Here is a 115343-nt window from a genome sequence, read left to right as displayed (position 1 = left end):
AACTTCTGATTCTGCCCGGTGTATTTCAGTGTTGGACACGTGCCAAACGAAGGGAAGACCCGGGCCAGCGGCCTGTACGGCATTTTCGGCCATATCCGGAACCCCCTCCGACTACTCTGCGCTCTCCTGATCTCCTCCCTGGAGCATCAGAGGAGTCGGATGAATTACGCCTGTCCCACCCGGCCGCATTTCGAGTCGACAATTGGCCGGTCCCGGGCACCCGCAAGCTGTCTGAAATTCGTTCGCCGGGGCTTGTGCCTTATGTGCGATGCCCCAGAAGATGAACCGGCCGATTCGCGCATCGACGCGAATCGGATCTACGGTCGCCAGCTTGTTCTCTGTTAGGCCCTACCCAAAGATCGAAGGCTCGAAGCTCGTCGCGGACGTCGGGCTCCCGGGCGGACCGGTCGGCACACAGTCTGCCCATCGATCACAAGGCGAGAGGACACGGGGTGGTACCGCACGTGGAACTGCCGGGACATCCGGCCGGGTGGACCTCGAAGGAACGGGAGGCAGTCGCCGACGCGATCGGCGGCATCTGCCGGCGCGAGGGCTACTTCTTCGTTCACCATCACGGTGTGCCCGCGGGGCTTGTCACAGAGGTCTACGCGGAGATGCGGCGGTTCTACCAGCTGCCCGTGGAAGAGAAGAGCAAATACGACGCCACCGAGGAGTCCCAGTTTCTGGGCTATCGCGGGCTCGGCAGAGAGCGAAGCCGCACCCATAGTGGCGCCGAGGCCTGCGAGCAGTACCGGATCGGCAACGTCACCGATGACCTCGCCATGCCGGACTCCGTGGACTTCTATCACCAGCACTTCCCGAAGTCTTTGGAACTCTTCGGTCACCTGACGCAGTTGGGCAACGGAATTCTCGCCGCCTGCGCCCTGGACTTGGGGCTGGATGAGGACTTTTTCACGGGAAATCTGGGCGCGCCGCTGCACCGCCTCGGTCTCAACTTCTACGGCGCGAGCCATCTGACCCGCGTCGGCTCGACGGTGAACTACGCGATGTCACCGCATGTCGACCTGTCCCTGCTGACCATCATCGACCAGGACGAACCAGGCCTGGACGTGCGCGATCCGGACGGGACGTGGCTGCAAGTACCCGTTGTTGAGGGCGCGTTGTTCGTCTTCCTCGCCGACTACGTGCAGCGCTGGTCGAATGGGCTGCACCGGGCGGCTCCACACCGTGTGAGCGCTGTATGCCGTGACCGGATGTCGATCCAGTACAAGCACCGGCCCGACTACGGCGTGGTCATCGCCCCGTTGGACACCCTCATCGGTCCGGGTGACCTGCCCAAGTACGGTCCACTCGACACCGGTTCCGACTACGTGGCAGTGCTGAGGTCGATTCTCAGCAGGTGATGCACACGGCCGTCCGGTGCGAGGTCGCCCCGATGGACCATCGCGCCCGCGGATCAGTCCCAGGGCACCTCTACGACTGGAGGTTGAGGCCACAGTGAACGGACCTGAAGCGGGTCCCCGGCAGGTTCCCGAGGCACGCCCGTGCTGACGAATCCGAGCGCCGGGACGGTGACGCGCAATCCTGTCCTCGACCATTACCACCGACTCTCCGACATCGTGGAGTCCTGCGGCCAGGAACGCACGGGTCGTCCGGACCCGGACGGCTTCCAGCCCGGTTTCGAATTCCCGGAGCTGGACGACCGGACCCGCGAGTACTTTTCCGCCGCGACCGTTTCCTGGCGTCCGCTGAGGGATCTCCAGGGGCGGCGGGTACGGCTGCTCGACCTGACCGGCAACCCGGCCACGCAGACCACCAAGACCCCGGCGTCCCTGCTCATCGTGGCCCGAGCCGTCGAACACGTGCGCCGCACCGGGGTGCCGGTGGTGCTGGTCACCCCGACCTCTGCCAACAAGGGCACGGCACTGCGCGACGCCGTGCTCCGTGCCCTGGACCTCGGCCTCGCGGAGCCGCACCAGCTGCGGGTGGTGACGATCTGTCCGGCCGACTGCCGAGGCAAGCTGCGGCGCAGCCGACTGGCCACCGACCCCGAGCTCCGCTCCCTCAACCCTGTCCTCATCTACACGGGTCGCCAGGCCGAGGATGTCAAGCCGCTGACCCGCACGTTCGTACACGAGTACGCGGCGGACTGGGCCCGGCGCACCGGCGGCCGGCTGTGGTTCTCGCTGGATCTGTCCAACTACATCGTGGCCGACGCCACGCGGGCCCTGTTCGAGCACGATGTCGACCCGATCGTGCCCGGTGAACCACGTCTGCACGCCCATGCCGTCTCCAGCGCCTTCGGGCTGCTCGGCTACCACACGGGCCGGGACCTGCTGGAGACCGCGGGCGAGGCCTCGTCCGCACAGCGCCCGGAGTCCTTTCTCGTCCAGCACCTGCATACCCCGGACATGGTGCTCAGTCAGCGCTTCGGCAGCTTCGACCGCCGCAACGCGCCCCCGTACGCCTGGGATCCCCGCATGCGGCTGTACCGCCAGGACACCGAACCGTGCTTCCCGTACGCGACGGACAGCCCGAACGAGATTCTGGACCCGACCTTCTACACCCACCGGCCGCCCACCGCGGACCGCATGAACGACATCATCGCCAAGTTCGGCGGTGGCGGAATCGTGGTGTCACGGCACGAGTGCCTGCGGCATTACCAGGCCATCCGCGATGAACTGGCCGACGCCGGCTTCCCTTTGCCCGAGAAGCCGGACCAACTGGCCGAGTGGTCATTGGTGATGGCCATGACCGGTGTACGGGAGGGGGTGCGGCGCGGACTCATCGGTCCGGAAAGGACTGTGGTGATCCACGCCTCGGGCAGTTACGCGCGTGGCGACTACCAGCCGTTGGAGGACGACGAGGTGCATGTGGTGCAGGACCTCGCCGACGTGGCCGCCGTCCTCGTCGGAGCCAGCTGACCACACGGCAGTACCTCCAGCCGCTCACCGCGTTGCACGAAAGGTTGGCGCCAGTGGAGTTGGGAACCCACCCGTGGCCCGGTGTCCGTCCCTTCCCGACAACGCACCGTAGTTCCGCGGACGACATCTGCCGGTCACTCCGCCACGAGCTGCGCGACTGCGGAACGTGGCTGCACACCCAGCCGGTCCCGTTGGAGCCGTTCGCGGTGTCCCGGTCCGCCTACGACGAACTGTTCACCGCCGCCCGAGAGTTGCTGAACCTGCTGCGCCGGGCTGTGCTGGAGGCAGCGCCCACCCGGCAGGGCAGACTCGCGGCCGTGGGCGTCAGGCCCACCGCTCAGACCTTCCCGTTCTTCGTCGACGACGATGCCTTCGAATTGCGCCACTGCGATGCCATGGCGCGCCCCGACGTGGTGATCGGGCCGGACGGCCCGCGCTTCGTGGAGTTCAATGTCAGCGGAGCGTTCGGCGGTCCCACCGAGACACACGGGTTCGGGCAGGCATGGACACGCCTGTACGGCGGCCCGGAACGGACGCTGCCCTTCACAGTGGACGACCCGTTCGCGGCCCGCGCCGACCTGTTCGAGGACGTGTGCGCGGAACTCGGGCTGCCGAGGGCGGTGGCGCTGGTGGGGAACCGGGTGGACCGCCGGGGCGAGACGACCCGCTATTTCGACGGCGAAGCCGCCTATCTGCGCGAGCGGGGTTTCGACGCCGAGGTTCTTGAGCCGCGCGACCTGCCGCAGAAAGTCAGCCGTACAGGCAACGTGCGGTTCCCACTGGCACTGCGCTACTTCTCCCCCGGCGACTGGGTCTCACGCGGTGAACCGCTCGCCCCCGTACACGCCATGATTGCCGCGGGCTGCATCCTCTACCCGCCGGAAAGCAGCTACCTGCTGGCCAACAAGCGCCTGCTGGCCTGGCTGTCGGAGGGAGCGCCATGGATGTCCGACGGCGACCGGCGGCTCGTCCACCGGTACCTGCCCTGGACCCGTGTCATCCAGGAGGGCAAGGTCCGGTGGAGAGGCGATCCGGTGGACCTGCGGCAGCTCCTGACCGCACACCGGGAGTCGTTCGTGCTCAAGCCGGCCGTCGGCATGGTGGGCCACGGAGTGGTGCTCGGCCGCTCGTGCCCACGACCCCAGTGGGAGGCGGCCGTCACCCGGGCGTTGGGCGCCCATGACGCGATCGTGCAGGAGTACGTGGAACCGGTCCGCTACCAACTGGAGATGATCAGGGACCCCGGCACGCAGCCCTACCGCGTCGCCGTTGCCCCCGTCCTGAGCCCTCTGCTCTTCGGCGGCCGGGCGGGCGGGGTGTACGCGCGCTACTACCCGGACGGACGCAGCGGGGTGATCGGCGTGGCCCAGGGCGGGGCGATGGAGAACGTGGTGCTCGCCGCCGCCACCTGAGCCCTGAGCGCACAGCTCGAATCCCTAGGTACAAGGAGGTGGCTGAGCCCCATGTCGGACGGTACGTGGAGAATCGATCGACTCACCGGGAGCATTGGCGCACAGGTGTCGGGGCTCGACGTCCGCCGGGCGGGGTCGGCCGACCCGCCCCGGCTCCGCGAGCTGCTCAAGGAACACGGCGTGCTCTTCCTGCGCGGCCAGCCGGCCGATCCGGCGGCCCTGGCCGACTTCGCGGGCCTGCTCGGCGACGCGCTGCCCGCCCACCCGCTCAAACAGGGGCTGCCCGGCCACCCCGAGGTGCTGGCGAACCAGACCGGGGACGTGCGCCCGCAGGACATACGCTGCCGCGACGCACACAACAGGCACGGCACCAACTGGCACGTGGACGGCACTTTCGTCCGCGATGTGCCCACCTACTCGCTTCTCCAGGCAGCACGCGTGCCGCACGTCGGCGGCGACACCCTCTTCGCCGACTTGGCGGGGGCCTACGCCGCGCTGTCACCGCCGTTGCGTACCCTCGCGGACGGCTTGAGCTGCCGTCACGACGTACGCCGCCTCTACGCGGACTTGCTCGCGCCGGACGCCGACCCGCTTCAGCGCGACCGGATGCTGGCCATGCCGGTGGTGAGCCACCCGCTCGTCGCCGTCGACCACAGCGCCGACGGCCGCCGGTCCCTGATCCTCAACCCCAACTGCGTAACGACGATCGAGGGCCTGTCCGACCTGGAGGGCCACACCCTGCTGGAACTGTTCATGCACCACGCCCTCGTGCCCGAACGCACGGTGCGTTGGAGGTGGGCCGTGGGTGACATCGCCGTGTGGGACAACGTCCGCCTGCTGCACAACTACGTGCTGGATCACGGCACTTCCGACCGCCTCATTCACCGCGCCCTGGCCGGTTCGAGGCCGCTGACCGGCGTGAGTTCGAAAAGCCACGAGATAGCCCCGGCCCCGGGCATGCCGTCCAACCGATGAGGATCCTGCCACGATGAACTCTCCGCCCGAGCAGGGCAAGGGCCCACCGGACTCGGTCCTTGAGCGCTTCCACCTCCTGGTGAACGCACCGGCCCTGTTCAACGCCCTGGCCACCGCACTGGAACTGGACCTGTTCACCACCCTGTCGGGCCGGCCGTCGTCATTCGACGATCTGCGAACCGCCACCGGACTGCCGCCGCACTCTCTGCGTGTGCTGCTGCACGCCGTCTGCACCACCGGACTGCTCGAACGGCATGAGGGCAGGTACGAGAACTCCCGTGTCGCCGAGGACATGCTCACCGGCGACAGCCCCGACAGCTGGCGTCACATTCTGATCGGCTGGCGAGAGGTGTACTACCCCGCCTTCACCCACCTGACCGACGCGCTCAGGGCCGGTACGAACACCGCCCTGGCCGCGTACCCGGGCAGCGAGCCGACGCTCTACCAAAGGCTTTCGCACAGACCCGAATTGGAGACCGTCTTCCACCGCGCCATGACCGCCTTCACCCTGCGCAGCGTAGACGCGCTGGTGGACAGCGGCCAGTTCGGCTCAGTGCGCCGGCTGCTCGATGTCGGCGGCGGCGATGGCACCACCAGCGGTCGACTCATCGCGCGCCACCCGGAGTTGACCTCGGTCATCTTCGACATTCCGAGTGTGTCACGCATCGCCGAGCGGACCATCGCACGGGACTTGGCGGGCCGGATCACCGTCCACCCGGGCGACCTGTTCGCCGACCCCTTCCCGGCAGGCGCCGACACGGTGCTGTTCAGCCACGTACTGGAGATTTTCTCTCCCGAGCAGATCACCACGTTGCTGGTGAAGGCCCACGACGTCCTGCCGGCCGGTGGACGGGTCCTGGTATACGGGTACAACGCCTCGGACGACGAGACCGAGGGCTGGTACTCGGCCCGTCTCTCGCTCTACCTCAATACCCTGGCCAGCGGTCAGGGCATGGCCTACCCGTCGTGCGACTACGAAGAGTGGCTGCGGCGGGCGGGTTACCACCACGTCCGGACCCTGCGGGGCTTTCCCTACGAACACGGCCTGCACATCGGGGTGAAGTGAACCGCCCCGCATCGTCGACGTGGTGGTCGGGTTCCGTTGGATGGTCCTCCGGGGGCACGCCCGTGCTGGGCGTGCCCCTTTCTTGCTCGGTCAGCCCTCCACGCCGTAGTACTGCGCGAGGAAGCCGATCACGTCGTCCGCGTGCGGGAGCAGCTCCGGCAGGTGGGCCGCCAGCGTGTCACGCACCGCCGCCGAGAGCTCGGGCAGGCCGGTGGCCGCGCCCCTGACGTACGGATCAAGGCGCCGGACGAGCTCGTAGTTGCTCTCCACGTCCAGCTGCCGCATGGTCCGCTCCAGCGGAGCGGCGTCCGGCGCCGCCGCCGGCGGCAGGAGCCGGCTGACGAAGGTGACGCGGTGCATCACGCGCCAGCACGGCGGCTTGCGGTCCGACTGACGGGCCTGGCGCAGCGCGGCCGCGTTCGGGTCGTGGCCGCCCTCCAGCCAGGCCGGGTCGACGACCTTGTGGAAGAAGGTGTCGAAGTGCTCGGTGTCCTCGCCGAGGTAGAAGCTGAGGAACCGGTACGCGTCCACCTTTCCCGGCGCGTTGACGGGCTTGCCGTCGGCGTCGAACACCGGCTTGCGGTGGGCGTCGTACTGCTGGACGTTGCCCGACGGCGAGCACGTGACGTTCAGCCCGAACGAGCGCGTCGCCTCCTTGCCCCGCGCCCGGGTGACGGACATGCCGCCGCCAATGGACGCGTCGAGCTGCGCGCTGATGCCGATGCCCATGACGTCGAAGGACGTGCCGATGGAGGTGCCCACCGAACCGGACAGCGAGTAGGAACCCGACGTCGTCTCGGTCACGGCATCCGTCGTCTCCGTCGTCTCGGCGAAGAAGCCGCCGTCCGCCGTCCACACATAGGTGTTGACCAGGTCACGGCGGGAGAAGCCGTCCCCGGCCGCGCTGCCGGCCACCTCGCGGGCCCGGCCCGGCGCGGTGTCGCCGCCGATCGCGCCACCCAGGACGCGCCCCGCCCGCTCGGCGGTGGGGTCGGGTGTGTGGGTCTCGGTGGAGACGGATTCGTAGTAGCCGCGCAGCCGCTGCTGTTCGCGCTGGATGCGCCGTTTGATGGCGTAGGCCTCGCGCGGCTTGTAGTAGCTGTACTCGCCGCGGTCACGGGCCGTGGTGCAGTCGGGGTCGAGGACCTTGCCGCGTTCGTCGAAGCCGACCGTGCCGTCGAGCGTGCCCTGCTTGGTGTAGCGGGGGTTGAGCGGGAAGGGGATGACGTTCCAGTCCTTGGGGATGTCGGGGTTGGGCTGGATGCGGTAGGCGACCAGCGCGCCGCTGTGCGCGAGCCGCAGCGCGAAGACATCGGCGGTCTGCGACTGGACGACCGCGAAGCCGGTGTTGACGGGGATGTAGCGGCGGCCGAGGGCGGGGTTGAGGGGCTTGAGCGGGTCCTCCCAGCTGCCCGAGAGGTCGACCTTCATGGCGCGGGCGGTGTTCTCGCCCTGTGAGACGGCCGTCTCCTCGGCCCAGCTGTTGGAGAACTCCAGGCTGCCCCGGACGCCCGCCGACACCTTCGCCTTCACCATCGACTTGGCGACGCCGAAGCCCAGCGGCGCGGTGATCATCCACATGTCGACGTCGACCTCGTTCGACAGGGCGAACCCGAATGCCGCGTCGACGCTGCGCTCCTTGGCCGACGACAGCGAGTGCACGACCTCCTCGGCCTGGGTGAGCTCCACCGACGCGATCCCGTCGTAGGTGGAGCGATCGGGGTCGATGGTGTTGGGCGTGAGGTTCTCCGAGGGCACCGGCGGCGCGCCCTCCACGTACCCGATCAGCTGCGGGTCGAACTGCACCTGGCTGACCCACTCGCTCACCAGGTCGCCGACCTTGTAGCCGGTGACCAGATGCCAGCGGCCGTCCCGCAGATAGCCGTACGCCCGCTTCAGGACGCCGAACGCCTCGCCCTTGACGGTGTACTGCATGTCCGCGTACTCGGCGACGGCCGGCGAGCCCGTGACCGTCTCGTGGAAGGGGGTGCGCATCGCGGCGAGCGCGGAGCGGACCTGGGCGGTGTCGGTGGAGACGGGGGCGGTGGAGAGCACGGCCGCGGGGCGGGAGTCACCGTCGTACAGCGGGAGGTGGTTGCCGCGCAGCCCTTCGTCCCGTACCAGATCGGCCGCCTCGTCGGTGGAGTCCCGGTCGAACGGCCAGTAGGCGATCAGGTCCTCCTTCTCGCCCTTGAGCCGGCTGAAGAGGTTGTCGAGGACCTGCTCCTGGGTGCGGGCGGTCCGCCAGATCCGCACTTCCTCGAGGATGCCGTGGAAGGGCTGGCCGGACCGGCCGTCCTTGAGCCGGGCGCCGAGGGAGAGCTGGGCGTCACCATAGTCGGCGAAGTCCGCCGACTCCAGCAGGTCGCAGGCCACCGAGACGCCGTTGCGGTAGAGCCGGAAGGAGCTGCCGCGCGGGTCTGGGTTGCGGGTCCAGCGGGCGCCGCGCAGCCGCAGGGCGTGCGAGCCGGTGGCATCGGCGGCGGTGTTGCCCGCGTTCTCCTCGAACCGCCAGTGCGCGGTCAGACCCCGGTCGCGCGCGGAGACGGGCATGCCGAGCTGGGCGGCGTCGCGCGCCGCACCCCACAGCCGGACCTCGGCGACGACGCCGGTCAGGGCGTACGTCTCCAGGCCCTCCCGGACGCGGCCGATGTCGAGCGTGCCGGTGTTGCCCTTGGGCCCGGGGCCCTCGTAGCGAGCGGTACCGGCCTCACGGCCGTCGATGTGGAAGCGGATGTCCTGCCACTCCTGCACGTCGACGGACTCGACGAGTTCGACGGTCTGCTTGACGGGTTTGCCGTCCGCGCCGACGGCGGTGATCTCCTTGCTGCCTTTGCGCTCCTGCATCGACCGGCCGCCCTTGCGGACGACCCCGATCCGGTGGAACGCCCCGGCGCGCAGGGCCTCGGTGGAAGTGAAGCGCACGATCCTGCCGCCCGGCTCTTCGAAGCCGAACTCCAGCTTGCCGTCGGGCAGTACGAGCAGCCGGTACGGGACGCTGCCGCCGGATCCGTCGGCGGCGCGGCCCTTGGAGAGCAGGCCCTGGGTGGTGCCGAGGGCGTCGATGCGGCAGAAGACCTCAAGGGTGAGGTCGTCGGGGATGTCGAGGGCGTCGTTGTCCAGGGCCTCCAGGTGGGCGCCGTCGGTGAGTTCGACGGCCCAGGACTGTTCGTAGGCGGCGGCGAGGTGGGACCACTCGTGCAGCGGGAAGGTGTCGCGGGTGGCCACCAGCCGGTCGCCGACCCCTGCGACGACGCGGTACGCCGCTTCCGTGGTCAGGTCGAGCGCGGCGGGCGCGGCCGTGGGAGTGACGCCGCCCTTGAGGTACGCGGGCCGGCCGCTGCCGGAGCGGTCCGGGATGCACGGCTTCCCCTCGATCCGCGCGTCCGGGTCGGCATAGGGCCAGTAGCCCATGAGCCCGGACTCCTCGCCGGACAGCCGCCGGTTCTTCAGCTCCCGGATCTCGGCCGCGCTACGGGCGGTGCCCCACAGCCGGACCTCGTCCATCTCCGCGTCCAGGGACCTGCCGAAGGTGAACTGGCCGGTGCCCTGGTAGCCCGACGCGACACGCCTGGCCTCCTCGACGCCGTCACGGTAGATCACCTGCTCCCGGGTGGCCGCGTTGTAGACGCAGGCCCAGTGGTGCCAATCGGCGTCCCGGTAGCCGTAGTTGGTGTTGAGGTCGTCGTGCCAGAACCCGAACGTGAAGGCGCCGGAGTCGCGGAAGCCGATGTGCAGGTAGGCGCTTCGGCCGGAGGACGATCCGTGACCGATGAAGAACTGGTGGCGGTCCTGGTCCCCCTTCGGGCGCCTGCCCCAGAACTCCACCGTGAAGTCCTTGTCGGCGAGGCTGAAGCTGTCCTCGGTCACGGCCCCGCCACTCGTACTGTCGAAGGCCAGGGCGGGAACCACCTCGCCGGACGGGGCGAGCAGGCCCAGCGTGTACGGTGCGTCGCCGGTGCCGCCGTGGACGATCCTGGCCGCGCCCGCCACCTGCTCCGGGTTGATCCACGCCTCCAGGGTCAGATCGCGGGTCACCGCGGCCCGGTCCAGCTGCTTCTCCGGCAGGGTGATGAGGTTCTGTTGGCCGTCGAAGGAGTACGCCCGGCCCGGCTTGTCCGCGCGCCAGCGGCAGCCGTGCCCGGTCACCAGGCCGGATACTTCGCCGAGCGGCACCTCCCGTGCGGTGCCCGGGTCGGCGAGCACCAGCCGGGACCCCGCGGCGAGCGGGACGCCGGGACGGCTGGAGGATGCGGAGCGGTGGTCGTAGCGCAGCCGCTGGACCGCCTCGCCGGGCTGCGGCTCGGGACCGCCCTCCCCGTTGTCCAGCCGGAGCGAGGTGACCCCCGGCGCGTGATCGGCCTCCGTGAGGTAGAGGTGGCCGCCGACGGTGACGGGCGTACGGGCGGGCAGGGCGACGGAGAGGGCTTCGGCGAGCCGCAGGACACCACCGACGACGTCGCCCGCCTTGCCTCCGGACAGGAGTCGTGTGGTGGCGTCGAACGACTTCACCGCGCCCACCGTGACGGGCTCGTCCGGCGCCCCGTTGACGATCGCGGCGAAGTCGGCGGCCCGCCGCGGCAGCCGCTTCCAGGTCTCGCTCTCCTGGCCCCGCTCGACGGTCACGTCGCACAGGCCGGGCCCGTCGCCTTCCGTGACCCGGACCCGTACCGCGCCCAGGTCGGTGCCGGAGTCGCGGGCGGTGAAGGTGACCGCCTGGCCGTCGCCCGCCGTCATGTGCCGGGAGGAGCGCGCGACCGAGGTGTCGTAGTAGGCAGCGAAGAACTGCCCGTTGGAGCCGCGGAAGTACAGCACGACGTTGCCGGTGGCGCTGTCCAGCAGGTGCGGCCGGTCGGCCGAGCGGGCGAAGGCCAGCAGGGCGCCGGAGCAGCTCAGGCCGGTGCGGTCGAGGAAGAGCTGTGGTACAGGCAGCGCGATGTCGTCGGCACCCTTGAGGCCACCGGTGAGTCGGGCCAACTCGTCGCGTTTGGCGGTCAGTTCGGCCTGGCGGGCCGCGATCTCCCGCTGCCGCTCGGCGAGCAGCTCCCGCTGGGGCAGGAGCTCGGCGAGCTGCGCGTCGAGGGCCTCGACGCGCTTGACGGCGTCGGCGATGTCGGGGTGCCCGCCGTAGAGGGCGACCCGCTCCAGGACGATCAGCCCGGCGGCATGGTCAGCCAGCCCGGCGGCTTCGTGCTGGACGACGCGGTCGCCGAGCCGGTCGGGGGCGCATACCGTCTTCTCGCTGTTCCGGTTGATCAGGAGGACGGAGCCGTCGGGCTGCTCGTAGATGCCGAAGAGGGTGTTCCAGGCGCCGGACTGCCGTGGATAGACGATGAGCGGGACGTCGTTGTCCCGGCTGTCGCCCAGGACGTTGAGGTCCTTGCCCGTGTGGATGTTGCGCAGGTGGTAGAGCATGGACCCGTTCCACGAGGAACCGGGCGGCATCTGGATGGACCACAGCGCCGACTTCGCGTCCTTGTCGGAGGTGCGGATCACCGGCGGGTAGTCGCCCTGCCCCTGCCCGTCGCCTTTGACCGCGAGGTACTGGTCCTTTCCGTCCCGGGACACCCGGAAGCGCAGCCGGAGCGACCAGCCCGTGAAGTCCTGCGAGCGGGTGTAGAAGAGCCCGCGGAGGCGCTCCAGCTCCGGTACGTCGGCGGTCTGCCGGGCGAGGTCGGCGGCCTCGGCCTCCTTGGCCGTGATGTCCCGGACCAACTCCCTGATCCGGCCGTCCAGTTCGCTGATCGTCTCGACGTCCGCGCTGCCCTCCGGCGCGGCGAGCACCGGCAGCGTCAGCTCGTCCGGGATCTGGGCGAGCCGCCCGTCGCGCCCCACGCCGAAGTCGACCGTCGCCAGGTATGACTCCCCGGTGGCCGCGCCGGACTTCGGGTCGGGGCCACCGGTCGCGTACGAGAGCAGCACCCGGGCCTGTCGCTTGGCGGGCTTCGGCTCCTGGTCGTAGCCCGAGCTGGTGTCCTCCTGCTGGTGGTAGAGGACGGCGGAGAGCCCGGAGGCGGTCGTGCGGCCGGTCACCGCGAAGCTGTCCCGGCGCACGCCGGGGTGGTCGCCGATGGGTGCCTCGGAGGTCACCCAGGCCGGGCCGCCTACCAGTTCGCCGTGGCGTGCGCTGTCGGTCTGGTCGTGCAGGCGGGTGCCGGAGCCCTCGTCGAAACGGTAGTAGGCGATGAGACCGGGGTCGTTGCCGATGAGGCGGATGCCCTTGTCCCGCTTGAGCTCGTCGGCGGTGCGGGCACGGTTCCAGATCCGTACCTCGTCCAGTTCGGCCCGGGCGCCCTGGCCGAGGGCGCGGCCAAGCAGCAGGGGGCCGGTGCCGGTGTAGTCACCGCCGGTGACGCGGGTGCCGACGGACTCGCCGTCCCGGTAGACGGTCTGCCGGCGGGCCGCGTGGTCGTAGACACAGGCCCAGTGGTGCCAGCCGGTGTCCGTGGTCGGGACGTCGGAGTTGAGGTCGTCAGCGTAGAACGCGAAGGTGAAACGGTCGTCCTCGCGGAAGCCGATGTGCAGGGACTTGAGGGCGCTGCCGTTCTGGTCGCCGTGGCCGACGAGGAACTCCTGGCGGCCCGTTCCGGTGCGTCGCGCCCAGAACTCGACGGTGAAGTCGGTGCCCGCGAGGGCCGGCCCCTCGGCGACGCGCACGTGCGCGTCGCCCTCGCCGAACGCGAGCGCCGTCTCCGCGTACCCGCTGGTGCTGACCACCGGTACGAGCGGCTGCCCGGTGAACGGGCAGGTGCCCGGCCCGCTCTCGTACACCGCGTCGCGGTACGCCGGGTCAGGGCTCGTCCACGCCTGTGTGCCCTGGAGGTTGAACAGCCCGTCGCGGCCCTGCTCCACGTTGAAGGAATCGATGCGGCCGGTGGTGTCGTTGTGCGCGAAGATCTGCCAGCGCTGCTGCCCGTGCACCGCCGTGGGCACGAGCAGGGCGGTGAACCGCCCGCCCGACAGGTGCCGCACGAACGACAGCTCCTGCGTCGGCTCGTGGAAGGCGCGCCCCTCCATGTCCGTCGTGCCAAGGCTGTCCTTGGCCGAGTCGGGGCGGGTCCGGTGCCGGCTGCGGCGGTAGCGGGCCTCAAGTACGGGCTTCAGCTCCCCGCCGACCAGCAGGTACCGGTCGCACAGCAGCGTGTCCGCGACCAGTGGCACCTTCGCACCCGCACGGTCCTTGACGTAGTCGGTACGCTCCGGGTCGCCGGACGAGCCGCCGCCCGCTAACTTATGGACGCCGTCCGGGTGGTCCACGCCCAGCGACTGCCGCAGCACCACGATGTGGGTACCGTCGGACAGCGCGTGAAAGGGCGCCGCGGCCGTGAGCCGGGCCGTGGTGGACAGGAAGGGGTCCACCTCCTCGTCGTCCAGCCGCTCACCGGGCGCGGCCTCGACCCTGCCGCCCCGCTTGACGACCGGCAGCGCGGTGGCGCCGACGGCCCCGTACCCCACGTCGGACATCTCGCCCGGGAAGCGCAACGGCAGCGGGTTCTCCGACCAATAGGCGGCGTCCAGCTCGCCCTTGGCCTCGTCGTGCCGCGCGAGGTCGAGCACGGTGTAGACCAGCCGCCGCTGATCGTCCATGGCGAGCGCCACGGTCGTGCCCTGATGGCGCACGGTGGTGGTGTGGAGGTAGGAACGGTCGCTGTAAACCTTCAGCAGATGCTGCTCGCCGGAGCTGGGCAAGACGTCTCCTCAAGAGAACGAGGGGGGCGGGTACGGCGGCCGGGCCGCGCTGACCTGCACCGCTCTCCTGGTGGAGCGCGGCGATCACACGATTTACCGGTGCGAAAGCGTCGTCAAGGAAGCGATCTGGCCACGGCTGCCCCCAACTCGCCCGGCAACGCGGGTGGATACGTGATGCCGCCTGGGCGGATACTGGGGGACGCGTATTGCCGCGCGGCTGGATAACGGCGGATACGGCCCTGGCTGCCATGCAACACGCCCTTCCGCTAGTAGTTGCGATGCCAGGCGCCAGCGAGGCTGCTTGGGAATCAGGAAACCTACCGTGAGCGCCTGCTGGAGTCGGCATGGTGAGGGCATGGGTCATGGGGATGTGAATCCGGGCGGGATGCGACGGATCGTGGTGAGGTATCCGGAGGATCCGGTGGAGGCGGTCATGGAGGCGGACGCACTGGATGCCGCGCAGGCTATCGAGTCGCTGCTGGTGCGGGGCCCGCTGTTCGGGGTGGCCGCACAGGACGCCGCCGGGGAGGCACTGGGGTGGCGGGTGGTGGTCGCGGTGGCGGCCGGCTGCCCGCAGGAGGCCCGGGACAGCCTCTACTCATTGCTGTGGTTCCGGGCGAAGGACGACGCCCAGGACAGGGCGGAACGGCGTGCCCTGTTGGCGGCGGTCGCCCGGCTGGAGAGCGAACGCGTCGATGAGCTCACCCTGCTGGGGACCCGCTACCGGATTGTGCGGGGCGAGGAGTACACCGGTATGGGGCGGGGCGGCATCGACCAGCCCCGTCCGTCCGACCCCGAGCCCGCCGTTGCGAACTGGGACCGCGGCGCCAGGGGACCGGGGATCGATGGCGGCCTGGTGCTGGACCCGGATGCGCCGGTCACGCCCGCTCAGGCCGCGGAGTGCCTGGCACTGCGCAGTCTGGCTTACACGGGATCCCGGTTTCCCGAGAACGTGCGCGATGACTCCGAGCGGGCGTTGGAGACCCATCCCGACGTGATGCTGCTGCCCGCCGCCTTCAGGGTCGTGGAGCGGAACGATCCCGGCTGGAAGATCGGCAGCAGCCTGCACGCCAGCGCGCACGAAGCCCGCAAGACGCTGGATTTCGCCCTGACTTGGCTTGAGCCGCGCGAGCGGGGCCTGATTCCCTGGGATGTCCACGGCCCTGAGGTCGACGCCCGTACGGTGGCGGCCGAAGGCACCGATCCTGCGGCCGGCGAGCTGGCCGAGTACGTTGAGGCCGCCGACCGGCTCCGGGCCGAGCGTGCAAATCAGGTCGAGGTCCAGGGCACGGTCCACCAGATCTGCCGGGCTCGCCGGTTGCTGCGATGGGGCCCTGACGGGCCCGAAGGGCCACGCCCGTCCGACACCAACAGTCACCCTCCTGAGCGGATTCGCCCCAGGCTCGATGAGGACGGCGTCGTTCACTACGATCACGAGGGCGACGGTTCCTGAGAGCCTGCCAGACGCGGCCGCAGTCGTGGAAGCGATGCGCAACCCGACCTCGGCAGCTCATGCCGGGGCGGGGCGTTGTCACCGGTGGCCAGTGCTGTGACCGCATGGGTCACCGGTTTTGGTCGTACCCTAGGATCCCATGGATATGGGGGGATCTGATCGTGGCCGCGACCCGCGCCACTCGGGCTGGCGCCCGACTCGCACCGTTGCCGTAACGTCGGCCGCGCTGGCCGTGATCGCCGTACTGGCCGTTGCGCTCCTGGTTCTTCCGGGGCTGGTGGTCGACCACGACCTCGCAGGTGCCCGGCTCGCCGCAGCGGACCGTCTGAACGCGGTGAACAACGTGCGCACCACGCTCCTGCAAGCGGTAGGCGGCGCGGTCGTCCTGTTCGGCGCCTACGCCACCTGGCGTCAGTTGCGCGTCAGCCAGGACGGGCTGAACGCAACCCGGGAGGGACACATCACCGATCGCTTCAGCCGCGCCGTAGATCAACTCGGCAGCGAAAAGCTGGACGTGCGGATCGGGGGCCTCTACGCGCTGTGGCGGATCGCGGATCACTCCGCCCACGACCGCGAAGCGGTCATCTCGATCCTGGCCGCGTATCTTCGGACGCACCTTCCCTGGCCGCCGCAAGAGCCGGGAGCTCCGCCGGCAGATGTCTCCATCAACACGGTGCGCCCGCTCGAATCCCGCGCCGCGGACGCTCAAGTGGCGCTCACGAGCCTCGGCGTCCTGGGCCAGGAACGCCGTCCCGAGTGGCTCAACGTCAGCTTCACCGACCTGCGTCGGGCCGACTGTGACGGACTGTGGCTGAACGGCGTCAATCTCGATGGCGCATGCCTGGAAGCGGCGAGCATCTACCAGGTCAACCTGAGCAAGGCGTCACTGATCGCTGCCAACCTGCGGCATGCCGAGCTCGGAACCTCGATTCTCCACCAGGTCCGCGGTATCGAAGCCGACCTGCGCGGCGCGCGCCTGGTCAAGGCCGACCTGCGCGAGGCGGACTTCTCAGGTGCGGACCTGCGGGAGGCGAATCTACGCAAGGCCCGTGCCCAGGGTGCGGTATTCGTCCGGGCCGACCTGCGGCAGGCGGATCTCCGGGGATGCGACTTGAGCGCCGCCGACCTGCGGCAGGCGAAACTGGAGGGCGCGCTGGCGAGCGACCGCACGATGTGGCCGACCGGCTTCGATGTCGAGACGACCGGCATAGTCGTCATCGACGACCCCGGCGCCGAACCGGACAACCTGCTGCCGGCCGCCGCGATCACGAGGGCCGCCCCGCCTCTGCGATCGGCCTGATGTCCTGGCCTGACAGACTCTCGGACGAGTGACGACCGCATACCGGATAGCCTTCGGATATGGCGAGGTCACAGAAGGTCGAGGGGTGCCGGACCGGCGAGTTCCTGGTCGAAGCCGATGCGGAGATGCACCTGTTCATCTCGGAGATCGCCGACCGGATGGCGGCCGACTGCGGCATCTCGCGTGCGGAGGCGGTGGCGCGGGTCAACCAGGTGTGGCGGGGCACGCGCTTCGACCCGTACCCCGACCTGATCTGCCATGAGTCCGACGAGTACTGGGCCCTCGGCATCTACTACGGCGAGGTCCCCTCCTGGGCGGAGGATGCCGACCGCTCGGCCTGGCGGGCCGTCCCCGCCCCGCCATCCGACTCGCCGTGCTGGACGCTGCCGCCCGAGGTCTGAGGCCGGAGCGGCCGAACGCCGCGGCCCAGGCGCTAGGGCGGAGTCGTTCAGGGCTGCAGGAGGATCGAGTTGATCGGTGTCAGGTCCTCGTCGCGATAGTTCCACGGCAACATCTTGTCGCCGCAGTTACTCCCGCCGTAGCCCCTGCAGGTCTGCACGGTCGCCCCGCCGGTCTGGTTGTTGAAAATGCGGTGCACGCCGAACTCGTTGCTCAAGTCGTACGCCTGGTAGTTGTAGTAGAAGTGCTCCGGAACACCGTTGTTCCAGGACGCGTTCGGGTAGATGCACACGTACCCGGACGGGCATCCCTGGTAGGCGTCGGTGGCCTGCGCGTGGGCGACACCAGGTGTCACCAGCGCGGCAGCGGTGACCGCGAGCGCTGCGGTGGTTCTCCTCATCCAGTACACGACTGGTCCTTCCGGTTCGCGCGGCCCGGTGCCGCGGAGCACCGCTGACGCTAAGAGGCGCCGTGGGGCCGGGTCTTGAAGGAACGCGCGGTACCACCACTCTGTCCGAGATGCGGCGGGGGGCCCGGCGGAAGGGCCTTGGAGCGGGTCAGTGTGCGGATCTCGCGCGGGCTGAGGCCGGACATGGCCTTGACCTCCCGGCTCAGGTGTGCATGATCGGCGTACCCGCAGTCGAGCGCGATGTCCGAAAGAGGCAGGCTCTGTGGGCGGGCGAGCGTGCGGACCGCGTGGTGGAAGCGCACGATGCGGGCGGCCCGCTTGGGTGGCAGACCGATCTGTTCGTGGAACACCTCCTCGATGCGACGCCGACTCAACCCGAGGTCGTCGGCCAGAGTGGTGACGGAGATCTGGCCCGCAGTGCGGCGCAGCCGATGCCAGGCCAGTGCGGCAGTACCGGTGGCGGCCGGACGGCGGACGCCCGTCAGCACGGAGAGCAGCACGGAGTCCAGGTGGGCGAAACGCGCCTCCCACGCCGGTGCGCCCGCCAGCCGTTCACTGAGGTGGTCGCTGCGCGTGTGCCCCAGAGCCTGTGCGAGCGGGATCCTGGTGTTGGCGACTTCATGCATGGCCATGCCGAGCAGCACGAAGGCACCCGGCGGGGTCAGAACGATTCCGGCACCGAAAACCGCCCCGATCGTCTCGGCGTCCACGGGACGGTCCAGGAGTCCAGTACTGGGCGAGAGCATGCCGCAGCGTGGGGAACGCGTGCCGTCCGGGCCCACCACCCGCCGGTCCGCCGACTCGAAGTCGACCATCACCACAACGGCGCCGGAAGGAAGCACCCGTTGGGTGAGCGAGCCGCCGCCTGCCCGCTCATAGCCGAAGTACCCGTCGACAAGACCGGCCAGCTGCGCGTGCGCGGGCCGCCGCGCCACGACCGGCCCGTTCGCCTCCCAGGCTCGCCACACCACCGCGCCGACAACTGTCCTCACCAACACCCCCCCCCCCCGTGGCTCCGGCCTGTTCAACGCCGCAGACTGCCGCGCCCCCGGGCACTCCTGTCCAGCGTGCACGGAGCGGGCTTCGAGAGGCAGGGGATTTCCAGCACGCAAGCCGGGGCAGCGCCAGCCCCCCCCCGTACGGACGATCCCGGCGAAGGCCGAGGCGGATGCGACGGCGTTGCCACAGGACGCCGCGTCACCAGTCTCCACGAAGCCTCCTGGAAACCGGACCGCACCGGCCGCGAGGGCAAGGGCCTCTGGGAGCAGGCCGCCACCGGCGGCGGCGACATGACCGTCTTCGGCACCGCCGAACGCCTCGCCGGCTTCGGAGGCGTCGCCCCGGTCCCCCCGCGACTCCGGCAAGATCAGCGGCAACCTGTGGTGCCCTCAGCGATACAACCGGCGCCTTCAACGGGTCTTCTGCAGGCTCTGAAGGTCCAGCGCAGCAACTCCCGGTCGGAGTGCGCGCGGTGAGCACCTCTTCGGGCGGCCGGCGTACGCCGGGGTGCGTCGCTACCGCTAACAGCGTGGAGCCGCGGCGTTAGAGGGGCGTTGGCGGGCGGTGACAGGGTCGGCGCTGCTGCGCCTGCGGATGTCGGGCAACCCAGCTCGGCCGGCCGTTCTCCCGTCCTTCGGGAAGGCACGGCAGCCTCTGGCAGGCCACAGCCCACACCCGCACAACCAAGAAAGGCAACGATGTCAGCAACCCATCGGGCACTCCCCCGCAAGCTCGCCACCGCTGGAGCCCTCCTGCTGAGTGCGGCCACGGCGGCAGTGCTGCTGCCGACCGCGGCCCTCGCCGCGGAATCGGATTCCATAACGACGCATTCCGGCGCCACAACTGACCAAGAACGCAGCCAGATCGACGCCTACTGGACCCCCTCGCGGATGAAGCTGGCAGGCGCCGTGGTCCCCGAGATCACCCCCGTGCCCCAGGACGACAACACGCCTGACGATCCGCATCGGCTTCCTGCGAACACGCCGGATCCGGGGGCCACATGGACGCACGGGGGCGCGGTGAACAAGAGCGTCGGCCGACTCTTCTTCACCTTCTCCGACGGCTACGACGGCAGTTGCACCGCAACGGTCGTCCACAGCGCAAACCGCAGCACCATCATCACGGCGGCGCACTGTCTGAGGGGTGTCGGATCTCCCGCTGCCGACCGCACGTGGAACCACAACATCTATTTCGTGCCCGGCTACCGTAACGGCACGAAACCGCTCGGCGGCTTCAGCGTCAAGCACATGGCCACCTCCTCCCGCTGGGACACCGATCGGAGCAAGACAACCTCGGAGGATGTCGCTGTCGCCGGCTACGACACGGGAATCCTCGTAGCAAACCCTTCAGCTGAGGGACGGCCGATCGCGGATGTCACGGGAAGCCAGAAGATTGCCTTCACCAAGCCCGCCAAGAACGAGTTCATCCACACCTTCGGGTACCCGAACGGCCAACTCAACGACTCCAACGTCAAATACGCCGGATCACGCATGATCCATTGCGCCGGACCGGCCGAGCCCGGCCCCAAAGCCCCGCTGCTGTGGGGCGAGCCCTGCGACATGTCGCACGGGGCAAGCGGCGGCCCCCATCTGGCGCGGTTCGACTCCCGGACCGGCACCGGCACCGTCGTCGGAATCACCACGACCACCGACCAACTCGCGGGCGGGCAGGCACACACCCTCTACGCCACGCGCCTTGGTGACAGCGCCCACCGCCTCTACAACTGGGCGCGGGCACGCTAGGTCTGACCTCATTCCAGCCCCTGTTCGGCCGGCCCCTCCTCCCGGCCGAACAGGACCGCTCCCCCGAGGGCGCCGCATTCCGACAGCCCCGCGCATGGTGTCGGCCCCAGTGCCTGCGAAGCCGTTCCGTCAGTTGAGGGGGTGGGGCGACAGGACGGTGAACCACAGCAGGGCGATGGTGACGACGCCCATGAGCGGGGTGAGTATCTCGGTCTCCATCTTGTTGCCGCTGCTCTTGATCACCACGATTTCGTAGCGGGTCTTGAGCGGCCACAGCCACGGGGCACCGCGCTTGGTGATGGAGTCGCCCAGCAGGTGCGCCAGGCAGCCCAGACCGATCGCGTAGGGCAGCCAACCCGGTGCGGACGGAATGAACTTGGCTATGGCCGCGGTTCCGAGACCGGCCATGGCCACGATGGTGCCCCAGGCGTGGAAGCCGTGGCCGGGCGGGCAGAGATTGAGTGCCCGGACCGCCAGGGCCAGCAGGAAGAACGTCATGCCCACGGTGAACGGCCGGCCCAGGTAGGTGACTCCCGCCCAACTGCCCAGGGTCATGAAGGCCACGAAGAACAGCGAGTGCGTGGCGTGGCGGTGCCCACCGGAAATCCAGGCCACGAAACGGCAGAGCACCTTGGAGACCGGGCCCAGGAAATTGGCGATGGTGCCGTCATGGTGGTCGAGGTCGGGCAGCAGTGCGGCGCCCGCGCAGAGCACGGTGCCCATCAGGATCTCCTGCGGCGCCAGGTGCGTGTGCAGTACCAACGGCGGCAGGTATGGGGCGGTCCCTGCGAAGAGCAGTGCACCGCTGACGGCGTGCGAGTGGCCCATCATGGCGTGTTCGTTCTCCCCCGATTCAACGCCACTGGAGTGACGTGCTGTTGAGCCGGCGGGCGCCTTCGATGCGCGCCGCCCGGGTGTGCCGGTTCTGCTCCGGTCGCTCTCGGTTGCCGCAGATCCCCTGGTGAGCTGGCACGGGAAGGGGCTGAGGCGGCCGGTCTTAGAGATTGGTGAGCTTTTCTCCTCTGCGGTCTTCCAGGGTGTGGTCGACGCACACGGCCAGGACGATGAGCAGTGTGGTGTCCTGCTCGCTCAGCACGTCGATCGCGTACGCGTCACGGATGCTGAACCAGCGTCGCGAGATGTGCGCCAGGGTTGTGCCCTTGTGCTGGATGTCGAACTCGCGGTCCCAGAAGTTGCCCGCGATCCGCAGTCGCCGGCCGTCTCGCAGGCTGACCTTGAATCGGTCCCCGAAGATCCGGAACGTCCGCTTGCTGATCCTGCCCACCACCTCGTTGTCCTGTCGGATGAGGATGGTGTGGTGGAGGGTGAGGGCCTTCTTGACGATGCTGGCCATCTGATTGCCCTGAGCGTCCACGAAGTCGAACGTGGTTCGCAGGCGCAGCAGTTTCCTGTTGACCCTGTACAGCTTCTGGCGATGTTCGGTCTCGATCCAGGCTTCCTCGTGGAACGCGAGCATGCGGTCGCGGACCAGGTAACGCATGGAACCCCCTTGGATCGATCACGTTCCCGGGCCGCCCGGCCCCAGCGGCATATACACCACCCGCGAGGAGGAACACCTTCGCTCCGCATGATAGTTGCTCATTTACGCAACGCGAAAACCGTGTTGAAGATCAGGTACCGATGGCATTCGCGCCACCGTCCCGCGTCGGCCTCCGCCCTTCAGATCAGGGGTGTCTCGCGGGCGGGTGGGCCGATCGCCGCGCCGAGGACCGCGTTGTTGGGGAGGAGCATCTTGCCGTCCTCCGTGTGGAGTTCGATGAACAACAGGGTCATGTCGGTCACTTCGCCCTCGATGCGTCCGCCGAGGGGGCCCGACTGGACGCTGATCTTCTCGCCGATCGTGAAGGGGTGCGAGACCAGCAGCACCAGGCCGGCGAAGATGTTTCCGAGGACGGGCTGGGCGGCGATCCCGAGGATCACCCCGGTCAGCGCACCGCCGAGCAGCAGCTTGCCCCACTCCACCCGGAGCAGGCTGAGCGCGCCGAGGATCACCAGCGCGTAGCCGGAGAGCAGACATATCACGCGCAGCGCGGCCGACCGGTTGTCGCTGATCCGGCCGGTCAGCAGCTTCACCAGATCGTCCGTGGCCCCGCGCACCGCGATGAGCGCGCCCACCAGGAAGATCCCGGCGCTGATACCGGCGATCACCCGGGAGGTCATCGACTGATGATTGTCCGGGTTGCCCAGCAGTCCGCCGAAGTTGAGCGATACGACGAGGCCGCCGACGGCGAGCGACGTGGTGATGACGGCCCGCCGGGTCCGGATCACCCCTCGCCAGTGCAGGCCGTGCCCGACGCCCGTACTGCCTGGGTGTTTGTGGTCGTGATCCACCGATGAGCTCCCTGTGGTGTGAATGTCGCGGAGCAGAGTACCCGCGCCCGGGCGGCGGTGCCGACGGCGCGGGAGGGACCCGAACGAGTTGTTCCGTGTCAAAGGTTCACCAAGCAGTTGCGTGATCACGCAACAAGGAGGCTATGCTTCTGGAGGTTTGAAGAGGGCACCTCGTTCGGTGAGGCGTCTGCACGGACACAGGCCACTGACCCCACGACGTCGAGAGACGCCCAGGGTCAGGCCAGGTCTCCCCGACTTAAGGGGTGACCCCAAGTGGCTTCCCCGGCAAGGGGATTACGCCGTGCAGTGCCAAAGCTCTGACGAGTTGGGGTGAACCGGTACACGCCGGTCCGCTCCTTGCCGTGTCGTCCAGCACCCCTGTGTGCTCCGGCCGGAAGGAGGCGAGAGACATGGATTGCAGTTGCAGTAGTCCGGGCCACAGTTGCCCCTCATTCCGTATGCCCTCGCTCTTCTGCGGCGCACGGTAACCACCTTTCCCGCAAGCGTCATCGCGACTCCGCCCCGCCCTGTGCGGCCCTGTGGCCGTCCCCGGGGTGCCGGGCTGCGCGCTCGCGGGCAGGATTGCTGCCGTGCGTCCCCCAACACCTCCCCCTGCCAGGGGAGTTGGGAGGATCTCCATGACCACCGCACCCGTCAAGCCCACCGTTCCCGCACCCCGTGCGGCAGTTCTCGACGACGCCCACGTCGGCGACATCCGCGGCGCGCTCGGCACCATCAAGCTGGACGACCACGGCGAGCGCCGGGGCCTGTCCGCCAAGCTCAAGACGCTTCTCGCGATAGTCGGCCCGGGCCTGATCGTGATGGTCGGCGACAACGACGCCGGCGCGTTCTCCACGTACGGCCAGGCCGGGCAGAACTACGGCACCAGCCTGCTGTGGACCCTGCTCCTGCTCATCCCCGTCCTGTACGTCAACCAGGAGATGGTGCTGCGGCTCGGCGCGGTCACCGGCGTCGGCCACGCCCGCCTCATCCTGGAGCGGTTCGGGAAGTTCTGGGGCGCGTTCTCCGTCATCGACCTGTTCCTGCTCAACGCCCTCACGCTCGTCACCGAGTTCATCGGCATCACTCTGGCAGCGGGGTATCTGGGGCTGCCCAAGGTGGCATCGGTGGTGCTGGCCGCCGCGGTCATCATCGCCTCCGCGTTCACCGGGTCCTTCCGCCGCTTCGAGCGCGTCGCGATCTTCCTGTGCGCCGGTTCGCTGCTGCTGATTCCGCTGTACTTCATGATCCACCCGGCGTCCTCGCAGATGGCGCACGACTTCGTCGTACCGTCCATGCCGGGTGGCTCCGGCGAGCTGGCCACCGTCATGCTGCTGATCATCGGGATCGTCGGCACCACCGTCGCTCCGTGGCAGCTGTTCTTCCAACAGTCGTACGTCATCGACAAGCGCATCACCCCGCGCTTCATGAAGTACGAGAAGGCCGACCTGGTGATCGGCATCGCCATTGTCGCCATCGGCGCCGCCGCCCTGATGGGCATGACCGCCGCCGCGTTCGCCGGCACCAAGGACTTCGGCAACTTCAACGACGCCGCGGGCCTGGCAGCCGGACTTGAGGCGCACGCCGGGAAGCTCGCCGGAGTCCTCTTCGCCGTGGCGCTCCTGGACGCCTCCATCATCGGCGCGTTCGCCGTCTCGCTCTCCACCGCCTACGCCATCGGTGACGTGCTCGGTATCAAGCACTCGCTGCACCGCGGCGTCAAGGGCGCCAAGGGCTTCTACGCCATCTACGCCGGTCTGGTGGCCGTGGCCGCCGCCATTGTCCTCATCCCCGGCTCCCCGCTCGGCCTGCTCACGCAGGGCGTCCAGACCCTCGCCGGAGTGCTGCTGCCCTCCGCCTCCGTCTTCCTCCTCCTGCTCTGCAACGACAAGCAGGTCCTGGGCCCCTGGGCCAACGGCCCCAAGACCAACGCCTTCACCGCGGCCGTCGTCGGCGTCCTGGTCACCCTCTCCGTCATCCTCACCGCGTCAGTCCTCTTCCCCGACATCACTGCCGGCGCGATTCTCGACATCATGGCCGCCTGCGGCGTCGCCGGAGTCCTCGCGGCCGGGTACTCCTTCACCCGGCGGCGCACCGGAACCAAGGAAGACCCGATCGACCGCACCGGCCGCGACACCTGGCGGATGCCCCCGCTGGACACCCTCACCAGGCCGGTCATGTCCACCACCCGCAAGATCGGCATGAGCGCCCTGCGCACCTACCTGCTGATCGCGATGGTCCTGGTCGTCATCAAAATCGTCCAGGTCGCCCTCGGCCAGTGAACACCCGGCTGCCCGGGGTGAGTTGACCCCGCCCCGGGCGGCCTGCCCGACACCCTCATCACACTCACCACCCTCATCACACTCACTGAACGGAGGTCCGTTCACCATGCTCGCCGCACTCGACCACGTCCAACTGGCCGCCCCGGCCGGCTCCGAGGACGTCCTGCGCAGCTTCTACCTCACCGCCCTGCAGATGACGGAGATCCCCCAGCCACCCGGGCTCGCCCGCCGGGGCGGCTGCTGGTTCGTCGCCGACGGCGGCCAGGTGCAGATTCATGTGGGCATCGAGGACGGGTTCCACCCGCCCCGCAAGGCTCACCCCGCGGTCCGCGTCACCGACCTCGACGAGCTCGCCGTTCGCCTGGAGCAGCACGGCGCCCCTGTCGTGTGGAACGTCAGCCTGCCGAGCCACCGCCGTTTCTACACCCAGGATCCGGTCGGCAACCGGCTGGAATTCCTCCAGCCGACCAGCTGACCGGGGTTCTCTGTCGACCTGTCGGCGCTGGTACGGCCCGTGGGTCCGCCTCGTCTACGTGCCCGAATCGGCCGTTCCCAGGGCGACTTGATCCCCCTGCGCCTGCGCGACCAGCAGGGCGCCCTCCAACAGGCGCCGAGCATCCGCGGGGCCGGTCCGGTAGTAGATCCGGGTGCCCTCACGGCGGGGGCATACCAGCCCCACCGCCCGCAGCCTGGCCAGGTGCTGGGAGGTGGCGGCGACATGAGTGCCGAGCAGTTCGGCGAGGGCGCTCACCGGAAGCTCCTGCCGGCTGAGCGCCCACAGCAGCCGGTACCGAGTCGGGTCGGCCACCGCCTTCAGCACCGCGACGGCCTGGGACGCACGAGTGGAGTCCGGCGACATCATTTGCGTATCCACGCAAATAGAATAGCCGCAGCAGTCTGCCCGGGCACGGCGCCAGCCGAGAAATCCGGGCAGGGGCCCTGAGACCAAGACCCGGAAGCCTCCCCCATTGGCCCTTATTGCGTATCCGTGCAAGTATTGCAGTGTACCGGTCGACGGGTGTGCATCCAGGCCCTCGGCCACCCGCACCGCGGCACAGGCGCCGCAACACCGCGTGGCAGGCCGTCACCCGGTCCGGCAGGAAGGGGGCGAAACCATGAACAGCGACAGTCCCGGCCATCATCGGCCGCACACCCACCCGCTCCCGGCCGCCCCGCCACGCACGCGCTGACCAGCGCCTCGTGCTCCAGCGCCGGGCCCCCCGTTCCGCCCGCCGTCGCGATCCGCCGCTTGATCGCTATCGAGGAGGTGCCCCATGCACGCTCTGACCACCGCCGACTTCCTGCTGCGCCTAGCCACTGGCCTGGGCTGCGGGGCGCTGATCGGCATCGAACGCCAGTGGCGCGCCCGCATGGCGGGGCTGCGCACCAACACCCTGGTCGCCGTCGGCGCCACCGCCTTCGTCCTGTACAGCGAGGCGGTCTCCGACACCGGCAGCCCCACCCGGGTCGCCTCCTATGTCGTCTCCGGCATCGGATTCCTCGGCGCCGGTGTGATCATGCGCGACGGCGGCGGGATACGTGGCCTCAACACCGCCGCCACGCTGTGGTGTTCGGCTGCCGTAGGCGTCCTGGCAGCATCCGGCCACCTCTCCTTCGCTCTGATCCTCGCGCTGACGGTCCTCGGCGTCCATGTACTGCTGCGTCCGGCCGGACGGCTCCTCGACCGCGCCCCGGCCGGCGGCACCGACCGGGACACCGAGCTCCCCGCCATCGTCCACGTGGAGTGCGACCGCACCGAGGAGACGCATATCCGCGCCCTGCTCCTACAGTCTTTGACGGCCTCCGGGCTGGCCCCCATCGGGCTGCGGGCGCATCGTCGCGAATCAGGCGCCACCAGCCTGCGCGCCACTGTCGTCGTCAGCGGCGACGTGACCCGCTCCCTGGAACAGGTCGTCGCGCGCATGTCGCTGGAACCCGGCATCCATGACCTGCACTGGCACCTCGACGGCAACCCCGACGCCGACGACAACGAGCACCCCCGGCCCACCCAACCCGTACTCGCCTGAGCCGCACCGCCCCTGCGCGGCGCGGCAGTCGGGAGGGAGGACACCGTGATCCACGACGCCCGTCGCCCGTACGTTCAGACCAGTTTGGGCAGCAACAGCTCGACGTCCTCCGCCGACAGCTTGATTCCGAAGATGTCGGCCAGCACCACGGGCACCTCGCTCGGCTCCAGCTCCCGGGCCTCCGGCGGGCCCGGCACCCCCGGCCTGACCGTGGTCAGCAGACGGTTGTCCAGGAGGTGCAGCCGGTCCGGGTGCAGGCGCTGCACGAAGACACGGTCGCTGAAGGGCGACTGCGGGCTGGAGGCGCCGAAGTGGTTCGACACCCGGAAGTCGGCGGGGTACTGCGGGTTGAGCGTGAAGGTGTGCCGGATCATCCACCCGTCGCCGGTGTTGTCGATCCGGCCCTCACCCTTGCCCGCGGGCTGGTAGAGCGCCCACCCGTCGGCGCCTGGCGTGATCTCCTCGCGCCTCAGCCGGTACGCCCACACCCCGTCTGTGACGTCCGTCGCGTCGGCCAACTCGATCGGCTCCAGCGGGCTCGCCCCGAAGCCGATGTCGCTCAGCCATCGCTTGCCTTCCAGCTCGACGACGACCATGGCGTGCGTCGCGGGCCGCACGCTGGTCGATCCCATCTGAACCCGGCCCTGAACCGCGAAGAACCGGAAGCCGAGGCGTTCCAGGGCCGCCGCGTAAAGGGTGACGTGCTCGAAACAGGTACCGCCGCGCGGATTGCCGATCAACTTCGCCTGAACGGAGGCGAGATCGAGCGGACGGTGCTTCCTCAGCACCGACTCCAGGTTCTCCCAACGTACGGACAGCACATGCGCCCGATGCAACGCGCGCAGCGTCGCCAGGGACGGGGAGCGGTCCCCCTGGTAACCGAGATGAGCCAGATAGGCATCGAGGTCGAGTGCGTCACCGTTCCACATACCGTTGCGCATACGGAGGGTCTCCTTGTGTCATCACGTCGTTGGCCGGATCGCGTACGCCAATCGCAGCGATCTTCCCGGTGGCACTATTCCCTGCCCACCATCGGCCTTTGACCCTCGGGCTCAGGACCTGGAACGCTGTCACGCGCCGTCTGCGGCTCCCTTCCCGTACGGCAACCCCTCCGCAGCTGAGCAGCACCCGCGGCAGTGTAAGTTCATTGATTGCGCAAGTCGATAATCATGAGTGAGTACGCGCTGTCCATGCGGGGGCGCGAGCCGGGACACATGTGGAGGAGTTCATGAGCGTGCCCTTGGCCAAGGGCGGAAACGTGTCGCTGAGCAAGCAGGCACCTGGACTGTCCACGGTAACGGTCGGTCTGGGGTGGCGAGTTGCGTCCGGCCCCGGGGCCGCCTGCGACCTGGACTCCAGCGCACTGCTGTGTGATCAGGCAGGCAAGGTCCTCTCCGACGAACACTTCGTGTTCTTCAACAACCTGCGCAGTCCCGACGGTTCGGTCACCCACTCCGGAAACGGCGGGCCGACCGGTGCGGCCGGTGACAACGAACAGATCAGGGTCGAACTCGTCCGCGTTCCTCCGCAGGTCACGAAGATCGTCTTCGCCGTCTCCATCTACGAGGCGCAGCTGCGGGGCCACAGCTTCGGGCAGGTCAACAGCGCGTACATCCACGTCGTCGACCAGGAGACGGGGGGTGAACTGGCCCGGTACGACCTCACGGGAGATGCCTCGGGCGAGACGGCGATGGTCTTCGGCGAGCTGTACCGGCACGGCGCGGAGTGGAAGTTCCGGGCCGTCGGCCAGGGCTACGCTTCCGGTCTTGCAGGCATCGCCACCGACTACGGGGTCGACGTCCTGCGCGAGAGCCTGGCTGCCGCGATTCCCGAGAAGCGGGTACCGCCTCAGCCGGCCAATCGGCCCGCCACGACAGGGCTACCGCCGGCCATGAGCGCGGCCCCGTCGACCACCGCCTCGCCGCAGATCCCGATGGCGCCCCTCACGCAGCCGTCGAGCGCGCCCGCCCAACAACCCTCAGGGAGTTCTTCCATGACGTGCTTCTTCGATCCCAGCCACGGCCCCGGCATGACGTCCGTGATGTGGTCTCCGCAGTGGGGTGTCCCCCGCCCGATCCAGACATGCGGCGGCTGCGCCCAGCGGGTGCAGACCACACCTCCGCCGTATTACGTGGCGCCCCAGGCTGGCTATCCGCAGCCCGTTCAGCCCGTGCAGCAGCAGGGCTATCCCCAGCCCGGCTATCCGCAGCCGACGCAACAGGGTTACGTACAGCAGGGCGGTGGCCACCCGGAGCAGCCCCGCCGCTTCGGCGCGGGGGCGCTCATCGGCGCCGGCGCGGCCGGCCTCGTGGGTGGTGCTCTCCTGAACGAGGCCTTCAGCGACGACGAGCCGGACGTGGTCGTCAACAACTACTACGACGAGGACTGATCCCCCTCGCCTGTGCGGCAGCGCGGCCATGGCGCCGCCGCACAGGCCTCGTGGTGTCGGCAGATTCCGGCGGCGGCCAGGGCCTCCACGCCGCCCAGGGGCACACCTCGTCCATCGCACTGCGCAGCGGCCGCTCCGCTCGCGTGCCCGGACGCCGACGGGAACGGAATGCTGCCGGGCCGGTCACAAGGCGGGAGCGCAGCCTGTCCGGTGCGCGGCGCTGAGTGTGCGCCGTCCCTTCACCAAGACCAGGGCTGTCCGCAACCACAGCAGCGTATGCGAGACTTCCGGCCACTTTATTGAAGGGCGGGGGCGATGAGTGGCGGCAAGAAGCAGCCGGTCCCAGCGAGACGCGGGCTCGGCCCACGCCGAATGACTGTGGCCTGGGCCGTGATCATTGTCGTGGCCGTGGTGAGCACGTTCGGGCCGGCGATGCTCGACTTCGGCCTGGGGATCGTCTTCGGCTCCATCGTGCTGATCACGCTCTACGCATGGATACTGCGGCGGATCGTGTTCGGCAGCAGACCCATACCCCGCTGGGCCAAGGCGGCTTACTGGGTCGGCGGCGCGCTGATGGTGATCGGCGGGGTGCACGCACCGGACGCCTTCCTGGCCCTCACCGGTGAGCAGGGCACCGCCACGATCGCCTACGCCTCGACGGAAACCGGCTCACACGGCACGAAGTACACCCAGTGCTGGGTCGACCTGCCAGACGGCTCCACCGAGCAACTCCCCACGGCCGGGCCCTGCCCCGCGCCGCGCGGGGCACACCTCACCGTCGTCTATTCCCCGGGCGGCGTCGTCGGCCCGATCCTCAAGGCCAAGAGCGACCTGATGTGGTGGTGGGCCGCCGGCCTCCAGCTCACGGGCATCGCACTGCTGACCACGACAGCGGTCCTGACCGTCCGCGACCCCGTCCTGCAGTGGCAGTTGCGCAGGGCCTCCGCCGGAGCGGTCAGAAAACCGCAGGGCCGGCCGCGTGTTCCTTCGCGGTATCGACGGAGGCACTGAGGCACGATCGCCGCCTGCCTGGGGCCTGCGGCGAGTGCCTCCCAGTGCGGGGGCAGGTTGGCCCGCACCAGGGTCATTCGGTCGTCGGATGTCGGCCTCGGCTCCGGCGGGAGCCGATCCCGGACACGGCTCAGGGTCGGCACCCTAGCCGCGTCGACGCTCGGCACCCGTTCCGCCTGCGCATGCCTCCTCGGCAAGAGACTTCCAACAGAGCGGTGAAGCCAGCCGGCGTCCCGCCAGCCCCGGAAGCGACCGTAGCCGGTGGCCCAGACCGAACTCGGAAGCATCTCCGGCCACTGGACGCTGGACCGGAACCGCGAGGGAAGGGATGTCGCTGTCCGCCACGTCGATGACATCGACCGCGAACTCGCCGTGCTGTTCGGCCTGTTCGGTGAACCAGCTCGCCACCCGGGTGGTGCGGGCCACCGTGCAGGCGCTGCTCGACCGACTGGAACCGGAGCCCGAGTGGTGATGAACCGACTGAGCGAGATCCTGGCCTGCACAGACGGCTACCGGCGGCTGGCCGGGCGGGGGCGGAGTGCTGGACGGCAGCCCGCCGAATCTCGCGCGCTTCGCCGCAAGCGCTGGGCGTCGATGAGTCCGCATTCCGCAAAGGCAGCACCTACGGCACCGGTCCGGCCGACGCCGAGGCCGGACGCGTACGTGGACGTCCTGCCGGACTGCACCTCCGAGCCGTACGCCGACAGGCTTGTGCTCCACGGAATGCCCGGTCGCCTCCAGTAATGCCACTCCTCCCAGTCCGTCGGCGTCGGCGTGATCGCAACTACTCTTCGCCACTTCGAGAGCATCGGCATCGGCAGTAGAAGCAGCCTCGCGTGAACCAAAACCGGAGAGCGGCACCTGGCGACGGTCAATGTTCCCCGCGGTGATTGCTCACTACTGGATCAGCTGGATCAGCTGGATCAATGAGTCCAGGAGTTCACGGCCATGCGGCCACGCGCCCAGACCGCTGGCCGAGTTGATGTGTCCACACGCCCCCGCCACCTGCCATCGCGCTGCCCATCGCGCCGCGAAGTCGACAGCTGTCCCGGGGGTGCAGTACGGGTCGTTGGTGCTGCCCACCACCAGGGCCGGGCACGGCAGCGGTTGTGCGGACACCGCAACGAACGTGGCGGCTGCCTGGCGTGGGAACGCCGGCTCACGCGGGTCGGGCGGCGCGACGAGGAACGCGCCGCCTACCCCGCTCGACGGGTTCTTGCTCAGCCAGGTGGAGGCTGCCCAGCAGCCCAGGCTGTGGGCTACCAGCACAACGCGGCTGTCCCGCCGAGAGGCATCGTCGTACGCCGCTTGGACAGCGTCGACCCAGTCATCCAGATCGGGGGCTGACCACGAGGCAGGGGAAATCCGCACCGCTGACGTGCTCCACTCCCGCTCCCACAAGGTCTGCCAGTGCTGCCCATCGGAGCCGTCGATACCAGGGACAACAACGTACGCGACCACTACCTGCCACCGATTCACTCCGACCCCCTGCGATTATGGAGGCGCCTGGCGCAGATTCTGTGGGAAGCGGCAGAACAGCGACAGCGGCGCAAGTGATCTCAAAGAAGATGGTGCGGACAACGATGGAATCACTCGACCAGATCGACCGGGACATCCTCACCTTGCTCCAGGCCGAAGGCCGGTTGACCGGCGCCGAGGTAGGCCGCCGCGTCGGACTGTCGCAGCCCGCGGCCAGCGCGCGGATACAACGACTCGAGAAGAACGGCATCATCACCGGCTACCGAGCCGTCGTCGACCCAGCGGCACTCGGTCTCAATATCCACGCAGTCATCCGGCTGCGCACCACGCATGCCCAGCTCTCTCGCGCCCTGGACTTCGCTTCCCGGACCCCCGAGGTCGTCTCCACCCTCAGAGTCACCGGGGAGGACTGCCTCATCATCAACGTCCACTGCCCGCGGGCAGAACGACTCGAAGAAGTTGTCGACGCGCTTGCCCGTTACGGCCCCGTCACCACATCACTCGTGCTCCGCGCCTACCCCCCGAAGCCTCTGACCGACGCCACGTCGTCATGACCCCGTGGCGTCGCCCGACGTACGGCGTCGGAAACGTCGTGTGCCCGTCCGGTCGACATCGGCCCGAAGCCCGCGGACGGCGAAGAGCAACGCCGCCTGCTGCCCCCTGAACCTCGGACCGTTGACCGGCGCTTCCGCCTGCGTGGATCGAACGCGCCAGTGAACTCCCAGTTCCTGGTGGCCGGTTCTGGACGGTGCGGAAGCGGGGCGGAGTTCCTTAGGCTCGGCACCGCATGGATGCACATGCTCCACAAGCAGCCTGGGAGGTTGACGTGTTGTACGCATTCGGCTTCGAGCGGATCGGCGTCGTGGTGAGCGACCTCTACTTCATCGACCCGGATCCGCTGCCCGGACAGGAGACCCCCGAGCGCGGGGTGCGTCTGGAGCTGCGGATCTTCGAACGCGGCGAGTTGACCGGATCCATCTACTCCGCACGGCCCATCACGATCGGCCGCCCGCTGTGGCGGGTGGATCTCCTGCAGGACGCGAACGCCGCCCCGAACACCTTCGACCGCACGCACCACCACCCGGACTTCGACGGCTGGGACCCCAGCCCGCGGGTCTTCGTCGAAGACCTGTCCCTCGATCCGCTGTCGTGGCTGACCGGCAAACTCGGCAACGTATCCAGCCTGTTGAAGGACACGAACATCTCGCCGGATGAGATCTCAGCGTCGGACGCGGACGGTCTGCGCACGGCGGCGCCCGAGATCACGGACACCGTCCGCCGGCTGCTGGAGCGGGTGTGGTCCGGAGAGCTCGGCCGCCCGACGGGCAACACGGGCTCGGGGGCCGTCACCAGCATGCGGGAAAGCTGGCTTTAAGGCCGGTGGCACGACTGCGAACGCTGCATGCGTCTGTGCGGCGTCCTGGCCGCCCAGGTCACGTACGCCTGGGCGTGGTCCGAGGGGGTGTCCGATGAGTCATGGCCGCGAACTGCACATCGCCGAAGCCGATCCCGTGGCGACACTGTCCTGGCGGGGCTCAAAACGGTGAGTCGCGTACCGTGGCGGCCCCTTCGGACCGAGCCTCGCGTCCACAGCCCCTTCCCTTGAAGTCCCCAGGCCGTTGGAGCTCGGCCGCTCCTGGGAGGGGCCGAGCTCGCGGTGCAGACGCTCGCAGCTTCCCGCTTCCGGGGGGGGAGCTATCATGCTGCGGGCCGCATAGCCGCGAATCCCCGCAGACGCCGAAGTTGGGTCATGCTCATGCCTAACGGGATCGCCCGGGACAACGGGACAAGGGGGACTCATGCAGGAACTGGCTTTCGGTGTGGCCGACATGGCGCGGATCAGATTCGCGACCTCGCCGATGGACCACTGCTCCTGGGAATGATCCCGAGCGAGCGGCCCCACTACGTCGGGGGCTCATCGGTACGCGATCGCTGGTGGCGCAGGATGCGTTCCCACGTACCCCAGAGCGCGGCGCCGCTCATGGAACTCTGCGCCGCAAGCCCGTCCGGCCTTCCCGATTTCATGGGGGCGGAGTTGGACGGCGAACGCCGCTGCATCGGCGACGAACTCGATGCCATCCGCTCGGTGTCGGACCAGCAGGTTCACGCGGACCTGCACGCCGCCTACGGCCATGTGTACAACTACCCCGCCGTCACCGGCAGGCCGGGCGTTCGCAAGCCCGAACCACCCCGCATCGTCCGGGAGTTGACTGCGGTCGCGTCGGCTCACCCGCTTCCACAGCCGCCATGCCCACCGCCGCAGCCATGACCACCTCCGTGACCACCTCCGCAGCCATGCCCGCCTCCTCCGTGACCGCTTCCACAGCTCCCCGCTCCACCGCCGCAGCCGTGCCCGCCGTCCGGGCGATTGGGCTTGCCGTAGCGCGGCCCCGGACCCTGCGGATTCGGACCCTGTGAATTGAGACCCTGTGGATTCGAACGACGACGTATGCCCGGGTTCCCCCGGGGTCGGACTGCTCGCTTCGCGTCCTGCTGCTGTTGGCGCGCTTCCCACCGTTCGTCCCGCTCGCGCTTCTCCCGCTCCTCCTTCTGGATCCTGTCGCGCCGCGCCGCGTTCCGGGCTGCGCCGTCGGCCGGTTGCCACGAGCCGAGGCCGTGCCGGCGTCGCGGCAGCAGCGGCGCGACCGTGACAGCGGCACGCGTCCGCTCCGAACCCTGGTACGCGGTGCCCTCGATGACGGCGTACTCCACGACGATCTCGGCGCCTTCGCAGGGCACGCCGTACAGAACCGCCTCAAAGGGTTCCAGCTGAGGGTCGATGTCGTAATGTCCGTCGTCCGGACCGTACGTGGAGCTCGTGCCCAGAAGGCGCGCGGCGTGGTCGGTGTCCCGGTCTTTGGGGAAGTACGCGATCAGGGGCCGCGCCGAGCTGGTGTGGGCATCCGGATACAGCCAGTGGTAACCGTCCGCCGCGATCCGTACGCCCACCCTCAGGGCCGGCTGGCGCTCATTGTGCAGGCGCCGGGCTGCCCGGTAGGCGATGTGGCCCCGCCCGTACACGGTGGTGCCGGCAACGAGGAGCAGCAGGGCCGTGGTCTGCTGCCCGACGGCGTCGTACGCGGGCCCGCTGCCCGGTGCGCTCAGACTCTCGACAAGACCGTCGGCCAGGATGGCGACGGCGACGAGACAGAGCGCGAGCCCGAGGTAGAACTGCCTGAACCCGCGGTAGCTGTCCGACTCGGGTACCCGGTCCGGGAGTTCGACGCGGCGCCGTCCGGCCGCGGCGAGCGCGAGCGCACGCTGCGTACGGCGTGCCGAAGGCGGAGGCACGCACCGGTGAATGCCCAGGCGCAGAGGGCGAGAGCCAGGACGTATCCGCTCCTGGCCCGCTGGTCGACGACATCGAGCGACGCCAGCGACACGGCCGCGGCCACGGCGACCACGACCGCGGCCAGCAGGGTCTGGACCGGAAGGAACCGGTACCAGAAGGGCAGGGCGGCCAGCAGGGCCAGCGTGGGATAGCCGAGCCAGTCCGTACCGTCGGACGCGGCCCCGTCACCCTTCCCCAGCGAGGCCGACAGCCCGGAGGTCATCACGTACGACACGACGACCAGCACGAGCAGGACCCAACCGCCCGCGACCGGGGTAGAAAGCCGCCGGGACCCGGGCCTTCATCCAGCGCTCGGCATCAGCGACCGACCAGGCCTCGACGCCCTCCTCAGGCAACGCCCCCGGCGGCAGGCACTTGACGTAGTCCCTCACGGCGCGCTCCTTCGGCAGCACCCCGGACGACCACGGCGCCGTGTTGCCCCACCGCCGCCCAGAACGACGGACAGCAGCACTGCCGCACCAGCCATCACGCTCCCCCGCATCGCCATCTCCCCTTATATTTCAGCGACTTGGAGAAAGGAGCCGCCGGTCATCAAGTCTGCACGACGAAGCCGCCGGGACCCGGGCCCGCGGTCAGGGCCGGAGAACGGGCAGCACGGCGTCGCCGCCGAATCCGCCGGTCTCTGTAGCGCCCCTCCCGCTGCACACCGCAGGAACGACCGATGGCCGCCCCCGGCCCGCCGCAATGGGCGGGCCGGCCGCGCGCCGCCGTTTCCGAACCAGCCGCTCCAGTGCCCAACTGTTCGTAGGCGATAGGGTCTTCACCAACCGTCAAAGCCGGGGGATGGATGGATCGGGTGCTCTCCGGCTGTATCGACCCGGGCAAGGTCTTCGACCTGGAACTGCCGCTGTCGCAGGTCGCCGAGGGCTACCGGGCCATGGACCAGCGGCGCGCCATCAAGGCACTGCTCAGGCGCTGACCCACGGGCCCCGCTCGGCCCGGCCCCGGCTCTCAAGACTGGGCAGCATCGGCCGCCGACACGTCAGAGCCGGGGGTGGGCACGGCGGCCCACTCGGCCAGACGGCGTACCCGCGTCGCGGTGGTCGTCCAGGTCCAACTTGCCACATATGTAAGGGAGTTGATGGACAGCAGCAAACGTGAAGCGGGAATGCGAGCACGACCGGCCATGTGAGTGTCTCAAAGTTCCGTGGCCCTCCCTCCCGGAGCCGACGGCATCGCCTCCTGCGTACGGGGGCCTTGGCGGAGCAGGCCGTGGACGCCGACAGCCAGCGTCCACGCCAGGATGGGAAACGCCGCGACCCGCTCCATGCCTCCCATACCGAGTCCGAGGTAGTAACGAGACAGGAAGAGCCCGAAGGCACAGAGCGCCGTGATTCCCAGCAGGCCGGTCACCCAGCGCAGTGGGCCCGGAACGCCGTCCGCCAGTCCGGCTCCAGCCAGCAGAAGACCGATGTTGCCGACCCCCATGATGAGCAGGGCGCCCAGCACGTGCTGGTTCTCGCCGACATCCGAGGGGGCCAGCCCCGCGAGCACGAATCCCGCACCGGCACCGCCCAGCAGAAGGCGGGCCACCGTCGCAGAAGCGCCCCGTCGCCACAGGGCATCGGTGAGGACGACGCCGATGACAAGCAGCGTTCCCAGGGCGATGGACGAGGCGTTCATGAGGTTGTGTTCGGGCGAGCAGATGTAGCGCGGTTCGGGTTGCGACTGCATCGCGCAGTGGGCGTTGCCCAAGTCGCTGATGTTGTTCCGCGCCCAACTGTACGGTCTCGTCCAGGCGGACTCGACGACCCCGTGGACCACGAAGAACTGCACCACACCCAAGACCCATGCGGAGTACCCGATCCGAGTTTTCAACCATCCACCTTCGTTCGCACGTTTCCTGTGCCAGCAGCGGATCACGCGGCATCCCCCGCAGACACTCCGGCAAGCCACCGCAACAGGGTGGGGCAGACCCCACGTGGCGGCACGCGCGGCACGACCCCCGGGGGCTGCACGGAACTGCGGCCACTTGTCCTTGAAGTGCCGCCGCAGGAGCGGCTGTTGTGGCTGACGGGATGCCTGATACGCCGACGAGACGGGGGCTGCGGGACGGCGACGCGCCGGTGGTCGAGGGCGGCCGGGAGTGGCCGAGGGGGTTCCGACGGCGTTCTCCGCCGGCTACGAGTCGCCTTCAACGAGGCATGCCGCCGTCCGCGACGACTGGCTCGGTCAGTTCGGCGGGACCCGGACGATGAACACCGAGCCCAGTACGCAGCATCCCGTCCCTTAGTAACCGCTAGTAACCGCTGAGCAGTGTTCGCAGCGCTCGGAGCGCGTCTGGCCCTGCGTCACTGTGCCAGCGGGCCGGGTCTGCGGGGCGTCGTCCCCACAGGAGCAATGTGCGTACGGCCGCGTCGCTCTCGATGGTGGCCGGCCCCTCAGGGACGGCAAAGTCGATGCGGGTGCCGTCCGCGTCGGCGGCGATCAGGACGTCGTCGGTCCCCGGCGTCCGCAGTCGGCCTTCGAACCGGCCGCCAGGACCGAGCTCCAAACCTGCCGAACCCCGGGCCAGCAGTGGCCGACCAACGGAGATCACGCTGTGCTGCGTCATCCATGGTGCGGCCAGTGACTCCACCGCGGTGCTGTCGTCCCCGGTCAGATCCCAACGGTGCAAGACCAGCTCTTCCCGCATGTGTTCGGCGAAGAACGCCGCCGTCACGGGGCGGCCGGTCCACATCACCGTGGTCTCCGGCGGCACATCGCGCGCGGCCGTCTCGGTCACCTCGGTGAGCTGTTCGCACCGCGTGGTGAACGCCGACCACAGTTCGGAGTCGGACAGCACGCGGTACGGGTCCTCACGGTCGAAGCCCCTGGTCTCGACCGGCTCGCCTGCCAGGTGTGCGGCGAGGACACGTGCCAGCTCCTCGGCGTTGCCCGTCTGGTGAATCAGCACATCGCGAACCGTCCATGCCTCGCACCATGTGCCGCTGTATGGGCGACGGACCTTTACGGCGTGCGCGAACGCCTCCCACTCCGGGAGGATGTCATTGACTCGGGATGCAACCACGGGGCTTGCAGTATCCCGAAGGACCAGATTCCAAACCTTGCATGCCATCCGCAATGTCCACCCGCAATACCAGACCGGTCGCCCGACCTGCGACCGCATCCTGGCCAGTCACCCGTCACCCGCCACCGACCGCCAGCCACCAGCCACCGATCACCGATCGAGGACTGCTTCGATCTCCTTGCCGCCGCCCGGCCGGGGTCTGACGCTGACGCTTCGGGACAGGAGCTGGACCATGGGCCATCCGAAGCCGCCCTCGTAGCCGCTGAGGTCCGGGCGGCGCTCCTGGGGCAGGACCGGGCTGGGATCCTCGACGATGACGCGCAGGGTGTCCCGGTCGGCCAGCAACGTCATTGCCGCTACGCCGCCCGCGTGCCTGAGTGCGTTGGTGACCAGCTCCGACACCACGAGCACCAGAACCTGCCCGGCGTCCGTGTCAACGTCGGGGCACGGCCCAGCGAGGAAAGCAGCGACGGCCTGGCGCGCCTCGGCGGCCAGCCTCGGGCGGCACACCACCTCCACCAGCCAGTCCCTCTCGGCGTTCTCCCTCACGTTGCCGTACTGCACACAGGTCACCTCGTCCGGAATTCACACAGCGCACAGCGCACCTTAAGGTGCTCGCCTGCCCGGCGGAAACGTGCCCCAAAACGCACGGTCGCCCGATAAGGCAATTTGCCCCCTTGGCTCCGATATGACCGCCATGAACTCACCCATCGAGGCCGCGAGCCCGTCAAAGACCGTCCGGTGCGTCCGGCCCGTCCGGCGCGGTACGGAATCGGGACCTCAGAACTGACCTGCCGACGGTTCCGCACCGGCGGGGACTTCGTAGATCTTTCCGTCGACACCCGACCGGTAGAGCTTCCCCGCCGAGAATCCGCGGTCGCCGTGTCCGTACGTGATCTGGGTGGAGAGGTACATTCCGGACTCCACGGCGCAGAGGCTTCCGCCCTCGGCCCGCCAGATCTGCCCTGCCGCGTGGGTGGCGATCAGCGGGCGTCCACGCCTGTCGAGGGTGAGCCCGTCCGGAAAGGCAAGGGCGTCGGAGGGGGCTGCGGAGATCCAGCGCCGCGGGTGCGACGGGTCGTCGACAGGAATGCGGTACAGGCCGGGGGCGATGGTGGTCTGGATGACGTAGACCTGCTTCCCGTCCGGGGAAACGGCAACGCCGTTGGGCTGGGGCACCTGGGCCCACGCCGGTTCGACCCGGCCGTCCGGCGTGACGCGGCCTATGTTCCGGCCGCCCAGAGTCGTGGTGTACACGGTGCCGTCGGGGGCGAGAGCCACGCCATCGATGCCACCGAGGCCCGAGGCGTACGTGGTGACCTGGCCGGATTCCGGATCCACCAGCAGGAGCCTCGATATCGGAAGCACGTCTCCGCTGAGGGAGTGCACAAGATCATTGCCGGTGCCCACGAGGAGTTGACCGTCGTCGCGGACGACGATCCCCCCGTTAGCACCGACATTCCCGGTGAGGGAGACGGGAGTGCTGCCCGGCGCGTCCATGCGGTAGACACGGCCGGTGAAGTACGCGGTGGCGAACATCCGGCCCCGCCTGTCGACGACGATCGACTCGACCCAATCGGGTATGTGCGCCACCTGGACCGGCGGCGCCGAAACCGTGGCGTCGCAGGCCGGTGCCGCGTAAGCGGGGGCAGGCACGAGCGCGCCACCAGTGGCTGCGGCCAACATAAACGCCGCCACGAGGGTGTGGCGGCGCCCGTGTAAGGCGGTGTGAAGCAGCCTGCTCAGCTTCGTCTTCATCGGTTCCCCTCCACGATCGGGCGGTCTGCCCGGCGAACTACCCAGCGAAGTATCGGCTTCAGGATCCCCCTGCGCCATCCCCTCCCCTGCCGACACACATGCCCCAGCAACTCCCAGCCGTCCGAGGTGAGTTCGCAGTGCCGACCCATGGGCTCAGCATCCGATCCCGCCTCCTCATGACGAGCGGCGGGATCACGTCGCCCCATTTCGCGGAGCCCAGCCCAGCCCACCCCGAGAGTCTGACGAAGCGTCAGATATCGGTGTCGCGCGGGTCGGGGTCGTTCTCGGAAGGCAGGCGGCGTAGCCTGTCCGCCGCGGTGGCCGAGATGTGCTGCCGCGCTTCCTCTCCGTGCTTGTCCTGGGGGTCCCATGCCGAATATCGTGCCTGTTTCCGCTGGTTGGAGGCGTCTGCCGGAAGGTCCGGACGTCTATCTCGCCGCGCCCGAGGACAGGAGCCCGACGGCGACGGTGGTGGTGGGCATGGAGTTGTTCGGCGTCACGTCATGGGTGAAGAAGATGTGCGAGCGACTGGCCGGCGCCGGGTATCTGGCCGTGGCCCCGGACTTCTACTGGCGCGAGGTACGGCGTGCTGAGCTCGGTTATGACGAGGCAGGCCGCAAGGCGGGATTTCAGCTGGTGGGCGGGCTGACCCCGGAGCAGGTCGCCGCGGACACCGCTGCCGCGCTGGCGGTGGGTGCCGGGAGCGGAGCCACCGGAGGCCGGGCCTTCGTCGGGTTCTCCCTCGGCGGCCACTTCGGACTGCTGGCTGCCACCCGGATGCCGCTGGATCTGGTCGTCAGCTGTTACGGCGGCTGGACGCTGGACGGCCTGATCCCACTGGCCGAGCCCGAACCGCCGCTGTCCCCGGCCGGTGCCGACGCCATCTCCGGACACGGCACCATGGTGCTGGGCCTGGTCGGCGGGCAGGACTTCCTGATCTCCGCCGACGAGTGGCGACGGCTGGGACAACGTCTCGACCAGGCCGACGTCAGCCATGAACTGGTCGACTACCCGCAGGCCGCGCACGGATTCCTGTGCGAGGACCGGCCGGAGAGCTACGACGCCGAGGCGGCGGCAGACGCATGGGAGCGGGTCCTGAAAGCGCTGGGCCAAGTGCCCCGCCAGGCCTGAACCACTGAGCGTCTCACCAGGCCGGGAGTCCGCGCGCGGAGCAGGATGCGGCCAGGGAAAGCGCGGGGCGCTACGGGCACGCGGCCACCGGCGTCGCAGGCTCGGGCGTCAGGGCAGGCGGACGGTGACCTCCGGGTTGGCCGGGGAGGGGCCGTCGAGCAGGGGCTGTGGGATTCCCTTCAAGTGCAGGTCGAGGAAGGCCGCGACGTACGTCCGGGTGATCTCTTCCGAACGCTGCGGGGAAGGCCCGCTCGGGAAGGGGACGTCAGCCAGCGCGGCGAGGAGGGGCAGGTCGGTGAACGTGCCGTGGTTGGAACCGGCGACCGACAACCAGCGCTTCCAGCCGTTCAGGTGGGACCAGGTGTCGTTCCAGGTCTTGTCCTGGTCACTGGACTGCTCGCCGAACATCAGGAAGGGGCGGCCACTGAGGCCGGTGTCGGGCACCGGGACGAAGAACCTGCCATCCAGGTTGATCCCGGCTCGTACCCGGTGGTCGACGGCCATCGTCGCCGCGCTGGCGGCCCCGCCGATGGAATGACCGGCCATGGCGATGCGCCCCGCGTCGATCAAGTGGGCGTGGCGCCATACCGGATGACGTCCGGTCAACTGGTCGAGCACGAAGGAGACATCCTTGGTCCGGCTCTCCACGATGACTCCCGGGTCCGGCGGGTTGTCGCAGATGGCGCAGGGCAGTGTCCGCCCGTCGGGGAAGGTCGTCCCCGTTGACTCATAGGTGTGGTCGACCAGGGCGACGACATATCCACGGCTGGCCAGGTCCTCGGCCAGCCCGCTGATCGTGGCCCTCGGCATGGTGAAGCCGGGGGAAAGGACGACCAGGGGGAACTTGCCGTGCACCGGGGTGGCGTCGGTGTGGGCCCAGGTGCGGACGGCGCTGAGCTTGTCGCTCGGCGGAGAACCCGGTGCCTTCCCCTGGAGCAGGAGCCGTGCTTCGTCGTCCGTCATATAGGGCGCGGGACCACCGGTGTTGGGACGCGCGGGGTAGTACATCGACACCATCAACTGCCGTGCCCCTGCCGTCGGTACCCAAGGGTCCTGGCGGTGCTCGTCGACGAGGTGAAGGATGCTGCGGCCCACGGCATGGGGGCCTGTCGGGCGGGGCAGCTCGGCCGAGACCTGGGCCGCGTCCGAGGCGGTGGGGTGAGGAGCGGTGGTGGTAACTGCGGGTGCGGGCGCGGCGAACGCCGGAGTCGCGCCGGTGACCGGCAGCGACAGCGCGAGCAGGCACACCGTGACCAAGGCAGTGGAACGGGTTCTGTCCATGCCGGAGACGCTAGGCCGCGGACATGGGACTGGGCATCGCCCTATGGAGGTACGTCATGGTCGCCCACGGAGTTGATGACGGGTCACCTTCAAGGATGACGGTCCCCGAGGCACCGGCCACGTGGGGCAACGGGCACGCTCTCTATCCTTGGCACATGATCGCTCTGCCACTCTCCGCGCTGGAAGTCGCCATGGTCCAGACCGGCACCCGCGCCGTGGACACGTTGCGGGACACCACCGAGTTCGCCCGTCGGCTCGATGACCTCGGCTATCGACGCCTCTGGTACGCCGAGCACCACCACTCCCCCGCCATCGGGGCCTTCCCTCCCGTCGTCCTGACCGCCCACGCAGCGGCATCAACGTCAGCCATCCGCCTGGGCTCAGGGGGTGTACTCGCCCCCAACCACGCCCCGATCATGCTGGCGGAGCAGTTCGGGACGCTCGCCGCGCTGCACCCCGACCGGATCGACATCGGCATCGGCCGCGGTCCGGGCACCTTCGACGAGTCGACCGCACGGGCCCTGCGTCGTGGGGCGGGACCGACGACGGACGACGAGTACCGGGAGGACGTGGCATCGACGCTGCGGTTCCTGGTGGACGAGGTCGCGCTCGGGCCGCTCCCCGAGCCGTGGCTGCTGTCGTCCAGCACGGCCGGTGCCGCGCTCGCCGCTGAGCTCGGCCTGCCGATCGCCTTCGCCCATCACATCCGGCCCGACAACACCCTCGCCGCACTCGACCACTACCGCGCCCACTTCTCCCCCTCCCGATGGTGTGAGCGCCCCCGTGTGCTGGTCTGCGTCGAAACCGTATGCGCCGAGACACAAGAGGAAGCGGTGCGGCTGGCGGGGCCGATGAACGTCATCAAGGCCGGGCTCCTCAAGGGACAGAGCGACATCCCCTTCCCGTCGGTCGAAGAGGCTTCCGCGCACCCGTTCAGCGCCGAAGAACAGCAGGCGCTGGCCGCGTTCGGCGCCCACCAGGCCCATGGCACCCCCGAGTTGGTAGTACGACGCCTCACAGAACTCGCAGCCACCACCGGAGCGGACGAACTCATGCTGGTCACACCGGTCCATGCCTTGGCCGACCGCCTGCGCTCGTACGAACTGGTCAAACAGCACACCGGTCAGCCGACGGCGCCGGGGAACTGAGTCCGCCCGAAGGCCGAGCCTGTCCACTCCGTCAAGGGCTTCTTCCACCTCTCGACGTGAATACCCGCTGCCGGCGCCTGTCGCCGCTGGACCAGTAATAGTCAAGACCTGTGGATGGAGATCCTTTAGAGAGCCTTCGTCATGAACGTACTGTTCGGGTCGGGTCGGTAGTCCGCGAACGGCTCGCACTGGATGAACCCGAACTTCCCGTAGAGTCTCCTGGCGGGCAGGAAGAACTCGGCTGCGCCGGTCTCCAGGCTCAGCCGTGTGAAGCCCATGGCCCGGGCCTCGGTGACGATGTGTTCCAGCAGTCGGGATGCGATCCCGCTTCGCTTGCGCGTCGGCGTGGTGCGCATCGACTTCAGTTCTGCATGCCCCGCGTCCAGCCTCTTGATCGCACCGCAGCCCACCACGGTGTCACCGTCCACGATCGACCAGAACGTGACCTCGGGCTTGCGAAGCTCGTCGAGGTCGAGGGCGTGTTTGCTCTCCACTGGCGTGATGGACCGCATCTGCTGGACGTGCTCGTTGAGGAACCTGGCGATCTCCGAGCCGGACAGGTCGTCCACCGTGATCTTCATTTTGCTCGCCCTTCTTCGCGGCTCTCGGCGCCGCAGGTGCTGTGCCATGTCCCCATGGCTGCTCCGGGAGCGGATGATGTTCGGGTGTTCGACGAGTGTGCCATCCCGCAGCGAGCTACCCGCAGTAAATACTTGCAGGTTGGTTGGGGCTGTTCAGGCTGCGTGGGCCTCAGCCGTTTGACGAGGTGTCCTCGTTCGAAGCGTGCGCCGTACTGCTTGGCGAACGCGGGACGGCCATAGCCGCGTGCTCGCGGTCCTCGGCGTGGTAGATGTCCTCCTAGACATGGTGCCGGGTGACAAGGCCGCCTTCGACGGTGAGACGCAGAGCGAACCGGGCGCGATACGCACGTCCGGTGAGCCGGGCGGTCTGGCGGATCTTGCCGAGCACGATCGCGTCGTTTCCGTCGATGAGGATGCGCTCGACCTCAGTCTCCGCGCGCTCCGGCACGTGGTGCTCGGCAAGTTCGCGATAGTGGGCGGCCGTGTCGGCTCGGGTGGACCGATGGCGGATCCACGGCGTGGCAGTCCGGCCGTGCTCGCCCTCCGGCCAGTCGAGCTGCCCATCACCCTGCTCGGCATACAGCTCAGCTATGCGCTCGGCGTCACCTTCGCCGATCCTGCGCAGCAACTCCTCAACCACAGTGCGCGTGTTCGTGGATGTGGCTATGGACATGGCTGATCTCTCCGCCCTGGCCCGCGTCCTGCGCGACGCGCGGAGATCGCCAATCCTGCCTACGCAGGCAGGCCGAGACGATTACCTCTGGCGTAAAGCCTGGCGTCAGGTCCTGTGGCCATCCACAAGCCGTTCTCAGCACCTCCCTTGACCGACCGATCCGGTACTCAAGTGCCCCTCAGGAACCGCCAGTTGAAAATGTCGCGCCGCATCGTTCCGGCTGTGGCAGGTTGAAGGCCAGCAGATCGAGCCGGCCCGGCAGACCCGCGTCGGATGCCCACCAACCCGCCCCGGAGTGTTCGATGCCGACACCAACACGCCTGGCCCCGTTGCTGGAGTAGTTCGACTTCGCGTGCAGGCGTCTGGCCGACCGCATGACAGGGCCGGTCGTGGACAGTGGCAACGGTACGGACGTCGAGGTCGGGCCCATGACCGACGCGGAGCACCTCTGGGAGCCGGTGCCCGGCTGCTGGTCGATCCGACGGCGTTCGGACGGCCCGGGAAGCCGGGCGACCCTCCTGGTCGGTGCGGGTGACTGGGGACGCGACTCCGCACCGAACCCCCACCCCACACCGCCGCCGTTCACCACCATCGCCTGGCGACTGGGCCATCTCAGCGAGATGCTGGCGCTGCGCGCCGACCACACGAGCGGCAGCCACGCCCGGACGCGCGACGAGTACCGCTTTCACGGCGACGCGGCCGGCGCGATCGCGGCGTTCGACTCCGGCGCCAAGGCATGGCGAGCCACGCTGCTCGGTGCCGATGACACAGCGCTCAACACGATCGGATACTGCACTTACCCGTACGGCAGCGACCCCGACGAGCCCCTGATCGAGATCGTCTGGTGGGTCAACCAGGAAGTGCTGCATCACGGCGCCGAGATCGCCCTGCCACGCGACCTCTACCGAGTACGAAATCACTGACCGCCAGCCTGCAAGGCGCCGGCCCGGCCTCGCCGCCGATGATTTCCTGGGGCGGTCAAGATCACCGATGGTCCTTCGCGATCGTGGCCGGTGGCAACGTCGCCCGGCGATATCGCGCGAGGTAGCGTTCGGCTGCCTCCACAGCGGCCGGGACCGCTCGCTCCCCCATCAGGATGCACAGTGTGTAGGCCGCGTCGTCGCGCGCCTGCCGGGCACCGGGATCCGACGGCGACTGAGCTGCTCTGCGTTCGCGGGTGCGCAGCACGACGAGCAGTTGATGGACGACGTACCAGTGCGGGGACAGCATTGCCTGCTCCAGAAGCGAGGGAAGGAAAGGACGTGGAGCCGAGAGACATGTTTGTCGGCACCACGTTTGCCGCACACACATGGTGGCCGCGCTCCGCAGGAAGAGCCGGAGGTGCAGAACCCCGCACATGACGCAGAGCCTGTCACCGACCGTCTGCCCAGCTCCGGAGGGCGTACCTCAGGTCATCCGGAACACAGGCTCGCCAGCCCCTCCCATCGTCCCCCCACCCTGCACCCCACGCACCGCAAAGAATCACGCTGCGTTACCGCCCGCACGCGCCACCAACCCGCCAGGCCCCGCGCTCGGGCCGAGACGCACCCGGTGCGGGCGCCGCGAAGCCGGCACGTGCACCGGCCAGGGTCGAAATCTGTGGGCGGTCCACACATCCTGTCAGTGCCGCAGCCACAGGTCCTGGTTGCCGACGATGACCACCGTCCCGTTCGGGAGAGTCGTCACGGCGGCGGGTGGCCGGGCACGGCAGCCGAGCTCGCCGCGCCGCCATCCGGTCGGGGTGCCGTCGCCCGACCGTGCCCGTCGGCAGGCCGTTCACCGTGGTCGCCGTCCAGTGCGCGCCGTCGTCGACGGAGTGCCGGACCAACAACGTGCCGGTGGCTTCGGTGGTGAGCGCGTTCGAGGAGCAGCCGCCGACCGCGATCACCTGCGCAGCGTCGGCCCGTTCCGGTCGCGGAGTTGGACGACACCGGACACGGGATTCAGGGTGAGCCGGGTGCAGTCCGTGTTGCCGGACCAGTTGACGGGCACGCTCGCGTAGCCGTTCTGGTAAGTCCCCACTCCGAGCGCGCAGTTGCCCTGCGGCACGAGGAGCCCCGCAGGCCCTCCCCCGGCGGGACGTAGCCCTCGTTGTCGGCTGCGGGCCATTGCACGCTGTCGGCGTACCGTACGAACCCCAGCTTCTCGGCGCCGAGCTGCGCCGTCCCGGGTGGCGAACCGGCCGTGCGCGTACCGCAGGCCGACCGCGAAAGGACCACCACGGCTGCCCCGGCGCGCGCCCCGGCACCGTCGGCACCCGGCCAGAGTGCGCCAAGTCCGGGGCGACCATCCGGCCTGGACACCCTCCCCGCGATGGAGGGATCGCCTCAACTTGCAGCCGGAACACATGATTCGAGGACGCGAGGTGTCCGGTTCCGACACGTCCTGGCTACGGCCCCCATTATTCGTCCGGATATTCATCGGATATCCGCGACAGAACGGCCGTGACCGTCAACGAAACGGCATGCCCGTCTCTCCGCCATGGATTCGGTTGGCCGAAGCTGAGCCATTTTCCGGTGGCGGGATTCCGTCCTGCCGCCTGCTCGCTTGGAGTACGGCACTGTTCACTGGTTAACGGCCATCGGACGGGGAAACGTGCGAGCGATTCGGCCGGAACACGATGGTGGCAGCGCCGGAAAGATCGGGGAACGGAATTGCCATGACGATCGAAGAAAGCACAGCACTTGCCGACAGTGTCGTCGGCACCCTGGAACAGCACCTTGTCCATGATGTGGTGCCGCTCCGCCTGCAACGGGCCCGCACGGAATTTCTGACGCAGGGATTTGCGAAGACCGGATTCCTCGCTCCGCCGGACGTCAAGAAGTACGTGGCGGAGGAGACCGAGGCCCTCATCGCCCGGCACGCCGTGCGACGGGACGGAGCGTTCGCCGAGACCGGCGGCACACCGCGGCGCATGCACAACGTGCGCCGCGCCGAGATCGCCGAGCACGGGCGGATCCTCCCCCGCCTGTACTCCTCCACCGGGCTCCGGGAGGCCCTGGCCGCGGTGGCGGGAGAGGAAGTACTGAAGTGCCCCTATCCCCCTGAGCAATTCGTCATTACCGAGCTGACGCAGACCGGCGACACCCATGGCTGGCATTGGGACGACTACAGCTTCGCCCTCGTGTGGGTGATCGACTGCCCGCCGCTGGAGAGGGGCGGTTTCGTCCAGTGCGTACCGCGTACGGAGTGGGACAAGGAAGATCCCCAATTGCACCGGCACTTCGTGTCACGCCCCATCCACTCCGTCGAACTCCACCCGGGAGACCTCTACTTCCTCCGGTCCGACACCACCCTGCACCGCGTGTATCCGGTGACCGGAGGCAGGCGGCTCATCGTGAACATGGGCTATGCCGCGCGGCGTGACCTGGCCAAGCCCATGTCCCACGAAACCATGGACGCCCTGTGGGCCGAACCCATGGTCCGGGACACCATCCCCCGCGGAACGGGACGGGAGAGTTCTTGACTGACGACCTCGGCCTGCGGCGGCACATCGGAGTCCCCGGGCTCGTCGTCCATTACCTGACCTCCGTGCTCGGCGTCGGCCTGCTGGTGATCCCGGTTCTGGCGTGGACCACGGCGGGGCCGCTGTCGCTGCTGGCCTGGGGCGTCCTGATCCTGTACAGCTATCCGTTCGCGCTCGTCTTCGCCAAGCTCTCGACGCTCCACCCCACGAGCAAGGGAGTCGCGCAGTTCGTCGAGGCGGCCTTCGGCCGACGCCCGGGCCGGGTGGCCGCCCTCTACCTCCTGATGACGCTCCTTGCGGCCAATCCCGTACTCGGACTGATCGCCGGCCGCTACCTCCTGGCCGCGCTGGCTCCGGGCGCCTCCAACCAGGCGTCCCTGGGTACCGGCGGCCTGGTCATCCTCGGCTGCATCGCGTTGAACCTGCTGGGCGTCAAGGTGAGCGGGCGCGTCCAGCTCGCCGTGCTGGTGGTCGTCACGGGGGTGCTGTGTGCGGTCATCGTCCTGGCGCTTCCCCAGGGCGACGCGGCGAGCCTCCATCCGGTCGCCCCGCACGGCTGGGCCGTCTTCGGCGACTGCCTGCTGATCTGCTTCTTCGGCTTCATCGGGTGGGAGAACGCCGCGCCCATCGCGGAAGAAGTACGTGATCCCGCCCGGGCCTTTCCACGCGGCATCCTCTGCGCGGTCTGCGTGGTGGGGGTCCTCTACTTCGCCATGGCGCTGACCGTGGCCCTCACCCTGCCCTCGGACCAGAACACGGAGGAGGGGCTCACCGGCTTCACCCGGCTCCTGAGAATCGCCACCGGCACCGACCACGCCACCGCCGGCTATCTCGTGGCGGCCGTCCTGCTCGTCCTCACCACCAACGCCTGGTGCCTGGGCACCTCCAGGGTCGTGTTCGCGCTGGCGCGCGAAGGCATCGTCCCCCGGGGCCTGAGTCGCATTTCGCCCCGCACCGGCACACCAACGCGGGCCGTGCTCGCCCTGGTCCCCGGCTACAGCCTCACCGTTGGCCTCCTGGTGGTGACGGACTCCAACGAGTCGGTCCTCATCAAGGCGTCCTCGGCCGCCTACCTCCTGGTCTTCCTCCTCGCCTTCGTGTCCGCCGTCCGCCTCGTCCGCACCGGACCGATGCGCTGGACGAACTACCTGGTGACGGCGGTCACCGTGCTGATGCTGCCGTTCATGGGCATCAGCATCGGCTACGCGGCCGCCATGTTCGCCGCGGCCCTGCTCATCGAGGCGTGGCTGACACGGCGGGAGCGGACCGGACGGTGCCCAACACCCCTGTCCGACGCGGCTTCCCGACCCGCACCGTCCAACGCGCCAAGCCCACCCAGCAGCACCGCATCGCTCGAAGGGGAGCCCCAGCACAACCACCATCGCAACCCGCATCACCGCCCGGATCACGACCCACGAGAGAGGTGACGCCATGTTTGGCCGCCACATACTCGGCATGACGGATTTCTCCGGCGACGAGTTGCACGCCCTGCTCACGCTCGCCCTGCGCATGAAACGCCGTGAGGACACCCATCCCCACCTCACCGGAACGGACTTGGGGCTCCTCTTCCATGTGCCCTCCACACGCACCCGGGTGTCCTTCCAGGTGGCCGCGGCCCAACTGGGCGGGCGCAGCTACACCTACGGCCCGGAAGAACTGCGGCTGGCCAACAACGAGACCATCGAGGACACGGCCGGTGTGCTGAGCCGCTACCTCAGCGCCCTGGTGGTCCGCTGGTACGACATGGCCGACTACGGGGCGGGACACCGCCGGCTGCGCACCATGGCCGAGCATGCGTCCATCCCGGTCATCAACGCCCTGGACGACGAGGAGCACCCCTGCCAGGTGCTGGCCGATCTTCTGACCCTGCGCGAGAGGTTCGGCGACGGACTGCCGCAGCGCCGGGTCGTCTACACCTGGGCGTACTCCTCCCGGCAGAAGACCCCGGGAGTGCTGCACTCCTCGTTGCTGGCCGCCGCGCTGCTCGGCCATCACGTCACGTTCGCGCATCCGCCCGGCTTCGATCTCGACGAGCGGTACGTCAAGCAGGCGCACGCCCTGGCCGCCGCATCCGGGGCGCGGCTCGACTTCTGCGACGACATGGCCGAGGCGGTGCGGGGCGCCGACGCCGTATACGTACAGAGCTGGAAATCCCTCCAGCTGACCGGTCAGCACGAGTGGCAGGCAAGGACCCGGCTGGCCGACCGCTGGCGGGTCACCGAGCCGCTCATGGCGCTGGCCGCGCCCGGCGCGCCGTTCCTGGACTGCATGCCGAGCAACCGGGGCGAGGAGATGGACGCCGAGGTCAAGGACGGGCCCCGGTCGCTGATCTTCGAGCAGGCCGAGAATCGTCTGCACGCCCAGAAGGCGCTGCTCGCCATGGTGCTGGGCTCCGCCGCACGAGCGGACGGCCCGGCCCGAACCGCCGAAGACGAGGGGGCGCGGCGATGAGCGAGCAGGATGGCACAGGCGGCTCGGAGGCCAGCCGGGTGGTGCTCGTGACGGGAGGTGCCGGAGGTATCGGTGCGGCTGTCTGCCGGCGGCTCGCCGACCACCGCACCACGCTCGTGGTGGCGGACCGGGACCCCGAATCCGCCCGGGAAGTCGCCCTGGAGGTACGGTCGTCGGGCGGCCGGGCCGAGCCGTTCGCCTGCGATCTGTCCCGGCCCGAGGACGTCGACCGGCTGGTCACATCCGTTGTCGATCGCTTCGGCGCACTACACGGGCTCTGCACGGTCGCGGGCAGCATCCGGCGCGGCGACGTCACGGAACTGACACCCGCCGACTGGCGCGCCACCTTCGAGGACAACCTGGACTCGGTCTTCCTGACCTGCCGGGCCGCGATTCCCCATCTGGCGGGCGCCGGCGGGGGCGCGATCGTCACGATCGCCTCCGGCTGGGGACTGCGTGCGGGACGTCGCGCGGCAGCGTACTGCGCGGCCAAGGCGGGCGTCGTCATGCTGACCCAGGCCATGGCTCTGGACCATGCCCCGGAGGGCATCCGGGCCAATTGCGTGGCGCCGGGAGACGTGCGGACCGCGATGCTCGAACGCGAGGCCCGCCAACTCGGCCGCCCGGTAGCCGAGTTCTACGCGGAGGCGGCCGACCGTCCCTTGGGGCGGATCGGGGAGCCGCGGGAAATCGCCGACGCCGTGAGGTTCCTGCTCAGCGACGAAGCGTCTTTCGTCACCGGTGCGGTCCTCACGGTGGACGGCGGGGGCACCTTGTAGATGGCGTACCGCAGCCGGTGTCAGCTAGTCGATGTCCATGGCATCTCCCTGCTGCGGCTGCTGCGGCGCTCCCCCGTTGTTGTGGATGACCTCGATCAGCTCGCCCTTGGCGTTGCACTTCTCCACACGGAGGATGAACTCGGGCCGGATGCCCTTCCAGAAGATGACTTCCTGCTGCTGCACGAAGGAGGTGGTTCCCAGGGTGTCCACCAGGTCGATGCCGCCGGGAGCGTTGATCACGTAGCGGTAGCCGCTGCCGTCCGTCTGCCGGGCCCATTCGGGCACATAGCCGCCCTCGGAACGGGTGGTGCTGACGAAGCCGGTCTTCTGCAGGAGCTTCTGGTAGTGCCGGAGGCTGGGCGGCAGTTTCTCGTTCCACGGGGCGAACCCGCTGCCGAGGATCTCGCCGGGCGCCCGCTTGTCCCAGCGGTAGAGGAGGTGGTTGTCCTGCCGGTAGCGCAACTCTGGGGCCGGGCGCCCCTTCTTCCTGTCTTGGCGCAGCGTCTTCACCTTGCTGGGGTGAATGCCGTACGTGCTCTTGCCGAACCCCGCCGCCGGCTGGGGGTTCGTCGTGGTGTCACGCGGGAGTTGGTCCCGCGTGGCCATGAACTGTTGGTAGTCCTCTTCGAAGGCCTCCGAGTCGTAGCCCCCGTCGTCGATCTCTTCGGCATCCGAGAAGTCCGGCGGGTCGAGGTCCATCTCCATCGACCCCTGGCCGGTGGCCCGTTGAAGGGTCGGCTCCGATGCCGTCGGCGCAGCGCTGTCACTGTCGGCGGTGGCGGTCCGTTGCACGGGAGCGGGGCCGGCCATGACCCGCTGCACCTGGGGCTGCTCGTTCTGCTGATGGCCGCATCCGGCACCATGCTGGTGCTGCTCCTGGGCCCATGCGTGACCGGACCGGCGCAGCATCTGCACGGCGGCGGCGTTGCCCGCGGCGCCCTGGAACGCGCGGAGCCCCTGCGCCGACGGCGCGCCCGGTCCCTGCCACTCGGTCGACGGTCCCGTCCTCGCGGCCGGGGCGCGGCTGGGCCTTTTCTCGTAGCCCGTCTTGCCGTTGTCTTGCGTCCGCACGGAGGAGCCCTTCCAGTGAGCAGGGTGTGAACTTCCTGCATACATGTGTGTGGGCACCTCCGGCGAGGTGCGTGGGGGCAGCCCTGGATGTCCGATCGGGCAATGCCGTCGGGTGTCCCCCAGGGCAAGGCGGTTGGGTGTCCGATAGGGCCACGCCGTCTGCTCCGCGTCTCGTGAGCGTCCCGCCGTCGCTCCTCAGGCGATACCGAGGAGCTGCCCCAGGGTTCCGCCGAGCACGAGGTCGCGCAACTCCCCCGGTACGGTGGCGCGTTCGACGGTGGTGCGGGCGAGTACGGGGTCGCCATAGGGTGCGTCCGAACCGAACACGGTGCGCTCGGGGAGTTCGCGGATGGCCAGCCTGACGGCGAACACCACCGGGGCCGTGGAGAGTTCCAGGTACATGTTGGGTGTGTCCCGCACGACTTCGATGGCCGTCATCCAGTTGAGCCCGCCGAGTTGGCTCACGATCAGCGGGACCGTGGGGTAGCGGGCGGCCAGCCCGGACAGCGTGTGCAGGTCCTCGGCCGTGGTCGGGGCAAAGCCGTGCACGACGACGGGCAGTCCGCCGTGGTCGTGGGCCGCCCGGAGCACCGGGTCGAGCCGGGCGGCTTGGCCGGGAGGCGGGGTGAGTTCGCCGATGCCCCGCAGCCCGCGCCCCACCACATCCCGATCGACCGCGACGGCGATCTGTTCCTCGGAGAGGTCCAGCCGCACAGAGCCGAATCCGATGAATCGATCAGGATGGGACGCCAACGCCTCGTCGAGCTCCCGCCACGCGGCGCGGTAGCCGTCGCCGCCGGTGGCCTGCCCTGTCAGGGCCCTGTCCAGAACGCTCATCTCCTGGCGTACGGATTCCAGGTCGGTGGCCCGCTCCGGGTGGGGCCGGGTGGCGAGGAGGACCGCACGGTCCACGCCTGCCTCGTCCAGGAGCGCGAGGTGGCCTTCCACCGGGTCGTGAACATGGCTGTGGGCATCGATGATCATCGTTCGTCCTCTCGTGCCGGAGACCGCGGGAATGCGGCCGACCCGCTCACTGTTGCTGCTTGACACTGTTGGAAGGTCAAGCGCGAAAGGACCCAAAGGGCGTGCTCATCGGTGAGTTGGCCGAGCGGACCGGGACCAGTGAGCGCCTGCTGCGCTACTACGAGCGGGTCGGACTGCTCACCCCGCAACGGCGGCCCAACGGCTACCGCACGTACGACGTGGCCGCCGAGGAGACCGTCGTACGCATTCGAGCGCTGCTCGCGGCGGGCTTGCCGACCCGGGTCATCCGCCAGGTGCTCCCCTGTACGTCCGCCAATGCCGACGTGCTGCCATGCCCTGGCGTGCTGGGCGCCCTGCAGGAGCAGTTGCACGCCCTGGACCAGCGATCGGCCCAGCTCACCACGGCCAGGCAGACCCTGCTCCGGACGATCGCCGCGACGGAACAAGCGTCGTCCGGGGCCGGTGGGTCCGGGGGGTAGTGCGGGCCGGCCGGGGCCGCGGCAGGGAGGGCGACGCTGCGGACTTCCGCACCGCACGGCCCAGTGCACGAGCAGGATGACGAAAGGGTCACGTCCCGCCACACCTGGCGCCGCCGGGTCGTTGGCCAGCTCATGGAGCAGACGATCCTCGCGCCGCCGATGCCGAGCGGACACGTGCCATCCTCCACGGCGTACTGGCCGGCGTCCGACACCCCGATCTACGACGCCGTCGAACGCGACTGGCTGGCCGCGGACCGCGAAGTGCCCCCACGCCGCCGGGTCACGCCGCCTCCTGGCGACTGGACGTGGGAAGACATGGGGGATCTGTTCCGCCGTGGTTGAACGTCGGCCGAGTCGGCCCTCGTACCGGCCGCCGCTACCCGTCGCCTGAGCCGGCACCCGAACCGGAGTCAGACCCGGAACCCAGGGCGCGGTATGCGCGGCGATGTCTCCGACCCGCCCCGGGGGGAGGCGCCGCCGAACTTGCCCGCCGTTCAGCGAACAGCGGGGGCCGGGTCAGCGTCCAGAGATCAGGACGGCGTGCGGTGTTCGGGGCTCGAACCCGGACGCCCGAGGGCGCTCAACCAAAGAAGTAACCGCTGCCTGCGCACCTGGACGAGTTCACCCTAGCCGGATCGGAACCTGACAGGCATCCGAATTCGAACGCTGCCCCAGTTGGCGGCGCGGCACCTCACGTGTCGGCGCCGCACCACCGCCCGCAGGCCGCCGGGCCGCTCGCTGTCGTAGGGTATCTCCGTCGCAGCACCGCACGGAGCCGGAGCAAGTTGAGCGTGTCCTCGTCCTTTCAGTCGGTCCTGGACCGCATCGCCACCGAAATCGCGGCCACGCCGGGCCGCGGCCGCCCGGCCGACTACATCCCGGTCCTCGCCTCGGCCGACCCGCAGCGCTTCGGGATGGCCGTCGCCGAACTCGACGGGACGGTGTACGGGGTCGGCGACTGGCAGCAGCCCTTCTCCACCCAGTCCATCACCAAGGTCTTCACCCTCGCGCTCTGCCTCTCCAGGGAAGGCGAGGCCCTGTGGGAGCACGTCGGCCGCGAGCCTTCCGGCAACCCCTTCAATTCCCTGGTGCAGCTGGAGTACGAGGCCGGGATCCCGCGGAACCCGTTCATCAACGCGGGTGCCCTGGTCGTCACCGACCGCCTCCACACCCTGACCGGCGACGCCGCCGACACCCTGCGCGACTTCCTGCGCAGCGAGTCCGGCAACCCACGCCTCACCTTCAACGAGCAGGTCGCCACTTCCGAGGCCGCACACAGCGACCGCAACGCCGCGCTGGCCCATTTCATGGCGTCGTACGGGAACATCACCACCCCGGTCCCGCACCTCCTCGACCAGTACATCCGCCAGTGCTCGCTGGAGGCGTCCTGCGCCGACCTGGCGCGCGCCGCCGGATTCCTGGCCCGCCACGGGATACGTGCCGACGGCTCGTCGCTGCTCACCCGCAGCCAGGCCAAGCAGATCAACGCGGTCATGCTGACCTGCGGCACCTACGATGCCGCGGGCGACTTCGCCCATCGCGTGGGCCTGCCCGGCAAGAGCGGAGTCGGCGGCGGCATCATCGCCGTCGTGCCCGGCCGCTGCACCCTGTGCGTATGGAGCCCCGGCCTCGACGAACGCGGCAACTCGGTGGCCGGCGTCGCGGCCCTGGACCGCTTCACCACCCTGACGGGCCTGTCCGTGTTCTGACCCGGCCAGAACACGGACAGGGTCAGAACGCGCCGCCGAGCAACAACCTGGCACGACCATCCTGTACCTACTAGTATGTACAGTCATGCTCACCGGGCAGCTGAATCCGAGAGGGGACCTGACATGCCGTTTGTCCGCATAGACGCGCTGGGGGCCGACAGTGAACGCCTCGACGCGCTCGGCCGCGCCGTGCATGACGCCCTGGTCGAGACGATCGGCATCCCGCCCGACGACCGGTTCCAAGTCCTGGTCGGCCATGACGGCACCAGCAGCACACTGCGCTACGACGACTACCTCGGAGTCCACCGCGACCACGGCATCGTGTACGTAGCGATCACCATGCGCTCCGGGCGGACGCCCGCGCAGAAGCAGGCGCTCTACCGTCGGATCGCCGAACTCGCCCACGCGTACGCGGGCACCCAACCGCGGAACGTGTTCGTCACCGTGACCGAGAACGAGTCGATCGACTGGTCCCTCGGCAACGGAGCAGCACAGTACGCCCCGTCCCCCGATACGGCCAACCCGCTCTCGTCAACGGCTCCCGTCAGTTAGCAGGCCTCAACTGCCCAGCGAAACCAGGCACGCGGGGCCCTGCTCCGCAGAGCGAATTACGCGTGCAGGGTCCCGTCCAGGACCGTAACGGCGTTCCCCGTGAGGTGGACGCGGTCGCCGTGCAGCGCGGTACGGATCAGGCCCGTGCGCGCGGAGGCCTGGAGGCCGGTGAGGCGGACGCGGCCGAGGCGCGCCGACCAGTAGGGGGCGGGCACCGTGTGACTGCAAGCAGATCGCCGAGCGCGTCGGCACGGAACGTCGCCTCGGGCTTGACGGCCAGAGCGTCCAACAGGCCCTCAGGGATGGGGACTTGGGTACCGGGTGCGGCCGGGAAGTCCAGGGTGATGCCGCCTTCCTCATCGGAGTGCGTGACCAGGACGCCGTACTCCCGGCTGCGGAACCGGAGCGTGCCGCCGAGCCCCCGTTCAGTGCGCAGTACGTGCGCCGTGGCCAGGGTGGCGTGGCCGCACAGCTTGGCTTCGACGAGCGGGGTGAACCAGCGGATGGCCCAGTCGGCCTCGCGGCGGGCAGCGGGAGGGCGAACGCCGTCTCCGAGTGGTTCATCTCGGCCGCGACCCGCTGCATCCAGCCATCTTCCGGCCACTCCCCCGCGTGCAGGAGACACACACCCGCCGGGTTCCCGGAGAACGGACGATCGGTGAAGGCGTCGACCACGTGAAAGCGCATGCCGAGAATGTAGTGACGCGACCTGACGTACCGCCAAGTCCAACTCGTGGCGAGTGGACTGGCTTCGGGGGCCACCGCCTGCCACCGGCCCCGGGCTCCGGTGAGCCGGTGGGGAAACGCGGCGAGGCCCCCACACGCGCACCGACCCCCCACGCGGACCCCATCGCCCCGGAATTACCCCGGACGTAATCGCGCCTGCCCCGCGGCGCGGGCCACAGTAGGTGCACGCCGCACACAGCGGTCGGTCACACCACAGGGCGGGGAGAGTCTCATGCCGTACTTCACCAGTTCAACCGACGGAACCAAGCTCCACTTCATCGACTACGGTCCGGCCGACGGCGCCACGCTGGTGTTCGTCAACAGCTCCTACTTCGGTACCGAGATGTGGGAGCTCCAGATGCTCCCCCTCGCCTCCGAGGGCTACCGCTGCATAGGCCTCGACCGGCGCGGCCACGGCAAGTCGGAGGATGTCTGGGGCGGTTACGACCTCGACACGCTCGCCGACGACCTGGGCTCGCTCCTCGACCACCTGGACCTGCACGACGTCACCCTCATCGGGCACTCCCTCGGCACCGCCGAGGCGGTGCGGTACCTGACCCGGCACGGCAGCGGGCGGGTGGCCCGGCTCGCTCTGGTCGGCGGCATGGCACCGGGCATCGTGCGGAGCGACGACAATCCCGACGGGCTGCCCGCCGAGGTGATCGCGGCGGCCAAGGAGACGTTCCGCAGGGACCGCGCCGAGTTCTTCGTGAGCGGTGCCGACGCCTACTTCGCCCTCGGTCTGCCCGGCAACGACGTCTCCGCCGCGTATGTCCAGAAGGTGATCCAGGACTGCCACGGCGCCACGGCCCGTGCCGCGACCGCCGTCCAGACCAACTTCGAGACCCTGGAGATGGCCCCCGAAGTACGGAAGATCGACGTCCCCACGCTGGTGATCCACGGCGACAAGGACGCCTCCGCGCCCATCGACCTCACGGGCCGCCGCGCCGCCGCCCTCATCCCCGGCAGCACCTTCAAGGTGTACGAGAACGGGGGGCACGGCCTGTACGTGACCCACGCCGAGCAACTCAACGCCGATCTGCGGGAGTTCACCGCCCGCTGATGCGGATCCGGACCGCTCGCTGCAAGATGCGGCCACGCGCGCCCCGGTGAAGATCCACGGGTGTCGACAGAACACATGTGGGTCATACACAGTGGCCTCCCGTGTTTCGTGACCGAGCCAGCAGTGCCGAGGAGCCACCGTGACCAAGTGGGCAGGCCGGACCGCCACCGAGATCGCCGACGCGGTCCGCCGCAAAGTGGTCACGCCCAGGGAAGTGGTCGCCGACCACCTCGCCAGGATCGCCGCCGAGGACGGGCGGATCGGCGCGTTCCGCGTGGTGCGTGCCGCCGCCGCGCTGGAGGAGGCGGAGGCGGTCGGCGCGCGAGCGGATCTGTCCCGGCTGCCGCTCGCCGGCGTGCCCGTGGCCGTCAAGGACAATCTGCCGGTACGCGGGGAGACCACCCGCCACGGCTCGGCGGCCACCCCGGCCGCGCCGGCCGACGACGACCATGTCACCGTCGCACGGCTCAGGGCGGCCGGAGCGGTGGTGGTGGGGCTCACCCACGTACCGGAGTTGTGTGTGTTCGGCACCACGGACGGGGTGCACGGCATCTCCCGCAACCCCTGGGACCCGGCGCGTACGGCGGGCGGCTCGTCCGGGGGCAGTGCCGCCGCCGTGGCGGCGGGCCTCGTGCCGATCGCGCTCGGCAACGACGGCATGGGCTCCCTGCGCATACCCGCCGCCCACTGCGGCCTCATCGGTCTCAAGCCGGGCACCGGGCGGGTGCCCGTCGACCTCGGCGGCGCCTGGTTCGGGATGTCGGAGAACGGCCCGCTGGCCACGACCTCGGCCGACGCCCGGCTGATGTTCTCGGTGCTGGCGGGCGACCATTCGACCGGTGGAGTGGTCGACGAGGCCGCCCCGGCCACCGAACCCGCCGAGTCTGACGCAGACTCCGGCTCCGGCAAGTCCCGGGTCGGCCGCACGAGCCCCGCCCACCAACCGCACCCCCTCAAGATCGCCTTCTCCACGCGCAGCCCGATCGCGGGGGTCCGCGTCAGCGGGCCGTACGCGGCGCTCGCCCGCCAGGCCGCCCGTACCCTCGCCGAGGCGGGCCACCATGTGGCGACCGCGCATCCCCCCTACCCCCTCTCGTTCGGAGCGGTCATCCTCGCCCGCTGGACGGGAGGCACCGCGCAGGACGCCGAGGGGCTCGACCCGCGATTGCTCATGGCACGCACCCGGCGCCACGCGGCCGTCGGCCGGTTCGCGGGGCGGCTCGGCATGCTGCGCACGGACCACCAGGCCGCGCTGAACGAGCGCCTTGAGCCGTTCTTCGCGGAGTACGACGTGCTGCTCACCCCCGCGCTGGCCCGCCGCGGCCCGGCCGCCGACCCCTGGCACCAACGCGGCTGGCTGGCCAATGTGCTGGTCAACACCGCCTGCTCCCCGATGACACCACCGTGGAACCTCTCCGGCCTGCCCGCTCTCGCGATGCCATTCGGCTCCCTGCCCACCGGGCTGCCCGGCTCCGTCCAGCTCGTCGGGCGCTCCGGATCGGAACACCAACTCCTTGATGTGGTGGCTCAGTTGGAGGAGCTGCGCCCGTGGCGGCGCACCGCGCCCGCCACTCCCGCTCACCGGCCTGACTGACGAAGACCAGCGGGTGAATCCGGAGGGAGCTGCCCGGCGATGCCCCGGACCGGGCGCTCCCGTAGGCCCTCTCGTAAGTGAAAGATTCAACCGTCCTACCGCACAGGCGAGTTGGGGATCTCAAGGTGACTCACGTCGCGCACACATGGCATGATCAACCTTCACGTTACCCGTCGGTAATGCCCCCTCCCCCAACCCGAAGGTCACACCTACGTGCGCACGCTCACCAGACGCCTCCTGATCCCTGGTCTCACCGCGGTGGCGCTCGCCGCCACCGGCTGCTCCTCGACGACGCACACCGGCGCCGCCGAGGTGGGAAGTTCCACCACCACCGCGTCGAACGACAGCACACAGCGGCTCGACGTGGCCGCCGCGCCGCTGGGGTCGTCCGCGCCGACGCCGCTGGCCCGCACTCGTACCGGCAAGGGCCAGCCCGAGAAGTCCTCGCTGAAGGTCGCCTCCTACGACAAGGCGAGCCAACGGGCCGTCATATCGACCGCCCCGCAAGGGCACTCTCCTTCGCCGAGCCACTCCCCCGCGGCCGACAAGCCCGTCACCGTCGGCGACATCATCGCCAGCGCCCCGGCGCCCGGCGCCCCCAACGGACTGCTCGCGAAGGTCACCGAGGTCGTCGGCAAGACGGACCGCGGCACCGAGGTGAAGACCGCTTCCACGACACTGGCCTCCGTCCTCAAGGACGACAAGGCCGACGGCAAGGTGCCGGTCGACCCGTCCTCGGTCACGGTCGTGCCCCTGATGAAGGGCGTCACCTTCTCCTGGGCGAAGAGCCAGGGCGTACAGTTCGGACCCCATGGCGCGAAGCTGCCCCTCGGCAACCTGCGGCTCGACGTGAACGCCTCGGTGGACACCGCCAAGGACGCTCCCGCTTCGGCCGCGGCATCGGTGTCCGGCTTCGTCCAGCTGGCCCCCGAGGTGGAGTTCTCGTACGACGGCAGCACCGGCGGCGGGCTCGGCCTGAAGTCCGCCTTCCTCGGGATGAGCGGCGACTGGTCCTCGCAGTGGGCGCTCAAGGGACGCGCCGCCGCCAGCACCGGTGCGCCCAAGCGGATCCCGTTCGCCGCACTGCACACCGCTCCCGTCATCCAGGTGGGCCCGGTGCCCGTCGTGGTCAACCTCGACCTGACCTGCTACGTCCAGGTGGAGGCCGACGGCCAGGTCACCCTCGATGTCCAGCAGGACGTCAAGGGCGACTTCCGGGTCGGCGGCAGCTACGTCTCGGGCAAGGGCTGGGCCCCGGTCAGCACCTCGGCCGTGCACAGCACCCCGGTGAAGGCGAGCGTCACCGCCGCCGGACGCGTCAAGGGCGCCCTCGGCGCGGAAGCCTCCGTCGGACTGTACGGAGCCGTCGGTGTGAGCGCCGACTTCGCCCCCTACCTGCGCGGCGAGGCCGACGCCAAGGCGGAGGCGTCAAGCGACGGCAAGGCGTCGGTGACCGGCTCCTGGGCGCTGTACGGCGGCTTCGACCTGAGCGGCCAACTCCACTTCCAGCTCTCCCTGTTCGGAACACCCGTCATCGAGCACCGGATCCCGCTGGGCACACTCAACCGCGAGTGGTCACTCGCCGGCGGACACGCCCAGCGGTAGACCGCCCGCTGAAACCCCGTGCATGAGGGATCAGCAGACCTGGCCCACGCCGTCGATGCGTCCGCCGAAGTCGCTGGTGTAGTCGATCCGGCTGTCGCCCTTGTGCACGGGCCGGGTCTCCTTGGGGTCCCAGTTGATGAAGCAGCCGTCGGCGCTCGACACGAACGACCCGACGTTGTCGTGGAACGCGGCCGGCATGTCGTGGTAGCCGTTCTTGGCGACCCATTCCCAGCTCTGGCCGTCGTAGCGGGCCCCGGTGTAGAAGCAGATCGACCCGTCCGTACAGGACGGCGCGGCCGGGGCCGCCACCGCGTTCGAGACGGGCATGAGCACGGCGGTCAGCGAAAGAGCACCGGCCAAGGACCAGAATCGCAGCTTCATGGGAATCCTCCTCGTTGAACCGGTGGCGACGGTTGCGCCCCGATGCCAGGAGTCTGGCGACCGGTGCGCAGCCGGGTCGACCGGTTTCCCGTTGCCCCTGAGAACAGGAAACAAGGAAACCGGCCCGGTTCCCGGACAGACCAACTCGCCGTCCTGTCATGGGCTTAGCACTGCTGGGCCATTGGCTAGGGTGCCGTGATGGACGTTTACGAGTCTGCGCTCGACCTCATCGGCGGCACACCGCTGGTCCGTCTGCGCACCGGGAGCCCCGCCGCCGTCTACGCCAAGCTGGAGTATCTGAGCATCGGGGGCAGCGCCAAGGACCGGATCGGTCTGCGCATGATCGAGCGGGCGGAGCAGGACGGGCTGCTGCGGCCGGGCGGGACCGTCGTCGAGGCCACCTCCGGCAACACCGGCATCGGACTCGCGCTCGTGGCGGCCGAGAAGGGGTACCGGAGCGTGCTGGTCGTCTCGGACCGGGCCAGCGATGAGAAGGTCGCCACCCTGCGGGCCTTCGGCGCCGAGGTCGTGATCAAACCGGGCGGCCTGCCCCGCGAGCACCCCGACCACCCCGTGAGCACCGCGGTCCGCATCGCCGGGACGACGCCGGGCGGGTGGCTTGCCAACCAGTACGACAACCCGGCCAACCCCGAGGCCCACTACCTGACCACCGGGCCGGAGATCTGGCGCCAGACCCGGGGACGCGTCACCCACCTGGTGTCCTGCATCGGCACCGGCGGCACCATCAGCGGCGCCGGCCGCTATCTCAAGGAGGTCGGCGGCGATGCCGTCCAGGTGATCGGGGCGGACCCCGCCTCCTCCGTCTACTCCGGGGGCGACGGCCGCCCGTACTTCATCGAGGCGGCCGGCCATTTCCTGCACCCCGACACCGCGGACGACGTGTGGCCCACGTCGTACCACCCCGAAGTCGTCGACCGCGTCGTGCCCATCGCCGACCGGCACGCACTCGACACCCTGCGCCAACTGGCCCGCGAACAGGGCCTGTTGGTCGGCGGCTCGTCCGGAACGGCGCTGGCCGCAGCCCACCAGGTCGCGGCGGAGGCCGGGCCAGACGCGGTCGTGGTGGTGATCCTGCCGGACTCCGGACGGCAGTACCTGTCCAAGTACTTCAACGACGCCTGGATGCTGCGACTGGGCTTCCTCGACGGCGACACGAGCCACCCCCGGGTCGCGGACGCCACCCCTCCGGACGCCCGCACCACGCCGTTCCCCTACCTCAACACCCGCACCACCGTCGGCGAGGCACTTGCCGTCCTGCGGGCCACGAAGAGCGGCGGCGCGTCACCCGTGCTGCCCGCCGGCCCCTGCCCGGCGGGCCCCGACCGCCGTCCCACGGCGCCCGAACTCACCGGATCCGTAACCCTGGCCGGGCTCGAAGCCGCCGTCCACGACGGCGACGCCACCCCGGCAGACCCGCTGTCGGGCCATCTCGACCCGCCCCTCCCCCACTTCGGCCACGGAGAACCGGCCCGGCCCGCACTCGATGAACTGACCCGGGCGTCGCAGGACACCGCGGTGGTCCTGCACGACGGCTGCGCCCTGGCCCTCATCACCTCGGCCGACCTGCACCACGCCCTCGGCTCCGCCCGCTGACCAGCGGTATCCCGGAAGCGGTTCAGCAGCCTGGGGCGCCCTTGCCTCCGCGCTGCGGCAGGCTCAGGTTGGGACTGCCGTCGGGCCAGGTCAGGGCGATGGTCTTGGTCGTGCCGTCGGCGTCGAGCTGGACCACCGGCGTGGGTTTGCCGGCCGGGGTGCCGTCGCTGCCGAAGGACAGCCAGCCGCTGGCTCCGGGCAGCATCTGGGCGCAGTAGAACTGGTGCAGGATGCCGGTCTCCAGACCCGGGTTCTTCAGTCCCACGGCGTCGTGCCGGCCCGCGCTGATCGCCGCGACGGCCGCGTCGTGGGTGAGCATGGCCTGTCCGCTGCCCAGGTCGACGGGGTCGAAGGCGAGGGTCGCCACGTCCTTGTCGGCGATCGGGGGCTGGCCCGTGCACGGGTCGGGGCGGCCGGTGAACGCGGTCCAGAACTGGTCGTAGTTGTGCTTCGCGTCCGATCCGGGGCAGTCCTTGCCCCACTCGTCGGGGCTGGCAAGCGCGGTGAACGAGACGGTGACCCGGCCGGAGGCGATGCCGTTGAGCACGGCCTTGTCGTGGATGCTCTCCGAGGCGTCGTCACCGACGAGGATGCGCAGCTGGGCGATGCCGCACGGGGCGCCCTGCACCCAGTTCTCCACGAACGCCCCGAGGTCGCGGCCCCGGCCGGCGAAGTAGACCACTGAGGGCGCCGCCTGGCACAGGTTGGCGTGCATCAGGTTGAACTGCTGCACCAGGTAGTCCTGCCGCCCCGATCCGGCGGGCAGGTCGCTGGGCGAGGTGTACGGGAGCACGGTCACGGTGCGGTTCGGCGCCCGGAACCGGGACTTGGCGGCCTCGGCGAGGGTCTGGGTGTAGTCGTCACCGGTGACGCTGTCGGCGACCACCGCGAGGGAGGCGACCACCGGGTGCAGGGTCGACACGTACTGGTTCGCGGCGGTCACCGAGTCCGAATTGGTCGGGGAGACCCGGAACATGTCGACTATCTGCTTCTTGCCGGTGGGATCGGCGGGGTCGGTGTTCATCGAGTTGCCCGTCACCGTGGAGCCGATGACGGGGATGTGCAGCTGGGCGGAGATCGCCGCGGCGGCGCTGCGGGTCTGCTCGGTGCTCTGGCCGAGCCCGACGACCGCCGAAATGTGCTCGGCGCTCGCCCGCTCCTTGACCCGGGCCACCGTTTCGGCCCAGGAGCCGTACTGGCTGCCCATGTTGGCGAGGTACAGCTTGATGGCCGGCGTACTGCCGTAGGCGGCGGTGTTGTTGGCCCGCCACACGGCGGTGAGGGCGCCTTCGATGTTGGGGTAGAGGGAGTCGTAGGTGAGGGTGTCCACATCGGAGACGGGCGAGAGGTCCAGCATCAGGACGATGCTGGTGTACGGGCCCTTCACCCCATCGTTGGCCGACCTGACCAGGTTCTCCAACTCCCGCATCCGGGCGGGCTCGTGGTCGGTGAACGGCACGCTGTCGATGTTCACGCCCGCGCAGGCGAGCGGTGTCCCGGTGGCTGCCATGCCGGTGCCGCACGTCAGCGAGGGCGGGAAGAGCCGGCCGTAGCCCCAGCGGCCGCCGAGCACCAGACCGGACAGGATCACGAGGGCCGCCACGATCGACAGCACCGGGTGGCGGCGCAGCCGCCCGAAGCGGGGGTTGCCTACAGCGGGTGGCATGGACACTCCTTGCGGTGCGGTCGAAGGACGCGGGGCGCCGCGGCCATCGCTGGGCTAGGCGAAGGCCGCCGCCGCCTGCTGGAGCGGACTGACGTCCAGCAGACGGGAGTTGTGCGCGAGGCGGGTGAAACACTCCCGTATCTCGCCGTCCCAGCGCCGGGTGTGCTCGGTCAGCGGGTCGTTGTAGAGCCACAGCAGGGCCAGCAGTTTCGCCGTGGCCACCGCGAGGACCGTCTGCCCGCCGTTCTCGACCCCGCCGAGCAGATGGGCGTACGCCTCCTGCGGGGACCGCTCGTACAGCGGGCGGCAGGGCGCCGACGACAGATAGTCGAGCAGCCGGATCCACGCGCGGTGGTCCTCGTCGAACCGGGCGGCCAGGGCCGCGGCCACCGGCGCGAAACGGCCGAGGGCCAGGTCGTGGAAGAGCCTTCGCTCGACTGCGGCCGCGTCGCCGCCGTGCACCGGTGGCGTGGTCAGCGCGATGGACTGGCTGGTGAACACCTCGTGCCAGCAGCTCCCCTGCGAAGGCGGCGCGGGGCGGGCGGTGTTGAGTGCGGTGAGAGCGCAGCGGGCCAGCCAGGGGTGCAGGGTGGCCGGCCCGTCGGCGTCGCCCCAGCCGATCTCCCGGATGCGGGAGGGGCGGTGGGTGAAGGTGCTGACCCACAGGTGGCGGCGGAGCAGTTCCAGGCTGCGCGGAAGTTCCGCAAGGTCCGACGGCAGCCGCGGATCGTGTGCCGTGTGTACGTCCGCGAGATAGGCGGCCGCGAGCACCACCGCGGGGGCGGTGCTCCAGGTGGCGCCGGGGACGGGCAGCCCCTCGGGCAGGCTGGTCTCCAGGGCGTGGGACCACAGCGGCGTGCCCTGCTCGTCGGCCGGGGAGTGCAGGGACACGGCGGGTCCTGCGCCGTGCGGGCCGGGACGGGCACCGAACTGTTCGTCGAGGACGGCCAGGACGGCGCCGCGGTGGCCCCCGGTCAGCCGGTGGACGACGGACGAGGGCAGTGGCCGGGCGGGCGACGGGTCCGAGCGGTCCATGGCGTACCCGACCTGTTCCTCGGTCATCGGGTCGAGCCACACGGGGTACCACCAGGCGGCCGCCGGTCCCCGGTCGACGCGGACGGCCGCGTCGTTCTCCCGGGCCCACAGCGTCCGGGTCGCGCGGGAGAGCAGCGGGACGCGGCGCTGGGGTGTGGCGGCGCGGGGTGTCGGGCGCCAGGGTTCGCACCACCAGGAGGTCCACTCGGACTGCCACTGCTCGCACGCGGCCAGGACGAGTAAGGGGTCCGCCGCGCCCGAACCGTCCGCGTCGGCGTGCTGGTTGCGGGCCCGGGCCCCCGCGAGCTCGGTGAGGAAGCGCCGCCCGCTGGGGGTCTGGGCGCCGTCCACAAGCAGGACCCACGCGTGGTCGTGGCGGCCTGGGCGGGCGGCCTGGGCGGGCAGCACGCAGGAGCAGGCGGAGCGCAGCGGCGGATGCCGCTCGGCCTGGTCCTTGACATCGGCGAGGAACGCCGCCATGAGGGGACCGACCGCCGCGGAGCGGGACGTGGAACTCAGCCTGATCAGCGCGTCGATGGAGCGGGCGGACTCGGCCTCGGGCACGCTGATGTGCCAGCGCAGCGCGTCCCGTACGCCCCAGCGCGCGGCGCTCTGCAACAAGGATCCGATGACGGGCTTGGCTTGCTCGCGGACCGCGGAGACCACCTCGCGCGCGGGCCCGGACACCAGGGGGCTCAGTGCTCCCTGGGCGACGACGTCCATCGTGGTGGCCGCCGCGTGCTCCAGACGGGTCGCGAACCTGCCCTGGCGGGTGTTGCGTGTGTACTGCTGGATGAGTTCCCTGATCTGGTCGGCGGCCCGGACCCGGTCCGCGTCCAGGTTCTCGTTGAGGGCGAGCAGCCCGAGCCCGAAGCGGTGGAACACCGGGCCGTGGCGCAGATTGTCCCAGCCGCGCATCATCTGGAAGGCGACCAGCGCGGCCGCCGACACCGGGTCGAGCGGGGTCTCGTCGAAGTCGAGCGCCGCGTGCACGACGGTGCCGCCGCACGCTCGCGACACGGCACGCAGCAGATCGGTCTTGCCGGACTGCCTGGGGCCGAGGAGCGCCACGATCGGCTGCCGCTGCCCCGGGTACCGCCACAACATGTGCCGCAGGAACGCATCGGCGCCCCCTGCCGCGTCAAGATCCCCCACCCCACTCACCGCCCCCTGGAACCGACGCGCACAAGGCGCACCCTCCGCATCGATTGACACGGAAGGTAACACCAGGCGGACACGCCGCGACGGGTGTTCCGCCACATCCGCGTGGACGATGCGTATTCGTAAGGCGGTTGAGGGCGGTGGCGGTGTCTCAGCTGGGCGGCCCGGCGGAACAGGACTGTCCGGAGGAACCCTCGACCGAGGACGGGCACTCCCCCGCCCAGCGGGTCACGTGGTCGGCAATGCGGTGACCGGCGCCGTTCTGAGGTGTGCGGCACCGGAGCGGACCGCCCAGGCGAACACCGCCAGGGCGACGGCGCCCACCGCGACGGAGTCGTACGGCGCCGGCAGGTGTCCGGAGCCCCCGAAGGTGCCGAGCCACGACAGCAGGGTCAGCGCGGCCAGGTGGAAGACCAGCCAGGCGCCCTGCCTCAACTCGGCGCGCTGTGAACGCCCTTCGGAGTCGCGCCGCAGCATCAGGAACAGCGGGACGCCGGCAAGGACCAGCGGCAGCGCCAGCCGCAGGTGGTGCCAGCCCGACCAGTAGACGAACTCGCTGGACACCACGAAGCTGATGGGCGCGATCCAGTGCACCCCGGCCACCCGGCCCTCCGCCTTCGGCGCTCCCCGCTCCGCGTCGTACGCCCGGAACGCCGCCGCCGCGACCGCCGAGGCGGCGTAGACGAGCAGGTACATGTCGCCCATCACGCTGACGATGTCCTGCCAGCCGCCGAACGGCAGCATGAAGACGATGATGACCGCGAGGTTGAGCAGCAGGGCCCGGCGGGCCATGCCGGAACGGGGGTCGATCCGCATGAAGAAGCGGGGCAGCAGGCCGTTCTTGGCCAGGGCATAGGTGTGCCGGGCGTCGATCGCTACGCCGACGTACGCGGATCCGCCGGGCGAGACCACCGCGTCGGCGTACAGCAGGGTGGCCAGCCAGTGGAGGTTGAGCACGAGGGCGAGCTGCCCGAAGGGTGAGTCGAAGTTGACTCCCCGCCAGCCGTGTGCGAGCAGCGAGTCGGGCACCGTGAACAGGAACGCCAGTTGCAGCCCGAGATAGACCAGGACGGCGAGAGCGATCCCGGTGAGCACCGCACTCGGCACGGTGCGGCGCGGGTTGCGGGCCTCGCCGGAGAAGTCGAGGGGTGCCTGGAAGCCGTTGACGGAGTACACGATCCCGCCGCCGGCCAGCGCGGTCAGACAGGCCGCGTAGCCGTACGGCGCGAAGCCGCCGTTGTCGGTGAGGCGTCCTGAATGCGTGCCCGAGAGGAACAGGGCGACCACCGTGAGCACCGGGATGAGGACCTTGAACAGCGACACCAGGTTGTTGAGCCGCGCGAAGATCCGCACGGCGAACCAGTTGAGTGCCGTGAGGAGCACGCTCAGACCGGTGGCCACGGCGAGGCCGGAGGCGGTGAGGCGGCCGCCGGCGTACAGGCCGGGCAGGTAGTGCGCGGCGTACTGCATGATCGCGCTGATTTCCGCGGCCGTACCGCCGACCGACAGCAGAACCGACCAGCCGACGACCGTGCCGACGAGCCGGCCGCTCGCGTACAGCGGCCATCGCACGGTGCCGCCGCCCTCCGGGCGGGTGGCTCCGAGTTCGACCATGACCAGCGCCACCAGCGCGCACAGCACCCCGGCCGCGACCCAGGACAGCAGGGCGGCGGGCCCCGCGGTCTGGGCCGCGAACATGGCGGCGAACAGCCAGCCCGAACCGAGGATGTTGGAGAAGCCGATGGCGGTCAGGCTCCAGAAGCCGAGCTCCTTGTGGAGTCGGCGCTCCTCGCCCAGCACCGTCAGGGGCGAAGGAGTCTCCCTGGGCTGGATCGGCCGCACGCGCACCCGCCTCCTTGGATGACTGAGGACACAAGAATGCCCAGCGTGCCACGCCGTGCGCCATACACCGTCCAGGAATCGCATGTCGCCCGCGCACACCCGTCAGACGGTGGGGCCGCTCCAGTACACATCCGCCCACTTCATCGCGTCGTCACCGCGAACACGCCGTCGATGGTCCGCGAACATGGGGCCACCGCCCGGCTCCCCTCGCGGCTCACCAGGTTTCGATGGCGTAGGAGACGCCCGCCGTGTCCGTCTGGAGGCTCACCTTCAGATCGCCGCTGGTGATGTCCACATCGACCGTTCCGGCTGCGGCGCCCACCCGGACCGTCTGGATGCCGTGCCACAGCGTGCCGTTGTGGAGGGCCACCCGGACCGAACCGGTCACCGGGGTGTCGGTGATCTGGTCCATGCCGAGGTGCAGTCTGCGGTTGTACGTGTCCCACGCGGTGCCGTGCGGGAGCAGGACGACGGTGGGCTGGGCGCCCGGCTCGACGCGGCCGGTGATCCATTGGGGCATGTCGGTCTCCTGAGGCGGGGAGTGCTGGAACGAGAGCGCCCAGGCGCGGAGTTCTGCCGTGCTGTGCAGGTGGCAGTAGTCGCGGTCGAGGCCGTTGGACTCGCCGTACTGATGGAAGAGCCAATTAGCCTGGATTCCGGGGCTTCCGGCGGCGCGTCCGGCCGTGGCGATCCACAGGAAGTCGCCGTAGAAGCCGTCCTGGTCGACGTTCCACCAGTAGTCGAGGTTGGCGTACATTCCGACGGGGTGGTGCGGCAGGCGGCTCTTGACGTATCTCAACCAGGCGTCCTTGTAGGCACGTTGGGTCGACTTGGGGACGTGGGAGTTCGCCGCGTCGTAGCCTTCCCAGTCGAGGACCACCAGGTCGCCGGGCTGCCAGTTGACCCAGGCGAGGAAGTAGTCCGCCTCGGCCTGCGCGCTGTTGCCCATGTGGGGGTAGTGGTAGGCGCCCCACACCAGGCCGTTCGCCTTCGCGTGGTCGCGCTGCGACACCCAGCGCGGATTGATGTACGAAAGCCCCTCGGTGACCTTGACGAAGACGAAGGACAGACCACTCGTGTCCGGTGCCGCCGACTGGTACGACGCCCAGTCCTGCCCGTAGATCCCCATCGGAGTCCTTCCGCGGTGCCCACTCGGCCACCGTGACGCCACCCTGCCGGCGGGCCGCCACCACAAGTCGGGGGTCGGAACCGCCTCTTGTCTCCTTCTACTTCCCCATAAATGCAGCGGCCGACTCCTCGCCCGTCACCGCACCGCATGGGTTCGCGTCGCGTACGGGCCACCCGCCGCGGACCACCGGCCGCCGCCGCGACCACGCGAAGGACCGCCGACACATCGTCGGCGGTCCCTGGTCGTGCGGGTCTTAACTGGCGCTGCTGGTACGGGACTTGCGGCGGTACACCGTGAAGGCGATGCCCGCGCCGCCCGCCGCGAGCGCGGCCGCGGTGAGCCCCGCCGGAAGGAGAGCCGACGAAGAGCCGGTCTCGGCAAGGGTCTGGCCGGACGTCTGGGTGGACGGGTTGTTTCCGGAGCCGCCCGTGGCGGCGGCCGTGCCGGTCTCGCCGGTCGTGCCCTGGGAGGCGGGCGGCGCCGGGTTCTTGGGGATCTCCGCCACGGACTTGACCGAGCCGTCCTCGTTGAGCAGCACCTGCTTGCCGTTGGGGTGCTTGAAGTCGAAGGCCGAGTTCAGCGAGCCGGCGCGGGCGTCGAACGAGGCGTCGCCGATCCGTCCGGTGTGCCAGTTGTCCTCGATGAAGCGGGTGATGGACGCCTGCTCGGTCTGGGCGTGGTCGACGGCGTTGACCTTGCTGTACGGCGAGATGACAAGGAGCGGCTGGCGCGTACCGGGGCCGCAGCGGTCCGAGTAGCCGCCGGCCGCGGCCGGTCCGGCCTGGCAGGCCGGGCTGTCGGTGGCCTTGCCGTCGGAGCCGGGCTTGGTGTCCTTCGAGCCGTTCAGCGGCTTGGCGTAGCCGTGGTCGTACCAGCCGTCGGAGTCGTCGTACGCGACGACGACCGCGGTGTCCTTCCACTCCGGCGACTGCTGGAGCTTGTTGATCTTCTCGACGAGGAAGTGCTGCTCATCGATCGGGTCGGAGTAGGCGGCGTGCCCGTCCTGGAACTCCGAGGCCTTCAGGAAGCTCACGGCCGGCAGGTTGCCCGCCTTGAGCGCCGCGTCGAAGTCGCTCAGGTCGTAGTTGTGGTTGGCCTGCCCGTTGTGGCCGATCTCGGCGGTGTTCTTCGGCGGCAGGTGGTGCGGGTTGGACGTCGACTCGTAGTACTGGAAGGGCGAGTGGTGCGGGCTGTAGTCGACCACCGCCGCGCCTCCCACGTTGGCGTGGGTGCTGCCCGAGCACTTCGCGTAACTGCCCTGCTTGCCGTCCCAGGCGGTGCTGGGCCGGAAGCCGCCCTGGAACCAGCCCCAGGAGACCTTCTGCTGGTTGAGCAGGTCGCCGATGTTGCGGCCCTGCATGGCGCCGAGCGCGTTCTTGCTCGTGTGGTCCTTGTTCGAGCAGTCGTCGTACGCCGGGTCGGGGTCGTTGGTGAGGGTGCCGACACCCTTGGCGTCAGGCGAGACGACCGTGTACGGGTCCGGCTTCGCGGTCTGCTTGGGGTGCTCGGTGCCGGAGGCGGGGTCGGTGGATATCACCCCGTGGGTCTGGCCCGAGACGAGGTTGATCGCACCCGGCGTGGAGGGGCCGTAGTTGCTGCTGTACGAGTTGTCGCCGAGCGTGTAGTGCTGGGCGTAGTTCCACATCGCGGTGACGGTGTTGCCGTCGTAGTAGTCCATGACCAGGCCGGGCTCACCGAACAGGTTGCCGGAGCACTTGCCGGAGTCGGTGTTCTGCACGTACTGGTCGGCCTTGCCGGCGTTGGCCGCGTACTGCTCGGGCCCGTAGCTGTGGTTCTGGTCGCAGGTCATGGCCTGCTGCGGGGTGAGCCGCTTGGGGGCGTACTGGTTCGGGTTCTGCGTCAGCAGCCCCGCGTTGCGGAGGGTGTTGATGTCCTTCGGGGTGTGCTTGTCGGCCGTGAACTTCGTGCCGTCGGTGTTCGCCGCCACCGGGTACGCGCCGAAGTAGTGGTCGAAGGACACGTTCTCCTGGAAGAGCACCACCAAGTGCTTGACCGGGGTGGCCGTCTGGCCGCCGGGGTGGTGGTCGGCCGAGTCGGCCGCGGCCGGGACCGTACCGCTCAGCAGGCCGAGTGCCGCGGCACCGGCGAACGCTCCCCAGCGTCTGGCCCAGCGCCCCGGACCTACCGCGCTACGTATGCTGCCCATGCTCCGCATGCCTCCACTGGCGTCCGCCGTCCGGCCGCCTTCTTGTATGTCGTTGACGAAATTCGATGTTTCGCGCGGACCACTACACCGCGACTGCGTCACTGTGTCCTCCCGGTGAACAGGTGGTCAGGAATCCCCGGCCAAAACTTGACCCTCTGTTGGTCAAGTCCGGTCGGTCCAGCAGAACTCAGGCGAGCAGGCCCCGGCCGAACCAGTCGGTCCGGTCCCGCACCCCGGGCAGCGCGAAGAAGTAGCCGCCGCCGAACGGCTTGACGTAGTCCACCAGCGGCTCCCCCGCGAGGCGCTTCTGTACGGTCTCGAACTGCCGGGCCAGGTCCTGCTGGTAGCAGCAGAAGATCAGCCCCATGTCGAGGTCGCCGTTGGTGCGCATGCCGCGGTCGTAGTTGTATCCGCGGCGCAGGATCCGCTGCCCCTCGCTCTGCCCGGACCGCGGATTGGCCAGCCGGATGTGGCTGTCCAGCGGGATCACATCGCCCTTGGGGTCCTGCGCGAACTCCGGGACGTCGAACTCGCCCGATCCGTCCAGCGGGGCGCCGGTGTCCCGGCTGCGGCCGAACATGCGCTCCTGCTCGGTGATCGAGACCCGGTCCCAGAACTCCACGAGCATCCGGATCAGCCGCACCACCTGGTAGCTTCCGCCGGCCGTCCACGACGGTTCGCCGCCGCCCGCGCCCACCCACACGAGGCGGTCCATCGCGGCCGGGTCGGCGGTGTCGGGATTGGCGGTGCCGTCCTTGAAGCCGAGGTGGTTGCGGGGGGTGCCGCTGGGTCTCGGCGGGCTGGTGAAGCCGTCCATGCGCCAGCGCACCTGCAGGCCGCCACGGGTGTGCCGGGCGATGTCGCGCAGGGCGTGCAGGACCACGTCCGGGCTGTCGGCGCACAGTTGGACGCTCAGGTCGCCGTGGCACCAGGCCGCGTCGAGGTCGTCGTCGGGGAAGGCGGGCATCGCGGAGAGCCGGGCCGGCTTGCGGCTCTTCAGCCCGAACCGGTCGTCGAAGAGGGAGGCGCCGACACCCGCCGTGACCGTCAGGCCGCTGGTGGGCACCTGCGGGCCGAGCACCCCGGAGTCGCTGGGCTGCGCGGTGATTCCCACCGGGGGCGGGGAGCCGCCGGTGGCGAGGAAGCGGGCCCGATCGGTGAGGGTGTGCAGCAGTTCCGTCAGCTCCCTGCGGTCCGCCGCGGTGACGTCGAAGGACACGAACGCCGTTGCGCGCTGCGGGGGTTGAAGGATGCCGGGCTGGTGCACGCCGTGGAAGTCCACGGTGGCCGCGGCCTTGCCTGCGTCGTCCGCCCGGGCGGCCGTACGGGGGGTCGCGCCGGGCAGCGCGGCCCCGGTGACCGCGGTCCCGACCCCCGCCGCCGCGCCCCGCAGGAAGCCGCGCCGCCGTACCTCACTCATGTTGTCCTCCGCGCTTCGCAGATGGCCGCCACCGGGGCCAGGAGTTCGACCGCCTGGCCGATGTCGCTGTTGATCCGCTGCCGGTCCGGGCGGTTCAGCCGGTCCAGCGGTGTCCAGCCGCCGTCGCTGTCGAAGCGGTCCAGGGTGTGCTGGGTGCGGTCCAGCCAGGAGTCGAGGCGCGGCAGGTCCGGGTAGCGGCTGGTGAGCAACGGGCGCAGCAGGGTGAGGAGTTCACGGGTTCCGTCGAGGTTGGCGCGGGCGGTGGCCAGGTTGCTGCCGCTGCCGTAGTCGGTGCGGCCGGTGAGCTCGGACTGCGCGGTGGCTTCCAGGATCTCGTGGGCGCGCAGGCCCAGTTGGGCCGGGTCCATCCTGGCCTGCGGCCAGCTGTCGTGCAGGGCGTGCACGGCTTGGGCGAGCCGGTCCGCCGGCCCGCGCAGCGACGCGGCCGACTCTCCGTGCCACAGCCCGTACTCGACACGGTGGAAGCCATTAAAATCCTGGGCTGATGCGGCGGCCGAGAGGCCGGGGCCGGGGCTGTTGATGGCGGCGTCCGCTTCCCCGAACGTTCCGTAGGCTGCGCCCATCCGCTCGTACACCATGTGCGCGGGCAGCCACGCCTGTCGCGCGGCGGCGAGGTCGCCGTCGTCGACGGCCCGCTTCAACTCGTCCGTCCGGTCGGCGAGTTCGACGGTTCTGGCCGCGATCCACTGCTGGTAGGCGAGGGTCGGCGGAATCAGGTCGTGCTGGGTCACCGGCACCGCGGCAGGACCGCTGCCCGCGGTGGCGCCCGCGATCTTCACGGTGGGTCCGGTGACCGCGTCGGCGTCGTCGGGCAGGCACTTGAACGCGTACGAGCCACCGCCCAGTACCACCCGCATCTCGCGGGTGGTGCCGGGGGCGAGGCCCTCGATCTCCCCGTAGACGGCGCCGGTGGCGGGGTCGGTGAGGTCGACCTCGGCCGCTGTCGCGGAGGTGTTGCGCAGCTGGAAAACCTGCGGACCGGGTGTCGCGCCGGTCCAGCCGCGACCACAGGCACCGGTCGACACCTCGATGGTGGTCGGCCCCTGCGCCCCGGGCGCGGCCGCCGGGCGGTGGCCGGATCCGACGGCGTAGACGATGCCGCCGACGGCGAGGGCGGCCACGACCACGGCCGCGCCGATCTGTCGGGCGCGGGCCGGCCGGGCGGTGCGGCCCGGTATGCCGGACTCCCCGTCGGGCTCGGCCGGCTCCTGACCGGCACCCGGATCGAGGTCGGTCATCACGGCACTCCGTTCCTGCCAACTGGGAAAAGACGACGTGCTCATGCTAGACACCCGCCTGAGCACGGAGTGCCCTCAGAGCAGCCCCACCGCCCAGAGTTACCTCCGCGTTCACCGACTCGACACCGAATGCGAGGCATGCGGTGGGCCGGACGGGAAGCGGTCGGTGTTACGCGGAGTCCTCGCTGACCTTGATGAGGATCTTGCCGTGGGCGTGGCCCGTCCGGCTGAGTCCGAAGGCGTCCGCCAGTCGGTCCAGGGGGAACGTCTCGGCCACCGGGACCTTGAGCTGCCCCGAGTCCGCGAGACCGGCCAGGACCGTGAGCCCTTCGCCGTCGGGGCGCACCCACATCCACTGGCCGCCCGCCTCCATGACGGACGGGTCGGCGATCGACGCGTGACGGCCGCCTTCCCGCAGGACCGCCCGGGTCGCGTCGAGCACGCCGCCGACGTAGTCGACCACGACGTCCACGCCGTCGGGAGCCAGCGCCCGGACGCGTTCGGCGAGGCCGTCGCCGTAGGTGACCGGCTCGGCCCCCAGCTCGCGCAGCCGGTCGTGGTTGCGCTCGGAGGCCGTTCCGATGACGCGGGCGCCCAGCGCACGGGCGATCTGCACACCGAACGTGCCGACGCCGCCCGCCACGCCGTGGACGAGCACCGTGTCACCCTTGCCCGTGCCGAGCCGGGTCAGGGTCTGCTGGGCGGTGAGCCCGGCCAGCGGGACGCCCGCCGTCTCCTCCCAGCTCAGGGACTTCGGCTTGCGGGCCAGCGCGCGCACGGGGACGGTCACGAACTCCGCGAAGGTGCCGCCGTGCACGTAGTCCTTCCGGGCGTACGCGAAGACCTCGTCGCCCGCCTTCCATTCGGGCGTGTCGATGCCGACGCGCTCCACGACACCGGCCACGTCCCATCCCGGGATGACCGGAAACACGGTGTCCATCAAGCCGTCGAGCCCCCCGGACATGATCTTCCAGTCGACCGGGTTGACGGCCGCACAGCGCACCCGGACGACCACTTCACCCGGGCCCACCTTGGGCAGCGGCTGGTCGGTGAGGCGCAGCACGGCGTCGTCTCCGTAGGAGGAGTACGTCATGGCCTTCATGGTGGTGTTCTCGGTGCTATCGGAGCTGGTGGGCATCGCTTGCTCTCTCCCGGCGTCATGGGGGCGGGGAGGGGCCCGGTGCGCGGACGGGGGTGCGCCCGCGCTCGGCCGGTCTCCTCGGTCCCCACGATTCTCGTGCGCGGCACGCGGCCGCGCCCCCCGGGCGGGCCTCATACGGCCCGCCCGGGGGGCTTCAGCGTCCGGGACTGGGTCAGCCCGCGTACACGTCCTCCACGTACCGGCGCTCGGCGGTGAGGCGGGCCAGCCAGTCCTCGGCCTCCTCGGCCGAGGCGCCCGTGTGCCGCGCGTACAGCTCGCGGAAGGCGGCGCGCACGCCCGGGGCCATCCGGCTGCCGTCGCCGCACACGTACACCCGGGCACCCTTCTCCAGCAGGGGCCACAGTTCGTCCGCCTCGGCGGCGATGCGGTGCTGGACGAAGCGGCCGTCGCCTTCGGGGGTGGCGCTGAAGGCGGGGCGCAGCGAGAGCACGCCGGCCAGCTCGGCCGCCCGCAGCTCATCGGCGTGCAGGAAGTCGGCGTCCGGGGCGTCGCATCCGAAGTAGAGGACAGCCGGGGCTGGTTGACGTACCGTCAGGCGGTCGGCGACGGCTCCGCGGAACGGAGCCAGGCCCGTTCCCGCGGCGATCATGATGACCGGCTCCGGCGCATCGGGCGCGATGCGGAAGGCCTCGCGGCAGGGCTGGACGCGAGCCAGCACCGTGTCGCCGGGCCGCAGGGAGTGCAGATGGGCCGAGCCGGTGCCGCCGGGCTTCAGCGAGACCATCAGGTCGGCGTGGCGCGGGTCGCGGGCGGGCGAGGAGGACACCGAGTACGGGCGGGGGCGCAGCGGGGGCAGCAGGTCGAGGATGGTCGGCCAGTCGAGTGCGCCGCGCAGTGCGGGGTGGTCCTCGATGAGGCCGAGCAGGGTGCGGGGGTCGTCCGCCGCCAGGTGCTCCAGGGCGGCGCGTTCGGGCGGGCAGGGGTTCTGCGCGGCGAGCAGTGCGGTCTGGGCCGGGGTGGGGCGGGTGCCCAACTCGATGTAGTGGGTGAGGAGTTCGCGTACCGACAGCGGGCGGTCGACGGGCAGGGTGGCCGGTCCCGTGCCCGGCGTGTGGATGTTCAGCACCGTGTCGAGGTCCGCGCCGAGTGCCGCGGCGGCCCGGACCACGGCCGCCGGGTCGTTGGCGGGCAGGACGGCGAGGTGGTCGGCCGTGCGGTAGTCGATGCCGTCGGGCAGCGCCAGGCGCACGAAGCGCTTGGGCCGGGGGTGGCCGGGCGCGGTCAGGTCGCGGGCCTCGGTGACGGTCATCGGGAGGAGGCCGTGGCGCGCGGCGAGCGCGTCGCGCGGGCCGCCGGTGACCTCGGTGACGGTGTACGCGGCGTCGGCGGCCGGTGCTGATGCGCCGATGCTGTCCGGGTCGCCGTACCGTTCGAGGATGGCCACCCGCAGGGACTCCGCGAACTCCCTTACCGTTCCCGTGAGTTCACCCGAGGCGTCGGCTTCGGCGCGCGGAAGTATCCGGTCGGCGCCGAGTGCCGCGAGCCGTTCGTCGATGAGGGTGGGGACGCGCTGATAGGTCGCGGCCCAGTTGCGGTCGCCGACACCGAGCACCGCGTACGGCACTGCCTCCGCCACGCCCGGCTCCGCGTCCTCGATCCACCGGACGAACCGGGCCGCGTCGTCGGTGGGCTGTCCGTTGTAGGAGGCGGCGACGATGACGACGGGGCGGTCCTTGGGCAGGGCGCCCGCGTGGGCGTCCAGCGGGGCGACTTCGGCGGCGAGGCCGAGGCCGGCGGCTTCGGCGGCGAGGCGCTCGGCGAACTCGCGGCAGGTGCCGTAGTTCGTGCCGTGCAGGAGGAGCAGCCCGGTGCCCCGGCGGACTCGGGCGGGCAGTTCGGGGGCGCCTTCGTTGGCCGCCGGACGCGTCGCGCGGGAGCCGGTGCCGGGGAGCGCGGCCCGGTTCAGGGCGCGGTCGGCGGGTGTGCGCCGGATTAGGGAGAGGGTGAACCCGTCGGGCTTGAGGGTGAGGGTCTCCTTGATCCGCAGCTGGTAGCCGGCCGTGTCCACGAAGCGGTAGCGGTGCACGAGCAGAGCGAGCAGCATCGTGGCCTCGTGGAGCGCGAACTGCCGCCCGATGCAGGCCCGTTCGCCCGTACCGAAGGGCTTGTACGCGTGCGGGGAGCGGGCCGCCTCCGCCTCGGGCGTGAACCGTGCCGGGTCGAACAGCTCCGGGTTGTCGCCCCACACCGGGTCGCGGTGCAGCATCGGCGTGAGCACGGTGACCAGTTCGCCCGCGCGCAGCGGGTGGCGGCCGCCGAGCAGGGTGTCCTCGCGGGCCTGCCGGGTGAAGGCGGCCGCGGTGGGCCACAGCCGCAGGGCCTCGCTCAGCACCTGGCGGGTGAAGCGCAGCTTCCCGATGTCCTCGAAGGTGGGGCCGGGGTCGGGGTCGTCGCCCCACAGCTCGTCCGCCTCGCGCTGGGCCAGGCGCAGCGCCGTCGGGTCCTTCAGCAGGTGGTACAGGGCGAAGGAGAGGGTGCCCGAGGTGGTCTCGTGCCCGGCGATCAGGAAGGTGATGACCTGGTTGCGGATGTTGGCCGCGTCCAGGGTGGTGCCGTCCTTGGGGTGCTCGGCGCCCAGCATCAGACCCAGCAGATCGTCGACGGAGGTGTCGCCGCTCTGGTTGCGGGCGGCGATGACCTCGTCCACCACGGCGGCCAGATAGGCCGAGTCGCGCTCGAACTCCCGGTCCTGCTCGCGGTAGTCGGCGCCCTCGGTGCGGCCGAGCCGCTTCATGCTCCACTCCAGGCAGCGCACCATCGCCTCGACGAAGGGGTGGGGGGTGTCCCGGCCGAACGAGTCGAAGTCGAAGCCGAATCCGGCAAGACCGATGGTGTCCAGCGTCATCCGCGTCATGTCGTCGGCGACCTCGACGGCCGACCCCCGGGCCGAGTGGCGGTCCCAGCTGCCCATGACGCGGCGGGCGACGCGCAGCATCGCCGGATGGTAGGTGCGCATCGAGCCGAGCGCGAAGGCGGGCATGAGGATGTCGTGCGCCTTGGCCCAGTTCGGCTCGTCGTTGTACGCGGTGAACAGACCGTCGCCCGCGAACTCTCGTACGTAGTCCAGCGTGATGGAGATGCCCTTGGAGAAGCGGGTCTCGTCGGAGAGTTCGGTGACCAGGTCGAGCGAACTGACGAAGAGGTTCTGGTGCTGGTTCAGTCTGCGCCGGAACACCGGCCCGTGCACCCGGGCCAGCTCCATGGCCTGTTGGACGGGGGTCTCGGTGAGACCGCCGGCCGAGATGTCCACCTCGGGGATGGCCTCGTCGGCGGGGCGTGCTTCGGCAGGGATCGGGATCGTGTCCGTCATGTTTCCAGCGTGGCCCGCCCGGTGTGCCGCGCCGTGGTGGGCGACTGCATGATTGTGCAGTGGTTTCTCACGTCCCGCACTTGCGGACGGGCCGGCAGGGAGTGGTGGCGGACGACATGGCCGACGAGCAGCCGGTGCTGGTGGAGGACATGGGGGCGTGGCGCAACCACTTCCTGACGCTGCTCGACCGCATTCCCATGCCGATCGCCGTCTGCCGGATCGACGCGGAGGTGATCGTCGCGAATCCCGCGATGGCCGCCGAGTGGGGCACCGTCCCGGGCCGACTGCGCGGGCGCTCGCTGCGCGAACTGTTCACACCGCGGTCCGAGGCGCAGTTGGAACGGCTGGTGAGGGCGCTGCGCACCGGCCGCATGTCCCGCTATCCCATCGAGGTGACCTGGCGGTCGGCCACGGACGGCGCCGAGCGCGAGGGCGAGTTCACCATCCACCCGGTGATGGTGGTGCCCCAGCCCGCTCCCCTGCTGCTCGCCATGTTGTACGTACGGGGCGAGCGCCCGGAGCCGCCCGCGCGCGACGCGGTCAGCCCGGCGCAGGCCCGCATCCTGGCGCTGGCCGCGTCCGGTGCGACGACGGCCGCCATCGGCAAGACCCTCGGCCTGACCGTGGACGGCGTCAACTACCACCTCACCCGGCTCTCCCAGCGGTGGCGCGTCCAGGGCCGTACGGCTCTGGTGGCCAAGGCGTACGCGCTGGGCGTCCTCTCCCCCGGCCACTGGCCACCGGTCCCGGCGGAGGGCCTCACCGGGCAGCCTTGACAGGCCGTCGTTCCACGCCGAGCCGGCTCTCCGCCACCACCGTGGGCATCCCGCGCTCCAACCCCCGTCGTGTCACGGCCTCTTAGAGTTCTCTTAAACCTCTTCGTTATCACTGCGCCATGGACACCACAACGGGTAAGTCATCCATCGCGCGCCCGTCCCGCCGGCGCGGCCTTCTCGTTCTCGCCGTCGCCACCGCGCTCGCGGCCGGACTCGCACCTGCCGCCGGCGCGGGTCCCGCGGACCGGGCCGGGGCGCGGATCCACCACGGTCAGGTCGAACTGGCCGTCAGCGGTGGCACGGCCACCATCGACCCGGCGACCCTGCGGATCGACGCCCGCGCCGACGACGGGCAGACCCTGCGCATGTCGGACCCGGCCGCGGACACCCCGGGCACGCCGAGGAACCTGGCCGCATCGGGCAACGGCGCCCGGTGGTCGTACCCGGACCGGGGCCTCGATGCCGAGGCCCGCGTCGAGCACGGCAGGCTGCTCGTCACGATCACCGCCGACCGCGACGCGACCCTGGCCTGGCCGGTCACGGGCACCGACCCGGCCGCCTCCGCCCTCCAACTCCCGCGCGGCGAAGGCCTGTCGCTCCCTGTCGCCGACCCCTTCTGGAACTCCTCGCGGGCCCAACTCGTCGGCAGCGAGGAGGACATGGCGTCGCAGCTCTCCCTGCCCATCTGGGGCTACGCGCTCGGCAGCGGACGGGGCGTCAGCTACCTCGCCCCCACCGACATCGGTACGTCGCTCGCGTACGCCTCCCGAGGCGGCCGCCTGAGCACCACGGCCAAGCACTCCTTCTCCGGCGGCGACGGGACCCGCGGCTACACCGTCGCCTTCTCCCTCACCGACGGCTCGCCCGTCGCGCCCGCCGTCGACTACCGGCACTGGCTCGCCGAGCACGGGCAGCTCGGCAGCCTGAGCGAGAAGATCAGGAAGAACCCGGAGACGGGCCGGCTGCTCGGCGCGTTCCACGCCTACGCCTGGGGCGGCGCCCGCACGGCGGCCGGTATCGCGCGGCTGAAGGCGCTCGGCGTTTCGCGGCTGTGGCTGGGTTACGACGCGGACGAGGCGCCCATGAAGAGCGAGGACGCCGCGGCGGCGAAGAAGGCCGGGTATCTGGTGGGCCCGTACGACTCGTTCGCCAACGGGCGCGCGAAGGGGCCGGACACTCCCCCGAACTCGGTCTGGCCCGACGGCGTCTACCCGTCGTTCTGTGTGCGGCGGGCCGACGGCACTCCCCAGCCCGGCTTCCACAAGCAGGGCTGCTACCTCAGCTCTCAGGCGTTCGAGCAGGCCGAGCCGGGCAGGCACTACCTCGCCGACCGCACGCGTTCGCTGGTCGCCAACGGCGCCACCAGCTATTTTCTCGACGTGGACGCGGCGGGCGAGCTCTTCCGCGACCACGACCCCGCGCACCCGATGACCATGGCTCAGGACCGGACCAACCGCCTGGCCCGGATGCAGCGCCTGGCGGACGGCTCGTACGACACGCACCACGCCCCGCTCGTGCTGGGTTCCGAGTCGGCCGGCGCCTGGGCCAACAAGGTGCTGGCCTTCGACCACGGGTCGGGCACCCCGGTGGACGGCCGACTGTGGCCGATGGAGACCGGGCACTTCGACAGCGCACCCGACCAGCCGAAGGACGACCCCGCCTGGGGCGGCTACACCCCGGCGGCGGCCGCCGACACCTTCTTCAAGCCGGTGCGGGTGAGCGACTTCAAGCCGGAACACCGGGCCGCGGTGGCCGACGCCCTCAAGGCGATGTACGACCCGGCGTATCGCGTGCCGCTGTACGAGGCCGCCCTGCACGGCTCGCTGGTCAATGTGGAGCGCTGGGAACTGCCCTTCGGCAAGCTCCCGGAGCAGAAGACGACGCGGGCACTGCTGGCGATGCTCTACAACACGCCGCTGAACTTCGTGATCAGCGACAAGGACAAGCGCAATGAGCGGAATCTGAACGAACTGGCCGCGCTCCAGAAGTACTTCGCTCCGCTCCACCAGGCAGCGGGCACGAAGGAGTTGACGTCGTACCGTCGGCTGACCGGCGACGGCACGGTCCAGCGGACCGTGTTCGGCGACGGCACGCTGACCGTCACCGCCAACTTCGGCACCGCCGCCCACGACGGCCTCCCGGGCGGCTGCGTCGACGCGACACTCAAGGGCGGCAAGCCGCAGCGGCTGTGCCCGGCCAAGGTGGTGTCGTAGAGCGCGCCCCAGGTCGGCAGGCCACGGGACATCAGCCTCACGGCCGCCCCGTGGTCACACCCTCCGGCCGGTGCGTTCCGTGGCGTCGAGCGCGGCCCCGTAGCCCGACCGTGTGACCGTACGGCCGCCGTGTGCCCCATCGGGCGCGGCGGCGGTATCGAATGCGGTCTGTGACGAAGAACCTGAGTGAGCGGAGCCGTACCGTCCTCGGCGCCTTGTGCGGGCTCCTCGCGGGTTATGCCGCGCTGGCCGTAGCCGAGCTGGTGTCGGCGGCGGTCCGGCCGGAAGCCGGGCCGGTGGTCGCGGTCGGCGCGACGGCCATCGACAGGACACCGGCCACGCTCAAGGAGTGGGCGATCCGCCACTTCGGGACGGACGACAAGCTCGTCCTCCAGCTCGGCATCCTCGCGGTGCTCGCGGTGCTCGCCATGTTCCTCGGGGTACTGGCCGTGCGTTTCCGGCGGGCGGGGGCCGCCGGGGTCCTGGTGTTCGGGGTGGTGGGAGCGCTGGCCGCCACCGGCCGTCCCGATTCGCGCAGTGCGGTGGACGCGCTGCCGTCCGTGTTCGGCGCCGTCGTCGCCGCGGTGCTCCTGTACTGGCTCGTCGCAAGGCTGTCCGCCCGCCGGCCCGAGCAGTCGGCGGATGCCGGGGGCGGGAGCTGGGACCGGCGCGGGTTCGTGAGCGCCGCCGTCGCGGCGGCTGCCGCGTCCACCGGGGCGGGGCTGCTCGGCCGGGCGCTGAACAGTTCGAGCGGCCGGGGCGCGGTCACCTCCCGCAGTGCGGTCGTACTTCCCCGGCCGGCCTCGCCCGCCGCCCCCGTGCCCACGTCGGCGTTCCTCCAACTCCCCGGCCTCAGCCCGCTGTTCACCCCGAACTCCGACTTCTACCGCGTCGACACCGCGCTGGTCGTGCCGAAGGTCGACGCCACCACCTGGCGGCTGAAGATCCACGGGGAGGGTGTCGCCCGCCCCCGCACGATCACTTTTGACGACCTCCTCCAGGGCCGGGCGGGCGAGTTGATCGAGCGGGACATCACGCTGGCATGTGTGTCCAACGAGGTGGGCGGACCCTATGTGGGCAACGCACGCTGGATCGGTGTACGCCTTGCCGATCTGCTGAAGTCGTGTGGTGTGCGCCCACCCTCGCAGGGCGGCCCCGCCGATCAGCTGGTGGCCCGGTCGGTGGACGGGATGACGATCGGCAGCCCCGTCGAGGCCGTGCTGGACGGCCGTGACGCACTGCTCGCCGTCGGCATGAACGGACAGCCGCTGCCGTTCGCACATGGTTTTCCGGTACGGATGGTGGTGCCCGGCCTGTACGGGTACGTGTCGGCGTGCAAGTGGATCGAGGACATCGAGCTGACCACGTTCGCCGCGTACGACGCGTACTGGGTGAAGCGGTCCTGGGCGCAGCAGGCGCCGGTCAAGACGCAGTCCCGCATCGACACCCCGAAGCCGTTCGCCCGGCCCAAGCGGGGCACCGTCATGGTGGCGGGGGTGGCCTGGGCGCAGCATCGGGGCATCTCCCGCGTCGAGGTGCGCGTCGACGACGGGCCCTGGCAGCAGGCGGAGCTGGCGGCCGGGGACACCGTCGACACCTGGCGCCTGTGGTCCTTCGCGTGGCAGGCCACCTCGACCGGCAGCCACACGCTGACCGTACGGGCCACCGACGGCACGGGCACACCCCAGACCGAGCAGCGCACGCCGACCGTCCCCAACGGGGCGACCGGCTGGCACTCCGTCGTGGTCAGCGTCGACTGAGCGGCACCGCCGTGTTCAGCGGTGTGCGTAGCGGTTCTCGAAGTCCCGCCAGTCCGCCTCCAGTTTCCATTGGAGGCCGGCCTTGGGACTGGCGGCCAGGAACGTCCGGCAGGCCGCGCTCGGCGGCCGGTCCGGGTCGGGGGTGTCGTTCCGACACGGCTGGGCGAACGTGCCGTATCGATCCTGCTCCTTCCACAGGCCGCGGCCCTCGATGAAGGCGTGGTCCAGCGAGGCCCGCGCCATCGTCCGGAGCCGGCTCACCGTCACACCCTGGTCGGTTACGGCCTGTTGGAACACCGCGGTCAAGTCGGTCCGGCTGACGCCGGGGTCGTCGGTGGCCAGGGCGACCGGTACGCCGGCGTCGAGGTAGGTGCGCAGCGGGTGCCGGTCGCCGTGAACCCGCAGGATCTGGGCGTTGCTGATCAACGGGGCTTCGACCAGGACGTGTTGTCGGCGCATCCGCGCGCCCAGCGCCTCCGGATCCGTCTCGTGGGACAGATCCACTCCGTGTCCGATCCGGTCGGCACCGGCGATGCCGACGGCCTCGTTGATGTGGAAGCTCAGGTCGCGGCCGCCGACCCCGTTGAGGCCCTCGGCGAGTTCACCGGCGTGCAGGCTGACGCGTACCGAAGGGGAACGGGACTTGAGGTAGCCGGTCATCTTCATGTGCAGGGTGTAGTCCCGCAGCGCGACGGGGTCGTCCTCGGGCTGGACCATGTTCACCCCGACCACCCCGCCGAGCCGTTGGCGGGCCAGCTCGAAGCCGAGGATCTGTTCGGCGAAGACATGGCGGGGGTCCTGGGCGCGCAGCACCTGGTAGTCGAAGCGGACGGCGACCCGGCAGGCCGGTGGGGCCGGTTGGTTGTCGCAGCCGAGGAGTTCGCGGTAGTCGCGGACGCTCCGGTCGTTTTCGGCGGCGGCCCGCCGGACCAGGGCCTGGAAGCGCGGATCGGCCGTCAGCGTGGCGTGGAACTCCGCGAGACCGGACGGGACGGGGTCCTTCGGGTGGATGCGGTCGACAAGCTGGTTGAGGGCGCCCTCCTCCGGCGTGACCAGGGTCTCCAGGTAGCTGCTGTGCTCCCGTGCCGCGGCCTGTGTCACCTCGGCGAGCATGTCCGCGTCGTGGCCCGTCTCGGCCTCCTCGAACTTCCCGAACGTGGCGAAGAAGTGGTCGTGTCCGGGCTGCGGGTCGCCGTCGGGCGGGAGGACGAACCCCCGCATCGACCATGCCTCGATGATCTGCCGCCGGAACGGACCCGGTGGCAGAGCGTCCTGCGCCGGGCGCTGTCCGGCCCCGCAGGGCTGGGGTCCCGGCACGACGACATGGGTCGCGGCGTCTATGCATTTACGGTCCCGCGCCGCGTAGCCGATGAGTGACTCCGCGCGCACGGCACCCCCCAAGTGGTGGTGCAGGTCACCGCCCTTGGGCAACTCCGCCAGGAAGCGCCTGAGTTCACTCGGGGAGCCGGCGATCCGCGCCAAGTACGCCTGGACTTGGGCCTGTTCAGAGCCGGAGCCGCCTCGGTCCGGTGCGGCGGCGACCGCGGGCAGCGCCCCCGCGGCCACGCCAAGGGCCGTCAGACCGGCCAGCACCGGCCACCGGATTCCGTACCTCTTCCGCATGCCGTTCCTCTCTTCACCGCGGTGGGCAGCACCGTGCCGCGGGGTTCGGTCTGTCCGGAAGTCCCTCCCCTCCCAGCGGCCCGACCATTCGCACCATTCCCACCAGGCATGATGAGCCCGCCCTTCGCACCGGACACACCGCCGCCCGGGCGCGGCCGGCGGGGCCGGTCAGGGCTGTGGCACGCGGGGCAGCAGGAGGCGCCAGAAGTTGGTCAGCAGCGACGGCGAGACCCCTGCGGGGTCCTGGCGGGAGAGCAGCTCGAAACCGGTGGTGGCGGCGACGATCACGTCGGCCATGCCGCGCTGCTCGACGCGCTCGATCAGCAGGTCCTCATCGGATGCCTCCGCGACCACCTTCTGCACGAAGTCCTGCCACTCCTGGCGCAGATCCAGGCCGCCTTCACGGGGCGTCTCTCCGCTCAGCTTCAGACCCGCGCGGCACACGACATCGCGCCGCAGCTGGTCGGCCAGCGCGTACGAGGTGGCGGTCAGCCGCTGCACCGCGTTCATCTCCGGACGCTGAGCGTTCCAGGCGGCCCGCCGCAGCCGCAGGGCCGCCGTCGATTCCACGCTCGACGCCACGGCGGCCTTGTTCTCGAAGTGGAAGTGGAGGGCGCCCACACTGACGCCGGCCCGGGCACTGATCTCGGCCAGCTTCGCCTGTACGTATCCGTACCGCTCAAACGCCTCCGCCGCGGACCGGATGAGTGCTTGGCGGGTGCGCACGGCGCGTTGCTGTTGGACCACCGGTGACTCCAGGTACAGGGGGTTGCAGTAGGCGGTTGAGAGGGTCGGCGCGACGTCGGCTAGGGCTCGATGAGCCCGGCTCTGATGGCGTAGCGGGTGAGTTCGAGACGGTCGCGCAGGCCGAGCTTCTGCAGGAGGTTGGCGCGATGGCGTTCGACGGTCTTGCTGCTGATGACGAGCAGCTCGCCGATGTCCTTGGACGAGTGCCCCTCGGCCACGAGCTTGAGGATCTCCTCCTCCCGCTCGGTGATCGCCCGGTCGGGCAGCGGCCGTCCTTGGCGCAGCCGCTCCAAGTACTCCCGGATCAGGGTGTTTTCGGCCCCCGGGTAGATGAACGGCTCGTCGCGCACGGCGGCCCGGCAGGCCAGCACGAGATCGCGGTCGGCGACCGTCTTCAGGACATAGCCGCAGGCGCCGGCCTTGAGGGCTTCGAAGAAGTACTGCTCGTTGTGATACATCGTCAGAATCAGGATGCGCAGCCCGGGTTGGAGCCGGGACAGTTCGCGGGCCGCCTGGAGTCCCGTCTGACGTGGCATGGCGATGTCGAGGATGGCGAGGTCGATCTGTGTGTCGCGGGCCCGGGCGACGGCTTCGGCTCCGTTGTCGGCTTCCGCGACGACGGTGAGACCCGGCTCGCTGTCGAGGATGAGCCGGACTCCGCGGCGTACCAGCGCGTGGTCGTCGGCGAGCAGGATGCGGGTCTGGTCCGGGGCCGTCATGCGGAGCTCCCCGCCACGGCGGCCACGTCCAGGCGGACCTCGGTGCCGCCCTCCGCCCCGGCGCGGAACGACAGCGCGGCGCCTATCAGCAGCGCGCGTTCCCGCATGCCGCGCATGCCGTTGCCCTCCGGCGCCTGCCCGATGCCCTTGCCGTTGTCGCCGATCACCAGCTCGACCGCGCCGGTGGGGCCGCCCCGCAGGCACAACTCAGCCTGCGTCGCCGCCGAGTGGCGCGCCATGTTGGTCAGGGCTTCCTGGGCGATGCGGTAGAGGACGAGTTCGCTCTCCTGGTCCAGCGGGGGCAGGCCGCGGTCGATGCGGTGGCGTACGGTCAGGCCCGGCATGGTGAATTCGGCGGCCAGGGCCCGCAGCGCGCTGGGCAGCCCGAGCTCTTCCAGGAGGGCGGGGCGCAGGCGGCGCGCGATGCGGCGGATCTCGTCCAGACTGCCGCGGGTCGTCTCCTGCGCGAGGCGGAGTTCTTCGCCGAGGGCGGTGGGTGCCTGGTCCGCGGCGTGCTTCAGTTGAAGCAGTACGGCGGTGAGGCTCTGGCCCACCTCGTCGTGCAACTCCCTTGCCACGCGCTGGCGTTCGGCCTCCTGGGCGGACAGGATGCGGGCGCTGCTGGCGGCACGCTCGGATTCGAGACGGTCGAGCATGGAGTTGAACGTGCGGGTCAGGTCCGCCACTTCACCGCTCCCGACGACCGCCGGGCGGGCCTCGGGCCGGATCAGATCGGCCGTCGTCATGGCCTGCGACAGCCGGTTCAGAGGTGCGAGTCCGAAGAAGCGGACGAGCAGTGCGTTGACCACCAGCATCACGGCGGCCCCGGCGACCACCACCTCGGCCTCGCCCGGACGGGTATGCCTGGAGACCGTGACGTACGGCCCCAGGAGCATCGCCATGGCCACGAGGATCACCGTGGCGTTCAGCAGGAAGATGCGCCAGAACAACGACATCGCCCCTCCTCTCATGTCTCCGCGAGCTGCCTGCCCTCCGTGCGAGGTCTGCGGCGCGAGGCCGTATACCTGGGGTGAACACGCTGGTCAGGGCAGTCTCCGCAATCGGCGCGGTCGCGTCCATACATGCTGACACCCATTTCGGGGTGCCCGCCGAGGCGGCCGATGCGGTCGAGGCGGGCGGGGAGTTCAGCGTCCGGGAGCGCCGGCGCGCAGTCCGTCCATCACCAGGTCCATGAGCCATCCGGCGCGCGGCCGCCAGTCTCCGTGCGGATCGATCTGCCACAGCCCGGCGATGGCGAGCACGAAGTCGTCGGGGGTGACTCCGGGGCGGATGGTGCCCGCCTCCTCGTTCGCGCGCAGCAGCAGCGCGACGGCCGAGGTCACCGGGCCGTGGCCGAGTCCGGCCAGGCTGCCGCGCGAGCTGGTGGCTTTGCGCATCGCGTCGGCGAGGCCGGCCTTGGCCATGGCGTACTGGGCCAGCCGGTCCATCCATTCGCGCAGGGCCTGGTCGGGCGGGCGGGTTTCGAGCAGTTGGGACGCGGCGTCGGAGACCTGTTGGACCTCGTAGCGGTAGACCTCAAGGACGAGCGCCTCGCGGCTGGGGAAGTTGCGGTAGAAGGTTCCCTGACCGACACCGGCCTTCTTCGCGATCGAGCTGAGCGGGACATCGGCCGAGTGCGTCAGCTCCGCCAGCGCCACTTCGAGGATGCGCTCGCGGTTGTGCCGCGCGTCCGAGCGCAGTCGCTCGTCCTTGTTCTGCCGCACTCGTCCTCCTTCCGAGAACCGCGCCGGAACGGCCCTGCTACGCGGACATCGGAACAGCCTTGCTAAGCGGACAGCTGTCCGTTAGGTTCGACACTGACGGACAGTTGTCCGTTTGGGCCCACCATAGCGCCAGACACGGCCGGTGTGGACGGCCGGTGGCGATCGCGACCGGCTCCTCCCCCGCCGCCCGAGTCGGCTCCCCTCTTGTACAGCGCCACCCCTCACGCACCGCCCGCACGCATTGTCTGCTTCACGAACGGTCCGCCGGGAGCACGGCGTACGCCGCGCCGGCCTCCAGGTGACAGGAACCGCTCGGTCGACCACGTCGGCGACAGGGCCCGCGCCTCGGCGCCCGCCGCGCACCACATACGTGAAAGAAGGCTGTTCATGGCCCCATCGACGTCCAGCGCCATCACCCTGACCATCAACGGAGAAAAGCGCACGCTGCCCGTCGACCACCGCACCACCCTGCTCGACGCGCTGCGCGAGCGGCTCGATCTGACCGGCACCAAAAAGGGCTGCGACCAAGGCCAGTGCGGTGCTTGTACGGTGCTGATCGACGGGCGCCGGGCGGTGTCCTGCCTGCAACTCGCGGTCGCCGCCGAGGGACGCGAGATCACCACCATCGAAGGCGTGGCCCGGGGTGAGCAACTGCACCCCGTGCAGCAGGCGTTCCTCGATCTCGACGGCTATCAGTGCGGCTACTGCACACCGGGCCAGATCTGCTCGGCCATCGCGGTGATCGAGGAGCACGCCGCGGGCTGGCCGAGTGCCGTGACCACCGATGTGCGGCCCGGAGCGGGGGTGCCGGCACTCACCGCCGAGGAGATCCGCGAGCGGATGAGCGGGAACCTGTGCCGCTGCGGCGCGTATGTGTCGATCGTCCAGGCGGTGGCGAGGGCCGCCGAATCCGCGCAGGCGCCGCCCGGCACGCCGGATGACGCGACCGGTGCGGCCGGAGCGGGCGTGGCGGCATGAGAGAGTTCGGCTATCGGCGCGTGTTCGACGTCCCCGGCGCGGTCGCCCTGCTCGGCGCCGACCCCGATGCGCGCTACCTCGGCGGCGGCACCAATCTGGTCGACCTGATGAAGGCGGGGGTGGAGCGCCCCGCACTGCTCGTGGACGTACGCGAACTGCCCCTCGACCGGATCGAGGCCACGGCGGACGGCGGTCTGCGGATCGGTGCGACCGTGACCAACAGCGACCTCGCGGCCGACCCCCACGTGCGGCTCCGCTACCCGGCGTTGGCGCAGGCCGTGCTCGCCGGTGCGTCGGGGCAGCTGCGCAACATGGCGACGGTCGGCGGGAATCTGCTCCAGCGCACCCGCTGCGGCTACTTCGCCGACCTGACCAGGCCGTGCAACAAGCGTGTTCCCGGCAGTGGTTGTCCCGCGATCGCGGGCGAGCACCGCAATCACGCCATTCTCGGCGCCTCCGAGCACTGTGTGGCCGTCCACCCGTCCGACATGGGTGTGGCGCTGGCGGCGTTCGACGCGGTGGTCTGCTACGAAACGGCGGACGGGCCGGGCGAGTTGGCGCTCACGGAGTTCTACCGGCCGGTGGGCGACACACCGCATCTGGAGACCGCGCTGCCGCCCGGCGCGCTGATCACCGCCGTCTGCCTGCCGCCGGCCCCGGTCGCCGCCGCCTCCCGCTACCGCAAGGTGCGCGAGCGCGCGTCCTACGCGTTCGCGATCGGCTCGATCGCCGCCGCGCTCGACGTCCGGGACGGCACGGTGCGCGAAGTGCGCCTCGCCTTCGGGGCGGTGGCGTCCCGGCCGTGGCGGGCCCGGGCGGCCGAGCGGGCGCTGACCGGGGGCCCGGCGAGTGCCGAGGCGTTCGCCGCCGCCGCGGACGCCGAACTGGCCGCCGCCGAAGTGCTGTCCGACAACGGATACAAGGTGACCTTGATGCGCAACCTCGTCGTGGCCCTGCTGACCGAGCTCACCGAGGAGGCCGCCCGATGACGACGACCACGAGCCTGACGGCGGTGACCGGATCCGTCGGCACCGCCCACACCCGGGTGGAGGGCCGGGACAAGGTCACCGGAGCGGCCCGCTACGCGGCGGACGTCCCCTTCGCCGAACTCGCCCACGGCTGGATGGTGTTGTCGACCGTCGCCCGGGGCCGGGTCCGCTCGGTGGAGTCGGAACCCGTCCTCGCGATGCCGGGCGTCCTCACCGTCCTGCACCACGGGAGCGCGCCACGCGTCGACGGGGACTACACCGGCGTTCTGGGCCGCCCCGACCCCATCGTCGCCTGCTTCCAGAACGACCAAGTCCCGTTTGTGGGCTGGCCGGTGGCGCTGGTGGTCGCGGAAACGCCCGAGCAGGCCAGGGAGGCGGCCGAGGTGCTGGTCGTCCGCTACGACGAGGAACCGCACGACGTCGACTTCTCCGCCGGACGCTCCGGTACGTACACGCCGCAGAACTCCCCCGCGCTCCAGGCGGAGACGGGCAAGGGCGACCTCGATGCCGAACTCGCCTCGTCCGCCGTCGTGGTGGACTCCGAGTACAGCACGCCGGAGGAGCACCACAGCCCGATGGAGCCGCATGCGGCGATGGCGCGCTGGGAGGGCGGCCGGCTCGAAGTCATCGACTCCAACCAGGGCACCACATGGGTGGCGGACGAGCTCGCGAAGCTGTTCTCCCTGGATCCGGCGTCGGTGCGGGTGCGTTCCGAGCACGTCGGCGGAGCGTTCGGCTCCAAGGGGGTCCGCCCGCACCAAGTGCTCGCCGTGATGGCCGCGACCGTCCTGGACCGCCCGGTCCGGGTCGTACTGACACGCCGTCAGATGTTCTCGGCGGTCGGCTACCGCAGCCCTACCGCACAGCGGGTCAGGCTCGGTGCCGACGCCGACGGACGGCTGCGCGCCTTCGACCACCAGGCCCAGAACCTCACGTCGCGGGTGCACGAATTCGTCGAGCAGAGCGCCTCGATGGGGCGCGTGATGTACGACGCCGACGCGCACCACACCGTCAACCGCGTGGTACCGCTCGACGTGCCGACGCCCACGTGGATGCGCGCGCCGGGCGAGGCGCCGGGCTCGTTCGCGCTGGAGTCCGCGCTGGACGAGCTCGCCGAGAAGTGCGGCATCGACCCGATCGTGCTGCGCGCCCGCAACGAGCCGGCCGCGGGGCCGGTCTCCGGGCTCCCGTTCAGCAGCCGCAATGTGCTCGCCTGCTTCCAGGAGGGGGCCCGCAGGTTCGGCTGGGCCGAGCGGGATCCGCGCCCGGGGCTGCGCCGCGAAGGGCGCTGGCTGCTGGGGACCGGCACGGCGGCGGCCACGTACCCCTCGGGAGTCGCGCCGTCCACGGCCGCGGTGACGGCTGAGGCGGACGGCACCTTCACCGTACGGATCAGCGCCGCGGACCTCGGGACCGGTGCGCGGACCGCGCTCACCCTGATCGCCGCGGACGCGCTGGAGGTCGAGCCGGGTCGCGTCCACGTACGGATCGCGGACAGCGACTTCGGCCCGGCGATGATCGCGGGCGGCTCGATGGGCACCCGCTCCTGGGCGTGGGCGGTCATGGCGGCGGCGGGCGAACTGCGGGAGCAACTGGCCCTGGGCGGCGACATTCCGCCGCAGGGCGTCACCGCACGCTCGGACACCTCCGCGGCCGTCGGCGCGCTGTCGGCGAAGGAACGGCACTCCTTCGGCGCGCAGTTCGCCGAGGTCGCGGTGGACACCACCAGCGGCGAGGTGCGCGTGCGGCGCATGCTCGGCATCTTCGCCGCGGGCCGGATCGTCAACCCGCTGACCGCGCGCAGCCAGCTCGTCGGCGGGATGACCTGGGGCATCTCGATGGCGCTGCACGAGGAGGCGGCCAGGGACCGGGCCTCGGGCTCGCACGTCGCCGCCGATTTCGCGGGCTACCACTTCGCGGCCAACGCCGATGTGCCGCTCATCGAGGCGGACTGGGTGGACGACCCGGACGCGGACGATCCCGTCGGGATCAAGGGCATCGGTGAGATCGGAATCGTCGGGGCCGCGGCGGCCGTCGCGAACGCGGTCTGGCACGCGACGGGCGTACGCCACCGGAACCTGCCGATCCGTCCCGACCGCGTACTCCTCGCGGGCACCGGGGAGGCCACGGCCGGCTGATCCCGCCGGGGACGACCCCGCCCTCGGGGACCACGCTTCAGAAGGAAGGATCCACATGCTGGACATAGCCGATGAATTACACCAATGGGTGGGCGAGGGACGGGACTTCGCAGTCGCCACCGTGGTGGCGGTGGGCGGCAGCGCGCCGCGCCGGCCCGGCGCCGCCCTCGCGGTGGACAGCGAGGGCACGGCCATCGGCTCGGTCTCCGGCGGCTGTGTGGAGGGGGCGGTGTACGAGCTGTGCGTCCAGGCGCTCCGGGACGGCACGTCGGTGCGCGAGCGGTTCGGCTACAGCGACGAGGACGCGTTCGCGGTGGGGCTGACCTGCGGCGGGGTCATCGACGTCCTCGTCACGCCGGTACGCTCCGAGGCGCCGGACGCCCAGGTGATCGCCGCGGGACTCGCGGCCGCGACCCGCGGGGACGCGGCGGCGCTCGCCCGCGTGACCGAGGGCCCGGCCGGACTCGTGGGCAGGGCCCTGCTCGTCCGCTCCGACGGATCGCAGGAGGGCGGTCTCGGCGGCCACCCCGAGCTGGACCGGACGGCGGTGGCTCAGGCACGGGCGATGCTCAACGCGGGTCGCACCGGCTCGTTCACCGTGTCCGAGAGCGGATCGCACTGCGGGGCTCCGGTGACGGTGTTCGTGGAGTCGAGCGTGCCGCCGCCCCGCATGATCGTCTTCGGCGCCGTCGACTTCGCCGCGGCGCTGGTGCGGGCGGGCAAATTCCTCGGCTACCACGTAACGGTGTGCGACGCCCGCCCCGTGTTCGCCACGCGGGCCCGGTTCCCCGCGGCCGATGACGTCGTGGTCGACTGGCCGCACCGCTATCTCGCGGGCACCGAGACTGACGGCCGCACGGTGCTGTGCGTCCTCACCCACGACGCCAAGTTCGACGTACCTCTGCTGGAGACGGCACTTCGGCTGCCGGTCGCGTTCATCGGAGCGATGGGCTCGCGCCGCACCCACGAGGACCGCAACCGCCGCCTCCGGGCGGTAGGCGTGACCGAGCGCCAACTGTCGCGCCTCCACTCGCCGATCGGCCTGGACCTGGGTGCGCGTACGCCTGAGGAGACCGCGCTGTCCATCGCGGCGGAGATCGTCGCGGCCCGGCAGGGCGGAACGGGCCTCCCTTTGACCGGCCTGGGCACGCCGATCCATCCTGACCTGGGCGTGGGCGGGGCGCCTGTGGGCGGCACTGGTGTGGACGGGACACATGTGGCGGCGTGAGCCGGGCGGGAACACCGAAGGCATTCCGTTCAGGCTGCGTGAACGCGACCGGTCCGGTCACGCACCAATGTCCTCGTTCCACAATTCAGGATTCGCCGCGATGAAGTCCGTCATCATGGCGACGCATTCCGGATCGTCCAGCACCACGATCTCCACTCCGTGCCGGGCGAGCCATTCCTGCCCGCCCCGGAACGTCCTGTCCTCGCCCACGACGACCCGCGAGATGCCGAACTGCCGTACCAGACCGCTGCAATACCAGCATGGCGCAAGTGTGGTCACCATGGTCGTTCCTCGGTAGGAACGTTGGCGTCCCGCATCGCGAAAGGCCGACGTCTCCGCGTGAAGTGACGGATCGCCGTCCTGCACCCGCAGATTGTGCCCACGCCCCAGCACCGTGCCGTTCGCACCGTAAAGCGCGGCGCCGATGGGGATACCGCCCTCGGCGAGCCCCGCCCGGGCCTCCGCAACGGCAGTCACCAACCACTGCCGGGCCAGGTCCTGGTCCATGTTCATGCCCCTGTCGTCGCTCACTGCCCTGTCTCGCTCGCCTGGTGCGTGCCCGCCGCGTTCCAGTTTCCCGTGTTCCGGGTTACGCCGGTGTCCGTACCCGCTCGTGGCGCAGGAAGACAGCTCGAAGTCGCTGTCGTTCAGGCGCAGTTCACCCGCCGGCTCAACAACTCGCCGTCGAACCAGAGAGCCCGCAGTCCCGAGGCCCTGGCTTGAAGGCGGTGCCTACCGTGATTCCTCCGTCCGCGTCTGCGACGGAGGGCGCAGGGCGGCGAGGGCTGCCGCCTCCACCGTGGCGGACGGCCGGAAGAGGGCGTCCAGGCCGCCCGCGGCAAGGATCTTCAGATGCCAGGGCCGTACGCAGACCACGGCGAGCTGGCCGCCGCGCTCCCGGATCCTTCGGTGCGCCCGGCACAGCAGCGTAAGGACGGCGCAGTCGAAGAAGGCGACCGGCCGCAGGTCCACGATCACCCGGGCGGCCAGCGGGTGCGTGGCGGCGTCGAGGTGCACCTGTACGCCGGGCGCGGTGGCCAGGTCGACGGCGCCGTGGATCTCGACCACCGTGAACCCCTGCCTCAGATGGGAACGGGCGTTGCCGCACGGGTCCGGCAGCAGCCCTGGAGGCAGCGGCACTGGTGCGGAGACAGCTGGCCGAGCGGTTGTTCCCATGGCGGCTCCCGGTGCGGAACGACTCCCGCGGATACGGGAGTACACGGTCGTCGGGCAGTCACCGTGATCCGGGGTGACGCACTACCACCCTAGGAACAGGCCCGCATGCAGAAACGTGCACCCTCTCAACAGTTCACCCTGCGGGGTGAACGAAAGTTGCGCCACCCCCCACACGAGTACCCCGTGAGGGCGGTCGCGGCAGTCACAGGGGCCCAACACATTCGGCCCATTGCCGTTTCGGCGGACACTGGCATGCTGTGCGCCGTGGAAGATCAAGGAAGCCATGACTCGGTCCGCCGCAGCTACGACGCCGTCGCCGAGACGTACGCCAACCGCCTCCGTGATGAGCTCGCCGGCAAGCCGTTGGACCGGGCGCTGCTCGCGAGCCTCGTCGAGCAGACGGAACCCGGCGCGCCCGTCGCGGACCTCGGCTGCGGGCCCGGGCACGTCGCGGGGTGGCTCGCCGAGCGGGGCGTGAGCGCGGTCGGCATCGATCTGTCCGCCGCCATGGTCGCCCTCGGGCGCCGCGAGAATCCGGCGGTGGAGTTCCGCGAAGGGGACCTTCTGGCGCTGCCCGCAGCCGGCGGCGAATTCGGGTCGGCCGTCGCCCTGTACTCGGTCATCCACCTCGCGCCGGCCGAACTGCGCCGCGCCTTCGAGGAGGCCCACCGGGCGCTGCGCGGCTCCGGTCTCCTGCTCGTCGCGTTCCACGTCGGTTCGGAGGTGCGGCACCTGGACGAGTGGTGGGGCCATGAGGTCGACGTCGACTTCCACTTCCTCGAAACCGCCCGGGTCGCGGAGGCACTGACCGCCGCGGGATTCACCGTCGAGATGCGGATGGAGCGTACGCACTACGCCGACGAGGCAGAGACCCGGCGCGCCTATCTACTGGCGCGCCGGGTCTGAAACCTCCCCAGGCACGGGAAACACCCGTCAGTAGGCCCCGTGCACGTTGTCGATCGACCCGTAGGTCTTGGCGGCGTAATTGCACGCGGCGGTGATGTTGGCGACCGGGTCGTAGAGGTCCGTTGACGTGCCGGGCACGTGGAAGGCGGCGAACGTGGGCTGGATCACCTGGAGGAGTCCCTTGGAGGGGATGCCGGCCATGGCGTTGGAGTCCCAGTTGTTGATGGCCAGCGGGTTGCCCGACGACTCGCGCATGACGTTGCGGTAGATGCCGTTGTAGGTGCCCGGGATGCCGTGCTGGGCCATGATGTCCAGCGACTGCCTGATCCAGCCGTCGAGGTTGTTGGTGTACGACGAGACGTTCGTCACGGCGGCGGTGTTCTGGGTGGTGAGGCTGGTCTGCCGCGCGGAGCGGTCGGCCCGGCCGGACGCGGTGGCTCGGGAGGTGCTCGCCTGGTCGGCAGGGGTTGCCGCAGCCTTCGCCGGGGAGCCGACCGTGAGCTTGAGGCCGGGGTGGATCAGGGCCGGGTTACCGCCGATGACGCTCCGGTTGTCCTGGTACAGCTGCTTCCAGCCGCCGCTCACGCTGAGCGCGTCGGCGATCTTGGACAGCGAGTCCCCCGAGATGACGGAGTAGCTCGTGGCGGCGGCCTTCACCGCGGTGATCGGCTTGGCTGCCGCGACTGCGGGCGCCGCGGCCTTGACGGCAGTGCCGGTGTGCACCGATGCCGGTGCGGCAGCGGCCGTGGTCGCGCCGATCACCGGAATGGCGAGCACGGCGCCGCCCGTACCGGCGGCGGCGAGGCCCCGGGTGAGCGAGTTGGACTTGGGGCGGCGGTGCTTGCCCTTTCCAGGCATGTGAATTCCTCTCCTTCGCCTGCGAGGTGAGCTGTCGGGTTCGGACGGGAGCTGTCCGGTCGCAGTGCGGGTGTGCACTCGACTTCACCCCTTAGCCATTCCGGAATCCGGATCGGCGGCTTACCTGGGTCCCCCGCTCCTGCCGTACGTGTGTGGGAGGTTCCGGACGGCGGCAGGATTCGGCGTTCCATCCGGATTGCGGTGAACCTAAGCGAATGGGCGGACCGGAAACAAGACCGGAATTCAACGGAGGTGATCCGGAATAGGGATTCCCTAAAGTCCCGCACCCCCACGGACCTCCGTTCCGGCCCCCAACTCTCTTGCGCCAGACCCGAAATGACCCTCACCCCCTCCGCCCGTAGATCACGCCGCACGTGACCCAATTCACTCGCCCGGCGAGGCCCCCGAGACGTGCACACAAAAGCGCCCGGGTGCAGGCAATAGCCCCCAATTCCGACATTCTCGATTCGAGAGCGGGGGTTGCTAAACTGTAGTATTTCGGACAAATCCCTACTCGGGATTCACCGACGCCACCCATCCCCCGACGGCCAGGGCGCCGCGTGATCCGGGCCGTGCGCGCCCGCAGAGCCTCCAGACAGCCATTCGCGGCGTGCCCGGTCTCCCAAGATCGTCCCGGCGCGTCCCAGCCCGCCCCAGCGCTGAAGGTCGCATTACCAGGAGGCCACGCAGGCGTCGCGATCAAGAAAGGATGGCGGAGGACATGAACGGCACCAGCGAATGCAAGAACATTCCCCCCAACCGCCCCCGCCGACCACACCCGCTGACCTTCTCGTCGTGAATCAGGCGCCAGGAACCAAGCGTTTGCCGGTGGATACGTGCGCGCCGTCACCCAACACCGAGGAATCGCGGCATTCGTGGCCGAGGGGCTGAATCGGGATCCCGCCGCATTGCGCGAGGTGGGCTTTGCTGTCTTCACTCGGGGCGTCATCCCCGTCCCGGGGGTCACAGCGGCTGCCGAACCGTCAATCGTCCGGTGAGCTGCGGCCGTGTGCCGGTGCGGACCGGAGACGTCGCGGTGGCCGGCGAAGCGGGCGGTGCCGTCAAGCTCCCCGCCGCCCCCTGAGCGCTATCGCCAACTGCCGTATCTTGGCCGCGAATTGATCGAACCTCCCCTTCCCCTACTGACGCGTCCACGCCAGGATTCCCTCTCGGCGGTCGGGCCGCATCCGGTGCCCGCCACAGGGAGGAGAAGGCAGATGCCCCAACGGCATCGGCGGCGGTACATCACCTGTACCGTCGCGGCCGCCGCGTTCGGCCTGGTCGGCGCTCAGGCCTTCGCGGCCACGGGTTCCACTACACCCAGACCCTGGAACGCGCGTCATCAGGCCGATATCGGCAAGCAGCACACCCAGCAGATCCGCTCCAAGTCGGCCAAGGGCCTCACACCGGACGGCGGCGACGGCGGCTCCGACGAGGCGCAGAACTCCGCCGAATCCACCGCCCAGTACACCGAAGCGCGTACCGCACCCGGCGTCGTCGCGCCCGGCGCCTACGGGGCGGCCTGGGCCCAGTTGCAGTCCATGCGGCACACGCAGGGCGCCTGGGGCCATGTCACGTCGAAGGCGTACGACTCCGACGACCCGCGCTACCGCGACATCAACTCCAACTCCAGCGGCGGCTCGGGGAAGGTCACCGGCCGCATGACCGGGCTCGCCGCCGACGACCAGGGCTATGTGTACGCGGGCGGCGCCAACGGCGGTGTGTTCCGCTCGAAGACCGGTGGCGGCAACTGGCAACCGATCGCCGACAAACTGCCCTCGCTGTCCACGGGCACCCTCGCCCTGGACGGCTCCAACCGGCTCTGGTACGCGACCGGCGAGTCCAACACCGGGGCAACCTCCTTCGTGGGGACGGGAGTTTACGTCCTCTCCGATCCTGGGCACGGTCAGTTCCAGCCCGGCGGCCGGGTCGGCGGCGCGGAGTTGGAGAGCACCACGATCCACGCCCTGCGGTTCGCCGGAACCACCGTGTGGGCGGCCACCAGCCGGGGCGTGTGGTCACACTCCACCACCGCCCTCTCGGGCCCGTGGAAGCTGGAGTTCGCCCCCAACCCCGACTATCTTCCGGGTGGTTCCAAGGCGGCCGACCCCTCGGCCCCGTACAAGAACATCGCCAATGACATCGCGGTGGATCCGAAGGACCCGAGCAAGGTGCTGCTCGCCATCGGCTGGCGTGGTGGCGACACGTACAACGGGCTCTACAGCAGGCAGGGCGGCGAGTGGAAGCCGGTGTCCGGCATCGGTGATCTGCCGACGAGCAGCGCCGACGTGGGCAATATGACGTTCGGCGCGGCGGCCGACGGTTCGCGCCTGTACGCCATCGACCAGTCGCCGGCGCAGATGGCGTCCAACCCGGACAGCGGCCTGAAGGGCGTGTACGTCTCCACGTCCGGGTCGCCGTTCGGGCCGTGGACGCTGATAGCGGACTACACCAAGCTGAAGGCATCCGGCTCGGCGCTGCAGAGCGCGGGCTACCTGCCCGGCATCCAGTCCTGGTACAACCAGTTCCTCCAGGTCGACCCGAACAACGCCGACCACGTGTACCTGGGCCTTGAAGAGGTCTTCGAGACCAAGAACGGCGGCACGAGCTGGGTCACCCCCGGCCCGTACTGGAACTTCCCGTTCCCGTGCTGGAGCATCGACCCGGCCAAGCAGACCGGCGACTGTTCGCCGACCACACATTCCGACCAGCACGCGGTCGCGATCGGCAGCTACCAGGGCCAGAGCTACGCCTATGTGGGCAATGACGGCGGGCTCTACCGCCGCCCGCTGAACGGAGCGGTCGACTCCGGCGGCCATGCCAAGGACTGGCAGTCCCTCAACGACGGCACCATCGACACACTCCAGTACTACTCGTTGGGCGTCGGCAAGGACCTCACCTATGGCGGCGTCTCGGTCACCGGCGGGCTGCAGGACAACGGCCAGTCGATCCTGCGCGGCCGCGACAAGGTGATGGGCTCGAACTTCGGCGGCGACGGCGGCGACACCATCACCGACCCGGGCAACGGCTGCGACATCGCCCAGGAATACGTCTACCTCGATATGTGGGTCACCCAGAACTGCGGTGTGAACGACGGCAGTTGGTCCACCGATCCGGCCAAGGCGACCGAGTACGAGGTCGCCCCGCCGGACAAGGACCTGGGCGGCGCGGGCGCCCGCTTCATCGCGCCGATCACCTCCGACACCAAGGACAGCAACACCTGGGTCGCGGGCGGCCGGCATGTGTGGGTGCAGAACAAGGGCTTCGCGATCCGGTCGGGTGCGGAGTGGAAGAGCGCGTACGACCTCGGCGGCGGGCATGTGGCCACCGCGGTGGCATCGTCGGGCGGCACGGTCTACGTCGGCTGGTGCGGCCCCTGCGACAGCAAGGGCTTCAGCCGGGGCATCGCGGTCGGCAACGCCGACGGGACCGGCTGGCACCAGCTCAGCCTCCCCGTCGACGGCACCGTCCCGAACCGCTACATCTCGGGCTTCGAGGTCGACCCGGCCAACGCCCAGCACGTGTATGTCGCGGTCAACGGCTTCTCACGGAAGTGGACCGAGGGCCCCGGCGCAGGTATCGGCCACGTCTTCGAGTCCCGTGACGGCGGCGCCAACTGGGCGGACCTCTCGGCGAACCTGCCCGACGTGCCCGCGAACACGGTGAAACTCCTCCCCGGCGGAGGACTCGCCCTCGGCACCGACCTCGCCGTCTTCTACCGCCCCGCGGGCGCGGACCAGTGGAAGGTGCTCGGCAGCGAGCTGCCCACCACGGCCGTGCTCCAGCTGAAGCTCGGCCCGGACAACAACCTGTATGCCGCCACCCACGGACGCGGCATCCGGTCGTTCGACGTGCGCCGCCTCAAGGGCCGTAACGGCTGACCGCACCACTGAACGCGGGGCCGGTGTGTGGGGCACACACCGGCCCGCCAGGTTTGTCGCACGAGAGCACGGCATGCATGGCACATGCCGTCCGGACGCGTCAGTGGGTGCCCACCTCCCGGACGAGTTCCAGTCCCAGGACCCGGTCCAGATGAGCGAAGGTCTCGAACTTGGCACCCGGCGGTACGTCGGATGCCGTTTCCAGTGCGTGCAGCAGGCGGAGGACCGCGGGGGTGTCCAGCCGGGCGTCCAGAGCGGCGCGGGCCGTGCTCCGGAGGTCGGCGGGGATCGGCTTCGACGGCTGCTCGGCCCAGCGCGCCACGGCACGCCGCCAGCGGGCGAGCGTGCGGCCGGCTTCGCCGATCTCGTCGGCGGTGGCCGCGACCGGCTCCTCGTACGGATGCCCGAGCAGCAGGAGGCGTACGGCCAGCAGGTCGAGGCCTTCGGTCGCGGGCAGAGCGGCTTCGCCGATCTGCAGGCAGGCGACGCCCTCGCCCTCGTACGTCTCGGTGGTGAGCCGGACGCCGGGCGGGCCGCCGAACGCCTCGGTGATCCGCGCGTGGTCGCCCTGGGCGTCGGCGGGCCGGATTCCAGCGGCTGCGGCCGATGTGTGCCGCGGGCCGGTCCATCCCACGAGCACCGCTCTGCCGCGCAGTTCCACGACGCGCGCCAGCACGTCCGCCACCAGCAGCACCCGCAGTCCGGTCCCCGTGTTTCCGTCGGCAGGGGCATGGGCACAGATGCGCAGCGGACCCGGGCCGGCGAGTTCCTCGACGATATGCAGCACATCGCCGACCCTAGGCCCTCTACCCCGGCGAGGACACCAGCTCGCGAGAGTCCGCGGACCGGAGGCGGCGTGTCGGGCGGCGGGCTTCCAGGTGACGGACCGGCGAGCGCGATATGACCGTCTACGCGGCTGTAGATGCCAAATGACCGCTCCGCGGCCGGGTCAGCCGCCCTTGATCCGCAGGGCGGCAAGCAGCGCAAGGGCGCAGGCCTGGATCGCGGCGACCACGGCGACGAGTACGGGGATCGAGTAGCCGTACAGGGCTCCGGTGAGGGTCCCGCCCGCCAGCCCGGCGGCGCCGATGACGCCCGCGAAGACCCCGTACGCGGTGGCCCGCCGCCCAGCCGGAACGAGGTCGGCGACCGTGGCACGCAGGGTGGATTCCTGGATGCCCATGGCCGCGCCCCACACCAGCGAGCCGCACACCGCGGTGACGAGGGTGCGGGTGAAGGCGAGCGCGGGAACGGCGGCGGCAAGCAGCGGCAGCACCGCGAGCACCCGTGGCCCGATGCGGTCGTACGCCCATCCCGTGGCCAGCGCGGCGAGCGCGTCCACCGCCATGGCGCCCGCGTACAGCACCGGCACCCAGGCCACCGCGAGCATGCCGCGCTCGACGAGGTGGAAGGAGAGCAGCCCGAAGCCGGCGAATCCGGCGGTGGTGGCGGCGATGAACGCGGCGTACATCCAGAACGCGGCGGGCAGCCGGCCGTCCGGCGCGGAGCCCGGTCCGGCCACCGCCTCGCGTTCGTACGCGCCGGGGTCCGGGACCCGCCGCCGCAACCAGACCAGGAGCGCGAGCACGCCCACGCCGGGCACCGCCAGCACTCCGAGCGCGGGAGCGTAGTCGCCGCCGGTCAGCGCGAGCACTCCGGCCACGGTCAACGGGCCGATCAGCGCGCCGATTTGATCCATCGCCTCGTGGACGGCGAAGCCGCGCCCCCGGCCGGTCGCGGCGGTCGCGTACGACAGCAGAGTGTCCTTGGCCGGGGACCGCACGGCCTTGCCGACCCGTTCGGCGATCACCAGCACGCAGGCCGCCCACAACACTCCGACCAGGCCGAGCACCGGAACCGCGGCCACGGTCAGGGCGTATCCGGCGATGGTCCATCCCCAGAACCGGCCCGAGCGGTCGGCCAGGGGGCCGGAGACCAGCCGCAGCCCGAGTGCCGCCGCCTCGCCCGCTCCGGTGACGACACCGACGACGAGGGCCGAGGCGCCGAGCGAGGCGAGCAGGGGGCCGGTGATCGAGCGCGCGCCCTCGTAAACGAAGTCCGCGAGGAGGCTGACCGTGCCGAACCAGACCACAAACCGCCATGGCCGCATGCCCGCCGCGGCCGGGCTCAGCCCCACAGCACCTCGGCGAGCGCCACCCCCATGAAGACCGCGCCGAGTCCGGCCACGACACTCACGACGATGTTCGCCGCGGCGTAGAGCTTCGCCCCGTCCTCGGCGAGCCGCAGCGTTTCGTACGAGAAGGTCGAATAGGTGGTCAGCGCTCCGCAGAGTCCGGTGCCGACGAACAGCTGCACCTGCGAGGACGCGGCGCCCGCCGTGACCGCGCCGGTGAGCAGGCCGAGTACCAGGCAGCCCACCACATTGACGGTGAAGGTGCCCCAGGGGAACACGGTGTCGTGCTTCTTCTGCACGGTGCGGTCGGTCAGGAACCGCAGCGGCGCGCCGATGCCCGCCCCCAACACCACGAACAGCCAGTTCACTTGGCACGCTCCCGGCCCACGTACCGGATGACCTCGCAGTCGTCCAGGACGACCAGGCCCTCCGCGACGAGTTCGTCGAGCTGCGGCAGGAAGCCGCGGATGCGCTCCTCGTCGTCCACGATGACGACCGCCACGGGCAGGTCCTCGCTCAGCGACAGCAGCCGCTGGGTGTGGATGAGGGAGGAGGCGCCGAAGCCCTCGATGCCCCGGAACACACTGGCTCCGGCGAGCCCCGCCGCGTGGGCGCGGTGCACGATCTCGCTGTACACGGGCTTGTGGTGCCACAGGTCGGTCTCGCCGATGAAGATCGTGACCCGCAGGGCCCGGCCGGTGAGTCTGGTCATCGCCGCCTCCACACCAGTACGCGGCGCGTCAGCCACACCGCAGCCCACACCGCCGCGAGCGCCGTCAGCAGCGTCAACGCCAGATAGGCCAGGGCGGTGCGCGCCTGTCCGCCGGCCATGAACTTCTGGATGTCCACGGCGTACGTGGAGAAGGTGGTGAAGCCACCGAGCACGCCGGTCCCGAAGAACGGCCGCACCAGCCTGTGTGCCGCCCACACATCGGTGATCACCACCATGAACACGCCGATCACGGCGCACCCCAGGGTGTTCACCAGGAGTGTGGTCCAGGGGAACGCCCCGGGCGCGGTGGGCCACAGGAGCGAGGCCCCGTAGCGGGCGCAGGCGCCGATCGACCCGCCGAGGGCGACCACCGCCACGACCGGGCCGAGGCCGCGCGCGATGTCCCGCCGCTGGGCGGGCACGGCCGCCTCGGCATCGGGGCCGGTGGGCTCGAAGGCCGCCCGCGACTGCTGGGCTCCCTTGGACATACGTCTCCTACCTGCAGGGCACCCTTCCCCGAGCTCTCAGCTTCGTTCGAGCAAGGGGAGACCGCACTCCGGGCGCACGGGCTCGCAAGTAGGGACCGTTGGCGGCGCGGATGCCGCGGTTCGGGTACGGCGGGCCCCACCGCCGCGCGGCGACCACAGGGGATCACCGCTCCCCCAAGGCTAGCGCCCGGCCTCGCCCGCTCGCCAACCGGCACCGTTCCGGGCGCACGGTCAGGGACCGGGGTGACGGGGGGCGGTGGCCGCGCCCGAGTGGGCGGCCGGGAGGAACGCGGCGTTCGCCGACCCCGCATTCCTGCGCCCGCCAGTGATCCGCACCGGTCAGCAGCGCCCCGGGCCGCCGTTTCCGCGCGCCACCGCCACGCGGGGAGTGACGTCCGCGTCGCGGGTTCTGGGCAGCGGCGTCAGGCGTCCGGAATCCGCGCGCAGGGCGGTCGCGTTGCGCGCGGAGACCCGGCCGAGGGGGGCGGGGGTGAGCACGGACTGGCTCTGGACGTACGCGATGAAGGACTCGAAGTCGCGGGTGTGCCGCACGGGTTCGGTGTGGTCGAGCAGGGCCGGGTAGTCGTCCTGCCCGGTCAGCGTGTACGCCGTGGTGGCGAGCCGGTAGGTGGCCTGCGGATCGAGCGGGGTGCCGTCGATGAGGACGTCCGCCGGGTTCACCCGGTTTCCCACCGACCCGGCGGCGTCGAAGGTGTACCGCACGTTGTGCGAGACGGCGAGCGGCGCGTACGTGAGGACGTTGCCCTTCATCGCCCACTGCTGTTCCAGCACGTCGTGGATGCTCTGGCCGGTGACGGTGGCCGTGAGGATGGGGTCCCCGTAGCCCACCGCGTTGAACGCCTTGGTGTAGGAGACCGCGCCCTGGACGGTGGCGTCGAGGGTGAGGTCGTCGTTGACGACGGTGGGTCCCTGACGCGGTGCGATCGCGATCAGGGCCAGCTCGGCCGGGTCGTTGGAGTAGATGTTCCCGGTGTCGAAGGGGTCCAGCGGCTGACCCCCGGCCCACAGCGCCCAGTCCGCCGCGAGGTTGCCCATCGTGCTTTCCCCCGCGCCGTTGAGGGTGCGGGTGAACGACGCGGTCTGCCGGCCGATGCGGGTCGCGCCCCGGTTCTGCGCGTACCCGGTCCAGTAGTCGGAGGTGTCCTTCAGGTCCCGATTGGGCGTCACATCGTGAGTGTTGGGATGGTTGGTCGACGTGGTGAGGGCCCGTACGACACTTCCCGTCACCGGGTCGAGGCGGAGGTTGATCTCGTTGATGATCTGCGCGTGACAGCCCGCTTCGACGAACGGCCGGGGCCGGCCCGCCGGGTCGGGCACCATCATGTTGAACGCGCAGTGCCAGTGCCCGGTGACGATCGCGTCGATGTCGGACGACACGGCGAGCGCGAGGTCGTAGGCGGGCCCCGTGGGCGCGGTCCCGCTGTTGAAATCGCTCCCGGCCACCGCCCCGTCGTGCATGCTCAGCACAATCGCGTTGACTCCCTGCGATTTGAGCTGCGCCGCATAGCGGTTCGCGGTCTCCACCTCGTCCAGCATGCGCAATGCCGTCTGGAATGAGGTCGGAAAGGATTCGGTTCCGGTGACCGTCAGGTGGATGAATCCGATCGGCAGCCGTCGGCCGCCCGGGCCCTGCACCCACTCCACATTCACCGGGGGAAGGACGGTCTTTCCGGAATCCCCCCAGAGCATGTTGGCGCAGTAGTAACGGAAGTTCGCGCCGGGAAAGGTCCGTCCGGTGGAGTCGGGGAAGCTGTTCGTCCACCCCCGGCCGGCGTACGGTCTTCCGTGCTCCATGTGGTCGATCAGGAACCCGGGGCTGCGGTCGAACTCGTGGTTGCCCGCCGTCGCGAAGTCGAGCCCCATCCGGTTCAGCGCCTCGATAGTGGGTTCGTCGGCCAGTGACGCGGCCGCGAACGACCAGCCGGAGAAGAGGTCCCCCGGCGCGAAGAACAGCGAGTTGGTGTGTCCGGACCGCAGTCGTTCCAGGTGGGCGGCGAGGTAGGCGACGCCGCCGACGGTGAACCGCTGCCCGCCCGCGCCGGTGATGACCGCGTCCCCGGCGGGCGGGGCCTGCAGATAGCCGTGCAGGTCGGTGATGCTGAGCAACTGCACGTCCACGTACTCGGATGCGCTCGCGGCGTCGTGTGCGTCGCCGGTGGCCAGTGCCGGAGTGCCCGTCGCCGCCATCGTCACGAGTGATCCCGCCGCGGTCAAGAAGCTACGTCGACCCACGCCCCACATTTCGACTCCCTCATTCGAAACTACGCGACCCTGCCGGGAGCGATGTTCCGGCTCCCCACCTGGCGGCCTGGAGAACTACGCGACTCGAAATCCGCTGATCGTGGGCACAAGGAATGCGACACGGCGGGACTGCCGGACTCCATGACAGACCGCCGAGCGACCAGCACCGCCTCCGAGCCGCCGACAGGGTCCACTCAACCGCACGAACCACACGGAGAGAGAAAGCTGCGCGTAACTCGGAGGATGTGTCGCATGACCAGTTGCTGAACTGAAATCAGTACATGTGAAACGTACTTGGGCACCGGCCGGGCGAATGCGAGCCCGCCGCTCGGGGAATGCGGACGCGATACGGATCCCATTCGGCAGGCCGGTCCCAACGGCGTCCGGGACGGGCCGGGGTCGATCTCTCCTCATCGAAGGCCGCCCTTCCCCGTCCCTGCGGCTCGCCCCGCCGCCGAGCCGCCGCGCCATGGCGGCGTCCGGCTCCATTCGCGGAACTGCACCCGCTGAGATTGTCCCCGCAGGCCCGCCGCCAAATCAGCGTCTGCTCAGGGGAGTTGAGACAATGCCAAGGATTCGGCCACAGCTCGACACATGCCCGTCACCGGAACGCCGCGCTGTTGCGGGCCGCCCACTCGGCGAACGCGCGGGGCGGGCGCCCCAGGAGCTGCTCGACGGCCGGGCTCACCCGCTGTTCGGCGGGCGAGGGTTCGCCCAGGACGGCGAGGGTGCCGTCCACGACCGGCTCCGGCATGAACCGCGACAACTGCGCCCGCGCCTCGTCGCGGCTGAGGGCGATGAACCGTACCGCGCTCCCCACCGCGTCGCCGATCGCCCGCGCCTGCTCGCGCGGGGAGACCGGCGCGGGGCCGGTGAGTTCGTAGGTGCGCCCCGCGTGAGCCGGGTCGCACAGCGCCAGGGCCGCGACCTCGGCTATGTCGGCCGGGTCTATGGCCGGAAGCCCCGTGTCGGGGAAGGGTGCGGCCACGGTCCGGTGGGAGCGGACCGACTCCGCCCACATGAAGGCGTTGGAGTGGAAGCCGCCCGGCCGCAGAACCGTCCAGTCAAGACCCGACCGCCGCACCGCGTCCTCGAACGCCGCGAGGTGCTGGTGGGAGACGGCACCGGGTCGGGTGCCGACGATCTGGGAGGACTGCAGGACCACGCGTCGGACCCCGCCGGACTTCGCCGCGCCGAGGACGGCGTGCGGGTCCACGCCCTCACCGCCTCCGGCGATGAGGAGGTGGAGCGCGTCGGCGCCGTCGAGTGCGGACTTGAGGCTCTCGGGTTCGGCCAGGTCGGCCCGGACATGACGTACGCCCGCCAACCCCTTTTCTACTGGCGGGAGTTGACGGGACACGGTGGTGACCCGCTCCCCCACCGCGACGAGCGCACGCACGAGCGGACGGCCTACGTTTCCGGTGGCTCCGGTTACTACGATCATGATCAGTTCCCCAATCCGGTCGCCGGCCCGTTGGGCCCGCGGTTTCGGTCATTGACCTCAGCATCGAGGCTGAACAGGCCATCTTCTGGCCAGTTTCCCGGAGAGAATGATCCGCATGAGAGCTGACCGTCTGGTGGCGACCCTGCTGTTCCTTCAGACCCGTGGGCGGGTGACCGTGGCCGAGCTGGCGGCGGAGCTGGAGACGTCCGAACGCACGGCACGGCGCGACCTGGAGGCGCTCGCCGCCTCCGGAGTCCCCGTCTATTCGCAGCGCGGACGCGGCGGCGGCTGGTCGCTGGTCGGCGGTGCCCGCACCGACCTCACCGGGCTCACGGCGGACGAGATCCGAGCGCTGTTCCTCGTCGCGGGGCCGCTGTCGACAACGCCCGCGGCACGGACGGCACTGCGCAAACTCGTACGGGCCCTGCCGTCGACCCTGCGCTCCGGCGCCGAGGCCGCGTCAAGGGCCCAGGTCGCCGACGGCACGGACTGGTCGCGCTCCCCCGTCGCCGCCCGGGCATCGCACCTCGACACGCTGCGGCATGCGGTGGTGGACGGCATACAGATCCGGCTCGGGTACGCCCGCCCCGGCAGCCCCGCCGACGAGCGAACCGTGCATCCACTGGGCCTCGCCTCCAAGGCGGGCGCCGAGTACCTGGTCGCTGACACCGACCGCGGGCTGCGGATCTTCCGGCTCAGCCGCGTCACGCACGTCGAGCCGACCGGGGAACCCGCCGTACGGCCGGACGGGTTCGACCTCGCGGAGGCCTGGCGATCGCTGGCCGCGCGGATGGAGGACCGCATGCTCGCGGCGACCGTCCACGCCCGCGCCGCAGCAGATGCCGAGACAGTCCTGCGGGGACTGTTCGGCGGCCGTATGCGCATCGGGCGGGCACTGCCCAACGGGCAGCTGGAAATCGAAGTTGACGGGCCGTCACCCGAGGTCGTCGCCGCCCAGCTGGCCGGGCTCGGCCGACGCGTCGAAGTCCTGGCACCGCCGGAGGCCCGGCAGCGGCTCGCCGCGCTGGCCGGGGAGCTCGCGGAGATCTACGGGCCTCCCCCGCGAGCACAGACCCCGCGCGCCGACGCACCTCCCCACATCGGCACGTCAGGCGCTGTCCAGCGGGAGCCGGGCCACCAGATGGGCTCCCGGCCCCGAGTCCTGGACGGTGAGTGAGCCGCCCAGGTGGGTGGCGATGTCGCGGGCGATCGCCAGGCCGAGGCCCGATCCGCCCTGGTCTCGGCTGCGGGCGTCGTCGAGCCGGGTGAAGCGCTCGAAGACCCGTTCACGGTCCGCGGGCGGGATGCCCGGTCCGTCGTCGCGGACCTCCAACACCGCTGCCCGGTGGGCCTCGTCCACCCGTAGGGCGAGCAGAACCCTGTGGTCGGCGTGGCGTTGCGCGTTGTCCAGCAGATTGGTGACGAGCCGCGCGAGCCACAGCGAGCTGCCGCGCACGGTGACCCCCGGAGCGATCTCGGTGTCCACCGGGACCCGGTCCCGCTTGCGCGCACGGGCCGCTTCCCGGACGACTTCCGTGAGGTCGACCGCGGCGGAAGGGGGTGCCTGCGCGGTGTCGAGCCGGGCCAGCAGCAACAGGTCGGCGGCCAGGTCCTGGAGCCGGACGGTGTCCTCCAGGGCCCCGCTGACGAGCTCGCCCCACAGGTCGGGGTCGGGGTGGGCCTGGGCGACCTCAAGTTGCGTACGGAGCACGGTGATCGGGCTGCGCAGTTCGTGCGAGGCGTCGGCGATGAACTGGCGCTGGCGGATCACGGACGCTTCGAGGCGGTCCAGGGTGGAGTTCATCGTGGCCGCGAGCCGGGCGATCTCGTCCTGGCTGGGCGGCACGGGCACCCGGCGGTGCAGATCGCGGTCGCTGATCTCGGCGACCTCGGCCCGGATCGCCTCGACGGGGCGCAGGGCCCAGCCCGTGACCCGCCAGGTGACCAGGGCGACGGTGAGGACGAGCAGGGGCACCGCGAAGATGAGCGCGGCCCGGATGAACTCGTCCGCCGCGTCGGCTTCCCGCAGCGAAGTGCCCGCGTACACGGTGACGAGACCGCTCCCGGTGGCGGTGGTGACCTGGACGACGCGCTGGCGGTGCTCCTCGCGCACCGGCCTGCCGTTCCAGGTGCCACGTACGGTGCCCGGCGCGCTGGGGCGGGCGGCCGAAAGGGCGGGGCGGCCGGTCAGGTTGGGGCTGGCCGCGAGCACCCGGCCGTGGGCGTCTACCACCTGGAGGAAATCGGTGCCGCGGTCCGGGGTCAGCACGGCGTCGAGCCGGCCCTCGGCCGCGAGTCCGGCGATGTGGACCGCCTGTCGTTCGGCGTCGGTCTGGGCGTTGCGCGTCAGGTTGTTCTCCAGCAGCCCGAGCAGCCCGAAGGAGGCGACGCCGAGCGCCAGCGCGACCACGGCGGACGCGCCCAGGGTGGCGCGGGCCCGCACGGACCGGGGCCGGAGCCGCCGCGCGAGGTGGCGGAGCCGGACGGGGTGGGGGAGCCGAGCGAGCTGCCGGAGCCGGACGACGGCTCGGCGGGGCGTGGCGTCGGGCGTGGCGCCGCCGGGCCCGTCCTGCTCAGCCACCGTCGGCCGCCAGTCGGTAGCCCGCCCCGCGCACGGTCTCCACCGCGGCCCGCCCGAAGGGGGCGTCGATCTTGCGGCGCAACGCGCTGACGTGGACCTCGACGACGTTCAGGTCGCCCTCGTAGGCGGCGTCCCACACCTGCTCCAGGATCTCCCGCTTGGGCACGACCTCACCGGCGCGGCGGGCCAGATGCACGAGCACCGCGAACTCGCGCGAGGTCAGCCGGGCCTCGGTCCCGCCCCGCGTGCACCGCTGCCGGGCCGGGTCGATCACCAGGTCGCCGAACTCCATGATCTGCGGACTGCGCCGCCCCGTGCGCCGGATGAGCGCGCGCAGCCGGGCCACCAGGACCACGTACGAGAACGGCTTGGAGAGGAAGTCGTCGGCGCCGGTGTCGAGGGCCTCCGCCTCGTCGTACTCGCCGTCCTTCGCGGTGAGCATCAGGATGCCGGACTCGCAGCCCGCGGCGCGCAGCCGGGCGCAGACCCGGTAGCCGTTGATTCCGGGCAGCATGATGTCGAGCACGATGACGTCGTAGTCGTGCTCACCCGCCAGCCACAGGCCCTGCGGGCCGTCGTGGGCGACGTCCACCGAGAAGCCCTCGGCCTGGAGCCCTCGCTGCAGGGCCGCGGCCAGCCGCCGCTCGTCCTCCACCACCAGTACGCGCATGGGTCAAGGTTCTCAGGTCGCGTCGCCGGATTGCTGAAGGGTTCTTCAGGTCGCTTCAGCAAAGCTTCAGCATGTTCCCCGCATGCTCGGTCCGAGCCGGGCGCGTGTCCGGTGGAACACGAGGAGCAGTCAGATGACTCAGTCCAATCCCCAGCCTTCCGAGCACCCCGCGGGTCCGGGCGAGGAGGCTGCCGGGCCGACCGGCAAGGCGGCGGGGCGCCGCGGCCGGTTCACCCGGCTGACCCGTCAGGGCCGTACGCGCTGGGTGGCGCTCGCGCTGGTGGTGCTGATCGGCGGCGGTGCGGCGGCCGCGGCGGTGGCGGAGCACCACCACGAGGAGCGGGCCGGCGGCCGGTTCGCGGCCGAGGGCCGGGGCCACCGCGACGGGCCGGAGATGGACGGCCGTGCCGGGGCGAAGAAGGCGCGGGAGGCCGGGCCGGGCCGCTGGGATTCCGCCGCCGGCGGACTCGCGCAGGCCCCGGCACCGCTGCCCGCGCTGCCGGCCGCGCAGGCCGTGGACAAGGCGGCGGGTGCCGTCTCCGGCGGCAAGGTCGAATCGCTGCGGGTGGTCGCCCAGCAGGGTGGCGGCAGCGCCTGGCAGGCCGTGGTGCTGGGCCCCGACGGCGTCCGGCACGCGGTGACGCTGGCCGGCGCCGACGGCACGGTCACCAGCAACACCGTCGCGGAGCAGGGCCCGGAAACGGCCCGCTGACCGCGACCGCCACGACCCGTTCGGCATCCGCCCAGCCCCGGCAGGACGGATGCCGAACGGTGTGGTGTCCGCTCAACTCCCCTATTTTTCCCTCCACTTGAGCACTGTCCGGCTTCGAGCGCGAGGCGCGCTCCAGGAGGACCTCCCACTCGCGCCGCGTTGCCGGTCAGGGAGGCCGCCCGTTCGGACTCCGCGCGTGCCTGCCCTCGGGCCGACCTCGCGAGATGGAGCGAATCTTGGTCTCCGGGCCCGCTTCGTACGGAGCCTGCGATTTGGCAGACAGCCGCTCGCCGCAGGGCGGGCCCGACCGTACACTCGCCCCAAGCCTCACACGGACGTGAGGGTCACGGCATCGGGCCGCGAGGGGGAGCACATGCGTATCGGGGAGTTGTCGGAGCGCACCGGCACGTCGCGTCGGCTGCTGCGGTACTACGAGGAGCAGGGCCTGGTCGTCTCCAGCCGCTCCGCCAACGGCTACCGCGATTACGACAAGGCCTTCGTGGACCGGGTCATGCAGATCCGGGGGCTGCTCGACGCCGGGCTTCCGACGCGCATCATCAAGCAGATCCTTCCCTGCCTCGACAAGCCCCGGACCATCCACTTCCCCGACGCCACGCCGGAAATGATCGCCACGCTGACCCTCGAACGCGACCGCATGACGCAGCGCATCGCCTGTCTGGTCCGCAACCGCGACGCGGTGTCCGAATACCTCGACACCGTGGTCGGCGCCAGCGCCCCCGTCCCGAGCCCCAGCCCCGCCCCTGAAGCGGAATCCTCGGCCTTCTGACCGGGTCGGCGCTGGAACGGATCGGCCCCCATCGCTATCTACCCTCCTGAGCACCCCTGAGCGGTGCCACCCGGGCGGTCATGCCCGATGCCCGGGTGAACTTCTGGCAGAGAGTTCTATCGACCCATGGGTCTCACGAGTAACAAGGTGCTGGCAGTGACCGTGCTGTGCGCCGTGGTGATGTTCACCGTCACCATCTGGCTGTGGCCGCGCCTGGCACGTCAAAACTGGAAAACCGTCCTGGGCCGGCTGGGACTGCTGCTCGCGACTCAGCTGCTGGTGTTCGCCGCCGTGGGCCTCGCGACGAACAAGTCCTTCCTGTTCTTCGGCTCGTGGACGGACTTGTTCGGCCAGGAGCAGGGCGTCGGCGTGGTCGTCGACCACTCGGCCGGACTGGGCTCCGGAATCCAGGAGATCCTCGCGCCGGTCCATCCGGCGAGCTAGCAGGAACGTCACGCCGCCCGCCGGAGCCCGGGTCCGGCCCTCGCGCCGCGGGCGGCTCGTACGGTCGAGCCGCCCGCGGCGCCTTCCTCAGCGGCCGCGCCGGCCGCCCAGCGCGCGGGCCAGCAGGCTCCGGGTTCGCGTCGCCGGAGCGGGGGCGGCCGTCCCGCTCGGTTCGGGCACGGCCGCCGTCTCCGGCGGGGCCGGGTGCAGCGGCCGCGGCGGAGTCGGCGCCACGGCCTTCTTGCCGCTGATCCGGATGAGCGGCGCGCCCGCCACCTCCTCCACCCCGTGCCACAGGTCCGTGCGCGACTTCAGCCAGTCGAGCAGCTCGGTCCGTACCGGCTCGGCATCGCCCCAAGTGCCGTATGCCTTGGTGCCGGTGATGCAGATGAGCTTCAGCTCCTTCGTGGCGACGGCGCCCCAGACGGCGGCCGCCACCCCGGGGCAGTGCTCGGCCCGGAAGTCATCGAAGGCCACGATCGCGTCGGGCCCGGCCAGTTCCCTGGCGGCCTCGATGTCGCCGTGCACGTGCTCGTACAGATGCGAGGCGTCGATGTGGATGAAGCGACAGCTGTCCGGCCGCAGCCGGGATGCGATCACCGAGGTCGGCGCCTGTACGACGGTGGGCAGCTCCGGGTGGAAGGCGAGGTAGTTCGCTTCGAAGGCGCGGCGGGTCAGCGTCGCGTACGACCTGCCCATCTCCGCGCTGTTGGGGTCGTCGGGCGCGGGCGAGTCGAAGAGGTCGCAGACCGTGAACTCCTCGCCGGTACGGAGATATCCACCGATGAAGATCGCGCTCTTGCCTAGATAGGCACCGAGTTCCAGCAGATCTCCGGGCTGCTGCGGGGCCTTGTCCTGACGCGTCAGGAACCAGTCGAACAGCAGCTGATCGGCCGGCCAGAACCAGCCTTTGACATCGGAGAAGCGGGCCGGGGACGGGGCCGGTGCACTCGTCGTTTGTGACATGGCCCGGTCCTACTCCTGCCAGATGACCGGCAGATGGCCAGCGGACGTGGCCCGGGCGGCCCCCCGGTTGAAGGGTTGAAACTCCCCGGCCCCACCCCCTCCAGATGAACCATGCCGCACTGTCCGCAATCGAAATGACACTCACAGCGATGGCAAATATGGGTGAATAGTAAATACCGGCGACATCTACACATAAAGGCCAGATAAGAGCACAATGGGACAGCGACATCCTGTCGCAGCGCGGCCAGACGTGCAGAGTTTTCAGAAGGAGGCGAGTCGGATGGCCGACGTCTCACACCGCCCCGGTGATATCTCCGGACACCCCGATGTGTCGGAGATGCGGGACCGCTACGCCCGTGTGATGGAAACCCGAGGTGTCGCGGCGGTCGAGGAACTCGTGATCCTCGCCGGAATCTACGCCGCGATATCCGGCTGGACGGTCCACTTCTCAGCAGCCAAGCCGACCTTGGCCCTCAGCAACCTGATCGTCGGTATAACCCTCGCGGTCCTGGGTCTGTGCATGTCCATGGTCCCCGAGAGGTCCCAGGATCTGAACTTCGTGGTGCTGCTCCTGGGCGCCTGGCTGATCATCTCTCCCTGGGTCGTCGCGCGCAGCGCCGGCACCGGAGCGATCCTCAGCAACGTCATCACTGGCGCGTGCGTGTGCCTGTTCGCACTCGTCGCGGGCGGCATGCTGATGACCAAGTCCCGCAAAACACCAACGTGAACCCGCGCACCCGGCCCCCGGTCCCGTGAGGCTCCGCCAATAGCGCGGAACCCCCCTGGCACCCGGTCACAGTGAATCCATCGCACACCGGCTCGTACGACGCCCGCACCTCCGCTCCCGGACTCGGTTCAGCGGTTGGTGCGGGCGTGGCCGGTCCGGAGCCCGGTCGTACGCTGCCATCTGACCTCGCCGTCCTGCCACACCTCAGTGGGCCCGAGCCCGCAAGCGGCGGCAACGGCGGCGGATGCGTGATGCTCCGGGTGAATGTGGGC

97 protein-coding genes, 4 pseudogenes and 2 riboswitches (1 of these 103 only partly in view) are annotated in these 115343 nt (G+C 70.3%); of the genes and pseudogenes, 50 read left to right on the top strand and 51 right to left on the bottom strand.

Annotation, left to right across the window (positions count from 1 at the left end; genetic code table 11):
- The first annotated feature begins 464 nt into the window (after window positions 1-464).
- From ACIBK6_RS11550 to ACIBK6_RS11530, 5 genes are all read left to right on the top strand, one after another.
- On the top strand, window positions 465-1364 hold the full coding sequence (locus tag ACIBK6_RS11550) for a 2-oxoglutarate and iron-dependent oxygenase domain-containing protein (RefSeq protein ID WP_399050914.1): 900 nt from the start codon (window positions 465-467) through the stop codon (window positions 1362-1364).
- Between the two features lie 168 nt (window positions 1365-1532).
- A complete protein-coding gene (locus ACIBK6_RS11545) occupies window positions 1533-2885 on the top strand; it encodes a DUF6002 family protein (RefSeq protein ID WP_399050912.1) in 1353 nt (450 codons plus the stop codon).
- Window positions 2886-2938: 53 nt separating this feature from the next.
- Window positions 2939-4297 carry a hypothetical protein gene (locus ACIBK6_RS11540; RefSeq protein WP_399050911.1) on the top strand — a complete coding sequence of 453 codons (1359 nt, stop codon included), beginning with the start codon at window positions 2939-2941 and terminating at the stop codon, window positions 4295-4297.
- Between the two features lie 51 nt (window positions 4298-4348).
- Window positions 4349-5272, top strand: a complete 924-nt coding sequence (locus ACIBK6_RS11535; protein ID WP_399050909.1) for a TauD/TfdA dioxygenase family protein — start codon at window positions 4349-4351, stop codon at window positions 5270-5272.
- A 13-nt stretch (window positions 5273-5285) separates the two neighbouring features.
- Window positions 5286-6338, top strand: coding sequence for a methyltransferase (locus tag ACIBK6_RS11530; protein WP_399050907.1), 1053 nt, complete (start codon window positions 5286-5288; stop codon window positions 6336-6338).
- 90 nt (window positions 6339-6428) lie between these two features.
- On the opposite strand, the gene ACIBK6_RS11525 is transcribed toward ACIBK6_RS11530, so the two are convergent.
- Window positions 6429-14027: a LamG-like jellyroll fold domain-containing protein gene (locus ACIBK6_RS11525; protein ID WP_399050905.1), complete on the bottom strand. Its 7599-nt coding sequence runs from the start codon at window positions 14025-14027 to the stop codon at window positions 6429-6431.
- A gap of 355 nt (window positions 14028-14382) precedes the next feature.
- Here ACIBK6_RS11525 and ACIBK6_RS11520 point away from each other — a divergent pair, with 355 nt between their 5' ends.
- From ACIBK6_RS11520 to ACIBK6_RS11510, 3 genes are all read left to right on the top strand, one after another.
- Complete coding sequence (locus ACIBK6_RS11520) at window positions 14383-15480, top strand: DUF5954 family protein (protein WP_399051008.1); 1098 nt, start codon at window positions 14383-14385, stop codon at window positions 15478-15480.
- 232 nt (window positions 15481-15712) lie between these two features.
- Entirely contained in the window at window positions 15713-16780 is a 1068-nt protein-coding gene (locus ACIBK6_RS11515) for a pentapeptide repeat-containing protein (RefSeq protein ID WP_399050904.1), read from the top strand.
- Window positions 16781-16839: 59 nt separating this feature from the next.
- Entirely contained in the window at window positions 16840-17181 is a 342-nt protein-coding gene (locus ACIBK6_RS11510; protein WP_399050902.1) for a hypothetical protein, read from the top strand.
- A 47-nt stretch (window positions 17182-17228) separates the two neighbouring features.
- On the opposite strand, the gene ACIBK6_RS11505 is transcribed toward ACIBK6_RS11510, so the two are convergent.
- Window positions 17229-17579 carry a hypothetical protein gene (locus ACIBK6_RS11505; RefSeq protein ID WP_399050901.1) on the bottom strand — a complete coding sequence of 117 codons (351 nt, stop codon included), beginning with the start codon at window positions 17577-17579 and terminating at the stop codon, window positions 17229-17231.
- Window positions 17580-17638: 59 nt separating this feature from the next.
- Window positions 17639-18580, bottom strand: coding sequence for a helix-turn-helix domain-containing protein (locus ACIBK6_RS11500; protein ID WP_399050899.1), 942 nt, complete (start codon window positions 18578-18580; stop codon window positions 17639-17641).
- A gap of 288 nt (window positions 18581-18868) precedes the next feature.
- Here ACIBK6_RS11500 and ACIBK6_RS11495 point away from each other — a divergent pair.
- Window positions 18869-19010 (top strand): annotated as a pseudogene (locus tag ACIBK6_RS11495) (transposase); the annotation flags it as partial.
- Window positions 19011-19363: 353 nt separating this feature from the next.
- The gene (locus ACIBK6_RS11490) at window positions 19364-20329 is read left to right on the top strand and encodes a trypsin-like serine peptidase (RefSeq protein ID WP_399050898.1); all 966 of its coding nucleotides are present in this window, start codon (window positions 19364-19366) and stop codon (window positions 20327-20329) included.
- 129 nt (window positions 20330-20458) lie between these two features.
- Here the strand turns inward: ACIBK6_RS11490 and ACIBK6_RS11485 are convergent, their stop codons facing one another.
- The 3 genes from ACIBK6_RS11485 to ACIBK6_RS11475 all read right to left on the bottom strand — a co-directional run bounded on the left by ACIBK6_RS11485 (window position 20459) and on the right by ACIBK6_RS11475 (window position 22681).
- On the bottom strand, window positions 20459-21160 hold the full coding sequence (locus ACIBK6_RS11485; protein ID WP_399050896.1) for a metal-dependent hydrolase: 702 nt from the start codon (window positions 21158-21160) through the stop codon (window positions 20459-20461).
- 166 nt (window positions 21161-21326) lie between these two features.
- The gene (locus ACIBK6_RS11480; protein ID WP_399050894.1) at window positions 21327-21830 is read right to left on the bottom strand and encodes an LURP-one-related/scramblase family protein; all 504 of its coding nucleotides are present in this window, start codon (window positions 21828-21830) and stop codon (window positions 21327-21329) included.
- Window positions 21831-22009: 179 nt separating this feature from the next.
- Entirely contained in the window at window positions 22010-22681 is a 672-nt protein-coding gene (locus ACIBK6_RS11475; RefSeq protein WP_399050892.1) for a mechanosensitive ion channel domain-containing protein, read from the bottom strand.
- Window positions 22682-22844: 163 nt separating this feature from the next.
- Window positions 22845-23018, top strand: a riboswitch (M-box (ykoK) riboswitch).
- A 301-nt stretch (window positions 23019-23319) separates the two neighbouring features.
- Here ACIBK6_RS11475 and ACIBK6_RS11470 point away from each other — a divergent pair.
- Together ACIBK6_RS11470 and ACIBK6_RS11465 are read left to right on the top strand one after the other, a co-directional pair.
- Window positions 23320-24963 carry an Nramp family divalent metal transporter gene (locus tag ACIBK6_RS11470; RefSeq protein WP_399050891.1) on the top strand — a complete coding sequence of 548 codons (1644 nt, stop codon included), beginning with the start codon at window positions 23320-23322 and terminating at the stop codon, window positions 24961-24963.
- A gap of 106 nt (window positions 24964-25069) precedes the next feature.
- Window positions 25070-25438, top strand: coding sequence for a glyoxalase (locus tag ACIBK6_RS11465; RefSeq protein WP_399050889.1), 369 nt, complete (start codon window positions 25070-25072; stop codon window positions 25436-25438).
- Between the two features lie 54 nt (window positions 25439-25492).
- On the opposite strand, the gene ACIBK6_RS11460 is transcribed toward ACIBK6_RS11465, so the two are convergent.
- Window positions 25493-25837 carry an ArsR/SmtB family transcription factor gene (locus ACIBK6_RS11460; RefSeq protein WP_399050887.1) on the bottom strand — a complete coding sequence of 115 codons (345 nt, stop codon included), beginning with the start codon at window positions 25835-25837 and terminating at the stop codon, window positions 25493-25495.
- Window positions 25838-26237: 400 nt separating this feature from the next.
- On the opposite strand from ACIBK6_RS11460, the gene ACIBK6_RS11455 reads away from it, so the two are divergent.
- A complete protein-coding gene (locus tag ACIBK6_RS11455; RefSeq protein ID WP_399050886.1) occupies window positions 26238-26990 on the top strand; it encodes an MgtC/SapB family protein in 753 nt (250 codons plus the stop codon).
- A 74-nt stretch (window positions 26991-27064) separates the two neighbouring features.
- Here the strand turns inward: ACIBK6_RS11455 and ACIBK6_RS11450 are convergent, their stop codons facing one another.
- Window positions 27065-27931 carry an arylamine N-acetyltransferase gene (locus ACIBK6_RS11450; RefSeq protein WP_399050884.1) on the bottom strand — a complete coding sequence of 289 codons (867 nt, stop codon included), beginning with the start codon at window positions 27929-27931 and terminating at the stop codon, window positions 27065-27067.
- A 287-nt stretch (window positions 27932-28218) separates the two neighbouring features.
- Between ACIBK6_RS11450 and ACIBK6_RS11445 the strand changes: the two genes are divergently transcribed.
- From ACIBK6_RS11445 to ACIBK6_RS11435, 3 genes are all read left to right on the top strand, one after another.
- Window positions 28219-29379, top strand: coding sequence for a TerD family protein (locus tag ACIBK6_RS11445; protein WP_399050882.1), 1161 nt, complete (start codon window positions 28219-28221; stop codon window positions 29377-29379).
- 372 nt (window positions 29380-29751) lie between these two features.
- Window positions 29752-30390, top strand: coding sequence for a hypothetical protein (locus ACIBK6_RS11440; protein WP_399050881.1), 639 nt, complete (start codon window positions 29752-29754; stop codon window positions 30388-30390).
- 349 nt (window positions 30391-30739) lie between these two features.
- The gene (locus ACIBK6_RS11435) at window positions 30740-30862 is read left to right on the top strand and encodes a hypothetical protein (protein ID WP_399050879.1); all 123 of its coding nucleotides are present in this window, start codon (window positions 30740-30742) and stop codon (window positions 30860-30862) included.
- 425 nt (window positions 30863-31287) lie between these two features.
- On the opposite strand, the gene ACIBK6_RS11430 is transcribed toward ACIBK6_RS11435, so the two are convergent.
- A complete protein-coding gene (locus tag ACIBK6_RS11430; RefSeq protein ID WP_399051006.1) occupies window positions 31288-31851 on the bottom strand; it encodes an RBBP9/YdeN family alpha/beta hydrolase in 564 nt (187 codons plus the stop codon).
- Between the two features lie 122 nt (window positions 31852-31973).
- On the opposite strand from ACIBK6_RS11430, the gene ACIBK6_RS11425 reads away from it, so the two are divergent.
- From ACIBK6_RS11425 to ACIBK6_RS11415, 3 genes are all read left to right on the top strand, one after another.
- Window positions 31974-32423, top strand: coding sequence for an Lrp/AsnC family transcriptional regulator (locus ACIBK6_RS11425; RefSeq protein ID WP_399050878.1), 450 nt, complete (start codon window positions 31974-31976; stop codon window positions 32421-32423).
- Window positions 32424-32695: 272 nt separating this feature from the next.
- Entirely contained in the window at window positions 32696-33244 is a 549-nt protein-coding gene (locus tag ACIBK6_RS11420) for a hypothetical protein (RefSeq protein WP_399050876.1), read from the top strand.
- 570 nt (window positions 33245-33814) lie between these two features.
- The gene (locus tag ACIBK6_RS11415) at window positions 33815-34138 is read left to right on the top strand and encodes a hypothetical protein (protein WP_399050875.1); all 324 of its coding nucleotides are present in this window, start codon (window positions 33815-33817) and stop codon (window positions 34136-34138) included.
- On the opposite strand, the gene ACIBK6_RS11410 is transcribed toward ACIBK6_RS11415, so the two are convergent.
- On the bottom strand, window positions 34096-35160 hold the full coding sequence (locus tag ACIBK6_RS11410; RefSeq protein ID WP_399050874.1) for a hypothetical protein: 1065 nt from the start codon (window positions 35158-35160) through the stop codon (window positions 34096-34098). The genes ACIBK6_RS11415 and ACIBK6_RS11410 overlap by 43 nt on opposite strands.
- Before the next feature lie 848 nt (window positions 35161-36008).
- On the opposite strand from ACIBK6_RS11410, the pseudogene ACIBK6_RS11405 reads away from it, so the two are divergent.
- A pseudogene (locus ACIBK6_RS11405) lies at window positions 36009-36140 on the top strand (IMP dehydrogenase); the annotation flags it as partial.
- Window positions 36141-36358: 218 nt separating this feature from the next.
- On the opposite strand, the gene ACIBK6_RS11400 reads toward ACIBK6_RS11405, so the two are convergent.
- The 4 genes from ACIBK6_RS11400 to ACIBK6_RS11385 all read right to left on the bottom strand — a co-directional run bounded on the left by ACIBK6_RS11400 (window position 36359) and on the right by ACIBK6_RS11385 (window position 39887).
- The gene (locus ACIBK6_RS11400) at window positions 36359-37039 is read right to left on the bottom strand and encodes a DUF998 domain-containing protein (RefSeq protein ID WP_399050872.1); all 681 of its coding nucleotides are present in this window, start codon (window positions 37037-37039) and stop codon (window positions 36359-36361) included.
- 421 nt (window positions 37040-37460) lie between these two features.
- Window positions 37461-38279 carry a maleylpyruvate isomerase N-terminal domain-containing protein gene (locus tag ACIBK6_RS11395; protein ID WP_399050870.1) on the bottom strand — a complete coding sequence of 273 codons (819 nt, stop codon included), beginning with the start codon at window positions 38277-38279 and terminating at the stop codon, window positions 37461-37463.
- Between the two features lie 102 nt (window positions 38280-38381).
- Window positions 38382-38795 (bottom strand): ATP-binding protein, encoded by a 414-nt coding sequence (locus tag ACIBK6_RS11390; protein WP_399050868.1) that lies wholly within the window; start codon window positions 38793-38795, stop codon window positions 38382-38384.
- Between the two features lie 216 nt (window positions 38796-39011).
- The gene (locus ACIBK6_RS11385) at window positions 39012-39887 is read right to left on the bottom strand and encodes an SMP-30/gluconolactonase/LRE family protein (RefSeq protein ID WP_399050865.1); all 876 of its coding nucleotides are present in this window, start codon (window positions 39885-39887) and stop codon (window positions 39012-39014) included.
- 483 nt (window positions 39888-40370) lie between these two features.
- On the opposite strand from ACIBK6_RS11385, the gene ACIBK6_RS11380 reads away from it, so the two are divergent.
- On the top strand, window positions 40371-41120 hold the full coding sequence (locus ACIBK6_RS11380) for a dienelactone hydrolase family protein (RefSeq protein ID WP_399050863.1): 750 nt from the start codon (window positions 40371-40373) through the stop codon (window positions 41118-41120).
- A 108-nt stretch (window positions 41121-41228) separates the two neighbouring features.
- Here ACIBK6_RS11380 and ACIBK6_RS11375 read toward each other — a convergent pair whose 3' ends face one another.
- The gene (locus ACIBK6_RS11375) at window positions 41229-42401 is read right to left on the bottom strand and encodes an alpha/beta hydrolase family protein (RefSeq protein WP_399050861.1); all 1173 of its coding nucleotides are present in this window, start codon (window positions 42399-42401) and stop codon (window positions 41229-41231) included.
- Between the two features lie 155 nt (window positions 42402-42556).
- Between ACIBK6_RS11375 and ACIBK6_RS11370 the strand changes: the two genes are divergently transcribed.
- Window positions 42557-43549 (top strand): LLM class flavin-dependent oxidoreductase, encoded by a 993-nt coding sequence (locus ACIBK6_RS11370; RefSeq protein WP_399050859.1) that lies wholly within the window; start codon window positions 42557-42559, stop codon window positions 43547-43549.
- A gap of 125 nt (window positions 43550-43674) precedes the next feature.
- Here the strand turns inward: ACIBK6_RS11370 and ACIBK6_RS11365 are convergent, their stop codons facing one another.
- Together ACIBK6_RS11365 and ACIBK6_RS11360 are read right to left on the bottom strand one after the other, a co-directional pair.
- Complete coding sequence (locus tag ACIBK6_RS11365; protein ID WP_399050857.1) at window positions 43675-44130, bottom strand: GNAT family N-acetyltransferase; 456 nt, start codon at window positions 44128-44130, stop codon at window positions 43675-43677.
- A gap of 277 nt (window positions 44131-44407) precedes the next feature.
- Complete coding sequence (locus ACIBK6_RS11360; protein WP_399050855.1) at window positions 44408-44803, bottom strand: nuclear transport factor 2 family protein; 396 nt, start codon at window positions 44801-44803, stop codon at window positions 44408-44410.
- 362 nt (window positions 44804-45165) lie between these two features.
- Between ACIBK6_RS11360 and ACIBK6_RS11355 the strand changes: the two genes are divergently transcribed.
- Window positions 45166-45726 (top strand): DinB family protein, encoded by a 561-nt coding sequence (locus ACIBK6_RS11355; RefSeq protein ID WP_399051004.1) that lies wholly within the window; start codon window positions 45166-45168, stop codon window positions 45724-45726.
- Between the two features lie 61 nt (window positions 45727-45787).
- Here ACIBK6_RS11355 and ACIBK6_RS11350 read toward each other — a convergent pair whose 3' ends face one another.
- Complete coding sequence (locus tag ACIBK6_RS11350) at window positions 45788-46033, bottom strand: DUF5133 domain-containing protein (RefSeq protein WP_399050853.1); 246 nt, start codon at window positions 46031-46033, stop codon at window positions 45788-45790.
- A 654-nt stretch (window positions 46034-46687) separates the two neighbouring features.
- The gene (locus ACIBK6_RS11345) at window positions 46688-46852 is read right to left on the bottom strand and encodes a hypothetical protein (RefSeq protein WP_399050851.1); all 165 of its coding nucleotides are present in this window, start codon (window positions 46850-46852) and stop codon (window positions 46688-46690) included.
- A gap of 610 nt (window positions 46853-47462) precedes the next feature.
- Between ACIBK6_RS11345 and ACIBK6_RS11340 the strand changes: the two genes are divergently transcribed.
- From ACIBK6_RS11340 to ACIBK6_RS11325, 4 genes are read left to right on the top strand one after another with little or no spacing between them, the layout of a single operon-like run.
- Window positions 47463-48269, top strand: a complete 807-nt coding sequence (locus ACIBK6_RS11340; protein WP_399050849.1) for an ArpA protein — start codon at window positions 47463-47465, stop codon at window positions 48267-48269.
- The gene (locus ACIBK6_RS11335; protein WP_399050847.1) at window positions 48266-49696 is read left to right on the top strand and encodes an APC family permease; all 1431 of its coding nucleotides are present in this window, start codon (window positions 48266-48268) and stop codon (window positions 49694-49696) included. Before ACIBK6_RS11340 ends, ACIBK6_RS11335 begins: the two co-directional genes overlap by 4 nt.
- A gap of 4 nt (window positions 49697-49700) precedes the next feature.
- Entirely contained in the window at window positions 49701-50720 is a 1020-nt protein-coding gene (locus ACIBK6_RS11330) for an ornithine carbamoyltransferase (RefSeq protein WP_399050845.1), read from the top strand.
- Window positions 50717-51499 (top strand): SDR family NAD(P)-dependent oxidoreductase, encoded by a 783-nt coding sequence (locus ACIBK6_RS11325; protein ID WP_399050843.1) that lies wholly within the window; start codon window positions 50717-50719, stop codon window positions 51497-51499. Before ACIBK6_RS11330 ends, ACIBK6_RS11325 begins: the two co-directional genes overlap by 4 nt.
- Window positions 51500-51523: 24 nt before the next feature.
- Here the strand turns inward: ACIBK6_RS11325 and ACIBK6_RS11320 are convergent, their stop codons facing one another.
- Both ACIBK6_RS11320 and ACIBK6_RS11315 read right to left on the bottom strand, forming a co-directional pair.
- Window positions 51524-52570, bottom strand: a complete 1047-nt coding sequence (locus ACIBK6_RS11320; RefSeq protein ID WP_399050841.1) for a hypothetical protein — start codon at window positions 52568-52570, stop codon at window positions 51524-51526.
- Between the two features lie 195 nt (window positions 52571-52765).
- Window positions 52766-53554 (bottom strand): amidohydrolase family protein, encoded by a 789-nt coding sequence (locus tag ACIBK6_RS11315; protein ID WP_399050839.1) that lies wholly within the window; start codon window positions 53552-53554, stop codon window positions 52766-52768.
- A 101-nt stretch (window positions 53555-53655) separates the two neighbouring features.
- Between ACIBK6_RS11315 and ACIBK6_RS11310 the strand changes: the two genes are divergently transcribed.
- From ACIBK6_RS11310 to ACIBK6_RS11295, 4 genes are all read left to right on the top strand, one after another.
- Window positions 53656-54033, top strand: a complete 378-nt coding sequence (locus ACIBK6_RS11310) for a MerR family transcriptional regulator (protein ID WP_399050837.1) — start codon at window positions 53656-53658, stop codon at window positions 54031-54033.
- A 63-nt stretch (window positions 54034-54096) separates the two neighbouring features.
- Window positions 54097-54375: a hypothetical protein gene (locus ACIBK6_RS11305; protein WP_399050835.1), complete on the top strand. Its 279-nt coding sequence runs from the start codon at window positions 54097-54099 to the stop codon at window positions 54373-54375.
- A gap of 443 nt (window positions 54376-54818) precedes the next feature.
- Complete coding sequence (locus ACIBK6_RS11300; RefSeq protein ID WP_399050833.1) at window positions 54819-55742, top strand: glutaminase; 924 nt, start codon at window positions 54819-54821, stop codon at window positions 55740-55742.
- A gap of 123 nt (window positions 55743-55865) precedes the next feature.
- A complete protein-coding gene (locus ACIBK6_RS11295; protein ID WP_399050831.1) occupies window positions 55866-56294 on the top strand; it encodes a tautomerase family protein in 429 nt (142 codons plus the stop codon).
- A gap of 56 nt (window positions 56295-56350) precedes the next feature.
- Here the strand turns inward: ACIBK6_RS11295 and ACIBK6_RS11290 are convergent.
- Window positions 56351-56981: pseudogene (locus ACIBK6_RS11290) on the bottom strand (PhzF family phenazine biosynthesis protein).
- Between the two features lie 271 nt (window positions 56982-57252).
- Here ACIBK6_RS11290 and ACIBK6_RS11285 point away from each other — a divergent pair.
- The 3 genes from ACIBK6_RS11285 (at window position 57253) to ACIBK6_RS11275 (ending at window position 61282) form a co-directional block, all read left to right on the top strand.
- Window positions 57253-58083: an alpha/beta fold hydrolase gene (locus tag ACIBK6_RS11285; protein ID WP_399050829.1), complete on the top strand. Its 831-nt coding sequence runs from the start codon at window positions 57253-57255 to the stop codon at window positions 58081-58083.
- Window positions 58084-58222: 139 nt separating this feature from the next.
- Entirely contained in the window at window positions 58223-59677 is a 1455-nt protein-coding gene (locus ACIBK6_RS11280; RefSeq protein ID WP_399050827.1) for an amidase, read from the top strand.
- A 213-nt stretch (window positions 59678-59890) separates the two neighbouring features.
- On the top strand, window positions 59891-61282 hold the full coding sequence (locus ACIBK6_RS11275; RefSeq protein WP_399050826.1) for a hypothetical protein: 1392 nt from the start codon (window positions 59891-59893) through the stop codon (window positions 61280-61282).
- A 30-nt stretch (window positions 61283-61312) separates the two neighbouring features.
- Here ACIBK6_RS11275 and ACIBK6_RS11270 read toward each other — a convergent pair whose 3' ends face one another.
- The gene (locus ACIBK6_RS11270; protein ID WP_399050824.1) at window positions 61313-61663 is read right to left on the bottom strand and encodes a peptidase inhibitor family I36 protein; all 351 of its coding nucleotides are present in this window, start codon (window positions 61661-61663) and stop codon (window positions 61313-61315) included.
- 198 nt (window positions 61664-61861) lie between these two features.
- On the opposite strand from ACIBK6_RS11270, the gene ACIBK6_RS11265 reads away from it, so the two are divergent.
- Window positions 61862-63277, top strand: coding sequence for a PLP-dependent cysteine synthase family protein (locus ACIBK6_RS11265; protein ID WP_399050822.1), 1416 nt, complete (start codon window positions 61862-61864; stop codon window positions 63275-63277).
- 22 nt (window positions 63278-63299) lie between these two features.
- On the opposite strand, the gene ACIBK6_RS11260 is transcribed toward ACIBK6_RS11265, so the two are convergent.
- The 9 genes from ACIBK6_RS11260 to ACIBK6_RS11220 form a co-directional block, all read right to left on the bottom strand.
- A complete protein-coding gene (locus tag ACIBK6_RS11260) occupies window positions 63300-64943 on the bottom strand; it encodes an ABC transporter substrate-binding protein (protein WP_399050821.1) in 1644 nt (547 codons plus the stop codon).
- A 54-nt stretch (window positions 64944-64997) separates the two neighbouring features.
- Window positions 64998-67133, bottom strand: a complete 2136-nt coding sequence (locus ACIBK6_RS11255) for a hypothetical protein (RefSeq protein ID WP_399050820.1) — start codon at window positions 67131-67133, stop codon at window positions 64998-65000.
- Window positions 67134-67367: 234 nt separating this feature from the next.
- Window positions 67368-68972, bottom strand: a complete 1605-nt coding sequence (locus ACIBK6_RS11250) for an APC family permease (protein ID WP_399051003.1) — start codon at window positions 68970-68972, stop codon at window positions 67368-67370.
- 223 nt (window positions 68973-69195) lie between these two features.
- A complete protein-coding gene (locus ACIBK6_RS11245) occupies window positions 69196-70110 on the bottom strand; it encodes a glycoside hydrolase family 25 protein (RefSeq protein WP_399050819.1) in 915 nt (304 codons plus the stop codon).
- 253 nt (window positions 70111-70363) lie between these two features.
- Window positions 70364-72277 (bottom strand): phospholipase C, encoded by a 1914-nt coding sequence (locus ACIBK6_RS11240; protein WP_399050817.1) that lies wholly within the window; start codon window positions 72275-72277, stop codon window positions 70364-70366.
- Window positions 72278-72464: 187 nt separating this feature from the next.
- On the bottom strand, window positions 72465-73697 hold the full coding sequence (efeB, locus tag ACIBK6_RS11235) for an iron uptake transporter deferrochelatase/peroxidase subunit (RefSeq protein WP_399050816.1): 1233 nt from the start codon (window positions 73695-73697) through the stop codon (window positions 72465-72467).
- Window positions 73694-74956, bottom strand: coding sequence for an EfeM/EfeO family lipoprotein (locus ACIBK6_RS11230; RefSeq protein ID WP_399050814.1), 1263 nt, complete (start codon window positions 74954-74956; stop codon window positions 73694-73696). Before ACIBK6_RS11230 ends, efeB begins: the two co-directional genes overlap by 4 nt.
- A 169-nt stretch (window positions 74957-75125) precedes the next feature.
- Entirely contained in the window at window positions 75126-76058 is a 933-nt protein-coding gene (locus tag ACIBK6_RS11225) for an NADP-dependent oxidoreductase (protein ID WP_399051001.1), read from the bottom strand.
- 211 nt (window positions 76059-76269) lie between these two features.
- Entirely contained in the window at window positions 76270-79428 is a 3159-nt protein-coding gene (locus ACIBK6_RS11220) for a cytochrome P450 (RefSeq protein WP_399050813.1), read from the bottom strand.
- A gap of 59 nt (window positions 79429-79487) precedes the next feature.
- Between ACIBK6_RS11220 and ACIBK6_RS11215 the strand changes: the two genes are divergently transcribed.
- The 3 genes from ACIBK6_RS11215 to ACIBK6_RS11205 all read left to right on the top strand — a co-directional run bounded on the left by ACIBK6_RS11215 (window position 79488) and on the right by ACIBK6_RS11205 (window position 84177).
- Window positions 79488-80204 carry a helix-turn-helix transcriptional regulator gene (locus ACIBK6_RS11215; RefSeq protein ID WP_399050811.1) on the top strand — a complete coding sequence of 239 codons (717 nt, stop codon included), beginning with the start codon at window positions 79488-79490 and terminating at the stop codon, window positions 80202-80204.
- A 119-nt stretch (window positions 80205-80323) separates the two neighbouring features.
- Window positions 80324-82417 (top strand): glycoside hydrolase, encoded by a 2094-nt coding sequence (locus ACIBK6_RS11210; protein WP_399050810.1) that lies wholly within the window; start codon window positions 80324-80326, stop codon window positions 82415-82417.
- A 161-nt stretch (window positions 82418-82578) separates the two neighbouring features.
- The gene (locus ACIBK6_RS11205; protein ID WP_399050809.1) at window positions 82579-84177 is read left to right on the top strand and encodes a molybdopterin-dependent oxidoreductase; all 1599 of its coding nucleotides are present in this window, start codon (window positions 82579-82581) and stop codon (window positions 84175-84177) included.
- A 15-nt stretch (window positions 84178-84192) separates the two neighbouring features.
- Here the strand turns inward: ACIBK6_RS11205 and ACIBK6_RS11200 are convergent, their stop codons facing one another.
- From ACIBK6_RS11200 to ACIBK6_RS11180, 5 genes are all read right to left on the bottom strand, one after another.
- The gene (locus ACIBK6_RS11200; RefSeq protein WP_399050808.1) at window positions 84193-85800 is read right to left on the bottom strand and encodes an adenosine deaminase; all 1608 of its coding nucleotides are present in this window, start codon (window positions 85798-85800) and stop codon (window positions 84193-84195) included.
- A 168-nt stretch (window positions 85801-85968) separates the two neighbouring features.
- Window positions 85969-86547 (bottom strand): ScbR family autoregulator-binding transcription factor, encoded by a 579-nt coding sequence (locus ACIBK6_RS11195; RefSeq protein WP_399050807.1) that lies wholly within the window; start codon window positions 86545-86547, stop codon window positions 85969-85971.
- A gap of 59 nt (window positions 86548-86606) precedes the next feature.
- Window positions 86607-87266, bottom strand: a complete 660-nt coding sequence (locus ACIBK6_RS11190) for a response regulator (protein WP_399050806.1) — start codon at window positions 87264-87266, stop codon at window positions 86607-86609.
- Complete coding sequence (locus ACIBK6_RS11185; RefSeq protein WP_399050804.1) at window positions 87263-88222, bottom strand: HAMP domain-containing sensor histidine kinase; 960 nt, start codon at window positions 88220-88222, stop codon at window positions 87263-87265. The genes ACIBK6_RS11190 and ACIBK6_RS11185 overlap by 4 nt, the downstream gene beginning before the upstream one ends.
- Window positions 88223-88411: 189 nt before the next feature.
- Window positions 88412-88990 (bottom strand): TetR/AcrR family transcriptional regulator, encoded by a 579-nt coding sequence (locus tag ACIBK6_RS11180; protein WP_399050802.1) that lies wholly within the window; start codon window positions 88988-88990, stop codon window positions 88412-88414.
- Window positions 88991-89377: 387 nt separating this feature from the next.
- Here ACIBK6_RS11180 and ACIBK6_RS11175 point away from each other — a divergent pair, with 387 nt between their 5' ends.
- Genes ACIBK6_RS11175 through ACIBK6_RS11160 form a run of 4 tightly spaced genes read left to right on the top strand, consistent with a single transcriptional unit; the run spans window position 89378 to window position 94323 of the window.
- Entirely contained in the window at window positions 89378-89968 is a 591-nt protein-coding gene (locus ACIBK6_RS11175; protein WP_399050801.1) for a (2Fe-2S)-binding protein, read from the top strand.
- The gene (locus ACIBK6_RS11170) at window positions 89965-90957 is read left to right on the top strand and encodes an FAD binding domain-containing protein (protein WP_399050799.1); all 993 of its coding nucleotides are present in this window, start codon (window positions 89965-89967) and stop codon (window positions 90955-90957) included. Before ACIBK6_RS11175 ends, ACIBK6_RS11170 begins: the two co-directional genes overlap by 4 nt.
- On the top strand, window positions 90954-93095 hold the full coding sequence (locus tag ACIBK6_RS11165) for a xanthine dehydrogenase family protein molybdopterin-binding subunit (protein ID WP_399050798.1): 2142 nt from the start codon (window positions 90954-90956) through the stop codon (window positions 93093-93095). The genes ACIBK6_RS11170 and ACIBK6_RS11165 overlap by 4 nt, the downstream gene beginning before the upstream one ends.
- Before the next feature lie 55 nt (window positions 93096-93150).
- Window positions 93151-94323 (top strand): XdhC family protein, encoded by a 1173-nt coding sequence (locus ACIBK6_RS11160; RefSeq protein WP_399050796.1) that lies wholly within the window; start codon window positions 93151-93153, stop codon window positions 94321-94323.
- 57 nt (window positions 94324-94380) lie between these two features.
- On the opposite strand, the gene ACIBK6_RS11155 is transcribed toward ACIBK6_RS11160, so the two are convergent.
- Both ACIBK6_RS11155 and ACIBK6_RS11150 read right to left on the bottom strand, forming a co-directional pair.
- The gene (locus tag ACIBK6_RS11155; protein ID WP_399050794.1) at window positions 94381-94830 is read right to left on the bottom strand and encodes a nucleoside deaminase; all 450 of its coding nucleotides are present in this window, start codon (window positions 94828-94830) and stop codon (window positions 94381-94383) included.
- 225 nt (window positions 94831-95055) lie between these two features.
- Window positions 95056-95463 (bottom strand): STAS domain-containing protein, encoded by a 408-nt coding sequence (locus ACIBK6_RS11150; protein ID WP_399051000.1) that lies wholly within the window; start codon window positions 95461-95463, stop codon window positions 95056-95058.
- 300 nt (window positions 95464-95763) lie between these two features.
- Between ACIBK6_RS11150 and ACIBK6_RS11145 the strand changes: the two genes are divergently transcribed.
- Entirely contained in the window at window positions 95764-96405 is a 642-nt protein-coding gene (locus tag ACIBK6_RS11145) for a class I SAM-dependent methyltransferase (RefSeq protein WP_399050792.1), read from the top strand.
- 27 nt (window positions 96406-96432) lie between these two features.
- On the opposite strand, the gene ACIBK6_RS11140 is transcribed toward ACIBK6_RS11145, so the two are convergent.
- Window positions 96433-97263 (bottom strand): transglycosylase SLT domain-containing protein, encoded by an 831-nt coding sequence (locus ACIBK6_RS11140; protein ID WP_399050791.1) that lies wholly within the window; start codon window positions 97261-97263, stop codon window positions 96433-96435.
- 3 nt (window positions 97264-97266) lie between these two features.
- A riboswitch (cyclic di-AMP (ydaO/yuaA leader) is annotated at window positions 97267-97458 on the bottom strand.
- A 626-nt stretch (window positions 97459-98084) separates the two neighbouring features.
- Between ACIBK6_RS11140 and ACIBK6_RS11135 the strand changes: the two are divergent.
- Window positions 98085-98261, top strand: a pseudogene (locus tag ACIBK6_RS11135) (RraA family protein); the annotation flags it as partial.
- Window positions 98262-98480: 219 nt separating this feature from the next.
- Entirely contained in the window at window positions 98481-101144 is a 2664-nt protein-coding gene (locus tag ACIBK6_RS11130; RefSeq protein WP_399050790.1) for a WD40/YVTN/BNR-like repeat-containing protein, read from the top strand.
- Between the two features lie 100 nt (window positions 101145-101244).
- Here the strand turns inward: ACIBK6_RS11130 and ACIBK6_RS11125 are convergent, their stop codons facing one another.
- The 7 genes from ACIBK6_RS11125 to ACIBK6_RS11095 form a co-directional block, all read right to left on the bottom strand.
- Window positions 101245-101931, bottom strand: a complete 687-nt coding sequence (locus ACIBK6_RS11125) for a hypothetical protein (RefSeq protein WP_399050788.1) — start codon at window positions 101929-101931, stop codon at window positions 101245-101247.
- Window positions 101932-102093: 162 nt separating this feature from the next.
- On the bottom strand, window positions 102094-103281 hold the full coding sequence (locus tag ACIBK6_RS11120; protein WP_399050787.1) for an MFS transporter: 1188 nt from the start codon (window positions 103279-103281) through the stop codon (window positions 102094-102096).
- Window positions 103272-103646, bottom strand: coding sequence for a fluoride efflux transporter CrcB (gene crcB / locus ACIBK6_RS11115; protein ID WP_399050786.1), 375 nt, complete (start codon window positions 103644-103646; stop codon window positions 103272-103274). The genes ACIBK6_RS11120 and crcB (ACIBK6_RS11115) overlap by 10 nt, the downstream gene beginning before the upstream one ends.
- The gene (locus ACIBK6_RS11110) at window positions 103643-103990 is read right to left on the bottom strand and encodes a DUF190 domain-containing protein (RefSeq protein ID WP_399050785.1); all 348 of its coding nucleotides are present in this window, start codon (window positions 103988-103990) and stop codon (window positions 103643-103645) included. Before ACIBK6_RS11110 ends, crcB (ACIBK6_RS11115) begins: the two co-directional genes overlap by 4 nt.
- The gene (gene crcB, locus ACIBK6_RS11105) at window positions 103987-104478 is read right to left on the bottom strand and encodes a fluoride efflux transporter CrcB (protein ID WP_399050783.1); all 492 of its coding nucleotides are present in this window, start codon (window positions 104476-104478) and stop codon (window positions 103987-103989) included. Before crcB (ACIBK6_RS11105) ends, ACIBK6_RS11110 begins: the two co-directional genes overlap by 4 nt.
- A gap of 339 nt (window positions 104479-104817) precedes the next feature.
- Window positions 104818-106740, bottom strand: coding sequence for a bifunctional metallophosphatase/5'-nucleotidase (locus tag ACIBK6_RS11100; protein WP_399050781.1), 1923 nt, complete (start codon window positions 106738-106740; stop codon window positions 104818-104820).
- Window positions 106741-107341: 601 nt separating this feature from the next.
- Complete coding sequence (locus ACIBK6_RS11095; protein ID WP_399050780.1) at window positions 107342-108184, bottom strand: NAD(P)H-binding protein; 843 nt, start codon at window positions 108182-108184, stop codon at window positions 107342-107344.
- 115 nt (window positions 108185-108299) lie between these two features.
- Between ACIBK6_RS11095 and ACIBK6_RS11090 the strand changes: the two genes are divergently transcribed.
- Window positions 108300-109361 (top strand): helix-turn-helix transcriptional regulator, encoded by a 1062-nt coding sequence (locus ACIBK6_RS11090; protein ID WP_399050778.1) that lies wholly within the window; start codon window positions 108300-108302, stop codon window positions 109359-109361.
- Here ACIBK6_RS11090 and ACIBK6_RS11085 read toward each other — a convergent pair.
- The gene (locus ACIBK6_RS11085) at window positions 109293-110765 is read right to left on the bottom strand and encodes an ATP-binding protein (protein WP_399050777.1); all 1473 of its coding nucleotides are present in this window, start codon (window positions 110763-110765) and stop codon (window positions 109293-109295) included. The two genes, ACIBK6_RS11090 and ACIBK6_RS11085, sit on opposite strands and share 69 nt — an antisense overlap.
- Window positions 110758-111435 (bottom strand): response regulator transcription factor, encoded by a 678-nt coding sequence (locus ACIBK6_RS11080; protein ID WP_399050775.1) that lies wholly within the window; start codon window positions 111433-111435, stop codon window positions 110758-110760. The genes ACIBK6_RS11085 and ACIBK6_RS11080 overlap by 8 nt, the downstream gene beginning before the upstream one ends.
- A 133-nt stretch (window positions 111436-111568) precedes the next feature.
- On the opposite strand from ACIBK6_RS11080, the gene ACIBK6_RS11075 reads away from it, so the two are divergent.
- The 3 genes from ACIBK6_RS11075 to ACIBK6_RS11065 all read left to right on the top strand — a co-directional run bounded on the left by ACIBK6_RS11075 (window position 111569) and on the right by ACIBK6_RS11065 (window position 113378).
- Window positions 111569-112147: a hypothetical protein gene (locus ACIBK6_RS11075; RefSeq protein ID WP_399050773.1), complete on the top strand. Its 579-nt coding sequence runs from the start codon at window positions 111569-111571 to the stop codon at window positions 112145-112147.
- Window positions 112148-112520: 373 nt separating this feature from the next.
- Entirely contained in the window at window positions 112521-112934 is a 414-nt protein-coding gene (locus tag ACIBK6_RS11070) for a MerR family transcriptional regulator (protein WP_399050771.1), read from the top strand.
- Between the two features lie 126 nt (window positions 112935-113060).
- On the top strand, window positions 113061-113378 hold the full coding sequence (locus ACIBK6_RS11065; RefSeq protein ID WP_399050770.1) for a hypothetical protein: 318 nt from the start codon (window positions 113061-113063) through the stop codon (window positions 113376-113378).
- Between the two features lie 87 nt (window positions 113379-113465).
- Here ACIBK6_RS11065 and ACIBK6_RS11060 read toward each other — a convergent pair whose 3' ends face one another.
- Window positions 113466-114344, bottom strand: a complete 879-nt coding sequence (locus ACIBK6_RS11060) for a class I SAM-dependent methyltransferase (RefSeq protein ID WP_399050769.1) — start codon at window positions 114342-114344, stop codon at window positions 113466-113468.
- 280 nt (window positions 114345-114624) lie between these two features.
- Between ACIBK6_RS11060 and ACIBK6_RS11055 the strand changes: the two genes are divergently transcribed.
- Window positions 114625-115071, top strand: coding sequence for an SPW repeat protein (locus ACIBK6_RS11055; RefSeq protein ID WP_399050768.1), 447 nt, complete (start codon window positions 114625-114627; stop codon window positions 115069-115071).
- Between the two features lie 128 nt (window positions 115072-115199).
- Here the strand turns inward: ACIBK6_RS11055 and ACIBK6_RS11050 are convergent, their stop codons facing one another.
- A protein-coding gene (locus ACIBK6_RS11050; RefSeq protein ID WP_399050766.1) for a GNAT family N-acetyltransferase crosses the window boundary here: on the bottom strand, window positions 115200-115343 show its 3' end. Its footprint extends 408 nt past the window's final position; 144 of the gene's 552 nt are visible here — the last part of the coding sequence; its start codon lies off the right edge, out of view; the stop codon is at window positions 115200-115202.

It is taken from the genome of Streptomyces sp. NPDC050485, from assembly GCF_044458185.1.
In the GTDB taxonomy this organism is placed as follows: Bacteria; Actinomycetota; Actinomycetes; order Streptomycetales; family Streptomycetaceae; genus Streptomyces.
Note: the sequence above shows the minus strand (reverse complement) of the source record. Positions and strands in the feature narration are given on the sequence as shown.

Excerpts from the sequence above, each read along its gene's own strand:
- ACIBK6_RS11140 (WP_399050791.1), bottom strand. The coding sequence starts at position 97,263 with ATGCCTGGAAAGGGCAAGCACCGCCGCCCCAAGTCCAACTCGCTCACC.
- ACIBK6_RS11090 (WP_399050778.1), top strand. The coding sequence starts at position 108,300 with ATGAGAGCTGACCGTCTGGTGGCGACCCTGCTGTTCCTTCAGACCCGT.
- ACIBK6_RS11440 (WP_399050881.1), top strand. The coding sequence starts at position 29,752 with ATGACTGTGGCCTGGGCCGTGATCATTGTCGTGGCCGTGGTGAGCACG.
- ACIBK6_RS11455 (WP_399050886.1), top strand. The coding sequence starts at position 26,238 with ATGCACGCTCTGACCACCGCCGACTTCCTGCTGCGCCTAGCCACTGGC.
- ACIBK6_RS11110 (WP_399050785.1), bottom strand. The coding sequence starts at position 103,990 with ATGACCAGACTCACCGGCCGGGCCCTGCGGGTCACGATCTTCATCGGC.
- ACIBK6_RS11190 (WP_399050806.1), bottom strand. The coding sequence starts at position 87,266 with ATGACGGCCCCGGACCAGACCCGCATCCTGCTCGCCGACGACCACGCG.
- ACIBK6_RS11165 (WP_399050798.1), top strand. The coding sequence starts at position 90,954 with ATGACGACGACCACGAGCCTGACGGCGGTGACCGGATCCGTCGGCACC.
- ACIBK6_RS11425 (WP_399050878.1), top strand. The coding sequence starts at position 31,974 with ATGGAATCACTCGACCAGATCGACCGGGACATCCTCACCTTGCTCCAG.
- ACIBK6_RS11205 (WP_399050809.1), top strand. The coding sequence starts at position 82,579 with ATGCGGTCTGTGACGAAGAACCTGAGTGAGCGGAGCCGTACCGTCCTC.
- ACIBK6_RS11350 (WP_399050853.1), bottom strand. The coding sequence starts at position 46,033 with ATGCTGTCCCCGCACTGGTACGTCGTCCATCAACTGCTCGTCGTGCTG.
- ACIBK6_RS11485 (WP_399050896.1), bottom strand. The coding sequence starts at position 21,160 with ATGATGGGCCACTCGCACGCCGTCAGCGGTGCACTGCTCTTCGCAGGG.
- ACIBK6_RS11505 (WP_399050901.1), bottom strand. The coding sequence starts at position 17,579 with ATGAGGAGAACCACCGCAGCGCTCGCGGTCACCGCTGCCGCGCTGGTG.
- ACIBK6_RS11240 (WP_399050817.1), bottom strand. The coding sequence starts at position 72,277 with ATGGGCAGCATACGTAGCGCGGTAGGTCCGGGGCGCTGGGCCAGACGC.
- ACIBK6_RS11325 (WP_399050843.1), top strand. The coding sequence starts at position 50,717 with ATGAGCGAGCAGGATGGCACAGGCGGCTCGGAGGCCAGCCGGGTGGTG.
- ACIBK6_RS11185 (WP_399050804.1), bottom strand. The coding sequence starts at position 88,222 with ATGTCGTTGTTCTGGCGCATCTTCCTGCTGAACGCCACGGTGATCCTC.
- ACIBK6_RS11220 (WP_399050813.1), bottom strand. The coding sequence starts at position 79,428 with ATGACGGACACGATCCCGATCCCTGCCGAAGCACGCCCCGCCGACGAG.
- ACIBK6_RS11080 (WP_399050775.1), bottom strand. The coding sequence starts at position 111,435 with ATGCGCGTACTGGTGGTGGAGGACGAGCGGCGGCTGGCCGCGGCCCTG.
- ACIBK6_RS11470 (WP_399050891.1), top strand. The coding sequence starts at position 23,320 with ATGACCACCGCACCCGTCAAGCCCACCGTTCCCGCACCCCGTGCGGCA.
- ACIBK6_RS11395 (WP_399050870.1), bottom strand. The coding sequence starts at position 38,279 with ATGGCATGCAAGGTTTGGAATCTGGTCCTTCGGGATACTGCAAGCCCC.
- efeB (WP_399050816.1), bottom strand. The coding sequence starts at position 73,697 with ATGAGTGAGGTACGGCGGCGCGGCTTCCTGCGGGGCGCGGCGGCGGGG.
- ACIBK6_RS11175 (WP_399050801.1), top strand. The coding sequence starts at position 89,378 with ATGGCCCCATCGACGTCCAGCGCCATCACCCTGACCATCAACGGAGAA.
- ACIBK6_RS11070 (WP_399050771.1), top strand. The coding sequence starts at position 112,521 with ATGCGTATCGGGGAGTTGTCGGAGCGCACCGGCACGTCGCGTCGGCTG.
- ACIBK6_RS11170 (WP_399050799.1), top strand. The coding sequence starts at position 89,965 with ATGAGAGAGTTCGGCTATCGGCGCGTGTTCGACGTCCCCGGCGCGGTC.
- ACIBK6_RS11315 (WP_399050839.1), bottom strand. The coding sequence starts at position 53,554 with ATGATCATCGATGCCCACAGCCATGTTCACGACCCGGTGGAAGGCCAC.
- ACIBK6_RS11465 (WP_399050889.1), top strand. The coding sequence starts at position 25,070 with ATGCTCGCCGCACTCGACCACGTCCAACTGGCCGCCCCGGCCGGCTCC.
- ACIBK6_RS11210 (WP_399050810.1), top strand. The coding sequence starts at position 80,324 with ATGGACACCACAACGGGTAAGTCATCCATCGCGCGCCCGTCCCGCCGG.
- ACIBK6_RS11200 (WP_399050808.1), bottom strand. The coding sequence starts at position 85,800 with ATGCGGAAGAGGTACGGAATCCGGTGGCCGGTGCTGGCCGGTCTGACG.
- ACIBK6_RS11330 (WP_399050845.1), top strand. The coding sequence starts at position 49,701 with ATGTTTGGCCGCCACATACTCGGCATGACGGATTTCTCCGGCGACGAG.
- ACIBK6_RS11340 (WP_399050849.1), top strand. The coding sequence starts at position 47,463 with ATGACGATCGAAGAAAGCACAGCACTTGCCGACAGTGTCGTCGGCACC.
- ACIBK6_RS11445 (WP_399050882.1), top strand. The coding sequence starts at position 28,219 with ATGAGCGTGCCCTTGGCCAAGGGCGGAAACGTGTCGCTGAGCAAGCAG.
- ACIBK6_RS11160 (WP_399050796.1), top strand. The coding sequence starts at position 93,151 with ATGCTGGACATAGCCGATGAATTACACCAATGGGTGGGCGAGGGACGG.
- ACIBK6_RS11100 (WP_399050781.1), bottom strand. The coding sequence starts at position 106,740 with ATGTGGGGCGTGGGTCGACGTAGCTTCTTGACCGCGGCGGGATCACTC.
- ACIBK6_RS11535 (WP_399050909.1), top strand. The coding sequence starts at position 4,349 with ATGTCGGACGGTACGTGGAGAATCGATCGACTCACCGGGAGCATTGGC.
- ACIBK6_RS11065 (WP_399050770.1), top strand. The coding sequence starts at position 113,061 with ATGGGTCTCACGAGTAACAAGGTGCTGGCAGTGACCGTGCTGTGCGCC.
- ACIBK6_RS11060 (WP_399050769.1), bottom strand. The coding sequence starts at position 114,344 with ATGTCACAAACGACGAGTGCACCGGCCCCGTCCCCGGCCCGCTTCTCC.
- crcB (WP_399050783.1), bottom strand. The coding sequence starts at position 104,478 with ATGTCCAAGGGAGCCCAGCAGTCGCGGGCGGCCTTCGAGCCCACCGGC.
- ACIBK6_RS11055 (WP_399050768.1), top strand. The coding sequence starts at position 114,625 with ATGGCCGACGTCTCACACCGCCCCGGTGATATCTCCGGACACCCCGAT.
- ACIBK6_RS11285 (WP_399050829.1), top strand. The coding sequence starts at position 57,253 with ATGCCGTACTTCACCAGTTCAACCGACGGAACCAAGCTCCACTTCATC.
- ACIBK6_RS11295 (WP_399050831.1), top strand. The coding sequence starts at position 55,866 with ATGCCGTTTGTCCGCATAGACGCGCTGGGGGCCGACAGTGAACGCCTC.
- ACIBK6_RS11370 (WP_399050859.1), top strand. The coding sequence starts at position 42,557 with ATGATCGCTCTGCCACTCTCCGCGCTGGAAGTCGCCATGGTCCAGACC.
- ACIBK6_RS11480 (WP_399050894.1), bottom strand. The coding sequence starts at position 21,830 with ATGCGTTACCTGGTCCGCGACCGCATGCTCGCGTTCCACGAGGAAGCC.
- ACIBK6_RS11415 (WP_399050875.1), top strand. The coding sequence starts at position 33,815 with ATGCGTTCCCACGTACCCCAGAGCGCGGCGCCGCTCATGGAACTCTGC.
- ACIBK6_RS11260 (WP_399050821.1), bottom strand. The coding sequence starts at position 64,943 with ATGCCACCCGCTGTAGGCAACCCCCGCTTCGGGCGGCTGCGCCGCCAC.
- ACIBK6_RS11075 (WP_399050773.1), top strand. The coding sequence starts at position 111,569 with ATGACTCAGTCCAATCCCCAGCCTTCCGAGCACCCCGCGGGTCCGGGC.
- ACIBK6_RS11265 (WP_399050822.1), top strand. The coding sequence starts at position 61,862 with ATGGACGTTTACGAGTCTGCGCTCGACCTCATCGGCGGCACACCGCTG.
- ACIBK6_RS11520 (WP_399051008.1), top strand. The coding sequence starts at position 14,383 with ATGGGTCATGGGGATGTGAATCCGGGCGGGATGCGACGGATCGTGGTG.
- ACIBK6_RS11155 (WP_399050794.1), bottom strand. The coding sequence starts at position 94,830 with ATGGACCAGGACCTGGCCCGGCAGTGGTTGGTGACTGCCGTTGCGGAG.
- ACIBK6_RS11095 (WP_399050780.1), bottom strand. The coding sequence starts at position 108,184 with ATGATCGTAGTAACCGGAGCCACCGGAAACGTAGGCCGTCCGCTCGTG.
- ACIBK6_RS11225 (WP_399051001.1), bottom strand. The coding sequence starts at position 76,058 with ATGAAGGCCATGACGTACTCCTCCTACGGAGACGACGCCGTGCTGCGC.
- ACIBK6_RS11365 (WP_399050857.1), bottom strand. The coding sequence starts at position 44,130 with ATGAAGATCACGGTGGACGACCTGTCCGGCTCGGAGATCGCCAGGTTC.
- ACIBK6_RS11245 (WP_399050819.1), bottom strand. The coding sequence starts at position 70,110 with ATGGGGATCTACGGGCAGGACTGGGCGTCGTACCAGTCGGCGGCACCG.
- ACIBK6_RS11230 (WP_399050814.1), bottom strand. The coding sequence starts at position 74,956 with ATGACCGACCTCGATCCGGGTGCCGGTCAGGAGCCGGCCGAGCCCGAC.
- ACIBK6_RS11510 (WP_399050902.1), top strand. The coding sequence starts at position 16,840 with ATGGCGAGGTCACAGAAGGTCGAGGGGTGCCGGACCGGCGAGTTCCTG.
- ACIBK6_RS11435 (WP_399050879.1), top strand. The coding sequence starts at position 30,740 with ATGACATCGACCGCGAACTCGCCGTGCTGTTCGGCCTGTTCGGTGAAC.
- ACIBK6_RS11530 (WP_399050907.1), top strand. The coding sequence starts at position 5,286 with ATGAACTCTCCGCCCGAGCAGGGCAAGGGCCCACCGGACTCGGTCCTT.
- ACIBK6_RS11375 (WP_399050861.1), bottom strand. The coding sequence starts at position 42,401 with ATGGACAGAACCCGTTCCACTGCCTTGGTCACGGTGTGCCTGCTCGCG.
- ACIBK6_RS11360 (WP_399050855.1), bottom strand. The coding sequence starts at position 44,803 with ATGTCCATAGCCACATCCACGAACACGCGCACTGTGGTTGAGGAGTTG.
- ACIBK6_RS11270 (WP_399050824.1), bottom strand. The coding sequence starts at position 61,663 with ATGAAGCTGCGATTCTGGTCCTTGGCCGGTGCTCTTTCGCTGACCGCC.
- ACIBK6_RS11450 (WP_399050884.1), bottom strand. The coding sequence starts at position 27,931 with ATGCGCAACGGTATGTGGAACGGTGACGCACTCGACCTCGATGCCTAT.
- ACIBK6_RS11130 (WP_399050790.1), top strand. The coding sequence starts at position 98,481 with ATGCCCCAACGGCATCGGCGGCGGTACATCACCTGTACCGTCGCGGCC.